At 72.0% G+C, this 115,343-nt stretch carries 88 protein-coding genes, 1 tRNA gene and 1 pseudogene (1 of these 90 cut by a window edge); 45 read left to right on the plus strand and 45 right to left on the minus strand.

The annotated features are described in order from the left end of the window. Window positions 1–142 precede the first annotated feature (142 nt). The 7 genes from DDQ41_RS06920 (at window position 143) to DDQ41_RS06955 (ending at window position 11,766) form a co-directional block, all read left to right on the plus strand. Window positions 143–1,096: a glutamate ABC transporter substrate-binding protein gene (locus DDQ41_RS06920; protein WP_109293687.1), complete on the plus strand. Its 954-nt coding sequence runs from the start codon at window positions 143–145 to the stop codon at window positions 1,094–1,096. Between the two features lie 284 nt (window positions 1,097–1,380). Next, a complete protein-coding gene (locus tag DDQ41_RS06925; RefSeq protein WP_109293688.1) occupies window positions 1,381–2,667 on the plus strand; it encodes a coiled-coil domain-containing protein in 1,287 nt (428 codons plus the stop codon). Window positions 2,668–2,746: 79 nt separating this feature from the next. Further along, on the plus strand, window positions 2,747–5,779 hold the full coding sequence (locus DDQ41_RS06930) for a serine/threonine-protein kinase (RefSeq protein ID WP_162602626.1): 3,033 nt from the start codon (window positions 2,747–2,749) through the stop codon (window positions 5,777–5,779). 768 nt (window positions 5,780–6,547) lie between these two features. Next, complete coding sequence (locus tag DDQ41_RS32990; protein ID WP_394342128.1) at window positions 6,548–7,543, plus strand: PP2C family protein-serine/threonine phosphatase; 996 nt, start codon at window positions 6,548–6,550, stop codon at window positions 7,541–7,543. 188 nt (window positions 7,544–7,731) lie between these two features. Then, a complete protein-coding gene (locus DDQ41_RS06945; RefSeq protein ID WP_109293690.1) occupies window positions 7,732–9,090 on the plus strand; it encodes a vWA domain-containing protein in 1,359 nt (452 codons plus the stop codon). Between the two features lie 104 nt (window positions 9,091–9,194). Then, window positions 9,195–10,427, plus strand: a complete 1,233-nt coding sequence (locus tag DDQ41_RS06950) for an FHA domain-containing protein (protein WP_109293691.1) — start codon at window positions 9,195–9,197, stop codon at window positions 10,425–10,427. A gap of 934 nt (window positions 10,428–11,361) precedes the next feature. Next, window positions 11,362–11,766: a globin gene (locus DDQ41_RS06955; RefSeq protein ID WP_109293692.1), complete on the plus strand. Its 405-nt coding sequence runs from the start codon at window positions 11,362–11,364 to the stop codon at window positions 11,764–11,766. Between the two features lie 369 nt (window positions 11,767–12,135). Here DDQ41_RS06955 and DDQ41_RS06960 read toward each other — a convergent pair whose 3' ends face one another. From DDQ41_RS06960 to DDQ41_RS07000, 8 genes are all read right to left on the minus strand, one after another. Further along, on the minus strand, window positions 12,136–12,804 hold the full coding sequence (locus tag DDQ41_RS06960; protein WP_109293693.1) for a hypothetical protein: 669 nt from the start codon (window positions 12,802–12,804) through the stop codon (window positions 12,136–12,138). Then, window positions 12,801–13,238, minus strand: a complete 438-nt coding sequence (locus DDQ41_RS06965) for an acyl-CoA thioesterase (RefSeq protein WP_109293694.1) — start codon at window positions 13,236–13,238, stop codon at window positions 12,801–12,803. Before DDQ41_RS06965 ends, DDQ41_RS06960 begins: the two co-directional genes overlap by 4 nt. A 12-nt stretch (window positions 13,239–13,250) precedes the next feature. Then, window positions 13,251–14,915, minus strand: coding sequence for an energy-dependent translational throttle protein EttA (ettA, locus tag DDQ41_RS06970; protein ID WP_109293695.1), 1,665 nt, complete (start codon window positions 14,913–14,915; stop codon window positions 13,251–13,253). 943 nt (window positions 14,916–15,858) lie between these two features. Further along, on the minus strand, window positions 15,859–15,981 hold the full coding sequence (locus DDQ41_RS32295; protein ID WP_262508375.1) for a hypothetical protein: 123 nt from the start codon (window positions 15,979–15,981) through the stop codon (window positions 15,859–15,861). Window positions 15,982–16,079: 98 nt separating this feature from the next. Beyond that, on the minus strand, window positions 16,080–17,477 hold the full coding sequence (locus DDQ41_RS06980; protein ID WP_162602627.1) for a Cys-Gln thioester bond-forming surface protein: 1,398 nt from the start codon (window positions 17,475–17,477) through the stop codon (window positions 16,080–16,082). Window positions 17,478–17,690: 213 nt separating this feature from the next. Continuing rightward, entirely contained in the window at window positions 17,691–18,503 is an 813-nt protein-coding gene (locus DDQ41_RS32995; RefSeq protein WP_162602628.1) for a single-stranded DNA-binding protein, read from the minus strand. A 522-nt stretch (window positions 18,504–19,025) separates the two neighbouring features. Then, window positions 19,026–21,215, minus strand: a complete 2,190-nt coding sequence (locus DDQ41_RS06995) for a YfjP family GTPase (protein WP_109293697.1) — start codon at window positions 21,213–21,215, stop codon at window positions 19,026–19,028. Continuing rightward, on the minus strand, window positions 21,212–22,837 hold the full coding sequence (locus tag DDQ41_RS07000) for a dynamin family protein (RefSeq protein ID WP_109293698.1): 1,626 nt from the start codon (window positions 22,835–22,837) through the stop codon (window positions 21,212–21,214). Before DDQ41_RS07000 ends, DDQ41_RS06995 begins: the two co-directional genes overlap by 4 nt. A gap of 310 nt (window positions 22,838–23,147) precedes the next feature. Here DDQ41_RS07000 and DDQ41_RS07005 point away from each other — a divergent pair. The 4 genes from DDQ41_RS07005 (at window position 23,148) to DDQ41_RS07020 (ending at window position 24,595) form a co-directional block, all read left to right on the plus strand. After that, window positions 23,148–23,220: transfer RNA gene (locus tag DDQ41_RS07005), tRNA-Arg, on the plus strand. A 144-nt stretch (window positions 23,221–23,364) separates the two neighbouring features. Continuing rightward, window positions 23,365–23,634, plus strand: coding sequence for a type II toxin-antitoxin system Phd/YefM family antitoxin (locus DDQ41_RS07010; RefSeq protein ID WP_172607611.1), 270 nt, complete (start codon window positions 23,365–23,367; stop codon window positions 23,632–23,634). After that, window positions 23,624–24,082, plus strand: a complete 459-nt coding sequence (locus tag DDQ41_RS07015; protein ID WP_109293700.1) for a type II toxin-antitoxin system VapC family toxin — start codon at window positions 23,624–23,626, stop codon at window positions 24,080–24,082. The genes DDQ41_RS07010 and DDQ41_RS07015 overlap by 11 nt, the downstream gene beginning before the upstream one ends. Before the next feature lie 84 nt (window positions 24,083–24,166). Continuing rightward, window positions 24,167–24,595, plus strand: coding sequence for a VOC family protein (locus DDQ41_RS07020; protein WP_109293701.1), 429 nt, complete (start codon window positions 24,167–24,169; stop codon window positions 24,593–24,595). A 290-nt stretch (window positions 24,596–24,885) separates the two neighbouring features. Here the strand turns inward: DDQ41_RS07020 and DDQ41_RS07025 are convergent, their stop codons facing one another. Beyond that, window positions 24,886–25,113, minus strand: coding sequence for a GntR family transcriptional regulator (locus DDQ41_RS07025; protein ID WP_109297585.1), 228 nt, complete (start codon window positions 25,111–25,113; stop codon window positions 24,886–24,888). A 190-nt stretch (window positions 25,114–25,303) separates the two neighbouring features. Between DDQ41_RS07025 and DDQ41_RS07030 the strand changes: the two genes are divergently transcribed. Both DDQ41_RS07030 and DDQ41_RS07035 read left to right on the plus strand, forming a co-directional pair. After that, window positions 25,304–25,669: a hypothetical protein gene (locus DDQ41_RS07030; protein WP_174720265.1), complete on the plus strand. Its 366-nt coding sequence runs from the start codon at window positions 25,304–25,306 to the stop codon at window positions 25,667–25,669. Next, a complete protein-coding gene (locus DDQ41_RS07035) occupies window positions 25,666–25,989 on the plus strand; it encodes a hypothetical protein (protein ID WP_109293702.1) in 324 nt (107 codons plus the stop codon). The genes DDQ41_RS07030 and DDQ41_RS07035 overlap by 4 nt, the downstream gene beginning before the upstream one ends. Window positions 25,990–26,348: 359 nt before the next feature. Here DDQ41_RS07035 and DDQ41_RS07040 read toward each other — a convergent pair whose 3' ends face one another. The 3 genes from DDQ41_RS07040 to DDQ41_RS07050 form a co-directional block, all read right to left on the minus strand. Next, complete coding sequence (locus tag DDQ41_RS07040) at window positions 26,349–26,999, minus strand: flavoprotein (RefSeq protein WP_109293703.1); 651 nt, start codon at window positions 26,997–26,999, stop codon at window positions 26,349–26,351. 166 nt (window positions 27,000–27,165) lie between these two features. Then, window positions 27,166–28,551: an MFS transporter gene (locus tag DDQ41_RS07045; RefSeq protein ID WP_109293704.1), complete on the minus strand. Its 1,386-nt coding sequence runs from the start codon at window positions 28,549–28,551 to the stop codon at window positions 27,166–27,168. 3 nt (window positions 28,552–28,554) lie between these two features. Beyond that, window positions 28,555–29,439, minus strand: a complete 885-nt coding sequence (locus tag DDQ41_RS07050; protein ID WP_109293705.1) for an alpha/beta hydrolase — start codon at window positions 29,437–29,439, stop codon at window positions 28,555–28,557. Window positions 29,440–30,013: 574 nt separating this feature from the next. On the opposite strand from DDQ41_RS07050, the gene DDQ41_RS07060 reads away from it, so the two are divergent. After that, window positions 30,014–30,505: a cupin domain-containing protein gene (locus DDQ41_RS07060; protein WP_109293707.1), complete on the plus strand. Its 492-nt coding sequence runs from the start codon at window positions 30,014–30,016 to the stop codon at window positions 30,503–30,505. Window positions 30,506–31,089: 584 nt separating this feature from the next. Here DDQ41_RS07060 and DDQ41_RS07065 read toward each other — a convergent pair. Together DDQ41_RS07065 and DDQ41_RS07070 are read right to left on the minus strand one after the other, a co-directional pair. Continuing rightward, complete coding sequence (locus DDQ41_RS07065) at window positions 31,090–31,983, minus strand: ABC transporter permease (protein ID WP_109293708.1); 894 nt, start codon at window positions 31,981–31,983, stop codon at window positions 31,090–31,092. Next, complete coding sequence (locus DDQ41_RS07070; protein WP_109297586.1) at window positions 31,980–34,805, minus strand: alpha/beta fold hydrolase; 2,826 nt, start codon at window positions 34,803–34,805, stop codon at window positions 31,980–31,982. The genes DDQ41_RS07065 and DDQ41_RS07070 overlap by 4 nt, the downstream gene beginning before the upstream one ends. A 459-nt stretch (window positions 34,806–35,264) precedes the next feature. Here DDQ41_RS07070 and DDQ41_RS32305 point away from each other — a divergent pair, with 459 nt between their 5' ends. Then, window positions 35,265–35,564: a tyrosine-type recombinase/integrase gene (locus DDQ41_RS32305; protein ID WP_262508649.1), complete on the plus strand. Its 300-nt coding sequence runs from the start codon at window positions 35,265–35,267 to the stop codon at window positions 35,562–35,564. A gap of 39 nt (window positions 35,565–35,603) precedes the next feature. Here the strand turns inward: DDQ41_RS32305 and DDQ41_RS07080 are convergent, their stop codons facing one another. The 5 genes and pseudogenes from DDQ41_RS07080 to iolC all read right to left on the minus strand — a co-directional run bounded on the left by DDQ41_RS07080 (window position 35,604) and on the right by iolC (window position 41,837). Next, window positions 35,604–37,106 carry a CoA-acylating methylmalonate-semialdehyde dehydrogenase gene (locus tag DDQ41_RS07080; protein WP_109293710.1) on the minus strand — a complete coding sequence of 501 codons (1,503 nt, stop codon included), beginning with the start codon at window positions 37,104–37,106 and terminating at the stop codon, window positions 35,604–35,606. 23 nt (window positions 37,107–37,129) lie between these two features. Beyond that, window positions 37,130–39,028: a 3D-(3,5/4)-trihydroxycyclohexane-1,2-dione acylhydrolase (decyclizing) gene (iolD, locus tag DDQ41_RS07085; protein ID WP_109293711.1), complete on the minus strand. Its 1,899-nt coding sequence runs from the start codon at window positions 39,026–39,028 to the stop codon at window positions 37,130–37,132. Continuing rightward, window positions 39,025–39,819, minus strand: coding sequence for a 5-deoxy-glucuronate isomerase (gene iolB, locus DDQ41_RS07090; RefSeq protein WP_109297587.1), 795 nt, complete (start codon window positions 39,817–39,819; stop codon window positions 39,025–39,027). Before iolB ends, iolD begins: the two co-directional genes overlap by 4 nt. A 408-nt stretch (window positions 39,820–40,227) precedes the next feature. Further along, window positions 40,228–40,722 (minus strand): annotated as a pseudogene (locus DDQ41_RS33000) (Cgl0159 family (beta/alpha)8-fold protein); the annotation flags it as partial. Further along, on the minus strand, window positions 40,719–41,837 hold the full coding sequence (iolC, locus tag DDQ41_RS07095) for a 5-dehydro-2-deoxygluconokinase (protein WP_109293712.1): 1,119 nt from the start codon (window positions 41,835–41,837) through the stop codon (window positions 40,719–40,721). The gene iolC and the pseudogene DDQ41_RS33000, both read right to left, overlap by 4 nt. Window positions 41,838–41,967: 130 nt before the next feature. On the opposite strand from iolC, the gene DDQ41_RS07100 reads away from it, so the two are divergent. The 4 genes from DDQ41_RS07100 (at window position 41,968) to DDQ41_RS07115 (ending at window position 44,065) form a co-directional block, all read left to right on the plus strand. After that, on the plus strand, window positions 41,968–42,879 hold the full coding sequence (locus tag DDQ41_RS07100) for a sugar phosphate isomerase/epimerase family protein (RefSeq protein WP_109293713.1): 912 nt from the start codon (window positions 41,968–41,970) through the stop codon (window positions 42,877–42,879). Between the two features lie 243 nt (window positions 42,880–43,122). Continuing rightward, window positions 43,123–43,320 (plus strand): helix-turn-helix transcriptional regulator, encoded by a 198-nt coding sequence (locus DDQ41_RS07105; RefSeq protein ID WP_109293714.1) that lies wholly within the window; start codon window positions 43,123–43,125, stop codon window positions 43,318–43,320. 86 nt (window positions 43,321–43,406) lie between these two features. Next, complete coding sequence (locus DDQ41_RS31845; RefSeq protein WP_174720266.1) at window positions 43,407–43,637, plus strand: GNAT family N-acetyltransferase; 231 nt, start codon at window positions 43,407–43,409, stop codon at window positions 43,635–43,637. A 134-nt stretch (window positions 43,638–43,771) separates the two neighbouring features. Next, on the plus strand, window positions 43,772–44,065 hold the full coding sequence (locus DDQ41_RS07115) for a heavy-metal-associated domain-containing protein (RefSeq protein ID WP_109293715.1): 294 nt from the start codon (window positions 43,772–43,774) through the stop codon (window positions 44,063–44,065). An 833-nt stretch (window positions 44,066–44,898) separates the two neighbouring features. On the opposite strand, the gene DDQ41_RS07120 is transcribed toward DDQ41_RS07115, so the two are convergent. Together DDQ41_RS07120 and recD2 are read right to left on the minus strand one after the other, a co-directional pair. Beyond that, window positions 44,899–46,245 carry a citrate synthase gene (locus tag DDQ41_RS07120; RefSeq protein WP_172607610.1) on the minus strand — a complete coding sequence of 449 codons (1,347 nt, stop codon included), beginning with the start codon at window positions 46,243–46,245 and terminating at the stop codon, window positions 44,899–44,901. Between the two features lie 135 nt (window positions 46,246–46,380). Continuing rightward, window positions 46,381–48,585: an SF1B family DNA helicase RecD2 gene (gene recD2 / locus DDQ41_RS07125; protein WP_109293717.1), complete on the minus strand. Its 2,205-nt coding sequence runs from the start codon at window positions 48,583–48,585 to the stop codon at window positions 46,381–46,383. Window positions 48,586–49,633: 1,048 nt separating this feature from the next. Here recD2 and DDQ41_RS07130 point away from each other — a divergent pair. Continuing rightward, window positions 49,634–51,478: a glycoside hydrolase family 3 protein gene (locus DDQ41_RS07130; protein WP_109293718.1), complete on the plus strand. Its 1,845-nt coding sequence runs from the start codon at window positions 49,634–49,636 to the stop codon at window positions 51,476–51,478. A 446-nt stretch (window positions 51,479–51,924) separates the two neighbouring features. Then, on the plus strand, window positions 51,925–52,575 hold the full coding sequence (locus tag DDQ41_RS07135; protein ID WP_109293719.1) for an LppU/SCO3897 family protein: 651 nt from the start codon (window positions 51,925–51,927) through the stop codon (window positions 52,573–52,575). Between the two features lie 300 nt (window positions 52,576–52,875). On the opposite strand, the gene DDQ41_RS07140 is transcribed toward DDQ41_RS07135, so the two are convergent. The 3 genes from DDQ41_RS07140 to DDQ41_RS32310 form a co-directional block, all read right to left on the minus strand. After that, window positions 52,876–54,339: a S28 family serine protease gene (locus tag DDQ41_RS07140; RefSeq protein WP_109293720.1), complete on the minus strand. Its 1,464-nt coding sequence runs from the start codon at window positions 54,337–54,339 to the stop codon at window positions 52,876–52,878. Window positions 54,340–54,439: 100 nt separating this feature from the next. Further along, window positions 54,440–54,781, minus strand: coding sequence for a hypothetical protein (locus tag DDQ41_RS07145; protein ID WP_245991011.1), 342 nt, complete (start codon window positions 54,779–54,781; stop codon window positions 54,440–54,442). Between the two features lie 489 nt (window positions 54,782–55,270). Continuing rightward, a complete protein-coding gene (locus DDQ41_RS32310) occupies window positions 55,271–55,807 on the minus strand; it encodes a recombinase family protein (RefSeq protein ID WP_262508377.1) in 537 nt (178 codons plus the stop codon). 624 nt (window positions 55,808–56,431) lie between these two features. Between DDQ41_RS32310 and DDQ41_RS07155 the strand changes: the two genes are divergently transcribed. Then, entirely contained in the window at window positions 56,432–58,522 is a 2,091-nt protein-coding gene (locus tag DDQ41_RS07155; RefSeq protein ID WP_109293722.1) for a hypothetical protein, read from the plus strand. Beyond that, window positions 58,519–59,190, plus strand: a complete 672-nt coding sequence (locus tag DDQ41_RS07160) for an ATP-binding cassette domain-containing protein (RefSeq protein ID WP_109293723.1) — start codon at window positions 58,519–58,521, stop codon at window positions 59,188–59,190. Before DDQ41_RS07155 ends, DDQ41_RS07160 begins: the two co-directional genes overlap by 4 nt. A 337-nt stretch (window positions 59,191–59,527) precedes the next feature. Here the strand turns inward: DDQ41_RS07160 and DDQ41_RS07165 are convergent, their stop codons facing one another. From DDQ41_RS07165 to DDQ41_RS07180, 4 genes are all read right to left on the minus strand, one after another. Beyond that, the gene (locus DDQ41_RS07165; protein WP_109293724.1) at window positions 59,528–63,340 is read right to left on the minus strand and encodes an ABC transporter ATP-binding protein; all 3,813 of its coding nucleotides are present in this window, start codon (window positions 63,338–63,340) and stop codon (window positions 59,528–59,530) included. A 327-nt stretch (window positions 63,341–63,667) separates the two neighbouring features. Then, window positions 63,668–65,350, minus strand: a complete 1,683-nt coding sequence (locus DDQ41_RS07170; RefSeq protein WP_109293725.1) for a thiamine pyrophosphate-binding protein — start codon at window positions 65,348–65,350, stop codon at window positions 63,668–63,670. Next, window positions 65,347–66,318 (minus strand): agmatinase, encoded by a 972-nt coding sequence (speB, locus tag DDQ41_RS07175; RefSeq protein ID WP_109297588.1) that lies wholly within the window; start codon window positions 66,316–66,318, stop codon window positions 65,347–65,349. Before speB ends, DDQ41_RS07170 begins: the two co-directional genes overlap by 4 nt. A gap of 69 nt (window positions 66,319–66,387) precedes the next feature. Continuing rightward, window positions 66,388–67,869: a sodium:solute symporter gene (locus DDQ41_RS07180; RefSeq protein WP_109293726.1), complete on the minus strand. Its 1,482-nt coding sequence runs from the start codon at window positions 67,867–67,869 to the stop codon at window positions 66,388–66,390. 187 nt (window positions 67,870–68,056) lie between these two features. Between DDQ41_RS07180 and DDQ41_RS07185 the strand changes: the two genes are divergently transcribed. After that, window positions 68,057–69,763, plus strand: coding sequence for a PucR family transcriptional regulator (locus tag DDQ41_RS07185; RefSeq protein WP_262508378.1), 1,707 nt, complete (start codon window positions 68,057–68,059; stop codon window positions 69,761–69,763). An 833-nt stretch (window positions 69,764–70,596) separates the two neighbouring features. Here the strand turns inward: DDQ41_RS07185 and DDQ41_RS31185 are convergent. From DDQ41_RS31185 to DDQ41_RS07195, 3 genes are all read right to left on the minus strand, one after another. Further along, on the minus strand, window positions 70,597–71,133 hold the full coding sequence (locus DDQ41_RS31185) for a hypothetical protein (RefSeq protein ID WP_162602630.1): 537 nt from the start codon (window positions 71,131–71,133) through the stop codon (window positions 70,597–70,599). A 257-nt stretch (window positions 71,134–71,390) separates the two neighbouring features. Continuing rightward, entirely contained in the window at window positions 71,391–72,479 is a 1,089-nt protein-coding gene (locus DDQ41_RS07190; RefSeq protein WP_109293727.1) for an RHS repeat-associated core domain-containing protein, read from the minus strand. 66 nt (window positions 72,480–72,545) lie between these two features. Next, window positions 72,546–74,243, minus strand: a complete 1,698-nt coding sequence (locus DDQ41_RS07195) for an IS1634 family transposase (RefSeq protein WP_109297466.1) — start codon at window positions 74,241–74,243, stop codon at window positions 72,546–72,548. A gap of 227 nt (window positions 74,244–74,470) precedes the next feature. Between DDQ41_RS07195 and DDQ41_RS07200 the strand changes: the two genes are divergently transcribed. After that, on the plus strand, window positions 74,471–75,133 hold the full coding sequence (locus DDQ41_RS07200) for an ISAs1 family transposase (RefSeq protein ID WP_262508379.1): 663 nt from the start codon (window positions 74,471–74,473) through the stop codon (window positions 75,131–75,133). 223 nt (window positions 75,134–75,356) lie between these two features. Here DDQ41_RS07200 and DDQ41_RS07205 read toward each other — a convergent pair whose 3' ends face one another. The 5 genes from DDQ41_RS07205 to DDQ41_RS07225 form a co-directional block, all read right to left on the minus strand. Continuing rightward, on the minus strand, window positions 75,357–76,667 hold the full coding sequence (locus DDQ41_RS07205) for an RHS repeat-associated core domain-containing protein (protein WP_109293728.1): 1,311 nt from the start codon (window positions 76,665–76,667) through the stop codon (window positions 75,357–75,359). A gap of 339 nt (window positions 76,668–77,006) precedes the next feature. Continuing rightward, window positions 77,007–77,792, minus strand: coding sequence for a M48 family metallopeptidase (locus tag DDQ41_RS07210; protein ID WP_109293729.1), 786 nt, complete (start codon window positions 77,790–77,792; stop codon window positions 77,007–77,009). 5 nt (window positions 77,793–77,797) lie between these two features. Then, window positions 77,798–81,352, minus strand: a complete 3,555-nt coding sequence (locus DDQ41_RS07215; RefSeq protein ID WP_262508380.1) for a type I restriction endonuclease subunit R — start codon at window positions 81,350–81,352, stop codon at window positions 77,798–77,800. A gap of 98 nt (window positions 81,353–81,450) precedes the next feature. Beyond that, window positions 81,451–81,762, minus strand: a complete 312-nt coding sequence (locus DDQ41_RS07220; RefSeq protein ID WP_109293730.1) for a hypothetical protein — start codon at window positions 81,760–81,762, stop codon at window positions 81,451–81,453. Next, on the minus strand, window positions 81,759–82,052 hold the full coding sequence (locus DDQ41_RS07225; RefSeq protein WP_109293731.1) for a hypothetical protein: 294 nt from the start codon (window positions 82,050–82,052) through the stop codon (window positions 81,759–81,761). The genes DDQ41_RS07220 and DDQ41_RS07225 overlap by 4 nt, the downstream gene beginning before the upstream one ends. A gap of 198 nt (window positions 82,053–82,250) precedes the next feature. Here DDQ41_RS07225 and DDQ41_RS07230 point away from each other — a divergent pair, with 198 nt between their 5' ends. Beyond that, window positions 82,251–83,039 (plus strand): helix-turn-helix domain-containing protein, encoded by a 789-nt coding sequence (locus DDQ41_RS07230; RefSeq protein WP_109293732.1) that lies wholly within the window; start codon window positions 82,251–82,253, stop codon window positions 83,037–83,039. Then, complete coding sequence (locus DDQ41_RS07235; RefSeq protein ID WP_109293733.1) at window positions 83,036–83,257, plus strand: DUF397 domain-containing protein; 222 nt, start codon at window positions 83,036–83,038, stop codon at window positions 83,255–83,257. The genes DDQ41_RS07230 and DDQ41_RS07235 overlap by 4 nt, the downstream gene beginning before the upstream one ends. Window positions 83,258–83,282: 25 nt before the next feature. On the opposite strand, the gene DDQ41_RS07240 is transcribed toward DDQ41_RS07235, so the two are convergent. From DDQ41_RS07240 to DDQ41_RS07255, 4 genes are all read right to left on the minus strand, one after another. After that, window positions 83,283–84,473, minus strand: a complete 1,191-nt coding sequence (locus DDQ41_RS07240) for a restriction endonuclease subunit S (RefSeq protein ID WP_109293734.1) — start codon at window positions 84,471–84,473, stop codon at window positions 83,283–83,285. After that, complete coding sequence (locus DDQ41_RS07245; RefSeq protein ID WP_109293735.1) at window positions 84,463–87,066, minus strand: type I restriction-modification system subunit M; 2,604 nt, start codon at window positions 87,064–87,066, stop codon at window positions 84,463–84,465. The genes DDQ41_RS07240 and DDQ41_RS07245 overlap by 11 nt, the downstream gene beginning before the upstream one ends. Window positions 87,067–87,160: 94 nt before the next feature. Continuing rightward, window positions 87,161–87,820 (minus strand): RloB family protein, encoded by a 660-nt coding sequence (locus tag DDQ41_RS07250; RefSeq protein WP_109293736.1) that lies wholly within the window; start codon window positions 87,818–87,820, stop codon window positions 87,161–87,163. Then, entirely contained in the window at window positions 87,820–89,085 is a 1,266-nt protein-coding gene (locus tag DDQ41_RS07255) for an AAA family ATPase (protein ID WP_109293737.1), read from the minus strand. The genes DDQ41_RS07250 and DDQ41_RS07255 overlap by 1 nt, the downstream gene beginning before the upstream one ends. 488 nt (window positions 89,086–89,573) lie before the next feature. Here DDQ41_RS07255 and DDQ41_RS07260 point away from each other — a divergent pair, with 488 nt between their 5' ends. The 4 genes from DDQ41_RS07260 to DDQ41_RS07275 all read left to right on the plus strand — a co-directional run bounded on the left by DDQ41_RS07260 (window position 89,574) and on the right by DDQ41_RS07275 (window position 94,982). Beyond that, window positions 89,574–90,731 carry an acyl-CoA dehydrogenase family protein gene (locus DDQ41_RS07260; RefSeq protein WP_109293738.1) on the plus strand — a complete coding sequence of 386 codons (1,158 nt, stop codon included), beginning with the start codon at window positions 89,574–89,576 and terminating at the stop codon, window positions 90,729–90,731. A gap of 4 nt (window positions 90,732–90,735) precedes the next feature. Continuing rightward, complete coding sequence (locus DDQ41_RS07265) at window positions 90,736–91,611, plus strand: acyl-CoA thioesterase (RefSeq protein ID WP_109293739.1); 876 nt, start codon at window positions 90,736–90,738, stop codon at window positions 91,609–91,611. Window positions 91,612–91,802: 191 nt separating this feature from the next. Beyond that, entirely contained in the window at window positions 91,803–93,125 is a 1,323-nt protein-coding gene (locus DDQ41_RS07270; RefSeq protein WP_217364422.1) for an NAD(P)/FAD-dependent oxidoreductase, read from the plus strand. Between the two features lie 33 nt (window positions 93,126–93,158). After that, on the plus strand, window positions 93,159–94,982 hold the full coding sequence (locus DDQ41_RS07275; protein WP_217364423.1) for an aminotransferase class I/II-fold pyridoxal phosphate-dependent enzyme: 1,824 nt from the start codon (window positions 93,159–93,161) through the stop codon (window positions 94,980–94,982). A gap of 302 nt (window positions 94,983–95,284) precedes the next feature. Here DDQ41_RS07275 and DDQ41_RS07280 read toward each other — a convergent pair whose 3' ends face one another. After that, on the minus strand, window positions 95,285–96,064 hold the full coding sequence (locus tag DDQ41_RS07280; protein ID WP_109293741.1) for a phosphatase: 780 nt from the start codon (window positions 96,062–96,064) through the stop codon (window positions 95,285–95,287). Between the two features lie 755 nt (window positions 96,065–96,819). Continuing rightward, a complete protein-coding gene (locus DDQ41_RS07285; RefSeq protein WP_109293742.1) occupies window positions 96,820–97,410 on the minus strand; it encodes an SACE_7040 family transcriptional regulator in 591 nt (196 codons plus the stop codon). Window positions 97,411–97,509: 99 nt separating this feature from the next. On the opposite strand from DDQ41_RS07285, the gene DDQ41_RS07290 reads away from it, so the two are divergent. From DDQ41_RS07290 to DDQ41_RS07305, 4 genes are read left to right on the plus strand one after another with little or no spacing between them, the layout of a single operon-like run. Further along, on the plus strand, window positions 97,510–99,141 hold the full coding sequence (locus tag DDQ41_RS07290; RefSeq protein ID WP_109293743.1) for a carboxyl transferase domain-containing protein: 1,632 nt from the start codon (window positions 97,510–97,512) through the stop codon (window positions 99,139–99,141). 29 nt (window positions 99,142–99,170) lie between these two features. Continuing rightward, window positions 99,171–101,312, plus strand: coding sequence for an acetyl/propionyl/methylcrotonyl-CoA carboxylase subunit alpha (locus DDQ41_RS07295; protein ID WP_109293744.1), 2,142 nt, complete (start codon window positions 99,171–99,173; stop codon window positions 101,310–101,312). A 14-nt stretch (window positions 101,313–101,326) separates the two neighbouring features. Next, window positions 101,327–102,262: a hydroxymethylglutaryl-CoA lyase gene (locus tag DDQ41_RS07300; protein ID WP_174720353.1), complete on the plus strand. Its 936-nt coding sequence runs from the start codon at window positions 101,327–101,329 to the stop codon at window positions 102,260–102,262. A gap of 2 nt (window positions 102,263–102,264) precedes the next feature. Further along, window positions 102,265–103,431: an acyl-CoA dehydrogenase family protein gene (locus tag DDQ41_RS07305; RefSeq protein WP_109293746.1), complete on the plus strand. Its 1,167-nt coding sequence runs from the start codon at window positions 102,265–102,267 to the stop codon at window positions 103,429–103,431. Window positions 103,432–103,649: 218 nt separating this feature from the next. Here the strand turns inward: DDQ41_RS07305 and DDQ41_RS07310 are convergent, their stop codons facing one another. Together DDQ41_RS07310 and DDQ41_RS07315 are read right to left on the minus strand one after the other, a co-directional pair. Further along, entirely contained in the window at window positions 103,650–103,871 is a 222-nt protein-coding gene (locus tag DDQ41_RS07310) for an acyl-CoA carboxylase epsilon subunit (RefSeq protein WP_109293747.1), read from the minus strand. Next, window positions 103,868–104,182, minus strand: coding sequence for a carboxyl transferase domain-containing protein (locus DDQ41_RS07315; RefSeq protein WP_109297592.1), 315 nt, complete (start codon window positions 104,180–104,182; stop codon window positions 103,868–103,870). Before DDQ41_RS07315 ends, DDQ41_RS07310 begins: the two co-directional genes overlap by 4 nt. A gap of 96 nt (window positions 104,183–104,278) precedes the next feature. Between DDQ41_RS07315 and DDQ41_RS07320 the strand changes: the two genes are divergently transcribed. Further along, the gene (locus DDQ41_RS07320; protein WP_167450241.1) at window positions 104,279–105,319 is read left to right on the plus strand and encodes an acyltransferase domain-containing protein; all 1,041 of its coding nucleotides are present in this window, start codon (window positions 104,279–104,281) and stop codon (window positions 105,317–105,319) included. Here the strand turns inward: DDQ41_RS07320 and DDQ41_RS07325 are convergent. Then, window positions 105,280–108,042 (minus strand): multicopper oxidase domain-containing protein, encoded by a 2,763-nt coding sequence (locus DDQ41_RS07325; protein ID WP_109293748.1) that lies wholly within the window; start codon window positions 108,040–108,042, stop codon window positions 105,280–105,282. The genes DDQ41_RS07320 and DDQ41_RS07325 overlap by 40 nt on opposite strands. A gap of 107 nt (window positions 108,043–108,149) precedes the next feature. Between DDQ41_RS07325 and DDQ41_RS07330 the strand changes: the two genes are divergently transcribed. The 9 genes from DDQ41_RS07330 to DDQ41_RS07370 form a co-directional block, all read left to right on the plus strand. Then, window positions 108,150–108,890 (plus strand): SDR family oxidoreductase, encoded by a 741-nt coding sequence (locus DDQ41_RS07330; protein WP_109293749.1) that lies wholly within the window; start codon window positions 108,150–108,152, stop codon window positions 108,888–108,890. A gap of 10 nt (window positions 108,891–108,900) precedes the next feature. After that, a complete protein-coding gene (locus DDQ41_RS07335; protein WP_262508381.1) occupies window positions 108,901–110,592 on the plus strand; it encodes a peptide MFS transporter in 1,692 nt (563 codons plus the stop codon). A 121-nt stretch (window positions 110,593–110,713) separates the two neighbouring features. Next, entirely contained in the window at window positions 110,714–111,034 is a 321-nt protein-coding gene (locus DDQ41_RS07340) for a TcmI family type II polyketide cyclase (protein WP_109293750.1), read from the plus strand. A 69-nt stretch (window positions 111,035–111,103) separates the two neighbouring features. Continuing rightward, window positions 111,104–111,544, plus strand: a complete 441-nt coding sequence (locus DDQ41_RS07345) for a cupin domain-containing protein (protein ID WP_109293751.1) — start codon at window positions 111,104–111,106, stop codon at window positions 111,542–111,544. Beyond that, window positions 111,526–112,791, plus strand: a complete 1,266-nt coding sequence (locus tag DDQ41_RS07350; protein WP_109293752.1) for a beta-ketoacyl-[acyl-carrier-protein] synthase family protein — start codon at window positions 111,526–111,528, stop codon at window positions 112,789–112,791. The genes DDQ41_RS07345 and DDQ41_RS07350 overlap by 19 nt, the downstream gene beginning before the upstream one ends. Further along, window positions 112,788–113,999, plus strand: coding sequence for a ketosynthase chain-length factor (locus DDQ41_RS07355; protein ID WP_109293753.1), 1,212 nt, complete (start codon window positions 112,788–112,790; stop codon window positions 113,997–113,999). Before DDQ41_RS07350 ends, DDQ41_RS07355 begins: the two co-directional genes overlap by 4 nt. Window positions 114,000–114,362: 363 nt before the next feature. Next, window positions 114,363–114,614, plus strand: a complete 252-nt coding sequence (locus DDQ41_RS07360) for an acyl carrier protein (RefSeq protein WP_109293754.1) — start codon at window positions 114,363–114,365, stop codon at window positions 114,612–114,614. 1 nt (window position 114,615) lies between these two features. Next, window positions 114,616–115,086 (plus strand): SRPBCC family protein, encoded by a 471-nt coding sequence (locus DDQ41_RS07365; RefSeq protein WP_109293755.1) that lies wholly within the window; start codon window positions 114,616–114,618, stop codon window positions 115,084–115,086. Next, a protein-coding gene (locus DDQ41_RS07370; RefSeq protein ID WP_109293756.1) for an antibiotic biosynthesis monooxygenase family protein crosses the window boundary here: on the plus strand, window positions 115,083–115,343 show its 5' portion. The gene runs 114 nt beyond the window's last position; 261 of the gene's 375 nt are visible here — the first part of the coding sequence; the start codon lies at window positions 115,083–115,085; the stop codon falls past the right edge of the window. The genes DDQ41_RS07365 and DDQ41_RS07370 overlap by 4 nt, the downstream gene beginning before the upstream one ends.

A 115,343-nucleotide genomic window follows, 5' to 3' on the forward strand; every position in this document is an offset into this window, starting at 1 on the left:
CGGCGGGACACCGGGCGGAACACCCGACGGGACACCGGGCGGGACACCGGGGGCCGAAGCCGTGAGGGCGGCCCGGCCGCGACCTGCGCGCCAGAGGGGGCTTGTCCCGCTGCGGCTGCGCGGCTGGGGCGGTGTCGCCTGGATGGCGGCTGCCTGCGCGCTCACCGCCTCCCTCACCCTGCTCCCGCTCTCGCGGGGAGGGCCGTCGGCCGGCGCGCTCCGGAGCGCCGAGCAGACGGCCGCACCACCCGCGAAGGCCGACGACTGCACCAGCCCCGAGGCGTCGCTGCGGCCCTCGTCGGCGGACGGCCCGGCGATCGAGGAGATCAAGCAGCGCGGCCGCCTCATCGTCGGCATCGACCAGAACAGCTACCGCTGGGGATACCGCCGGGCGGACGGCGGGCTGGAGGGCTTCGACATCGATCTGTCCCGGGCGATCGCCCGGGACATCCTGGGAGACCCCGAGAAGATCGTCTTCCGGGCGGTGCCGACCAACCAGCGAATCGCCGCGCTCGACAACGGCACCGTGGACCTCGTCGTAAGGACGATGACCATCAACTGCGCCCGGATCAGACAGGTCGCCTTCTCCACGGCGTACTTCCGCACCGGCCAGCAGGTGCTGGCGCCCCGGCAGTCCACGATCACCGGCTTCGACGAATCCCTCAGGGGCCGGCGGGTCTGCTCCGCCGAGGGCTCGACGGCCTACGACGCGCTGGCGAAGGACTCGCACGGGGCGCTGTTCAAGGACGAGGACGACGACGGTCCCGGCGACCGGAACCGGTTGACGGTCCCCAACCAGCTGGACTGCCTGGTCCGGCTGCAACTCGGCGAGGTGGACGCGGTCGTGACGGACGCGGCCCTCGCAGCGGGCCAGGCCGCGCAGGACCCGTCCGTCGAACTCAAGGGCGACGGGCCGTTCACCACCGAGTACTACGGCGTGGCCGCCAGACTTGGCAGGGACGACCTCGTCCGCAGGGTCAACCAGGTGCTTGAGCGGTACCGGGCGGGCCCCTGGACGCGGGCGTACGTCAAGTGGCTGAAGGAGGACCTGCCCGGCATACCCGGCCCCCCGGCGCCGAAGTACCGGGAGGAATGACGGCGCCCGGCGGGCGGCCGGAGGCGGTTGGCGGACACGGACGGTCGACGGCGGTCGACGGAAACCGACAGTCGACGGAAGCAGACGGACGACGGCGGATCCACGGCGCTCCACGGAAGCAGACGGACGACGGCGGATCCACGGCGCTCCACGGAAGCAGACGGACGACGGCGGATCCACGGCGGTCGACGGGAAGGCCGCACCGGCGGTGACGCCGGGCGGCGGTGGCGAGTACACGAGCGGAGAGGTGATCGATGAGCGTCGCGGGACTCCCCGGGCCGGTAATGGACCGGGACGAGGTGGACCGTGCGCTGGCGCGGCTCGGCGAGGAGCACGAGGCGATCGAGACCTCGCTCCTCGCCCTCCAGGACCATGCGGGCCGCAGGCTCCTGGAGGGGGCGGAGCTGACGGGCGTCACCAGGGACCGCTGGGCCTCGACGGAACAGGCGATCGCGCTGCTGTGGGGCTACTTCGACGCCTACGCGGGGGCGCTGCGCTCGGCGCGTGAACTGCGGGCCCGGCGCCGCTGGCCGAGCCGGGACGACCTGGTGGCGCTGACGGACCGGCTGCGCGGGCCGAGCGTCGCCGTGGCGAGTGCCGCCGCCCGGCCCGCGCCCTCCTCGGACGGGCCCGCAAAGCTCTCGGAGCGTTTCACCCTGGAGGCCCTGGTCGGCCGGATGAACACGCTGTACGCCCGCTCGCTGGACGTGGTGGTGGCCGCCGACGCGGTGTGGTCGGCGCTCCCCGCGCGTATCGATCTGCTGGCGGCGGAGTTGCAGCGGACCCGTTCCCTGGCCCACTCGGTGGGCGTGCGGCCGGGCGAGCACCCGGCAGGCGACGAGCTGGACTCGATCACCCGGGAACTGTCCGAGCTGAGGGTGCAGGCCGTATCGGACCCGCTGGCGTTCTGGTCGCCGGCGACGGCGAGTTCGGCACCCGGCGGCGGCCGTCCCGACACGGGGCGCTACGACCGGGCGGCTCGTTCGCTGGAGGACGTCCGCCGGGAGATCGAGGCGGTCCTCGCGGTGCGGCAGGACTCGGAGACGAGGCTCCTGCGGTTGCGGGACGTGCTTTCCCGGGCGGACCGCACACTGACCGAGGCGCGCGCCGCGCGGGGCGAGGTACTGGCGAGGATCGCCGCGTCCGAGGTCCCCGCGGTCAGCGGTCCGCCGACCGTGTTGCAGGAGCGGCTGGCCACCGCGGCCGAGTACCGCAGGCACGCCCAGTGGCACCGGCTGTCTCCGCTGCTGGAGTCACTGGAGCGGGAGGCCGAGGACGAGTTGCTCCGTGCGCGCGAGTCGTTGACGGCCGTGACGGCGCCGCTGGCGGTCCGCGCCGAGCTGCGCGGCCGGCTCGACGCCTACAAGGCGAAGGTCGCCCGGCACGGCATGGCCGAGGACCCGCTGCTGATCGAGCGGTACGACGTGGCCCGCCGGATGCTGTGGAGCGCACCGTGCGATCTGCGCGCCGCGGAGCAGGCGGTGCTGCGCTACCAGCGTGCCGCCGCGGAGGTGCTGGTACCGCGGCAGCCGGGATCCGCGGACGGCGGCGGCCACCGGGGGGAGCCGTGATCCGCGCCCGGGCCGGCGCCGCCACCCGGCTCCCGTCCGCGGCATCGGCGACCGGGCCGGCTGACGGGCAGGGGGAACCGTGAGTGACCTGACGACGTGCGGCCGTCCGGGCTGCGACGGAGCGTACGAGGACGTCGGCGGCGGCGAACTCTACTGCGGCACCTGCGGACTCGCCCCCGAGAGCGGGCGGGGCGCCGGCCCCGCGACGGCGAACGCCACGGCGGCCCCCTACTCCCCCTCGCCCTCCCCCTCGCCCGCACCCGCACCCGCACCCGCACCCGCAGGTGCCTGCCAGCGCCCCGGCTGCGATGGAGCGTACGAGGACGTCGGCGGCGGCGAACTCTACTGCGGCACCTGCGGACTCGCCCCGGTGGTCGCGAGGAGCGGAGCGCGGCGGTCGCACCCCACCGGTGCCACGGGAGACGGCCGGAGCGTGATCAGCGGCCCGGCACGAGACAGCTCATCGTCGGGCTCCCGCTCGTCCGGCTCACCCGGCTCACCCCGCTCATCCGACTCACCAGGCTCAGCCCGTTCAGCCCGTTCAGCCCGGGCGTCAGGTTCGTCGGCGTCACGGCGGTCGGTCTCGGGCCGGCTGTCCCGTTCGCTGTCCGAACGCGGCTCGGGCCGCTCGGTGTCGGTCCGCAGCTCCGGCTCCTCGACGTCCTCGTCGGGCCGGCACCGTCTGGGAGCCGGGCTGGTCTCGGTCCCGGACGTGCCGCGCCCCGAACCGCGTTCAGCGGTGATGGCGGAGCCGGAAGTCCCGGAGCGGAAGCGATTCTGCAGCCGCGGCGACTGCGGAGCGCCGGTGGGACGTGCGCGCGGCGACCGCCCGGGGCGCACGGAGGGCTTCTGCACCAAGTGCGGACACCCGTACTCCTTCGTCCCCAAACTGCGTGAGGGGGACATCGTCCACGGGCAGTACGAGGTGACGGGCTGTCTGGCCCATGGCGGCCTCGGCTGGATCTACCTCGCCGTGGACCGGGCGGTGTCCGACCGCTGGGTCGTCCTCAAGGGACTGCTGGACACCGGCGACCAGGACGCGATGGCGGCGGCCATCTCCGAGCGCCGGTTCCTCGCGGAGATCGAGCACCCGAACATCGTCCGCATCTACAACTTCGTCGAGCACCTGGACCAGCGGACCGGCTCCCTGGACGGCTACATCGTCATGGAGTACGTGGGGGGCAAGTCCCTCAAGGAACTCGCCAACGAGCGGCGCGCGCCCGACGGCAGACGCGCCCCGCTGCCGGTCGAGCAGGCGTGCGCGTACGGCATCGAGGCGCTGGAGGCGCTCGGGCATCTGCACAGCCGGAACCTCCTGTACTGCGACTTCAAGGTCGACAACGCCATCCAGACCGAGGACCGGCTCAAGCTCATAGACATGGGCGCCGTACGGCGGATGGACGACGAGGAGTCGGCGATCTACGGCACCGTCGGCTACCAGGCACCGGAGGTGGCCGAGGTCGGCCCGTCGGTCGGGTCGGACCTCTACACGGTGGCCCGCACCCTGGCGGTGCTGACGTTCGACTTCCAGGGCTTCACCAACGTGTTCGCGGACTCCCTCCCGGACCCGGCCAACATCGAGGTGTTCCGGACGTACGAGTCGTTCTACCGGCTCCTCGTCCGCGCGACCGACCCCGACCCGGCGCGCCGGTTCGCCTCCGCTCAGGAGATGGCGGACCAGCTGACGGGAGTGCTCAGGGAGGTCGTCGCGGTGCAGACGGGCCGGCCGCGCCCTTCGCTGTCGACCCTGTTCGGCCCGGAGCTGCGCGTCACGGACACGGAGCTGTTCGCCGAACTCCACGGCGAGGTCTCGACGCTGGGGACCGGGCGGCCCCCGCGACGGAGCCGCGGAGTGCCCGCGGTGACCCGCACCCGGCAGATGCCGGGAAGCTCCGGTGGACAGGCGGCCGCACGGCCGTCGGCACCCGCCCGGCAGGTGCCGGCGCAGGGGACCGGGAGCCGACCGGACGCGGCCGGACCTGGTGCCGCCGGGACGGGTGCCGCCGGACCTGGTGCCACCAGGACGGGTGCCGCCGGACCTGGTGCCGCCGGGACGGTGGCGGCAGGCACCCCCGGTCCCGGTGCCCCCGGCGACCCGCATCCGTACGCCTCCGGCCCGGCCGGCGTCCCGCCGCAGGCAGCCCCTCCGGCACAGCTCGGGGGCCGGTCGGCGGCCGGGCGGCCGCACCTCGCGGACCTGGACGTCCGCGCGACCGCACTGGCACTGCCGGTCCCCCTCGTCGACCCGAGCGACCCCAACGCGGGCTTTCTCGCGGGTCTCCTGGCCTCCGCGCCCGCCGAACTGATCGCCGCGCTGGGAGGCGCACCCGCGGACTCCCCGGAACTGCGGCTGCGCGAGCTGCGGGCACGGCTGGAGACGGGCGAACTCACCGCCGCGGCCGACCTCCTGGCCGATCTCGAGGCCGGGCAGCCCGACGACTGGCGGGTCGTCTGGTACCGCGGCGTCGCCTCACTCGCCACCGGCGACGACGAGACGGCCGCGCTCTCCTTCGACGCGGTCTATGACGCGTTCCCGGGCGAAGCCGCGCCCAAGCTGGCGCTCGCCCTCTGCGCCGAGGTGCTCGGCCAGCCGGACAACGCGGCGGAGTACTACCGCCTGGTGTGGACCACGGATCCGGGCTATGTGAGCGCCGGGTTCGGACTGGCCCGGGTGCAACTCGCGGCCGGCGACCGGACCGCGGCCGTCCGCACGCTCGACTCCGTCCCCGAGTCGTCGATCCACTACACGGCCGCCCGGGTCGCGGCGGTGCGGGCACGGCTGCGCCGGCGCGCCGCGGAGGATGCGCTCATCGACGACCTCTCGGCCGCCGCCGACCAGGTCACGGCGCTGGAGGGGCTCGGACTGGACGCGGTGCGGCGTGAGCGGCTGTCCGCGGAGGTGCTGGGCGCGGCGCTGGACTGGGTACTCTCCGGCAGTACCGGCGCCCGGTCGGCGAGAACGGTTCTGCTCGGCAGCGAACTCGACGAACGGGGACTGCGCTTCGGCCTCGAACGCTCGTTCAGGATGCTTGCCAGGCTCGCGCCGGACGGCGGGGAGCGCATCGAACTGGTGGAGCGGGCCAACCGCTACCGCCCACGGACGTGGGTGTGATGCCGCCCCGTCGGGGGACACGACCCCTCACGTCCGGTGGAAGGACCCGGGCGTGACCGGCACATCAAGGCGAGGTGGAAGCGAATGACGCCGCAGATGCCCCAGCAGGCGGCCTGGTCGACGTGCCCCGGCTGCGGGGAACCGCTCGAATCCGGCGATCTGTTCTGCGGAGCGTGCGGGTACGACCTCTCCGTGGTGCCCCGGCCGCCCCGGGAGCGCCCCGCCGCCGCCTCGGGCACCCGGGTGGACTGGCCCGAGGCACCCCAGGCCCCCGAACCCGGCGGACCCGGACTGCCGGGGACGCTGCAACGGCCCGGAGAGCTTCCGGGTACCGACTCGGGGGGCCGTGAACTGGCGGCGGCCCCCGTCCACTTCGAGCACCCGGACACGGTGCCGGCCTCCGCCACGGCGCCTCCGGCGGTCCGGCAGACCGGCGCTGAAGCGCGGTTCGGGCCGACCGCGGCGGGCGGACCCACGCCCGGAACACCCGGTCCGTCCCCGGTCTCCGGACTGGGACCGGGAATGGGACCGGGAACAGGACCGGGAACAGGAACAGGACCGGGAACAGGAACGGGACCGGGAACAGGAACGGGAGCAAGAGCGGGAACAGGACCAGGATGGGGCCCAGGAGCGGGAACAGGACCAAGAGCGGGAACAGGACCAGGACCAGGACCGGGGGCACACCCGGGCCCGGAGCCAGGGGCAGGCGGCTGCCAGCCGACCCCGCCCGGCCCCCTCGCCGCCGTGCACCACGGTGAGCACCCCGGCGTGCACCACGGTGGGATCCCCGGCGGGGGCTCCGACGATGGCTCCGGCGGGGGCTGGGGCGCGCCCCCGCCCGCCGCGATGCTCTGCGTCGCGTGCCGCGCCGGTCAGGTGGATCCCGACGGCTACTGCGAGCGCTGCGGGCACGCCCAGCCGCGCGAGCGCGATCACATGGAGCAGGAGTTGTCCGGCGTGGCCGCGGTCAGCGACCGGGGGCTGCGGCACCACCGCAACGAGGACTCCTTCGCGGTGTCGTCCACGGCCCTGCCCGACGGCTCACCGGCCGTGATCGCGATCGTCTGCGACGGTGTGTCCTCGGCCACCCGGCCCGACGAGGCGTCCTCGGCCGCGGCGGGCTGCGCCAGCGAGCACCTGCTCGAGTCGCTGCCCCGGGGCACGCATCCGCAACAGGCGATGCACGAGGCGATCCTCGCCGCCGCCGCCGCGGTCAACTCCCTGGCGGCGGAGCCCGGCACGGCCTTGCAGCACGACCCGCACCGCCACCGCAACGCTCCCGCGTGCACGCTGGTGGGCGCCGTCACCGCCGGTGAGCTGCTGGTGGTGGGCTGGGTGGGCGACAGCCGGGCGTACTGGATCCCGGACGACCGCGGCGGCCCACCCGCCCGGCTCACCGAGGACGACTCCTGGGCGGCCCAGATGGTCTCCGCCGGCCTGATGAGCGAGGCCGAGGCGTACGCGGACGAGCGCGCGCACGCGATCACCGGCTGGCTCGGCGCGGACGCATGGGAGCTGGAACCCCACACGGCCGCGTTCAAGCCGGACCGCCCCGGTGTGGTGGTGGTGTGCACGGACGGCCTGTGGAACTACGCGGAGGCGCCGGAGGAGATGGCGCAGGTCCTGCCGCCCGACGCGGCGGGCCGGCCACTGCACGGGGCGCGGGTCCTGGTCGGCCATGCGCTCGACGGCGGGGGCCACGACAACGTAACAGTGGCCGTGCTCCCGTTCGCGATGCGCCGGCAGGGGGCAGGATCGGCCTGACCCTGCTCCTGCCCCTGCCCCTGCTCCTGCTCCTGCTCCTGCTCCTGCTCCACTCTGCCCCCGCCCCTGCCCCTGCCCCTGCCCCTGCCCCTGAGCACGGTCACGCATCCGCGCCCCCGCGTCCGCTTTCGTCCGGCACCCCCACGCCACGTCTGTCTGCCCAGCTGAGCATCGAGGAGCCAGTTCGGATGGCCGATAACTCCGAGACGAACGCGCCGCGGTTCTCCGTCGAGGTGTACCAGAACGAGTACCTGCCCGAGGGCGGGCGCGAGGTGAACGCGATCGTGACGGTCACCTCCGCCGGCGGCGGCACGAGCGGCGGTGCTCACCTCGTCGGGACTTCCGCTTCGGCCGCCTCCCCGCCGGGACGGCGGACGGACGCCGCCGTGGTCGTGATGGTCGACTGCTCGGGCTCCATGGACTATCCGCCGACGAAGATGCGCAACGCGCGCGACGCCACGGCCGCGGCCGTCGACACCCTGCGCGACGGCACCGCGTTCGCCGTGGTCTCGGGAACGCACATGGCCGCGGAGGTGTATCCGGGCGGCGGCCGGCTGGCGGCGGCCGACGCGACGACCCGGGCCCGGGCCAAGGAGGCGCTGCGCGGGCTGAGCGCCGGCGGCGGCACCGCGATCGGCACCTGGCTGCGGCTGGCGGACCGGTTGCTGGGCGGCGCCGACGTGCCGATCCGGCACGGCATCCTGCTCACCGACGGCCGCAACGAGCACGAGAGGCCTGAGGACCTGCGTGCCGTCCTGGACGCCTGCGCCGGGCGCTTCACCTGCGACGCGCGCGGCGTGGGCACCGACTGGGAGGTCGGGGAAGTCACCGGCATCGCCTCCGCGCTGCTCGGCACGGCCGACATCGTCGCTGATCCGTCCGGGCTCGCCGCCGACTTCACAAGGATGATGGAGAACGCGATGGGCAAGGAGGTCGCGGCCGTGGCCCTGCGGCTCTGGACCCCGGTCGGCGCGGAGGTCGTGTTCGTGAAGCAGGTGGCGCCCGCGGTGGAGGATCTGACCGGCAGGCGCCGGGAGGCGGGGGTCCGCTTCGGCGACTATCCGACCGGCTCCTGGGGCGACGAGTCCCGCGACTACCACGTGCGCGTGCGCGTGCCGGAGGCCGGCGTCGGCAGGGAGATGCTGGCGGCCCGGGCCTCGCTGATCATCCCGGATCCGGCCGGCGGCGCCCCGCGCCCGCTCGCGCAGGGGCTCGTGCGGGCGGTGTGGACCGACGACCTGGCGGCTTCGACCGCCATCAGCCCCCAGGTCGCCCACTACACGGGTCAGGCCGAACTGGCACAGGTCATCCGGCAGGGCCTGGACGCCCGCAAGTTCGGTGATCTCGACAACGCCACCGCGAAACTGGGCCGCGCCGTGCAACTGGCGGCGGCCTCCGGCAACGAGGACACCGCGAAGCTGCTGGCGAAGGTGGTGGACGTCGTCGACGCGGCGACGGGTACTGTGCGGCTGAAGGCAAGGGTCGCGGAAGCGGACGAGATGACACTCGAAACGCGCTCCACGAGGACAGTTCGCGTAAAGAAGTAGATCACGCCGCGATCAGGGACCGCCGGCAGCGGTCACCGAACGAAAGAGCGCACCAAGGAGAGTCCGGCTCGCCCGCCGGACGGAGGAGAGGGGGAAGCGCCGACATGCCGACCTGCCCGAACGGACACCGGTCGGGTTCCGACGACTGGTGCGAGGTCTGCGGCCATCGGATGGCCGGGGCGGGGGCTCCGGCGGGCGCGGTTCCGCCGCCGGCCCCTGCGCCGCCGCCCGCACCGGGCTACGGATACCCGGGGCCCGGAGACCCGAACGCCACCGCCCAGGCCGAGCTGTGCCCGCAGTGCCGTACGCCCCGCGAGCCCATGGCCCCGTTCTGCGAGGAGTGCCGCTGGAACTTCCTCACGAACACGGCGACGTCGTACACCCCCGTGGCCCCGCCCCACCGGCCGGGCCCCGGCGATCCGCCGTCCGGGCTGGACCTGCCGCCCGGCTTCCAGGCGCAGCAGCCGCGCCCGCAGGACCCGTTCGAGTACCAGGGCTCGCGGCCCTCGCAGATGAACCGGCCCGCCGAGCCGCTCGGCGGCGAACCGCCGGCGCCCCGGCCGCCGCACGGAGGGCCCCCTCCCCCTCCCGCTCCCCCGCCGCCGTTCCCGGGGCCGTACCCGGGGCCGGGGACGTCCGGTTCCGAGGACGTCTCCGAGTCGCCCGGGCAGCAGCGCCCCGCCGGCCCGCCCGAGTTCAGCCGGCCGGCGGCCCAGCCGCAGTACGGGTACCCGTCCGGCCCGCCGGCGCCTCCCGGCTTCCCGCAGGCCGTCCCGGCTCCTCCGCAGCAGCCGCTGAGCGCCGGTGACGACGACTGGATGCTCTCCCCGCCCCCGCCCCCGCAGCCGCACGCCCAGCAGCCGCATGCCCAGCAGCGGCCCGGGGGGCAGCAGCACCCGGCGCCCCCGCCGCAGCAGAGTCCCTACGAGCCCGCCGGCTGGACGGTGGCCATCGCCCCCGATCGCGAGTACTTCATGGCGATGATGCAGCGCAGCGGCCCCGAGGCGGCCGGACTGAACCTGCCCGCGTACTCGCCGGAGCAGCAGCTCGCGCTCTCCGGGGACCAGATCACCATCGGCCGCCGCCGGCACTCGACCGGCGAGTCGCCCGACATAGACCTGTCGGTGCCGCCGGAGGACCCGGGCGTCTCGCACAAGCACGCGCTCCTGATCCAGCAGCCGGACGGGTCGTGGGCCGTCGTCGACCAGAACTCCACCAACGGCACCACGGTGAACGGCGCGGAGGACCCCATCCAGCCGTACGTCCCCGTGCCGCTGCGGGACGGCGACCGGGTGCATGTGGGCGCCTGGACGACGATCACCATCCGCCGGGGCTGAGCCCCGGTCGCCAGGCGGCCCCGGGCGCTTCGGGGGGCCAGGACATACGGCCCCTCGGAGTCGTCCAGCCGCGGCCGGCGGCGACCCCGCTCACGGTCGCCCGAAGCGCTCCCGCTCCGGCCGCCCTCCGCGCTGCCGGAGCGCGAGCGCTTCGCCCGGGTCGAGAACGCCCGCGGTCAGGGTGGGCGGCAAGCGGAACTGCCCGCTCTGCGCCACCCGCCGCGGCAGGCCGTCGGCGTGCCGGTCTTCCGGTCGTCGGGAGCAGGCACCGACCGGCCCGGCTCCGCGCAGCGGGACGAAGTACGCGGGCGTGTGCGGGGAACACCCCTCGACGTGATCTTCCTCACGCGTCCGCAGCACCGCCGGCCCGCTGGCCGGTCGGCCCGCTGACCCGTTGACCCGTTGACCCGTTGGCGGACGAGCGGGCGGGCGGGGATGAGCCCGCCCGGCACGCACTGCGGGAGCCGGGCGCACGGCACCCGAGGCAGGGTGCGGGTGGCAACGGCGCGGTGGAACGGGGCGCCCCCGGACAGCCGACCGCAGCGTCACCGGTGATCACATCTCACGCCGTCGCCGCGCGCGCCCGGCGACGGGACCGGCCCAGGGGTCCCGTAACGGGCGCGCCTGCCGGTGCGCGCCCATGCGCCTCCACCGTGCTGCGGGCCGGCCCGGAGGCGAGCACCCGCACCGCGCTCCGGGCCGGGCGCGCCTCCTCCCCGCCGGGGGCGCCGCCATCCGCCCGGGGACCGCCTTCCGCCCGGGGGCAGCCATCCGCCGGGGACCGCCTTCCGCCCGGGGGCAGCCATCCGCCGGGGACCGCCTTCCGCCCGGGGGCAGCCATCCGCCGGGGGCCGCTTTACGCCCCGGGTGCCGCATTCCGGCCGGAGGTCCTGGGGCCCGGGTCCTCCTCCGGTCCGTCTGAGAGCATGGAGCGGTGAACGAGATTCCGCGGGGCACACTTCAGGAGCAGACCTTCTACGAGCAGGTCGGCGGCGAGGAGACCTTCCGCCGCCTGGTGCGGCGCTTCTACGAGGGCGTCGCCGAGGACCCCCTGCTGCGGCCGATGTACCCGGAGGAGGACCTCGGCCCGGCCGAGGAGCGCCTCGTTCTGTTCCTGATGCAGTACTGGGGTGGGCCGCGCACCTACAGCGACAAGCGCGGCCACCCGCGCCTCCGTATGCGCCACGCCCCGTTCACCGTCGACAGGGCCGCGCACGACGCCTGGCTCCGGCACATGCGGGCCGCCGTCGACGAACTCGGCCTCTCCGAGGAGCACGAGCGGCAGCTCTGGGACTACCTCACCTACGCCGCCGCGTCGATGGTGAACACGGCAGGCTGACCCCTGAGGTTCTGGTGGTGGTCGCAACACCCCAGCTCAAGGGGTGCGATGGACTTCGAGATCCGCAAGGTGCGGACCGCCCAGGACCCTTCGCCCGGCGCGTCCCGCCGAGGCCCCTCACAGCCCGCCACAGCCCCTCACAGCCCCTCACAGTCCGTCGCGGCCCGATCACCGGAGTGCAGCGTGCGGCGTGCCGGGGGGTGCCCCTATCTGTTTCGTCAACCTCGGTGGGGTCGACTTGTATGGGTCGGTGCTGGTTCTCGGGAACGTTTCGCGAAGCGGGATGTTCCCGGCGGATCGGGTGGCAGACAGCCATACCGGGCCCGGAGGCCAGGCGCCCCGTTTCGGGGCCACGAGAAAGGTAACGGGTCAGACCGGGGTGACGTTCAGTGTGCCGAGCCCCGCCCTGCGCACCGCGACCGAGCCGAACGGCGTGCGCAGCCGGAGCCAGCCGCCCGCGGCCAGGAGCGCCGGGCGGGGGGCGTCGTCCGGGGTGGGGCGAAGGAAGCCCAGCGACCAGGCGGCGTGAACGGCCCTGAGCGGCAGCCCCGTGTCGCCGAGGGGCCTGGACCAGATCTCGCGGCCGATCCGGTCGCGTTCGGCACTGCTGCGGTGCGCGGCGGGCAGCGCCGCGTCCCGTGCGCGGAACTCCGCGACCGCAGCCGCCACCGCTCCCCGCAGCCGGTCGGGGGCGGGCAGCCCCGGAACCTCCCGCCAGCCTCCCCGAGGAGGCAGCACACCGGTCCACGGAGGGCCGGTGACCGCGGTCGGCACGGCGAGCCGGGAGCCCTCGACGGACTCCAGTAGTTCACCCGCGGACACCGTGACGTCCAGCTCGACCGGTTCCGCCAGCCGCGCCGTCCGGATCGCGAGGACCTCGAACGACGGCGGCCGGCCGAACACGGCGAGCGCGCCCCCGCCGGCCTGCATCCGCACCGCGGCCGCCCGGTCGTAGTGGATCAGCCGGCCGAGGAAGGCGGTGAGGTCCGCCGCCTCCCGGGCGCCGGCCAGCCGAAGGGTCTGCACCGGCGCGGTCATGCCGCGAGCGCGTCCTTCACGTCCTGCTCCTCGTCCAGGTACTCCCGGAGGAAGGACTTCTCCTCGGCGGTGATGCGGCGCGGGCGCCCGGCCGACAGGTCGTAGGGGACGACGACGGTCGAGGCCCGTACGTACACCTGGCCGGGGTCCTTGATCTCGTAGGCGATGGTGAGCGACGCCGCGCCGATCTTCGTCACCCAGGACTCGACGGTGACCGGATGGTGACGGTGCACGAGCGGGCGTACGTAGTCGATCTCATGACGGGCCACGACGGACCCGCCGGAGAACGACGGGGAGCCGTTCCCCGGCGCCAGCCGGAACATGAAGTCGATGCGGGCCTCCTCCAGATAGCGGAGGAAGACCACGTTGTTGACATGCCCGAAGGCGTCCATGTCCGACCAGCGCAGGGGACAGCTGTAGATATGGCGAGCCACTTGCTGCCTGCCTCAGCCCCGGGTGAGCTTCTTGTAGGTGGCACGGTGCGGACGGGCCGCGTCCGGACCGAGCCGCTCGATCTTGTTCTTCTCGTACGACTCGAAGTTGCCCTCGAACCAGAACCACTTCGAGTCGCCCTCGTAGGCCAGGATGTGCGTGGCGACCCGGTCGAGGAACCAGCGGTCGTGCGAGACGACCACGGCGCAGCCCGGGAAGTCCAGCAGTGCGTTCTCCAGCGAGGAGAGCGTCTCCACGTCCAGGTCGTTGGTCGGCTCGTCGAGGAGCAGCAGGTTGCCGCCCTGCTTCAGGGTGAGCGCGAGGTTGAGGCGGTTGCGCTCACCGCCGGAGAGCACACCGGCGGGCTTCTGCTGGTCCGGCCCCTTGAAACCGAACGCCGACACATACGCCCGGGAGGGCATCTCGACCTGGCCGACGTTGATGTAGTCCAGCTCGTCCGAGACGACGGCCCACAGCGTCTTCTTGGGGTCGATGTTCTCGCGGCTCTGGTCGACGTAGCTGATCTTGACGGTGTCGCCGACCTTGATCTGTCCCGCGTCGGGCTTCTCCAGGCCCTGGAGCATCTTGAACAGCGTGGTCTTGCCGGCGCCGTTCGGGCCGATGACGCCGACGATGCCGTTGCGCGGCAGGGTGAAGCTCAGGTCGTCGATGAGGACCTTCTCGCCGAAGGCCTTGCTGAGGTTCTCGACCTCGACGACCACGCTGCCCAGGCGCGGGCCCGGCGGGATCTGGATCTCCTCGAAGTCGAGCTTCCGGGTCTTCTCCGCCTCGGCGGCCATCTCCTCGTAACGGGCGAGCCGCGCCTTGGACTTGGCCTGGCGGCCCTTGGCGTTGGAGCGGACCCACTCCAGCTCTTCCTTGAGGCGCTTCTGGCGCTTGGCGTCCTTCTGGCCCTCGACCTTCAGACGCGCGGCCTTGTTCTCCAGGTACGTGGAGTAGTTGCCCTCGTAGGGGTGGGCCCGGCCGCGGTCCAGCTCGAGGATCCACTGGGCGACGTTGTCCAGGAAGTACCGGTCGTGGGTGATGGCGACGACGGTGCCGGCGTACTTCGCGAGGTGCTGCTCCAGCCACTGGACGGACTCGGCGTCCAGGTGGTTGGTGGGCTCGTCGAGCAGCAGCAGGTCGGGGGCCTCCAGCAGCAGCTTGCAGAGCGCGACGCGGCGCTTCTCACCACCGGAGAGGTTGTTGACCGGCCAGTCGCCGGGCGGGCAGCCCAGCGCGTCCATGGCCTGCTCCAGCTGCGCGTCGAGGTCCCAGGCGCCTGCGTGGTCCAGGTCCTCCTGGAGCTTGCCCATCTCCTCCATCAGCGCGTCGGAGTAGTCGGTGGCCATCAGCTCGGCGATCTCGTTGAACCGGTCGAGCTTGCCCTTGACCTCGGCGACGCCGTCCTGGACGTTCTCCAGAACCGTCTTGCTCTCGTCGAGCGGGGGCTCCTGGAGCAGGATGCCGACGCTGTAACCGGGCGAGAGGAAGGCGTCACCGTTGGAGGGCTGCTCAAGACCGGCCATGATCTTCAGCACGGTCGACTTGCCGGCGCCGTTCGGGCCTACCACACCGATCTTCGCACCGGGCAGGAAGCTCAGCGTGACGTCGTCAAGGATCACCTTGTCGCCGTGCGCCTTGCGCGTCTTGCGCATGGTGTAGATGTACTCAGCCAAGAGAAACCGTCCGGCAATCAGTGAGTGGGCAGATACAGCCCATCTTGCCGGACGGCTACCCCTCGGGGGAAACCCGTTCGGTTGGGTGCCTGTGACCTGGGGATTTGCGGGTGCCAGCCGAGGGCCGAACGTCACTGCCGGTCATGCCGGCCATGCCTGTAGGCATCGGTAGGCCCGCCTGAATCCTCGGCCGAGCCGACGGAGGTCAGCCACGACGGCGGGCGCCGACCGGCCACGCACGCGTATGCCTCGCCACACCCCCACCGGCCCCAGCCTCGCCGCCATGCCGTCGACCAGAGCAGGCCGCGCCGGCGTAACCGCGACCGGCGCCCTCAGCCTGGGCAGCCGCGAGCACCCGTGGCCGGCTCGGCCGCTGACGTGGGCGAACGGTCGTGTTGCGGCCCCGTTTCACTCCAACAGGACGCTACTGGCCGATCAGGTCTTTCGCTGGGTGGCGGGAGTGTCTCGAGGCTTCGATCGTCCGGGGGCGGTCTCATGGAGACCGCCGCTCGTTCCTGCGGCAACGCCCAGGTAATGACAGCGGCGGGGCAGCCCAGGATCGCCTGCCTGACATCAGCCCGGCCAACCGTCCTATAGGTCGTGAAGTACGCACGGCCTGCGTACTCGGCCCCCGAACCCGTCATGCTGATCATCCTGCCCTCCCGCCCCCGCGGCTGTCTCGCCTTCCATGGAAGGGCCCACCGAAGCCCCATGAGCATGGATGCGAGCGCCGTGGGCGCCGCGGATTCGGCGTGCAACACCCGGATGCACGACACGGGTTCGGCCTCCGCGCGCTGCCGCAGCCGCCGGGCCGGTCGAGAGGCCGTCCAGGCGTCGTTTGCCGAACGGGACACCTTCGACATCCGGCACGGGAAGGCCATCGGACGGCCGTCCGGGTTGGTCTCGGATACCTGCTCCGCCTCGATGAACCGGTAGCGCGCGGCTACTTCGTCTTCTGCCGAGCGAAGAAGGCTGTCGCCTTCCCCGGGACCCCGAGCGTCGCCTCCTGCTCACGGACCTTCCGGCGCAGCCGTACCAGTTCCTCGCGCTCGGCCGTGGTCAGCACTCCGACGGGCCCCTCACCCCGGCGCCTCTCCGCCCGTCTCGACCGATCCGGCACGAACGGCGCAGGGGCCGCGCCGGGGCGCGCCCCGGCGGGCGCGTTCAGTCCTCCTCCGAGGGTGCCTTCCTCCGGTGCACGAACAGCACCACGGCGCCGCCGACGACCACGAGTGCGATGGCCGTGCCCACGATGACGGGGGTGGCACCGGAGGCGCCGGTCGCGGCGAGGTTGTCGTCGATGCCCGTGCCGCCGGCCGAGAAGGCGCTGGGCTGGGGCGCCGGCTGGTCCGGGAGCGGACCGGCGCTGCCGGTGGTCTTGCAGTCCAGCACGCCCTTGAAGCTCTTCGAGAAACCACCCGGCCCGGTGATCGCGAAGTCGTAGGCCTGGTCCTCGGGGACGGGGACGGTCACGGTGCGGGACTCACCGGGGGCTATCGCGTGCTTGAGCCCCTGCAGTCTGAAGGTGAACTGCTCGTCGCCCCTGTTGGTGGCGGTGATGTCGATGCCGCCGGCCGCGCAGTTCTTCTTCGCTGTGATAGCGGGTATGGGGCCCCTGTCGGCCCAGGTGGCGGTGGCCGTCGCGGAGACGGTGGAACGGCTGGAGCCTGCCAGGATCTGCGTCTGGCTCTTGGTCACCCCGGAGAACGCCCGTCCCACCGGCACATTGGTGGTGGCCTGCAGGCTCAGGGCGGCGCTGCCGCCGGTGGCCCCGTCCGGCACGTCGAAGTACAGCATGCTGCCGTCGACCGCGGTGGTGAGGGGACTTCCCGCCTGGTCGGTCACGATGACCCCGCTGGCCGCGGAGTCCGCGGGCGGTGCCACGGTCACGCGGTCCGCGTCGGTACGGACCGTGATCGGCCCGAGCCGCCCGCCGGCCTTCCCCGAGACCGCGTTCGGTTCGAGGCTCAGCGAGGCGCGGGGCTCCTCGACGTGCTCGGCGTTCTCCTCAAGCCAGTCGGCCAGTTGCTCTGCCGCCGGGTCGAGCGCCTCGACCTCGGCCTCGTCCGAGTACCGCCAGATCGCGACCTGGGTGCCGGCCGCCGCGGTCCGCTCGCTCAGCAGCCCGGTACCGGCCCGCTCGGCCAACGCCACCAGGTCGTCGACCTGTGGATACGAATGCTCCAGGATCCACCGGATCTTCCCGGCATCGCCGTTGTGGCCGAGCGAGGTCTGCTCCCAGGGTGTCTCCAGGTATCTGGCCTGCGCCTGAGTTGGGTTGTGTATGTCGACGCAGTAGGTCTTGAGTCTGCCTCCGCCGTCGACGGTCATCTCGAACAGACCGGCGGGCAGTTCGTGCCGCCGTCCGCCGTCGTGCAGGACGGCCCGGTCGAAGGTGGTCAGGCCGTCCAGTGTCGCGGTCGCACCGCCCTGGTGCTGGGGGATGTCCTCGGCGGCCACCGGACCCGCGGAGGCTATGGCACCCGCCGCGAGCAGACCGGACACCAGGGCCGTCACGGCGAGCCGGGCGACGCCCCGCCCACGTACAGAGAGCGCAGTCAACACAGAATTCCCCTTCGGGCGAGGCCCTTTGGCGTGGGGTGCGTGGGGGAAGTGCCTCGCCGGCAGACTCAAGTGCCCCGTGAGTATTGAGGAATCCTAAGGACCTGGTGTGAGCCGATCCCCCGTCATACCGTCAGACAACCATTCCGAATCGGAATCGTTATCACCGACGGCACATCCCTCCGGCTGTCGACAAATCTCCATCATCGCCGTTCAGGGCGGACGGGGAGCGCCGGCAGGCTCCGCGGTACGGGCGCCGGACCCGGCGCCGGAAGTATCCGCCCGCCCGGCGGGAACGGACTCCCGACGGGCGGTACCGGTACTCCGCGCGCGCCCACGCGCCCGTCCGGAAGCGGCATGCAATCGCTCCGGTCGCCCGGCCGAGCCCGGCCGATCAGACCCGGACGGACCCGCTTCGGCGGTTTCGACGAAGGCCGCGGAAGACACAGGGATCGGCGGGGCTGAGAAACCCCCGACACCGGCGGGAAGCGTCAACGGCCCGGGTCCGGCCGGAGACGCGGGGGACGCCGGGGACGCCGGGGACGCCGGGGACGCCGGGGACATCGGAGACGCCGGAACCGCTGCGTGCGGGGACTCCGCGGCAGGGGCAGGCGGCGGGGGCGCCGGGGCCGTGGCGACGGCCTGCCGCGACGCCAACCGTGCCTCCGACCTCGTGACCCGGCGGAATGCCGACGTCCCGCGCGCCAGGTCGTGCCCGGCCGCCACCGCATCGATGTCGACCGACGTCCTGAGCTTGCCCTCCCATTCCTCCTCGCGCACCCTCAGACGGCCGTGCACGACGAGGGGTTCACCCACCGAGACCGATGCCGCGAGGTTCGCGCCAAGCGCCCGCCAGGCCCATACCGTGTAGAAGCTCGTGGGCCCGTCGGTCCAGCCGTCCCGCTGCCGGTCCCACCTCCGCGAGGGGACGGCGAACCGGAAGCGCGCCCTGCCCCCGGTCGCCGAATCCCGGTATTCCACCGCCGTCGCGACATTCCCCGTCAGCGTCACCATCACGTCGGTCATGACGTTCCCCCTGTCTCATCGCCCGTACCCCGGTGTGTCCGCGCGCCGTCGCGCCGACGCATCCCATACTGGGCCGCCGCGGGAATTCCGGCTCCCGCCTGTGGACGAGGGCAGGTCTGTGGAAAACCCCGTCGCTCTCCCGGGTGACGGGTGCGCTCGACAGGTCCCGGACCGCCCCTCCACGCCGCCCCCCACGCCGCCCTTCCCCGCATATTCTCTCCGCCGCCCCTCCCAGCCGGTCCTTCCGTGGGACTCCCCCGCGGTTCCCCGCGGTTGCCCGCGGTTGCCCGGAGCCGTCCGCAAGGACCTCCACCGGCTCCTCCGCCGGCTCCTCCGCCGACCATGGCGCAAGCCCCTGGGCTGCCCCGCCCGGCCTCCGGCCTCCGGCCCTCCGATACGCCGCCGGCCGTGCATCCAGCCCGCACCGGTCCGCGGAACCGGCACGCACCGCGCACCGCGCACCGGTTCCGCGCTTCCGCGGCCCAACGGCCCAGCGGCCCAGCGGCCCAGCGGCCCAGCGGCTCAGCGGCTGAAGGACACCGCCCCGAACTGCTCCCGCACCTCCCGGTAGCGCAGCAACTCCGCCGCGATCGGGTCCAGTACCTTCGCCCGCCCGCACGCCGCAGCGGCCTCCCGCAGGCACCGCTCCGCGTCCTGTCCGTAGCGTCGCGCCGGCCCCCTGGCGGCGGCCGCACACGCCCACTCCACCAGCGGCCCGCCGATGATCCCGGCGAGCATCACCAGCACCGGCGGGAGGAGCCCGGGTTCGAGGACCCCGATGATCTGGCCCACCAGCCACAGCCCGCCGAAGATCTGGAGCAGGGTCATGCACGCCTGCACCAGCACCGCCGCCGGCCACCACGCCGGGCGGGGCAGACGGCCGCTGGGTGTGCCCAGCTCGGCGGCCAGGTCGTCGAGTTCCTCGGGAAGCCCCTCCGCGCCGCGCACCGCCGCCTCGCGCACGGCCTGCGCCCAGGGAGCGGGCAGGCCGTGCGCCGCGTCGTCGGCCACCGTCCGTACCGCCTGTTCGACCCGCTGACGGGCCGTGAGCTCCTCCTCCGCAGGCTGCTCGGGCTGCGGCAGACTCCCACCGGGGGTGCGCACGCGTCCGTACCAGCGCCACAGCCGCAGCCAGGGCGTCCCGCAGGCCCGCCCGGCGTTCCTGCGCCACCGTCGTTCGGCCTCCTCGCCGACGGCGGTGGCGCCGACGGCGTTCGCCAGCCGGGCCGTGAAGTCGTCCCGGGCGCGCTCGCTGAGCCCGGGACGCCCGTCGGCGACGTACATCGGCTTCAGCCGGTCCGCTGCCGCGTCGATGTCGGCGGAGACCCGGCGGGCGGCGGCGGTCTTCTCCTGGACGAGCCGTCCGAGCAGTTCGCGCAGTTCGCCGACGCCCTCCCCGGTGAGGGCCGACAGCGCGAGGACGGTGGCGCCGGGATCGCCGTGCTCGCCGACCGCCATCCCGTCCTCGTCGAGCAGCCTGCGCAGATCGTCGAGAACCTGGTCGGCGGCGTCGCCCGGCAGCCGGTCGATCTGGTTGAGGACGACGAAGGTGACCTCGGCATGCCCCGCGAGGGGCCGCAGATAGCGTTCGTGCAGCGCCGCGTCCGCGTACTTCTCGGGATCGACGACCCAGATCACCGCGTCGACGAGCTTCAGGACCCGGTCCACCTGTTCGCGGTGCACGGTCATCGCCGAGTCGTGGTCGGGCAGATCGACCAGGACGAGGCCCTGCAGCGCCTCGTCGCCGCTCCCGCCGGCGAGGGGCCTGCGGCGCAGCCGTGGCGGAATGGCCAGCCGGTCGAGCAGCCCGGCGGCCCCTTCGGACCAGCTGAGGGAGATCGGGGCCGAAGTGGTCGGACGGCGCAGCCCGGTCTCCGAGATGGGCACCCCGGCCAGGGCGTTGAAGAGCGTCGACTTGCCGCTTCCGGTGGCACCCGCGATGGCGACGACGGTGTGCCGCGCCGACAGTTGCTGCCGCGCCGCCGCCTCGTCGAGCACCCGGCCCGCCTCGGCCAGGGCTTGTTCGTCGAGTCGGGTGCGGGAGAGCCCGACGAGTTCGCGGAGCGCGTCCAGCCTGCCGCGCAGCGGCGCGGCGTACGGGCCGCCGATGGGCACGTGCCGTTCGTCCCCGGCCGGCGAGCCGTCGTCCCCGGCGAGTTCCGACGGTCCGAGGGCGCGGCGCGCGATGAGTCCGTCGTCCCAACGGCCCTCGCCGCCCTCCCCGGGGTGGCCGCCCTCCGCGCCGGCGTCCTTCCCCGCGGTGGCGTCCTTCCCCGCGCTCCGCGGCTCGGAATCCGCCGCGCAGCCCTTCCCGCTCTCCCCTTCCGCTCCTTCCGCTCCTTCCGCTCCTTCCGGTCCTTCCGCTCCTTCCGCTCCTTCCGGTCCTTCCCGCCGCTCCCGCCGCTCCTGCTCTTCCCGCCGCTCCCGCCGTTCCTGCTCTTCCCGCCGCTCCCGCTCCGCGGCCCGCGCCCGCCCACCACCTCCGGAGTCGACGTGCCCGCCCTCGGGACCGCCCTCCTTCTCGAGGCGGCTGCCCGCGGCCGGGACTTCGGCTGCGGAGTCGCCTCCGGAGTCGGTCGCGGCACCGGTCGCCCCGTCGTCCCGGGCGCCCTTCCCGCTCTCCGCCCCGGGCGCGTCCCCGGCCACCTGCCCGGCTCCGGACCCCGGACCGCGGCCCTCGGTCTCACCAGTGACTGCCGTCACCGCGGTCACCTCTCCTTCTGCAGTACGGACAGCGCGGCGATCAGCTCGGCCTGCGGCTCCGGGGACAGTTCGAGGGAGTCGAGCGGCGCGAGGCGCCGGTCACGCTCCTCGTTCACCACACGTTCGATATACGTGGTCACCAGTTCCCCGCCCTTGTCGCGCAGCCTGAGGGCGCCCTGGGCGCCCATCCGCTCCGCCAGCAGCTCCCCGGCGGCCCTGGCCCGCCGACCGCCGAGCAGCGCGGTGGCGAGCAGCGCGGCGACCGCCTCCGGATCGGGCGCCGAGGAGCCTTCCATGCCGCGGACCTCCTCCTCGGCGAGTTCCTCGACGACACGCCGCCAGCGCCGGACGGCCATGCCGACGCGCTCCGGCGTCTCCCGGTCGGCGCGCGAGTGCCGGGCGAGGGCGGGTCCTGCCGGTTCGCGTCGCCACGCCTCGCGGAGCCGCTCGTCCGCGGCGGCGACCGCGCACTGCAGCAGGGCGGTCAATCCCTCCGCGAGCGCGTCGAGGAGTTCGCCCGCGGAGCTGTCGCGCGGGTAGCCCCGCCACCGGGTACGTGCGTCGCCCGTGAGGACGGCGCCGCGCTGCACCTGCTTGCGCACCCGCTCGGTCTCCGCCCCGTAGGCATCCTCGACCGCGGCGGAGAGGCGCACGGCTGCGGCGTACTGTGCGGCCACGGCGCCCGCGAGTTCCGGCATCCGGGCGTTCAGCGAGTCGATGACCCCGGCGGCGGTGCGGACGACCGTCTGCTGGCGCGCGGCGGGGTCAAGGGCACGGTGTGCCAGCCAGCCGCGGAGCGCGGCGACGGCGGTGTCCGGGAGCAGGCCCCGGCCGCCGCCCGCGGACTCGGGCAGCTCGGGGATCGTGAAGCGGGGTACGTGTCCCAGCCCGGCCTTGGTCAGCAGGGCCGCGTACTGCCGGGACACCTCGTTGATCACCTGGTGCGGCACCCGGTCGAGCACCGTGACCAGCATGGCGTCGTACTCCTTCGCCGTACGGAGGAGATGCCAGGGGACCGCGTCGGCGTAGCGGGAGGCCGTGGTGACCATGATCCATACGTCCGCGGCGCAGATCAGCTCGGCCGCCATGATCCGGTTCTCGACGACGAGGGAATCGATGTCGGGCGCGTCGAGCAGGGCCAGCCCGGGCGGCAGAGCCACCGCGGTCTCGATCCGCAGCGCCCGTTCCTCGGGCCTGGTCTTGGTCTTCGTCATCGTCCGGTCGCGAGCGGCTCCGGGCGACTGCTCCGTCTCGTCCTGCTGGGGCAGCCACACGCGGGTGAAGTTCGGCAGTACGCGCATGTCGGCGAACCAGTGGCGATCCTCGGGGTGACAGACGAGCACGGGAGTGCGCGTGGTCGGCCGCAGCACCCCCGCCTCGGTCACCCGCCGGCCGACGAGCGAGTTGACCAGAGTGGACTTGCCGGCTCCGGTCGATCCGCCGACGACCGCGAGCAGCGGCGCGTTGGGGTCCTTCAGCCGGGGCACCAGATAGTCGTCGAGTTGCGCGAGCAGCTCGGCCCTCGTCCGCCGTGCCCGCGGAGCACCGGGAATGGGGAGGGGAAGACGCACGGCTGCGACTCGGTCGCGCAGGGCGGAGAGTGCGTCGATGAGCTGAGGCCGTACTTCCATGGTCACCACATGCGAAGAATGCCCAACTTTGGAGGTTTTTTGAAGCGTATGAGCCCCCCTGCGCGCCGATCAGGACAACGGGACAGACGGGACGAGTGGGGCACAGGCATAACGAGTGCACAACACCCGAGGTGTGAGGCGAAAAAAGCGCTGCGAGAATCGCATCTGCCTGCGATTATCGGTTCGCTTCACCGAACCTCCACATGATGCCACGCAGGTGAAGCATCCGGGACAGGGCGATCGGAGCCCTATCCTTGTCCCGGCAAGGTCACGGCCGACCCGGGGCTCCAGGCCACCGAGGCCACATCGGGCCCCCGTAGCTCAGTGGATAGAGCAGGCGCCTTCTAAGCGCTTGGCCGCAGGTTCGAGTCCTGCCGGGGGCGCACACAGCCTCTCACCTGCGGAAACGCGTGAGGGGCTCTTTCATGCCCGGATGCACACCGCTCCACGAACAGGCGCCTTCGCCTGTTCACGATCGCGGGCAACGGTGTAGCACCGGGTAGCACACCATCGCTATCGTGGACAGTATGACAGCGCAGCCGGAGATCACTCAGCGCGATCTGCGCACCCGCTCCAAGGAGATCATGGACGCCGTCCAGGGAGGACAGGCGTTCACCGTCACCCGCGACGGGCACCGTGTCGGCGAGCTGATCCCGCTCCGCCGCCGTCGCCGCTTCGTCCCCCGTGCCGAGTTCGCGGCCATGTCACGCACCGCCCCCGACATCTCACCGGACGCCTTCCGCGACGACCAGGACGCCGCCGTCGAGCAGGAGTCGGACGACCCGTATGCCCGTTGAGCACCGGCAGGGATTGCTCGATACCAACATCATGATCCTGCGCAAGTGGATCGACGCCGACGAACTGCCCGCCGAGATGGCCATCAGCGCCGTCACCCTCGCGGAACTATCGGCCGGGCCCCACCAGGTGCGCGGCACCGGCGAGCAGAGCGACTACGACGAACACGCCGAGCGGGCCCGCCGTATGGACGTCCTGCAGCGCGCGGAGAACGAATTCGACCCCATCCCCTTCGACGTGGAGGCCGCCCGCCTCTACGGCAGAATCTGCGCCGCCGTTGTCTCCGCAGGACGCAAGCCCCGTCGACGCATGGCCGACCTGATGATCGCCGCCACCGCGGCCGCCGAGCAGCTTCCCCTCTTCACCACCAACCCCGAGGACTTCAGGGGCCTGGACGAAATCGTCACCGTCGTGGCCGTCACCCGACCCGAGGTCCCGCGCGACCGGTAGCGCCGCGTCCGCCCTGCCCTGCGCCGGCCCTGCCCTGCGGCGGCACCGGGGCCTCGGCGCCGACAGCGTCCGTACAGTTGTCCGATGACGCCGATCAGGAAGTTCCAAGTCACCTTCGACTGCGCCGAACCCGAGCGGCTCGCTCGCTTCTGGTGCGAGGTGCTGGGGTACGTCATACCGCCGCCACCGGCGGGGTTTGCCACCTGGGACGACTTCAAGCGCTCTCAGCCACCTGAGCAGCGGGATTCCTGGTTCGCCTGCGTCGATCCCTCAGGTGTGGGCCCGCGGCTGTACTTCCAGCGCGTCCCCGAGGGGAAGGCCGCCAAGAACCGGGTGCACCTTGATGTACGGGTCGGCACCGGCCTCGTGGGCGAGGAGCGCCTCGCCGCGCTTGAGGCGGAACGCGCACGTCTGGTCCCGCTCGGTGCGGTACACGTGCGAACGCTGTACGACGGCAACGACGCGTGCATCCCGATGCTGGACATCGAGGGCAACGAGTTCTGTGTCGACTGAGACGCCGCGAACGCCGCTTCCCCCGGTCCCCATGAGCCGGGACGAAGGCACGAGGGGCGGTAGTCAGCCAAAGGCCCCCCGGAACCGAGGCCAAGCGCTCTGACGGCATTCGTTCGCGGGTGACCAGCGAAGACACAGGTGGGCACACCGCGTTCCGCACCCGCCGCGCAGGTCGACCGGCCTTCCGGTCCGGCGCTCGTCAGAGGCACCCCGGCAGCCACCGGGGTGCCCACCCGGCGAGCCCCAGGCCGCCGAGGCCGCATCGGGCCCCGTGGAACAGGCGGTGGGGCTCAGCTCTCGCAGACGAACGAGCCCTGCCCCAGGACGGTCCTCAACCTGCCCTCGGAGCGGATGGCGGCTACCGCCTTCTGCGCAGTGGACTGGCTGACGTCGTACTGAGCGGCGATGTCCACGGTGCCGGGGAAGCGGTCGCCTGGCCTCCACTCCCCCGCGTCGAGTCGGCGGCGAAGGTCGTCCGCAACCTGCGGCCAGACCGGCACGGAGCGATCAAGGTTCATCACCCCAGACTCTGCGCTATCGCGACAATGAGCTATCGCGGTTTCGCGCTAGTGCGCTAGTGCGGTGACGCGATAACGCGTAAGCTAGGGGTGGGGCACCGCAGCACGCCCAGCACCAACGAAAGGACCCCGGCGACCGATGCAAGCGGCCCCGGGGCATGGCCCGCACAGCAACAAGGAGAGTGCAGACGTGCGAACCCTACTGGCCCTACTCCTCTCATGGCTCATGCCGTCGACCGGCAAGCGCCGGGCACAGACCGCGCCGAGGGGTTCTCACGCTCCGCCCAACCGCGGCACGGCGGACACACCGGCCCGGCGCCTGTTCGTCACTCGCCGACCGCTGGGTGTGGAACGTCCCGCTCACTGGCCTCCCCTCACCGCCCTGCGCGCACAGATCCTGCGCGGGGAAGACGGGGCGCTGGTCCGTCCGTACCTCATCGCATGGGAGCAGGAGCAGGAGCGGCGAGGGCGGAGGGACCGCCGACGTGCCACCGTGCTGGCGGCTCTCGGCCGGGAGTTCGCGGCCGGTGTCGACCTCCACGGAGCGACGGCATGAGCGGAATCCGGCGGATCCGGCTGCTTCCCTGGCCTGGCCCGGAGGGCAACCCTGCGCATCTCGTCACGGACGGAACGTCCACGATGCTCTCGCGTCTCGCCGACAGGGTGGAGGCCGAGCAGATCGAGACGGCCGCCGTCCTGCGTGACCTGGCTCTCTCGATGGTCGTGGACCATGTGGATCCCACGCCTCAAGAGCTCCTGTTCATCACCCGCCGCCTGTGCGAGGCGGTGACGGACCTGCTGAAGATCGCGGAGAGCAGGGCCGCTCGCATCCCGCCCTACGACGAGCCGGACGACCGGTCAACGGACATCGAGTAACCCCAAGAGGAGAGTCCCGGGAGGAGCCCCCAGGACAAAAGCCACGAGACCCGGACGGCTCCACGAGCTGCCGACGCCGATCCGCGGGTGGGAGGACGCCTGGCGCGCCTCTCCGGTATGTCACGCTCGGGCCGGACGCACCCGGCGTCAGGGCCGGGAAGCGAGGGGGCCCGTGTCGGCACCCGGGCTGGCGGTCGCAGACCCGGCTCGGGAGCCTGCCGGTTCAGCCCGCCCGTCCGCCCGTCCGCTCGTCCGTCCGCTCGTCCGTACGGTCGGGCTGACGGGCGGGCTGACGGGCGGGCTGACGGGCGGATGCGGGTCCGTACCGGGAGCGGTACGGCGGCCGCGCGGCCTCTGCATCAGGGAGCCCGCTCCGGCGCGAGCAGTTCGAGGGCCTCCTCCCAGCGGAACACGTCGGCTCCGCCGGTCTCCGGCTGCGCGGACGGCTCGTGGGAACCGATCAGCACGCCCATCGTCCGCAGCCGCTCCAGACTCTGCCGGTAGGCGGGGTGGGCGGCCTGCGCCGCGTTCAGGCACGGCAGCACGGCGACCGGGACACCGGAGCCGTACGCCTCGCACAGGATGCCCAGCGCCAGGGTGTCGGAGATCCCCGCCGCCCACTTGTTGACGGTGTTGAAGGTGGCGGGGGCCACCGCTATCGCATCCGGAGGAGGCAGCGGGCGGGGGTCGCCGGGCCGCCGCCAGGCCGAGCGGATCGGGTGTCCGGTCTGGGCCTCCACCGCTCGGCGGTCGATGAACCCCAGGCCCTGGGGGGTGGCGACGACCCCGACGTCCCAGTTCCGCTCCTGCGCCGCGGTGATGAGCTTGCCGACACCGCCCGCGACCCCCGCGGCGCAGACGACGACGTAGAGGAACGGCTTGCCGCCGGACGCGGGGCCCTCACCGGACGCGGAGGACCCGCGCGACGCGGACCGCCCTGCGGCGGCGGGCTTCCGCCGGGGCCGACCGGGCGGCGCCGGTGCGCCGGGCTTGGTCGGTTCGTCGCTCACATGGGTCCCCGGTCGTCGGCTGAGGTGGTGCGCCCCACGCAGCGTATGCGCACCGGCTGGGCCGTGCGGCCCCTTCCGCACGGGAGACGTACGGGAATGCGTCCGCTGAGCCCGGCGGTTCCTCGGACCGGTTCCCGCCCGCGCCCGCCCGCGCTCGGCGGAGCCGTCAGGCCGTCCGGTCCCGTTCCCTGAGATCCGGCCCGTCCGGGGGCTCGGGATGCCGCGACGGCTCCGGTGCCTCCTGCGCCGGGGGCGAGGATGCGGTATGCGCCGCTCCGCCTCCGTCCCGGTCGGCGTCCCGGTCGGTTTCCCGGTCGGTTTCCCGGTCAGGGTCCCGGTCAGCGTCCCCCGCCGTGGCCCGCGCCGTGGCCCGCTCGGCCAGCAGGGCCGCGAACGCGGCCACCAGCGACACCAGCCCGCCCACGACGAGCCCGGAGCGGGCGCCGAAGCGCCCGGCGAGCCAGCCGGTGCCCAGCGCGCCCAGTGGCGTGGACCCCTGGAGGATCAGGGCGTAGAGCGCCATGACGCGGCCGCGGTAGCGAGGGTCGCTGCCCAGCTGGATGCGGTGGTTCGCCGCCTGTACGAAGTACATCGAGGCGAACCCGGTGAGCGCGAGCAGCACCATGGCGGCCGCGAACCCGGGCGAGCACCCGGCCACCGTCTCCAGCGCCCCGAAGAGCAGCGCGGACACGGCCACCGTCCGGCCGGACGGGCGGCCGCGGCGCGCGGTGGTGACGAGAGCGGCCCCGAGTGAGCCGACGGCGAACGCCGCGGTGAGCAGCCCGAACGCGTCCGCGTCGGCACCGAAGACGGTCTTCGCCAGCAGCGGCAGGGTGAGCTGGAAGTTCAGCCCGCACAGCCCGACGACGGCGAGCAGCGCCAGCGGCAGCACCAGGTCCGACCGGGTCAGGACGTGGCGGAGCCCGTCGACGATCCGGGCCCGGCTCTCGGGGGCGCCGCGGTACAGCTCCCCCGGACGCATCATGCGAAGGGCCACCACCGTCGCCAGATAGCTCGCCGCGTTCAGCAGCATCACCCAGCCCGTCCCCACGGCGGCGATCAGCAGCCCCGCCAGGGCCGGCCCGGCGACACGGGCGGTGCTGAAGTACGCGGCGCTCAGGGCGGAGGCGTTCGGCAGCAGTTCCGCGCCGACCATCTCGCTGACGAACGAAACCCGGGCGGGCACCTCGACCGCGTTGACGACACCGAGGCCGAGCGCGAAGAGCCCGATGTGCCACAGGCGCACCGCCCCGCTCAGCACGAGGCCGGCCAGCAGCAGGGCGAGGACCGCCGAGACCGCGTTGGCCACCGTCAGCAGGAGCCGCTTGTCGTGGCGGTCCGCCAGGCGGCCGCCGAAGAGGGTGAGCAGGAGCAGCGGGGAGAACTGAAGGGCCGTCACGATCCCGAGCGCGCGGGCCGAGTCGCCGGTGAGTCCGAGCACCAGCCAGTCCTGGGCGACGATCATCATCCAGGTGCCGGCCACGGACACGACCTGGCCTGCGGCGAAGAGCCGGAAGTTGCGTACCGCCAGCGAACGGAGCGGGCCCTTCACGGATCAGACCGCCGCCGCGTGCGGCTCGGGTGGTGTGCCGGAAGCGTCCGGCACTCCACCGGCGGACTGCACGCACTCCTCCAGGAAGCCCAGGGCCCGCAGATGGTAGGCGCGCGCCGCCCACCCGAGACTGATGTTGTGGCCGGCGCCCGGCAGCCGGTCCACGACGACGCGCGGCGCGGCGAGGTGCGACGTCAGCTCGGCGACGGCCTCCTCGTCATGGCGCCACCAGGCCTCGAACTCGGCGAAGGTGAGGCGGACCGGCAGGCGGACGTCGGCGGCGACGGCGGGGAACTCCTCGGGCCAGCGGGCCGCCTCCGCCCGTTCCCGCGCGGGCATGCCGGCCACGACCGAGGCGGCGCTGGTGAAGGTCGCGGGCGGGTACAGGCCGAGCGGCCCCCAGTTCAGGCGGCGGCTTCCGTGGGCTTCCTCGCCGGGCAGTTCCTCCGGGGCGACGCCGTACCGGTGACCGCAGCCGGAGATGTCCAGCCCGAGCAGCCGGTCGTGGACGGACCGCGCGGCCGCGGTGAGCGCGAGCTTGCCGCCGTAGGAGTGGGCGAGGAGCAACAGCCCTGCTCCGTACGGGTGAACTGCGGTGAAGCCGTGCAGCGCTGCGCTCAGTGACGCGGCCTGCTCGGCGAGGGTCTGGCCCTCGGGCAGCCGTTCGGAGGAGGCGCCGTAGCCGGGTCGGTCCAGGGCGAGGACGGTGTACCCGAGGCGGGCGCCGAGGGTGAGCAGCGAGAGGCCGGGGTCCGCCTGGCCGTCGAAGTAGCCGGCGTTCATGCCGCCGCCGTGCAGGGCGACGACCGTGGCACGAGGCGTGCCCGCCGGGACGGCCAGCAGAGCGGACAGCGGCAGACCGGCGGCGTCCAGGGTGATGCGCCGCACTCCGCGGGAGTGGAGGGGACGGGACACGGGGGCTCCTCGGAAGGGTCGGCGTGCGGGACCGGAGCCGGGCTCGCCCGGGGCCTCACGGGGCCTCACCGGGCCTCACGGGGCTGCGTGCGGCGGGCGCTCCGGTCGTGGCGGGGGAGTTCCGGGGCGGGGCGCGGGCGCGGGGCCGCGGCCGGGCACGCATCGGCCGCCGCCGCGGGGCACGGGCGCGGCCCCGTGCCGGGAAGCGGAACCGTGCCGGGAAGCGGAACCGTGCCGGGAAGCGGAACCGTGCCGGGAAGCGGAACCGTGCCGGGAAGCGGGACCGCAGCGTGGGGTGCGGGCGGTAAAGAGCACGAGACGACCGTATGCGCATTCCTCCGCGCGGCGCCGTCACCACGGCAGGGCCACGGCGGGGCGGCTCACCCGCCCGGCCCAGTGCGGGCCGCGGTACGCCGCCCACAGGGACCCGCCGCGCGGGTGCCGGGCGTGGCCTGCACGTCTCGGCCGGGTGGACAACCCGGGGTACCATGCGGGCCTTTGGGGTCCGGAGGGATCCGTGGGGACACGAGCGCAGGAGGAACGACATATGGCGCCCACTCCCCGGCCGGGCGTGCTCGCACTGCTGGACGAGCTGACCGCCGATCTGCCCGCGGACCGGGCCGGCGCGCTGTGGCGACTGGCGGAGGAATCGCGCCAGCTCGACGCGAACGTGGTGCGCCTGCCCGCCCGCGGCCGGATAGCCGCACATGTGGAACCGGACCTGGATGTGCTGCTGTACGTGGCCGCGGGCGACGGGGTGCTCGAGCTGGACGACCGACCGCAGGACGTGGCCGCCGGCTCCGTGGTCTGGCTGCCGCGCGGCAGCCGGCGGGCACTGCGCGCCGGGCCCGCCGGCCTGGTGCAGCTGAGCGTCCACCGCCGCCGTCCCGGACTCGCCATCAAGTCGGCCGGAGGGGCGCCCTCGGGGGGCGAGGCCGCATGTCTGCTGGGCCGGGTCTGCGCGGAGTGCGGACGCCTGGCGGGCGAGGCCGACGCCCGGTACTGCAACCGGTGCGGGGAGGAGCTGCCCGGACGGTGACCGCCCCGGCGGTGCCCTTCGTGAGGCCGGGGGCCGGGGCCGGACGGCACCGTCCGGACGTACGGCAGGAGAGCGCGGCGGCCACGAGGAGGACTGACAGTGCACGGGGCGGCCCGGTGGGGCACGGACACCGGCACAGCGCAGGGACCGGCAGGGCACGAATACCGGCACGGCACGGACACCGGCACGGCACAGGGACCGGCACGGCACGGACACCGGCACGGCACAGGGACCGGCACAGCACGGACACCGGCAGGGCACGGACACCGGCAGGGCACGGATGCGGTGGCAGCGGTTCCGTCCGGACTCGGAGGCGGCGCGGGCCTCGGCGTCCGAAGACGAGGGCGGCGCGGGCCTCGGCGTCCGGAGACGGTTGCGACGCGACCCGCGCATTGCCCTGCGGAATGTCGCCGACGATGGTGACGAGGTGGTCCGGCCCGGCGCTGATGAGCCCCGCGACGACCAGTCACCTCCGGGTGCCGGACCGCCCCCGCCCCCGCCCGGGCACGGCAAGGCCGGAGCCGTCCGCGCCCGGGCACGGCGGGGAGGCGGCCGGCCTCGCCGCCCCGGATCGCCGCGGCCGGTCAGGACACGATGTCCTTGCGGGCGAACCCGCGGAAGGCCAGGGCGAACAGCACCAGGGCGAAGGTCACGGACACCGCCGTGCCCTTCAGCATCCCGCCCCATTCGAGCTGCGGCTGGAGGGCGTCCGCCCAGGCGAACTGCCAGTGCGCCGGCAGGAAGTCACGCCACGAGCCCAGGGCCGTCACGGCGTCCAGCACGTTGCCGACGATGGTCAGCCCGACCGCGCCGCCGACCGCTCCCAGTGGCGCGTCGGTCTTGGTCGACAGCCAGAACGCGAGCCCGGCGGTGACGAGTTGGGAGACGAAGATGTACGCGACGACCAGTGCCAGCCTGGGCAGGGTGTCGGCCGTCGCCAGCGAACCGCCGGTCGGGAGCCGCAGGGGCCCCCAGCCGTACGCCACGGTCCCCACCGCCAGTCCGACCAGCGGCAGCAGAAGCATCGCAGCCGCGCTGAAGCCGAGCGCGACCGCCAGTTTCGACCACAGCAGCCGGGACCTGGGCACCGGCGCCGCCAGCAGATAGCGCAGGGAGGACCAGCTCGCCTCGGACGCCACGGTGTCGCCGCAGAACAGTGCGACCGGTACCACCAGCAGGAACCCGGCCGACACGAACAGGCAGGTGGCCGCGAAGTTGGCGCCCGACGCGGTCGCCGTGTCCATCAGGTTGATCCGGCCGCCGGCGTCGCCGCGCTCGTCGGGTGACCCGCCGATCGCGAAGGCCGCGACCAGCACGAACGGCAGGGCCGCCAGGATGGCGCCCATCACGAGTGTCCGCCGCCGTTTCAACTGGCGCACCGTCTCGACGCGCAGCGGCAGGGTGCGCCGGGCGCGGTATCCGGGCGCGGCCGCCGCACTCGCGGCACCGGCCCCGGTGCGCGCGGTGGTGGTGTTCATGCGGATGCTCCTCCGATCAGGGTGAGGAACGCGTCCTCAAGGCGCCGGTGCGGTCCCACTCCGGTCACCGGCACGTCCAGCCTGACGAGTTCGGCGACCAGGGAACTCGCACCCGCTCCGTCGAGGCGGACCAGCACCCCGCCGTCGGTGCGGACGGCCGACCCCACCCCCGGCAGGGCCGCGATCTTCTCCACGAGCGGTGCGGACGGCTCCTCGGACGTCGTCACGAGCAGGGTGTCCCCCGCTCCGGTGATGTCGGCGACGGGTCCCGCCTGCACCAGCCGGCCGCGGTCCATCACGACGAGGTGCGTGCAGGACTGCTCCACCTCCGAGAGGAGGTGGCTGGAGACGATGACGGTCCGGCCCCCGGCCGCGTACCGGATCATCACGTCCCGCATCTCGCGGATCTGCGGCGGGTCCAGTCCGTTGGTCGGTTCGTCCAGGATGAGCAGATCCGGCAGCCCGAGCATGGCCTGGGCGATGGCGAGGCGCTGCCGCATGCCCTGTGAGTAGGTGCGGACCGCGCGGGCGAGGGCGTCGCCCAGGCCCGCGATCTCCAGAGCCTCCTCCGCCCTGGAGTCCTCGGCGGGGCGGCCGGTGGCACGCCAGTACAGCTCGAGGTTCTCCCTGCCGGACAGGTGCGGCAGGAAGCCGGCGCCCTCGACGAAGGCACCGACCCGGGAGAGGACCGGCGCTCCGGGCCTGACGGCGTGTCCGAAGACCCTGATCCCGCCGTCGTCGGGGGCGATCAGCCCCATCAGCATGCGCAGGGTGGTGGTCTTGCCGGCGCCGTTCGGGCCGAGGAGCCCCAGCACCTGCCCCTTCTCGACGCGGAAGGAGAGGTCCCGCACCGCGTACCGGTCGGCCGATCCGGCGTACCGCTTGCTGAGTCCGGTGATCTCCAGCGGTACGTCGGCGAGTGCGGGATCGGGTGCCGGCGCCGCGGTCCGGCGGCGCGCGGTCAGCAGCAGCGCCGCCGCTGCCACCGCGCCCGCGGCGGGCAGGCCCCACACCCACCAGGGCAGGCCGGCCGCCTGGGTGGTGACGCCGGGGGCGGTGGGCACGCCCAGCGGTCCGACCGGGGTGACGGAGTAGGCCGCCGGGGCCGCGGGCGAGGCATGGGCGAGGTCGGTGGCCGCGAGCACCAGCCGGAGCCGGTGGCCCGCCTCGACCTCATGGTCCACCGCGGGAAGCGTCAGCTCGACGGTCCTGCCCGCCTTGGCGTCCTCGACCCGGACGGGGGCGGCGAGCTGGGCGGGGAGCACCTGCTGCCGGCCGTCCGGGCCGACGTCGTAGACCTTGCCGAAGAGGACCGCCTCCCCGCTGTCCGAGGCGACCTTCACCCGGACGGTGGGCGAGCCGGTGATCCGGGTGCGGCGGTCGAGGGGCGCGGAGTCGAAGCGGGCGTGCTGCCCCGGGAAGTCGAGCGAGAGGCCGACGCCGAGCGAGGAGAGCCCGGAGAGCCCGCCGCCCAGTCCGGGCACGGTGGAGATCCCGGGTGGTCCGGCTCCGGCCGGGTTGCGGAAGCGCTGCGTCCCGCCGGTCAGTACGACCTCGCGGCGTCCCGCTCCAAGGCCCGGGTACGCGTCGGCCGTGGCGCCGCGCAGGGTTGCCTGCCCGTCGGTGGAGTCGACGCCTCCGGTGCGGCTGACCCGGAACGCGGGGCCGGGATCGGCCGTCTCGTCGCCGTTCAGATACCGGTCGAACCAGGCCGAGACGCGCTCCTGGACCCGTGCCGTCTCCAGATCGCCGCCGTCGTGGCCGCCGGCGATCCAGTCGACCGCGACGGGTGCGCCGTTGCCGGCGATCGCCCGGGCCATGGAGTCGGCGTGCGAGAGCGGGAAGAGCGAGTCCGACTGGCCCTGGACGATGAGCGCGGGGACCTTGATCCGGTCGGCGACGGCGGACGGACTGCGGGCTTCCAGCAGGGCCCGGGCTTCGGCGTCCGGTCTGCCACTGGTCGCGACGCGCTCGTACATGGCGCACAGGGCGGGCTCGAAGCGTCCGCAGGCCGGCGCGGGCTGCCCGGCCGCGGCGGCGCCCGCATCGCGGGTGCCGCCGGTGGCACCCGCTTGCGTGGGGGCCCCGCCGCCGGCACCGGTGCCCGCGCCCGGGTCGGCACCGGTGCCCGGGCCGTCCCCGGCGGGAGCGTCCGCCGGTGCTTCACCGGAGCCGGGGACGAGCCCGGCCCCGCCGGCCGAGCCGGCCGTGAAGAACAGCCCCGCCCAGAGCTTCTTGAAGACGCCGTCCGGGAACAGCGCGTCGGCGAGGTTCCAGTACGTGATCTGCGGAGCGATGGCGTCGACCCGGCGGTCGTGGCCCGCCGCGAGCAGGGCGACGGCGCCGCCGTAGGACGCGCCGGTGATCCCCACTCGCGGGTCGCCCTCGGCGTCCAGCTCCACCTCGGCCCGGGTGGCGAGCCAGTCGATCAGCCGCGAGACGTCCTCGACCTCGCGCCCGGGGTCGTTCAGCCCGATGGTGCCGGTGGATGCGCCGAAGCCGCGCGCCGACCAGGTCATGACGGCGTACCCGTCCCTCGCCAGCGCCTCCGCCTGCTGCCGCACGGAGTCCTTGCTGCTGCCGAAGCCGTGCCCGATGAGCACGGCGGGCCGGCGGCCGTCCCCGGAGGTGAAGTACGAGGTGTCGATTCTCGCGCCCGGCACGGCCAGCATCCGGTCCTCGCGGTGTACCCCGGGCTCTTCGTCCGAGGCGGCGGCGGTCCAGGTGCCCGCGCCCGCGAGCACGGCGAGGGCGGCGGCGGCCGCGAGCAGCCGTGTTCGGCGGCGGGGCGGCACGGCTCGGCCGGGGAGTCGGATCCTCATGCCCGAAACCATAAGCGGACCTCCGTACCGGCAGCCGCTGCCGCCGGGCTGAACTCCGTGACCTCCTCGGGTAGTACGGGAGGGCCCCGCCGTACTCCAGCCGCGGTACGCGGGGAACGGACGGGGTACGCGGGGAACGGACGGGACACGGAACGGGGACGTGGAACGGGCGCGGAAACGCGGGCGCGGGCTCCCCGAACAGGCTGCCGGCCGCGGTGCCGCGAGATGCCACCGGGCGCCCCTCGCCCCGGCGCGCACGCGGGCGTGGACGGGGACCATCCCCGCGGGTGCGGGGAGCAGCACTCGCCCCGGCGCGCACGCGGGCGTGGGACTCAGCGCGCGAGCGGGGGCGGGTCGCCTGGTGCCCCGGCCGGGCCGGACGGCTTCCTGTTCCAGGACCCCAAAGGCGGACCGGTGGTGTCCACGCGGCTCATGGACAGCGCATGGCGGCCGGCGCGCATGGCGGCCGGCGCGCATGGCGGCCGGCGCGCATGGCGGCCGGCGCGTAAGGCAGCCGGGCTGCCGAAGGTGACCATGCGCCAGTTGCGGCACACATACGCCTCACCGCTGATCGCCGCGGGCGAGTCGGTCAAGGTCGTGTCCGAGCGCCTCGGGCACACCGACGCGGCGATGACGCCGAACGTGTACAGCCACCTGTTCCCCGACTCGGAGGACAGGACGAGGCGGGCGATCGACGGGGCGTTCGCGGCCCCGGTCCGAGATCATGCGGACTCTGAGCGGACAGACGATGCCCGCTGACCAGGAAACCGCAGGCCAACGGGCATCGAGAGGGGGTGTTCAGGAGTTGCGCGGGAACCCGAGGTCGACGCCGCCGTGCGGCTCGGAGGGGTCGGGCCAGCGGGTCGTGACGACCTTGCCTCGGGTGTAGAACCGCACTCCGTCGTTGCCGTACACGTGCAGGTCGCCGAAGAGGGAGTCCTTCCAGCCGCCGAAGGAGTGGTAGCCCACCGGCACCGGGATCGGCACGTTGACGCCGACCATGCCCGCCTGGACCTCCAGTTGGAAGCGGCGGGCGGCGCCGCCGTCGCGAGTGAAGATCGCCGTACCGTTGCCGAACGGCGAGGCGTTGACGAGCGCGAGGCCCTCCTCGTAGGTGTCGGCGCGCAGCACGCACAGGACGGGGCCGAAGATCTCGTCGCGGTAGGCGTCGGAGTCGGTGGACACCCTGTCCAGGAGGGACAGGCCGATCCAGTGGCCGTCCTCGTAGCCGTCGACGGTGTAGCCCGTGCCGTCGAGGACGACGTCGGCGCCCTGGTCCGCCGCACCGTGGACATAGGAGGCGACCTTGTCGCGGTGGGCCCTGGTGATGAGCGGGCCCATCTCGGACGCCGGGTCGTCACCCGGGCCGATCTTGATCTTCTCGGCGCGCTCGCGGATCTTGTCGACGAGTTCGTCGCCGACGGCACCGACGGCCACCACCGCGGAGATCGCCATGCAGCGCTCGCCCGCGGAGCCGTAGGCGGCGGAGACGGCGGCGTCCGCGGCCGCGTCCAGGTCGGCGTCGGGCAGCACCAGCATGTGGTTCTTGGCTCCGCCGAGCGCCTGCACCCGCTTGCCGTTGGCCGAGGCGGTGGCGTGGATGTGGCGGGCGATCGGGGTCGAGCCGACGAAGGAGACGGCCGAGACGTCCGGGTGCTCCAGAAGGCGGTCGACGGCGACCCTGTCGCCCTGGAGGACGTTGAGGACACCGTCCGGCAGGCCCGCCTCGGCGAGCAGTTCCGCGAGCTTCAGCGACGCGGAGGGGTCCTTCTCACTCGGCTTGAGGACGAAGGTGTTGCCGCAGGCGATGGCGAGCGGGAACATCCACATCGGCACCATCGCCGGGAAGTTGAAGGGCGTGATGCCGGCCACGACGCCCACGGGCTGGCGGATCGCCGCCACGTCCACCCGGTTCGACACCTGGGTCGACAGCTCGCCCTTGAGCTGCGTGGTGATCCCGCAGGCCAGGTCGACGATCTCCAGACCGCGGGCCACCTCGCCGAGCGCGTCGGAGTGCACCTTGCCGTGCTCCGCGGTGATCAGTTCGGCGATCGCGTCGCGGTTGGCGTCGAGCAGCGCGCGGAAGCGGAAGAGGATCGAGGTGCGCTGGGCCAGGGAGGAGGTGCCCCAGGTCTCGAACGCGGTCCTGGCCGCGGCCACGGCACGGTCGACCTCCTCGACCGACGCGAGCGCGACCCGGGTGGTCACGGCACCGGTCGCCGGGTCGGTGACCGGTGCCCAGTCACCGGACGCGCCCTCGACGGTCTTGCCACCGATCCAGTGGTGGACGGTCTTCGTCATGACGGATAGCTCCTTCGGGTCCCTCAGAGATGGCGGCGCCGGGCTGCGGCCTGCCGGTCGTACTCCTCCCGGGCCTTGACCGCCGACGGCCGGGTCGCGGTCTCGGCCACGGGAACATCCCACCACGCCTGCGCCGGGGGCGCGCCCGACACTGTGTCTGCCGTTTCGGTCTCCGCGTAGACACATGTGGGGCGGTCGGCGGCACGCGCCTCGGCCAGGGCTTCGCGCAGGTCACGTACGGTACTTGCGCGGATCACCCGCATCCCGAGGGAGGCCGCGTTGGCGGCGAGGTCGACCGGCAGCGGCGCCCCGGTGTACGCGCCCCCCTGGGGCCGACCGGTCCGCGACGGAGCCGGTTCGCGGTGGCGGTAGGCCGTGCCGAACCGCTCCGCGCCGACCGCCTCGGAGAGACCGCCGATCGACGCGTACCCGTGGTTCTGCACGATGACCAGCCTGATCGGTACGTTCTCCTGCACCGCCGTCACGATCTCGGTGGGGTTCATCAGATACGTGCCGTCCCCGACGAGCGCCCAGACCGGCCGCCCGGGCGCGGCCATCGCGACGCCGATCGCCGCGGGGATCTCGTAGCCCATGCAGGAGTAGCCGTACTCCACGTGGTACTGGTCGGGGGAGCGCGTGCGCCACAGCTTGTGGAGGTCGCCGGGGAGCGAGCCCGCGGCGTTGACCACGATGTCGTCGCCGGTGACCAGGCGGTCGAGCGCGCCGAGCAGCTGGGGCTGGGTGGGGCGGGCGTTCTCGTCGGGCGCGTCGTAGGCGGCGTCGACCCGGTGCTCCCAGCGCTCCTTGGCATCCGCGTACCGCGACTCGTAGCCGTGCTCGACGCGGTGTCCGCGCAGGGCCCCGGTCAGTGCCTCGAGTCCGGCCCGGGCGTCCGCGACGAGCGGCAGCGCGGCGAGCTTGTGGGCGTCGAAGCCGGTGATGTTGAGGTTGAGGAACCGGACGCCGGGATGTGCGAACAGGGTCGACGAGGCGGTGGTGAAGTCGGTGTAGCGGCTGCCGACTCCGATGACCAGGTCCGCGGTCCCGGCGAGTTCGTCGGCGGTGGCGGTGCCGGTGTGGCCGATGCCGCCGACGTCCGCCGGGTGGTCGTACGGCAGGGACCCCTTGCCGGCCTGGGTCGAGGCGACGGGGATGCCGGTGGCCTCGGCGAGGGCGCGCAGCGCGCCCTCCGCCCCGCTGTGGTGCACTCCCCCGCCGGCGACGAGCAGGGGCCGCCGGGCGGACCGCACGGCGAGCACCGCCGCGGCGAGTTCCGCCGGATCCGGTCGCGGCCGGCGCACGTGCCAGACGCGCTCGGCGAAGAACTCCTCGGGCCAGTCGTACGCCTCCGCCTGCACGTCCTGCGGCAGCGCGAGCGTGACCGCTCCCGTCGCGGCCGGGTCGGCGAGGACCCGAGCGGCGGCGAGGGCGGCGGGGACCAGCGCTTCGGGCCGGGTGATCCGGTCGAAGTACGCGGAAACCGGGCGCAGGCAGTCGTTGACCGACACATCGCCCGCGTACGGAACCTCCAGCTGCTGGAGGACGGGGTCGGCGGGGCGGGTCGCGAAGACGTCACCGGGCAGAAGCAGGACCGGGAGCCGGTTGACGGTCGCGAGCGCGGCGCCGGTGACGAGGTTGGTGGCGCCCGGGCCGACGGAGGTGGTCACGGCGTGCGCGGACAGCCGGTTCGACTGGCGGGCGTAGCCGACGGCCGCGTGCACCATCGCCTGCTCGTTGCGCCCCTGGACGAAGGGCATCTCCCCCGACTCGAGGAGGGCCTGGCCGATCCCGGCCACGTTGCCGTGGCCGAAGATGCCCCACATGGCTGCGACGAGCCGCTGTCTGCGGCCGTCCCGTTCGGTGTACTGGCAGGCCAGGAACCGCACCAGTGCCTGGGCGACGGTCAGCGTCCGTCCGCTCATCGGTAGCCCTCCGTGTGGTCGGGGTGGAAGCAGATCCGCCAGGCGCGCTCCGGCCCGGGGCCGGCCATGACGTTCAGGTAGTACATGTCGTGGCCCGGGGCGGCGATGGACGGGCCGTGCCAGCCGTCCGGGACGAGGACGGCGTCACCGCTGCGGACCTCGGCGAGCAGGTCGGTGCCCCGCGGGCGGGACGGCGACACCCGCTGGTAGCCGAAGCCGTGCTCGCCCTCGATCTCGAAGTAGTAGATCTCCTCGAGTTCCGACTCCTCTCCGGGGCGGTACTCGTCGTGCTTGTGCGGCGGGTACGAGGACCAGTTGCCGCCCGGGGTCAGCACCTCGACGGCGATGAGACGGTCGCAGACGAAGGCGCCGACGGCGGCGAAGTTGTGCACCCGGCGGGCGCAGTCGGCCGAACCGCGGTCCTCGACCGGGACGTCCGGCGCGGGGCCGCGGCGCGCGGGGAGCCGCCGCTCGCACTTCGCTCCGGCCAGGGCGAAGCGGCCTCCGGCGGCGGAGGCGATCACGACCCGGGCGTCGCGCGGGACATAGGCGAAATCGGTGACTCCGGCGAACACGCTGGTCCTGCCCGCCAGTTCCATGGCCGTTTCCCCGGTACGCACCGTGCAGCCGCCCGCCAGCGGCAGCACGATCCACTCGCTGCCGCCGGTGTCCAGTTGGTGGGAGGCGCCGGGGGCCAGCTCCAGGATCCGCAGCGCGGAGTACCCCCAACCGGCCCTTGCGGGGTCGATGTCGAGCGCGTACGGACCGTCGGCGGCGGTCCCGGCCGGCAGGTGCCGGCCGTGCGCACCGCGGTTCCCGTGGGCTCTGCGCTCCCGGTGCGCGTCGTGCGTGGCGTGGGCCTCGTGCGTGGCGTGGGCTTCGTACGTGGCGTGCGTGGCGTGGGCTTCGTAGGCCTCGTGTGCTTCGTGCGCGTCGCGGGCTTCATGCGCGTCGCGGGCATCGTGCGTGGCGTGTGCTTCATGCGCGTCGCGGGCATCGTGCGCGTCGCGGGCATCGTGCGTGGCGTGTGCTTCATGCGCGTCGCGGGCGTCGTGCGTGGCGTGGTCCCTGTGCGGGTTGCGATCCCTGTTGTCCATGAGTCGTGCGTACCCCCTTGAGCAGGCCCACGGCCGTGTCGACCGTCGCGGTGATGTCGCCGTCGGCCGGATAGAGCAGTGGGCGGCCCGCACCAGGCCTTGGACCGTGGGCAGCCGCAGCGCGCCGCGCCATCTCCCGTACGCCGCCGCCTGCCCGCCCGCGGCGCCGTCCACATCGCCGCCGAGGAGCACCGCGGGAAGCGTCGAGGTCTCCGTCACCCGCGCCATGTCGTCGGGGTCCTCCGTGACGGGGATCTGCAGCCGGGTGTGGGCCGACGTGCCGGCGAGGCCGGAGGCGACGGCCGTGGAGCGGGCGACCGCCTCCGCCGTCAGGTCGTTGCGCAGCACGCCGCCGACGCGGCGGCAGATGAACGGCTCGACGAAGACCGGCAGCCGGTGGGCGGCCATCGCGTCGATGGCCCGGGCCGCGGAGTGCAGGGTGGTCAGGGAGCCGGGGTCGTCGTAGTCGATGCGCAGAAGCAGCTCGCCCGCGTCGAAGCCGAGGCGCGCGAGGTCCTGGGCGCGGTATCCGGTGAACCGGTCGTCCGGTTGGGGGAAGGCGGATCCGGCGAGTTCGGTGCGGTAGACGCGGGTCACCGCGCCGCTCCGGGCTCGGCCGCCGGCCCGGAACCGCCGTCCGGTCCGGGCCTCGGGCCGGGACGGGGCTCGGGACGCGCTTCACCGCGGGGCTCGGAACGAGCTTCGGGAGGCGCTTCACCGCGGGGCTCGGGACGAGCTTCGGCACCGGGGGCGTGGCCGTCGAGAAGGGCGTCCACCTCCGCGGGGTAGGGCATGGCGGAGGAGCACGCCAGGCGGGCGGCGACGATCGCCCCGGCGGCGTTGGCGAACCGCATCACGCGCTCCAGCTCCCATCCCGCGATGAGTCCGTGTACCATCGCCCCGCCGAACGCGTCGCCCGCGCCGAGCCCGTTGACCACGTCGACCCGCACCGGCGCCACCTCGGCGACCGTGCCGTCCCGGCGCGCCGCGAGCACACCCGCGGGCCCCTGTTTGACCACGGCCAGCTCGACGCCGCAGGCGAGCAGCGCGGCGGCCGCGGCGTGCGGTTCCCGCTCCCCGGTGGCGATCTCGCACTCCTCGAGATTGCCGACGGCGACGGTGGCGTGCGCGAGCGCCTTCGCGTAGACCGGCCGGGCCTGCTCCGCCGCCGAACCGGTCGGGCCCGCCCAGAACATGGGGCGCCAGTCCAGGTCGAGGACGGTCGTCCCGGACTTCGCCCGGTACTCCAGCGCGGCGAGCGTGGCCTCCCTGCTGGGCTCGGCGCACAGTCCGGTGCCGGTCGTCCAGAGGACACGCGCCCGGCCGATCGCGTCCATGTCCAGTTCCCCGGCGCGCAGTTCGAGATCGGGGGCCTTGGGCTGCCGGTAGAAGTACAGCGGGAAGTCGTCCGGCGGGAAGATCTCGCAGAACGTCACCGGGGTCGGCAGCCCCGGAACCGCCGTCACCCAGCGGTCGTCGACCCCGAACTCGCGGAGCGCCTGGTGGAGGTAGTCCCCGAAGGCGTCCCGGCCGGTGCGGGTGACGACCGCGGTGCGCCGGCCGAGCCGGGCCGCCGCGACCGCCACGTTCGAGGCGGACCCTCCGAGGTACTTCCCGAAGGTCTGCACCTGCGCCAGCGGCACCCCGGTCTGAAGGGGGTAGAGGTCCACCCCGATCCGGCCCATCGTGATGAGATCGTACGGCTGAGGCATACGGGTCCCTTCGGTTCCACGTCCGGCTGCCCCCTGGTCTAGCCCGACTTCCGGAACACTGTCAACATTTTGTCCTTACATTCGGACGAAAGCTTGACACCCTTCTCCGGCGGCCGGAAGGCTGGCCGCCATGACCTCCTCCGCAGCCTCGTTCAACCGCATCCGGATCGGGTCGGCCCCGGACTCCTGGGGCGTGTGGTTTCCGGACGACCCCCGGCAGGTCCCGTGGCGGCGCTTCCTCGACGAGGTGGCACGGGCCGGGTACGAGTGGATCGAACTCGGCCCGTACGGCTACCTCCCCACGGACCCCGCACGGCTGGCCGAGGAGACCTCGTCCCGGGGGTTGAGGGTGTCGGCGGGCACGGTCTTCACCGGACTTCACCACGGCCCGGCCGTGTGGGAGAGGACCTGGGCCCATGTGGCCGGTATCGCCGCCCTCACCCGCGCGATGGGTGCGGACCACCTCGTCGTCATCCCGTCCTTCTGGCGTGACGACAGGACCGGCGAGGTGCTGGAGGACCGGAACCTCACACCCGGGCAGTGGAGGCATCTCTGCCGCCTGACCGAGCGGCTGGGACGGGAGGTGGGTGACCGGTTCGGGCTGAGGATCGTGGTCCACCCCCACGCGGACACCCATATCGACAGCGAGGAGAACGTCAGCCGCTTCCTCGACGCGACCGACGCGGACCTGGTCTCGCTCTGCCTGGACACCGGTCACTACGCCTACTGCGGCGGCGACAGCGTCAAGCTCATCGAGACCTACGGCGAGCGGATCGGCTACCTCCACCTCAAGCAGGTGGACCCGGAGATCCTCGCCGACGTGGTGGCGAACGAGGTGCCGTTCGGCCCCGCGGTGGCGCGCGGGGTGATGTGCGAACCACCGGCCGGAGTACCCGCGCTGGGGCCGGTGCTGGCCGCCGCCCGGCGCCTCGACGCCGAGCTCTTCGCCATCGTCGAGCAGGACATGTACCCCTGCCCTCCGGACAGGCCCTTCCCCATCGCCGAGCGCACCCGGCGCTTCCTCCGCTCCTGCGGCGCCTGACCCCCTCGACACCGCCGCCCCTCGACCGCCGCCCCTCGACACCGCCGTGTCACGACTGCGGCCTCCGCGTCACATATGTCTCCGTTACGCGGGTCTTGCGTCACAGGACCTCGACAGCCCCTCCCCTGTCGTCACTCTGCGTCGTTCAACGGGCACAGGCCGAGTGATCACCAGCGCCCGCGCCGCAGCTCCCCCGACGGCTCCCCCGGCCGCCGCTGAGGCGCGTGCAGGGAGGTTCCACAGATGACGGACAGAAGACTCTGGTCCTACAAGGACATCGCAGCGCACATCAAGGTGCAGCCGGACACGGTCCGTTCGTACCGCAAGCACGGCCTCCTTCCGCCACCGGACCATGTGGAGGCGGGAAAGCCCTACTGGTATGCCGACACGATCCGGGCCTGGGTGGCGAAACGCCCCGGCAACAGGGGAGGCAGAAGCTGAGGCACGGACCCCGCGCCCCGGGCCGGGTGCGGGGCCCGCGGACAAACCGCTTGCCGCCCGCGCCGGGCGTCTCCGGCAGTCGCCCGGTGACCGGGCGACCAGCCGCGGACTTCCCGGCCAAGCCGACCCCGACCGGGGCGACGGTGGTCCCGCGCCCCTTCGCGGAGGAGGACGCCCCCACGATGGCCGCGATCCTGCGCGACCCGGAGGTCCTCCTCCCGACCGGTTCGGCGGGAGCGCCTCCCGTCCCGGACGAGCGGCTGCGCTCCTGGTACGCCGGCCGCCGGACGGGGCGCACTCGCCCAGATACCCCCTAGGGGTATAGAGTGATGGCCGGGGAGGCCCGGCGACGGCGCCACGGCCGGCCCGGCGCACCATGAGTTCGGCGCACGATACGACTTCGCCGCACGATACGGCCGCGAAGCGACAGACCCGCGAAGAGGAGAACGCCATGACCGCCGAGACGAACACCGGCACCATCGAGGCCACCGGTTCCCGCCACAGCGACGGCACGGCCGGCGCGGCACCGGGGGGCACCACCGCGGTCTACCTGGTGAAGGGCATGACGTGCGGTCACTGCGAGGGCGCCGTGTCCGAGGAGATCTCCGGGATCGCAGGCGTCACCTCCGTGCAGGCCCTCGCCGCCACCGGGCAGGTCACCGTGGTCTCGGCCGCACCGCTCGACGAGGCCGCCGTACGCGCGGCCGTCGACGAGGCCGGCTACGAGTTCGCCGGTCCGGCCTGACCTCCGGGCGCCGCGCTCCCTCCACACCGGGGAAGGAGTCCCGGACCGCCCCCGCGAGAACCTGAGAGCCGGTACGGCCGGAACGGCCGGTGCAGACGGAACGGCCGGAGTGGCCGGAGTGGCCGGAACGGCCGGAGGCCGCGGAACGGAGGAGGCCGGAGGCCGCCCGCCAGGCCGCCCCGGTGAAGCCGCTCCCGTCCCGGCGGGGGCGGCTTCGCCGTGCCCACCCGCCCGCAACCCCGACTTCCGGCCACCCCTCGACAGGGCCTCGCCGCCCCGCCCGTCCGCCCCCATGCCGACCGTGCCGCGCCCTGAGGCGCACGCCACGGCCCCGCGGCGACCGGCCCCGAGGAACCCGAGATCCCGCGGTCGCGGGAATTGCCGGGACCTACTCGCCCGTTTCCGTGGCCAGCGGGCGGCTGCGTCTGCGATCCTTCACGTGGTACACAGGACCTTCACAAAGAGACCCAGATCACAGATATTCATGGGTAACCATTCGGGCTCTTCGCGAGTCTAGGTGGGCGATGCCAGAGCGTCTTGGGGGACGCTCATGGGATGTCTTGGGGGACGTCCCAGGCAAGCGTTGGCCGGGGCACGTACGACCGGGAAGCTTTGAGCGGCCCTCCCGTGGATGCGTACCCCGGCAGACCGCCTGGCGAGGAGCTTCTGCTGGACACCAGCAGACGCCCGGCCGGATCCCGTGGGGGGTATCCGCACCGGGGATATGGGAAGCGCCCCGCTTGCCGACCCGTGGGGGGATCGGCAGCGGGGCGCTTCTCGCCGTAGGGGGCCCGCGACGGGCCCGCCCGCCTGGACAACCGGCCCAGGCGGCCTCAGCGGGCCTCGACGGGTACGAAGTCCCGGAGCACCTCGCCGGTGTAGATCTGGCGCGGGCGGCCGATACGGGAACCCGGCTCCTTGATCATTTCGTGCCACTGGGCGATCCAGCCGGGAAGCCGGCCGAGTGCGAAGAGAACGGTGAACATCTCGGTCGGGAAACCCATGGCCCGGTAGATCAGACCGGTGTAGAAGTCGACGTTCGGGTAGAGCTTGCGCTCCACGAAGTAGTCGTCGGACAGCGCGTGCTCCTCCAGCTTGAGGGCGATGTCCAGCAGCTCGTCGGACTTGCCCAGGGCGGAGAGCACATCGTGGGCCGCAGCCTTGATGATCTTGGCGCGGGGGTCGAAGTTCTTGTAGACCCGGTGGCCGAAGCCCATCAGGCGGACGCCGTCCTCCTTGTTCTTCACCTTGCGGATGAAGGTGTCGACGTCGCCGCCGCCGGCCGCGATGCCCTCGAGCATCTCCAGCACGGACTGGTTGGCGCCGCCGTGCAGGGGACCCCACAGGGCGGAGATGCCGGCGGAGATGGAGGCGAACATGTTCGCCTGCGAGGAGCCGACCAGGCGCACGGTGGACGTCGAGCAGTTCTGCTCGTGGTCCGCGTGCAGGATGAGCAGCTTGTCGAGCGCGGCCACGACGACCGGGTCCAACTCGTACTCCTGCGCCGGGACCGAGAAGGTCATCCGCAGGAAGTTCTCCACATAGCCGAGGTCGTTGCGGGGGTAGACGAACGGGTGGCCGATCGACTTCTTGTAGGCGTAGGCGGCGATCGTCGGCAGCTTCGCCAGCAGCCGGATGGTGGAGAGATGACGCTGCTTCTCGTCGAACGGGTTGTGGCTGTCCTGGTAGAACGTCGAGAGCGCGCTGACCACGGACGACAGCATGGCCATCGGGTGGGCGTCGCGCGGGAAGCCGTCGAAGAAGCGCTTGACGTCCTCGTGCAGCAGCGTGTGCTGGGTGATCTCGCCGCGGAACGCCGCGAGCTGGTCCACGGTGGGCAGCTCACCGTTGATCAGCAGATAGGCCACCTCAAGGAAGCTGGAGCGCTCGGCCAGCTGCTCGATCGGGTAACCGCGGTAGCGCAGGATGCCCTGCTCGCCGTCGAGGTAGGTGACCGCGGACTTGTAGGCGGCGGTGTTGCCGTAACCGCTGTCCAGGGTCACCAGACCGGTCTGCGCCCGGAGCTTCCCGATGTCGAAGCCCTGGTCGCCGACGGTGCTCTCGACCACCGGATAGGTGTACTCACCGTCCGCGAACCGCAGTACTACAGAGTTGTCGCTCACGTCATCCCTCACCGACGTAGTGCCTCTTCTTCGAGGTGCCCTGACTGTCTCTACCATCCCCCATTTGGCTGAGGAGAGTGCACTCGGGGTCGACCATTAGCCCGGCCGGCGGCACTCAGTGCCGCTTAGCTCGCCCATCCTGCCCCCTTCGCCCCGGTTCCGGAAGTGTCAGGTGATCTTTCCCACGAACCCTCAGCCTGTCAGCCTGTGATCGAGCGCGGTAAAGCGCCTGCCCGCCGAGGCGGTACGGACCGCCTGCCCTATCGCCTTGCGGGAGCCGACCAGCACGACGAGCTTCCTCGCCCGGGTGACGGCCGTGTAAAGGAGGTTCCGCTGGAGCATCATCCAGGCCCCGGTCGTGACCGGGATCACCACGGCCGGATACTCACTGCCCTGGGAGCGGTGGATCGTGACCGCGTAGGCGTGGGAGAGCTCGTCCAGCTCGTCGAAGTCGTACGGCACCTCCTCGTCCTCGTCAGTCAGCACCGTCAGCCGCTGGTCGACCGGATTGAGTGAGGTCACCACGCCGACCGTGCCGTTGAAGACTCCGTTCTTTCCCTTTTCGTAATTGTTACGAATCTGAGTGACCTTGTCGCCCACGCGGAAGACCCGGCCGCCGAGGCGCTTCTCGGGCACATCGGGGCGGGCGGGAGTGATCGCCTGTTGCAGCAGCCCGTTCAGGGTGCCCGCGCCGGCGGGCCCCCGGTGCATGGGCGCCAGGACCTGCACATCGCGCCGCGGGTCCAGGCCGAAGCGCGCCGGGACCCGTCTGGCGGCCACGTCGACGGTCAGCCGGCCCGCCTCCTCGGTGTCGTCCTCGACGAAGAGGAAGAAGTCGCTCAGCCCGTGGGTGAGAGGCTGGGATCCCGAGTTGATGCGGTGGGCGTTGGTGACCACTCCCGACTGCTGGGCCTGCCGGAAGATGCGGGTGAGCCGGACGGACGGAACCGGGCTGCCGTCGGCGAGGAGATCGCTGAGGACCTCGCCGGCGCCGACGCTCGGAAGCTGGTCCACATCGCCCACGAGCAGCAGATGAGCGCCGGGCGCCACGGCCTTCACGAGTTTGTTGGCGAGCAGCAGGTCCAGCATGGAGGCCTCGTCGACCACCACCAGGTCGGCGTCGAGCGGCCGCTCCCTGTCGTATGCCGCGTCACCGCCCGGCTTCAGCTCCAGGAGCCGATGCACCGTGGACGCCTCGGCACCGGTCAGCTCGGCGAGCCGCTTGGCCGCCCTCCCCGTGGGAGCCGCGAGGACCACCTTGGCCTTCTTGGCACGGGCGAGCTCGACGATGGAACGGACCGTGAACGACTTGCCGCAGCCGGGACCACCGGTCAGCACGGCCACCTTACGGGTGAGGGCCAGCCGGACGGCCTGCTCCTGCTCGGCCGCGAGCTCCGCACCCGTACGGTCGGCGAGCCAGGCCAGCGCCTTGTCCCAGGCCACGCCCTGGAAGGCGGGCATCCGGTCCTCGTCCGTGCGCAGCAGCCGGGTCAGCTGGGCGGCCAGGGACAGCTCGGCGCGGTGGAAGGGCACCAGGTAGACCGCGGTGACCGGGTCCCCGCCCTCCGGCGAGGGGACCTGCTCCCGGACGACCCCCTCCTCCCCGCCCGCCAACTCGGCGAGGCAGTCGATGACCAGGCCGGTGTCGACCTGGAGCAGCTTCACGGAGTCCGCGATCAGCCTCTCCTCCGGGAGGTAGCAGTGCCCCTGGTCCGTGGACTGGGACAGGGCGTACTGCAGACCGGCCTTGACCCGGTCCGGGCTGTCGTGGGGTATGCCCACGGCCTGGGCGATCCGGTCGGCGGTGAGGAACCCGATGCCCCAGACGTCCGCGGCGAGCCGGTACGGCTGGTTGCGCACGACGGAGATCGACGCGTCCCCGTACTTCTTGTAGATCCGCACGGCGATGGACGTGGAGACGCCCACGCCCTGGAGGAAGACCATGACCTCCTTGATGGCCTTCTGCTCCTCCCAGGCGGCACCGATCATCTTGGTGCGCTTGGGGCCGAGGCCGGGAACCTCGACGAGCTTGCCGGGCTCCTGCTCGATGACGTCGAGGGTGCCCGCGCCGAAGTGGTCGACGATGCGCTCGGCGATCCTGGGCCCGATGCCCTTGATGAGGCCGGAGCCGAGATAGCGCCGGATGCCCTGGACGGTGGCGGGCAGGACGGTGGTGTAGTTCTCGACGGTGAACTGCTTGCCGTACTGCGGGTGGGAGCCCCAGCGGCCCTCCATCCGCAGCGACTCACCCGGCTGCGCGCCGAGGAGCGAGCCGACCACCGTGAGGAGGTCGGAGCTGCCGCGCCCGGTGTCGACCCGGGCGACGGTGTAGCCGTTCTCCTCGTTGGCGTAGGTGATCCGCTCCAGGACCCCTTCGAGCACTGCCAGATTGGACATGCACCGACGCTACCGCCCCGCTAGGACAACGTGCCGGGCCTGTGGAGAACCTCGCGTACGGCGTCGGTGAAGCGGCCCGGGAGGGATCGCCGGACGGGCCGTCCGCAGCCGGCCGCAGTCGGCCGCAGCCGCATCGGCGGACGCGTGCAGACCGCGAAGACCCCGAAGACCGCGGAGCCCGTCAAAACGCGGCAAACACGGCGAACACCGCGAACACGGAGCCCGCGGAGTCCGCGGAGTCCGCGGAGCCCGCGGAGATCTGGTCGCCGAGGCGTCATGCGTGTTCGGGCCCTTCACGGCCCACCCGGACACCCGGGGTGCCCGGTGCTGGTGGCCGCCACACGGGTCGGCGGCTTCCGGGGCCACCCGGATCCTGAGCCGGGCACGATCGCGGAGGTGCGGGAGTGATGCTGAGCCGCCGACCGGCCGCCACCCGGGACCGGCCGCCCGGATCGGCCCGTGGGACGGACCGGCCGGTCCCACGGGCCGATCCGGGAGACTCCACCGGGACGGGAGACTCCACAGGGCGGGGAACCCGGGACGGGGGTACGGCGTCCAAGGGCCGTGCCGCGGACGAGTCACCGCAGAGCGGAGTCGTCGGCCCTCGTCGTCGCTGAGATCGCCGACTCCCTCCCTGGCCGCCTGCGGCCCGCGGCACGCCGCCGCCGGTGCGCCCCCTCCCAGCACCGGTGGCGGCCCCTCTCCGCCGGGCCCCCGGCAACCCGGCGCGACCCGAGTGACCGGGCGCGAACCGAGCGACCGGGCGCGAACCGAGTGCCGGGCGCGCCCCCGGGCGGACCCTCGCGCCCCGGGCGGCTTCTCCGGTCGCCGCACGGTCTCTGACGCCCCCTCACGGCCCACGGCCCACGGCCCCCTTACGCCCCTCACCGCCCACGGCCCCTGACGGCCGCTCGCGACCCGCGGTGCCTCGCGATCCCGCACCCGGTAGTACCGGCGGCCGGGCGCGTGTCCGCACCGGTCCCTTGACTGGCAGTTACTTTCCGGATATCCGTGACCCTTGGAAGTTTCCTTCAAGGAAGGAGCACCAGTGCCCGACCGGACCACTCCGTCCAGACGTTCCGTTCTCGCCGCCTCCGCCGCGGGTGCGGCCGTTGCGGCACTCGCCTCCGGCCCCGCGCACGCGGGCCCGGCCGACCGCGGCGCCACCCGCGCCGGGCTCAAGCGGCTCATCTCGCGGATGAGTCCGGAGGAGAAGGTCGGCCAGCTCTTCATGACGCGGGTGTACGGGCACTCCGCCACCGCACCCGACCAGGCGGACATCGACGCCAACCTCAGGGAGATCGGCGTCCGTACGGCCGCCGAGCTGATCGAGCGCTACCACGTCGGCGGCATCATCTACTTCGCCTGGGCCCACAACACCCGTGACCCGCACCAGATCGCCGAACTCTCCAACGGAATCCAACGGGCCGGCCTGGCCCAGCCCACCCCCGTCCCGCTGCTGGTCTCCACCGACCAGGAGCACGGCATCGTCGCCCGGGTCGGCAGACCGGCGACCCTGATGCCGGGCGCGATGGCACTGGGGGCGGGCGGATCCCGCTCCGGCGCCCGGGAGGCCGCCCGGATCGCGGGAACCGAGCTGGCCGCGATGGGCATCCGGCAGAACTACGCGCCGGTCGCCGACGTCAACGTCAATCCGGCCAACCCGGTCATCGGCGTACGGTCGTTCGGCTCCGACCCCCAGGCGGTGGCCGGGCTGGTCGCCTCCCAGGTGCGGGGCTACCAGCGCGCGGGCATCGCCGCGACGTCCAAGCACTTCCCGGGGCACGGCGACACCGTGTCCGACAGCCACCACGCGCTCCCGACGATCCACCACAGCCGCGAGGAGTGGGAAGCCCTGGACGCCCCGCCGTTCCGGGCCGCGATCGCCGCGGGCGTCCGCTCCGTCATGACGGCGCACATCGTCGTCCCGGCGCTCGACCCCGGCGAGGACCCGGCGACGCTCTCCCGCCCCATCCTCACGGGGATACTGCGTGAGGAACTCGGCTACGACGGGGTCGTCGTCACCGACGCCCTCGACATGGCGGGCGTGCGGCAGAAGTACGGCGACGACCGGGTTCCGGTGCTGGCGCTGAAGGCCGGCTGCGACCAGCTCCTCAACCCACCGGACCTGAACGTCGCCTGGAACGCCGTCCTGCGGGCCGTGCAGAGCGGAGAGCTGACCGAGCAGCGCATCGAGGATTCGATCCTGCGCATTCTGCTGCTCAAGTCCGAACTGGGCCTGTTCAGGGATCCGTTCGTCACCCGCGGGGGCGTGGACCGCACCGTGGGCAGGCGGTCCCATCTGGCGGCCGCCGACCGGATCGCCGAGAAGACCACGACCCTTCTCGCCGATCCGGCCGGTCTGCTGCCGCTGTCTCGCCGCGGCCGTCGCCGTGTGCTGGTGGTCGGCGCGGATCCGGCCTCCCCGTCGGGGACCACCGGCCCCCCGACCCGCACCCTCGCGCAGGCCTTCGGCGAAGCGGGCTTCACCGCCACGGCACTGTCCACCGGCATCACCCCGACGGCCGCCGGGATCGAGGAGGCGGTGGCCGCCTCGGCCGGGAAGGACGTCGTGGTCGTCGGCACGTACAACGTCTCGGCGACCAGTCCGCAGCGCACCCTGGTGTCCCGGCTGGCGGCCACCGGGGTCCCGGTGGTCACGGTCGCCATCCGGAACCCCTACGACGTCGCGCAGCTGTCCGGCGCCGGCGTCGCGGCCTCGCTCGCGACATACGGCTGGACGGATGTCGAACTGCGGGCCGCGGTACGGGTGATCACCGGCCGGGCCGAGCCCTGCGGCCGGCTTCCCGTACCGGTGCAGCGCGCCGACGACCCGGCGCAGGTGCTGTACCCGGCCGGACACGGCCTGCGTTACCGGGGCGCCCGTCGCTAGGGCCGCGTCAGGCAGGGTCCGCCCCGTCGCGACGCCCGCGCGGCGTGCGGTGCGGTGCGGTGTAGTGCGGTGTGGCGCGGTGCGGGGTGGCGCGGTGCGGGGTGGCACGGTGCGGGGTGGCACGGTGCGGGGTGGCACGGTACAGGGTGCCCGATCGGCCTCGCAGCGGGGCCGCCCGGCTGATTCGGCAACGCAGCGATCCGCCGGGCCGGCCGTGCCGGGCGCCGCGCCGGGGCGGGACGGGACGGGACGGGACGGGGCGAACGCCGCCTGACGCGGCACCAATGCCCCGCGGAGCGGCGGAGCCGCCACCGCAACACGCCCCGGCGTAGCGCGGGGTACGCCGCGCTACCAGCCCCACTCCCCCACACGGTGGAAAGCCCCCTGCTCCCCTGGCGTGCGCCCGCCATGGCGGGCCACCCTGGAGGGACCGAGCAGGGGGATCCATGCGCATACGGCGGCTTTGGTCAGGAGTGGTGTGCGCGGTGCTGGTCTCCTGCGGGCCGGTCTCGGGGGACACCGGGAGCGAGGGCCCTCCGGAGGCCGGGGAGGCCCCGGCCTCGGCACCGGCCACGGCACGGGCCGCCACGGCACCGGCACCGGCCGCGCACGGGCCGCTGTTCCTGGGCCCGGGTGACTGCAGTGGCCGGGGCCGCACCGATGTCCGCGAGGTGCCCTGCACCAGCGAGAAGGCGGCCGCACGGGTGATCGCCCGCCACGACGGACGGCGCCGGGACGGGCCCGCCTGCCCCGCGGCGACCGACTTCGTGCTGCACATCTCGGAGCACCGCCCGGAGTTCGACGAGGACGGCGACGGTTCGGTGCCGCGCGGTTACGCGTGCATGCGCAACCTGGAGCCGCCGCACCCCGGCGACCCCGGAGGCGGGGGCGGCCCGCACACGGTCGTCGGAGACTGCCTCCACGGCTCCAGCGTGGGGCAGGTGAGGGAGACCCCCTGTGACGGGTCCGGCGCGCACCGACCCGAGTTCAGGCTGGAGTCGGCCGTGGACGAGCGGTCCCGGTGCCCGGGGTCGACGGACCTGTTCGTGGAGCTGCCCGTCGGCGAGGCACCGGTGGGTTGCGCCCGCCGCCTGTGACTCGGCGCATCGCGAGTCGGCGGCGGGACGCGGCTACCGGCCGCGGGACACAGCCCCACAGCCTCCGGGCCCGGGGGCGCCGAGGTCCGGCACGGCCCCCGGGTCCGGGGCCAACCGGGTTCGGCCTGGTTCAACCGCGTTCAACGGGTTGAGCAGATACCAGCAGGCGGCAACCGTTACCACCTGTTGCCAACAGGAACGACGGTGACCGACCGGGGCCAAACGGGTGAGACCGGGTACCCCGGGTTCGGCAGTACCGCCGAGGTCCCGGGATCCAGCCGGGCCACCGGGATTCGGCGGTCACGGACGGAGCATCGGCTCCCGCTCGATGTCCTGCCTGTCGAGCCTGGTGTCGGGCTTCGTCAGCCGCTTCGCCTTGGACGGGTCCTCCTGGACCGCGGCCGGGGCGACGCCCGCCCACTGAAGGATCCGGGCGGTGGCCTTGGCCCGCTGGTCCGCCTTCAGGCCGGCGACGTTGGCACCGTGGTTGGCGCCCGGGGCGGTGAAGACGTAGCTGTCACGCGCGCCCTTGCCGAGCCGGAACGGTTCGGCACCCCAGGGGTCGTTCTCGCCGTAGACGAAGAGCATCCGCCGTGCGTGGTGGCGGACCCAGCCGTCCACGTCGTCCATCACCCGCGGCTTGAAGCGCATGGGGATGTCCCGGGGCACGAACTCGCGCGGCGCCTGGTAGCCGTAGCGGCTGAGGCCTTCGAGGTGGGGCTGCTTGATGGTCGGGGCGCCGAGTTCCGTCCCCGCCTGGTAGTAGTACGGCGTGTACGGCTCCAGGCCCTGGTCGGTGTAGAAGGAGAAGCCGGAGATCGCGTCGACGCTGTCCCAGATCTCCTGGTCGGTGGCGGTCGCCGCCGGCGGGACCGAGGCGCAGTCGGCCGCCTGGCCGTACTGCCAGAAGGCCCAGGTGTAGTCGAGGACCACGGCCTCGAAGGCCTTGTCGAGCGAGCCGACGGTGCTGAAGGTGTAGCCGTTCTCGGCCGCGTAGGCGGTGTACCGCGCCTCCAGCGAATCGCGGCGGACGAGCGCCTCGCGCTGCACCGCGTTCAGCCTGTCACGGCACTCAGGTGTCCCGACCTCCTCGAAGAACCGGTCGTACGCCGAGTCCTCCTTGTTGTCGACGTCGTTCGGCGCGACATAGGCGACGACGCCGTCCATGTCACGCGGGTAGAAGCGCTCGTAGTACGTGGCGGTCATACCGCCCTTCGAGCCGCCCGTGGCGATCCACTTCCTGCCGTAGATCTTCTTCAACGCGGTGAAGACGCGGTGCTGGTCACTGGCGGCCTGCCAGATGTCGAGCTTGGACCAGTCGGCCGGGTCGGGCCGCGAGGGGCTGAAGAACCTGTACTCCAGGTCGACCTGGTTGCCGTCGACGATCTGGGTGGGCTCGCGCCGGCGCGGGGTCGTACCGACGTGGTAGCCGCTGGTGTGGAAGACGGTCGGCCGGGTGGTGTCCTTGTGCAGCACCGTGACGCGCTGCTGGAACGTGCCCTTGGACGGGCGCCGGTGGTCAACCGGCTGGGTGTATCCGAGCACGAAGTAGCGGTAGCCGGGGTGGGGCTTCTCCTCGATGAGGCTCATCCCGGGTATCGCGAGGATCCGGTCCCTGATGTCCCGGGACGTGGCGTCCTCGGACGCCGTGGCCGAGCCGACGGCTGGCTCGGCGGCGGTGGCCGCGCTCGCCGTCGTCCCGGCGCCGCCTATGAGCACCACGAGCGACAGCAGCCATCTCAGTGTTCTCCGCGTTTTCCGCATGCAACACACTCCCCTTGGTTCACAGCGGTCGCGGTGAACCTAGCGGGGCAACGCCGCCATGGCCAGGGTGAGTTGACCCGCGGCGCGGAAACGGGCTCTCTCAGCAGAGCGTCCAGCCGGTCGAGGCGCGCTTCCCGGCGACGGCCCCCGACACCCGGACGCAGCGGTTGAGGGCGTACACGGTGACGGGGCCCGCCTGCCGGGTGAATCGTCCGCTGTCGACGGACGCGCGACCGCCGCGCGGCTGGAGGGACACCGACATCGGCCGTACGGTGCCGGGCCGCTTGGCGACGGTGAGGGCGCAGACGTACTGCCGCTTCTTGTAGACCCGCAGTTCCCCCGTGGCGAACCCGACCGTCTTCGCGGGACGGCCGAAGCAGACGGATGCGGCCTCCGCCCGCTGGCCCCCCGGTCCCGCGAGCGACATCGCGCCGACGACCATGAGCACAGCGAGCACTCGCCTCACCAGCTTCCCGAACACACCTGCCCCCTCCCGCACCGAGCCGTACTGACTGACGTACTGACTGACGTACTGACTGACGTACTGACTGACGACGCGACCGGGGCCCGGAGGGTTGCCCGCCGGGGCCCGGGAGGGCGGGATGGGCCCCAGCCAAGGTGAGCCCCAAAGCCGCAATCAGCGGATCTTGAACGGGGAACGTAGCCGATCAGGTGGGCTTTCGATATCCACCTGCTGGCGCCGGTGCGGGTCAGTAACCCCCGGCCGGGCTGCGGCTGTCTGCTCGTCGTGCTCGCGCAGCATGCGCATGATGGTTGCGGGTGAGGGGTGCTGACCCTCCTGGCGCGCCGGTGGTGATGACGAGGCGTTTGGCGATGTCGCGCAGGTGGAGGGCCATAGACAGCATGACCTCGTCGGTGACGCCTGCGCCGCCGATGGTCTTGCCGCGTTCGCGGGCGGATGCGTGGCCTTCTAGAGAAGGTCGGGGATGTAGCCGCGTTCAGTACCGGACAAGGCGGCCAGCACCGTGAACACGACACCAGAGGGGTCGTACGAGCCCTGGAGTTCGCCGGTGAGGAACTCCAGACCGACGTCGCTTGCCTTCAGCTCCTCGCCGAGCATGGCCAGTTCGATGCCGCGACCTTGACGTTTGTGTTCGTGGACGACGAGGGTGACGGCGACGCCGGAGGAGCGGAGCTCTCCGGCGAGCTTCACGGCGACCTCCGGTTCGGGCCGCTTGGTAGCACGGGTGGAGATCTTCTCCGAGAAGACCCGTGTCACCCCGGCCACGGCGAGGGAGTCCAGCTGCGCGTCCAGGGACTGCCGGGCGGTCGCGGCACGGGCGTAGCCGAGACGTACCTGCCCGACCGGCTCACCGCCGCCCCTGACGGACCGGGGCAGCTCGATCCACGCCGCCCCCGGTTTCCGTACGGGCGGGGTCGGCACGTTCAGCACCTTGGCGAGTTGGGGCACGAGCCGGAAGCGGGCGGTGCGGTAAGGGATGGCCACCTTGCCTTCGCCTGTCCGGCATGGAGTGCTGGGCGGAACCGTGGGTGCAGGTCGAGATGCTGTCGGGCACGAATGTACTTGTTCAGGTGCCGGGCGGTGACTCGCCCCAAGTCGGGCACCGCTGCCGGTCGCGTCCCGCGAGGTGGTGTAAGCGATCATGCGCCTCGTCGTCCGGCACCCAACTAGCGATGATCTCCATGCCCGGCGCGGTACGCGAAGTAGCCCGGTCAGGCGCCGGGAGTGCCCCAACCGGCCGAAGTGCTCGGCGTGATGTGCGAGTGCCGGTCCCCTCATCGGCTACACCACCCGGCGGGACGCCATCCCGCTGCCCGTCCGAGGATGACAGCGCGCCAGAGCCGAACATGGTCGTCATCGGCAGTCTGTGGTGGTAGTTGTCCAGCACGATGTCCGCCCGGGGCAGTCAGCTCGTAGAGCGCATCTGCACGACTGCGAAGGCAGCGGCGTTCTCGTTCAGCCCCACTCTGGCTCAGGTTGATCATCTGCTGACCACTCAGCAGCACGCGTAACATGCCCCCGAAGGGGCCCGCGCACCGCGGCCCTTCGGGGGCATGCGCGCTTTCCGTCATTCGGCCGGTCGATTTCCCATAGTCTCGTAGGACACGCATGCTGCATCGTGGCGTCAAGTTCGCCCACGCCGCCATCCTGGCGTTCTCCGCCCTGTTCTCCTTCCTGTTCCTCAGGAGCTTCGAAGATCAGTGGACCCTCGGCTACGACGCGGTCGTCCAGGTCACCGAGTCGCGGGACACCAGTACCGGCCGCGCCATCGAACAAGCCATCGAATCGTTCGCCCGCGACCACGGTGTCACCGTGGGCCGCCAAGAACTCGACCTGGAACACCCCGATCGCAGCCGCGACCTCTACCTGACCCCGGTCGGCCCCCGCTCCGACTGGCTCGAGGACGGCTACCCCGCGTTCAGCCCCGGCCAAGCCACCACGACCCGGCCGTTCTCCGAGGTCTCCGACCGCGACCCGCGCGGCCTGTACTACCTCTTCGGCGATCCCGACGCCGTCCGGCCCTTCCTCGAACTGCTGCAGCAGCACGGCCTCACCGCATCGCACCCCGAGCCGACCTCCCCCGACCAGCTCTCCTACACCTACAGCGGCAGCGCCCTGGCCGGCTCACTCGTCGTCGTCGCCCTCGTCTGCGTCACCATGACCGGCGCCGGCGTCCTGCTCAACGCCAAAGCCTACGGAGTGCTGCGTCTGCAGGGCATGTCCCTGCCCGCGATCCTCGCCCGCGACCTGCGCCGGCTCAGCCGCTTCTGGACTGCCGCCCTCGGGGTCGTGGCGGTCGTGGCGACCGCCCTGCTGAACTGGTACAACCACCTCGCCTGGTTCGTTCTGTTCGCCCTCGTCACGGCCGCAACGGCGTTCGCGTTCACAGCACTTGTCCTCGTCACCCATGCCGCGATGCTCACCCTGACTGCGCGCACCGGTATCCTGTCCGCCCTCAAGGGCGAGATACCCGCCCGCTCCACCGCAGCCGCCGCCTACCTCGTGCGCGTGCCCGCCCTCCTGCTCGCCCTCGGTATCGCCGCCTCGGTCCTGCAGGCCGGACAGGACCTCGCCCGGCGCGAAGACAATCTCAACGTGTACGAAAAGGCGGGCGACGCCTCCACCATCCGCCTCAACGGCTACCTCGGTGCCCCCGACTCGCTGAAGAAGCTGGAGGCGAAGGTCGGCCCCTGGCTGCGTCAGGCCGATGCCGACGGCCAGATCGTTCTCGCCGGCCACAAGGACCCCGCACGCTCCCGTGACGCCCAGGGCATCCCCGCCGACGACCTGATGGTGGCCAACGAGACGTTCCTCGAGCAGCAGAAGATCCTCGCCCCGAACGGCCGCCGCCACCCTGCCACCACCGGTGGCGACGGCCGCATCCTGCTCATGGTTCCGCAACACCTCGCCGCTCATGCCGACAAGCTGACAAACCTGGTGCCCGGCCTGGTCAGCCCCTCCAACCCGGACCAGATCTCAGCCGAGCAGATCGACGTAAAGACCACCGCAGGCAGCCAGGAGATCTTCACCTACAACGCCCGCGGTACTCGCGAGGCCGGACAGGACCAGCTCTCGGACGAGTCCTTCCTCACCGACCCGGTCATCATCGTCGTCCCCAACGGTACCGACTACATCAGCGACAAGGGCTACACCGCCTACGCCTCGCAGCGCAGCATCGTCTTCCCCGACCCGGCCGACATCACCGCCGACATCGACGCCCACCACCTGCGCAACGAGGTTGTCGGCATCAGCCCCATCGCCGCCGACGCCACCCAGGCCATCCGCGACATCACCGCGGACTTCCGGCTGCGACTGTTCAACCTGGCATTCGCCCTCATGGTCCTGCTCGTCACCGGCGTCGGCGTCGTCATCGTCCACACGCGCAGAAACGCCCAACGAATCTTCGCCTGGCACATCCACGGCTGGACCTTCGCCACCATCCACCGCACCCTACTGGCCGCCGAGGCTGCGATCGCCGCCCTGCTCGTCTCCTGGCTCCCCTACCAGGTCCACCAATGGAATCAAGGCCTCGAGCAGTACAAGACCATGGGCATCCCTGCTCCCCGCGACCCGATGACGATCACCGGCCAGGACATGACCGTCATCACCGGCCTTGTCGCTGTCGAGATCGCAACCGCCCTCGCCGTTCTGACCTTCTTCCACCGCCGCATCGTCAAGGAAGGATCGACCGAAGCGTGATCGACCTGAACGGGCTGTCCAAGTCCTTCGGCCCCCGCACTCTCTGGCAGGACCTGACCTTCACCATCGAGGCCGGCCGGATGCTCGCGCTGACGGGCCCCAGCGGATCCGGCAAATCCACCCTCCTCAACTGCCTCGGCCTCCTCGACACCCCCACCACCGGCACCATGCGCCACCAAGGTCAGGACATCACCAGACTCAGCCCACGCAAGGCCCGCTTCTATCGACGCGACACCCTCGGCTACCTCTTCCAGAACTACGCCCTGATCGACAATGCCACCATCGCCGACAACCTCAGCGTCGCCGTCAAGCCCGTCCGCACCAACCGCCGATCCCGTCCCACCCTCGCCCAGGCACTGCACCAAGTCGGACTCGCCGGTCGCGAAAACGACATCGTCCACCGCCTCTCCGGCGGCGAACAGCAACGCGTCGCCCTCGCCCGCCTCATCGTCAAACAACCCGCCCTCGTCCTGGCCGACGAGCCCACCGGCGCCCTCGACCTCGACAACACCCACATGGTCATTGCCACCCTGCGCGCCCTGGCCGACACCGGCTGCGCCGTGGTGATCGCCACCCACGACCCCACCGTCAGGGACCTGTGCGACAGCGTCCTGCAGGTGGGAACCACCACCCACCCCAACCCGGTCAAGGAGATCACCGCCGCATGAACCCCCGTCTCACCTGGTCTCTCGCAGGCATCGTCGCTGTAGCCGCCGTCGTCTTCCTCGTCTACGGCACCCACGCGCTGACGATCATCCAGCGCGTCGCCCTCCGGGTGTTCTGACCAGTCCCTGGTAGGTGGGGGGGCTGGTGCGGTGGCTAACGCTCCGTTTCCAGTCCCTGCCGCTTCAAAGTGGATGCAGCTTGCTCCAGGGGACTCGGAAGCGGGCCGCTGCGGGCTCACGTCCCGGCCGCGCGGGCTCACGTCCCGGCCGCGCGGGCTCACGTCCCGGCCGCGCGGGCTCACGTCCCGGCCGCGCGGGCTCACGTCCCGGCCGCGCGGGCTCACGTCCGGGCCGCGGCCGGCTCCTCCTCGCCGATGAAGGTCCGCCACAACTCGGCGTACCGCCCGCCCCGCCGGAGCAGTTGGTCGTGCGTGCCGTCCTCGACCACCCTGCCGTGCGCCATGACGACCACGCGGTCCGCGCGGGCCGCGGTGGTGAGGCGGTGCGCGACCACCAGGGTGGTGCGCCGCCCGGTCAGCCGGTCGGTGGCCTGGTTCACCTGCGCCTCGGTGGCCAGGTCGAGCGCGGCGGTCGCCTCGTCGAGCAGCAGCACGTCCGGATCGACCAGTTCGGCCCGGGCCAGGGCGATGAGCTGGCGCTGGCCGGCGGACAGGTTGCGGCCGCGCTCCGCGACCTCGTGGAGATAGCCGCCCTCCAGCGTGGCGATCATCTCGTGCGCGCCGACCGCACGGGCCGCGGCCTCCACCTCCGCGTCACCCGCCCCGGGCCGCCCGTACGCGATGGCGTCCCGGACCGTGCCGGGGAAGAGGTACGCCTCCTGCGGCACGACACCGAGCCGGTGCCGGTAGGAGGTGAGGTCCAGGTCGCGCAGATCGGTGCCGTCGGCGGTCACCCGTCCGCTCGTCGGGTCGTAGAACCGCGCCACCAGCTTGACCAGGGTGGACTTGCCCGCGCCCGTCTCGCCGACGAACGCGACCGTCTGCCCGGCCGGGATCCGCAGGTCGACGCCGCTGAGCGCGCTGTCCCCGCCGTCGGCCCCGCCGCCGTACGCGAACGAGACGTTCTCGAAGGCGAGGTCACCGCGCAGCGAGGAAACCTCCAGCGGCTCGGTGGACTGCTTCGTCGACGTCGGCTCCCGCAGCAGCTCCTGGATCCGGCCGAGCGACACGGTGGCCTGCTGGTATCCGTCGAAGATCTGGGACAACTGCTGCACCGGGGCGAAGAACAGGTCGATGTAGAGCAGGTAGGCGACGAGCGCACCCACGGTGAGGGTGCCCGCCTCGATCCGGCCCGCGCCCACGATCAGGACGGCCGCCACAGCCACGGAGGACAGCAGCTGCACGAAGGGGAAGTACACGGAGATCAGCCACTGACCACGCACCCGCGCAGCACGGTAGCTCGCGCTGCGCTCGGCGAACCGCCGGCGGCCGGACCGCTCGCGCCCGAAGACCTGAAGGATGCGCAGCCCGCTCACCGACTCCTGCAGGTCGGCGTTGACGACACTGATCCGCTCCCGAGCCAGCTCGTACGCCTTCACCGACTGACGGCGGAAGAAGTACGTGCCGACGATCAGGACGGGCAGCGTCGCGAAGACCACGAGGGCCAGCTGGAGGTCGAGCACGACCAGGGCGACCATGATGCCGAAGAAGGTGACGACGGAGACGAAGGCGGTGACCAGCCCCGTCTGCAGGAAGGTCGACAGCGCGTCCACGTCCGTGGTCATGCGCGTCATGATCCGGCCGGTGAGTTCGCGCTCGTAGTAGTCCAGACCCAGGCGCTGGAGCTGGGCGAAGATCTTGAGGCGCAGGGCGTAGAGGATCCGCTCACCCGTGCGTCCCGTCATCCGGGTGGCCCCGATCTGGCCGACCCACTGGACGAGGACGGTCAGCAGCGCCAGGGCGGAGGCGACCCAGACCGCGGACATCGCGGCCTGCTCGACACCGTCGTCGATGCCGTGCCGGATCAGCACCGGCAGCAGCAGGCCCATACCCGCGTCGACGGCCACCAGCAGCAGGCTGAGGAGCAGCGGCAGCCCGAAGCCGCGCAGCAGTCTGCGCAGGCCGTACCCGTCGTCCTCCGGGGTCACCGCCCGGACTTCGTCCACCTGCGGGGTGCCGTCCGCCGGAGGGAGCGCCGCGACCTGGGCGAGGAGTTCCGGCGTCGCACCGACCGCCTCGTCCTCTTCCTCCTCTTCCTTGCGGACCCACAGCGGGGGCGTGATGCCGCGCTCGGCGTCGAACTCGGCGTCCATCTCGGCCCGCAGGGTGCGGTCCTCCGGGATCTCGACCGGGAGGGTGTGGCCCGGGGAGACCCCGCCCATCTCGTCGGGGTCGGTGAGCAGCCGCCGGTACAGCGCGGATCGTGCCTGCAGTTCCTCATGGGTACCGATGTCGGCGAGCCGGCCGCCGTCGAGGACCGCGATGCGGTCGGCGAGGCCGAGGGTGGACCGCCGGTGGGCGATCAGCAGGGTCGTACGCCCGGCCATCACTCCGCGCAGCGCCTCGTGGATCTCGTGCTCGACCCGGGCGTCGACGGCGGAGGTGGCGTCGTCGAGCAGCAGCAGCCGGGGGTCGGCGAGGATGGCGCGGGCGAGGGCGATCCGCTGCCGCTGGCCGCCTGAGAGGGTGAGGCCGTGTTCGCCGACCTTGGTGTCGTAACCGTCGGGCAGCTCGCTGATGAAACGGTCCGCCTGTGCCGTACGCGCGGCCTCGGCGATCTCCTCGTCCGTCGCGTCCGGTTTCCCGAAGGCGATGTTGGAGCGGACGGTGTCGGAGAACAGGAAGCTGTCCTCCGGTACCAGCCCGACGGCGGCCCGCAGTGACTCCAGGGTGAGTTCGCGTACGTCGTGACCGCCGACGAGGACCGCGCCGTGCGACACGTCGTAGAAGCGCGACAGCAGCAGCGAAACGGTCGACTTGCCGCTGCCCGAGGAGCCGACGACGGCGACGGTTTCGCCGGACCGGATCTCCAGCGAGAAGCCGTCGAGGACGGGCCGGGTACCCTTCCCGCTCCCGTCTCCCTCTCCGTCTCCGTCTCCGTCTCCGTCTCCGCTCCCGTTTCTGCTTCCGCTCCCGTTTCCGTTTCCGTTTCCGTAGGAGAAACCGACATCGTCGAACTCGACGGTCGCCGGGGCGTCGGCCGGCAGCACCTTGGTGCCGTCCTTGATCGCCGGTTCGGTGTCGATCAGTTCCAGGACCCGCTCGACACCGGCCCGCGCCTGCTGGGCAACGGTCAGGACCATGGCCAGCATCCGCACGGGCCCCACGAGCTGGGCGAGGTAGGTGGAGAAGGCGACGAAGGTCCCGAGCGTGATCTGCCCGCGGGTGGCCAGCCAGCCGCCGGCCGCCAGCATCGCCACCTGGCCGAGCGCGGGCACGGCCTGCAGCGCGGGGGTGTAGGCCGCGTTCAGCCGGACCGTGCGCAGCCGGCCGGCGAAGAGCCTGCGGCTGACGTCCCGCAGCTTGCCGGTCTCCTGGTCCTCCTGGCCGAAACCCTTGACGACACGCACCCCGGACACGGCTCCGTCGACGACTCCGGCGACGGCGGCGGCCTGCTGCTGCGCGTACCAGGTGGCCGGATGGAGCCTGACCCGGCTGCGTCGGGCGATGAACCACAGAGCGGGGGCGACGGCCAGCGCGACGAGGGTGAGCAGCGGCGACAGCCAGGCCATGACGCCGAGGGAGACGAAGAAGAGCACGAAGTTCCCGATGGTCATCGGGAGCATGAAGAGCAGGCCCTGGATGAGCTGGAGGTCGCTGGTGGCGCGCCCGACGACCTGGCCGGTGGACAGCTCGTCCTGACGGCGCCCGTCGAGCCGGCTGATCGTCCGGAACATGTCGGTGCGGAGGTCGTGCTGAACGTCGAGGGCGAGCCGTCCGCCGTAGTAGCGGCGTACGTAGGTGAGCGCGTAGATGACGAGCGCAGCACCGATCAGCAGCCCGGTCCACACGGACAGTGACCGTGAGTCACCGCCTATGACATCGTCGATCACGACCTTGATGATCAACGGCACGATGGCCATGACCGCCATGCCGGCGAGTGACGAGCCGAGTGCGAGCACGACGTTCCGCCGGTACCGCCAGGCGTAACCGGCCAGTCTCCGCGCCCACGATCGCTCTGCCGCCGCCGTCACCGGATACCTCCCCGTCGTCCTGACCTGCCGGAAGGCACCAACGCGGACCGGGCCCGATTTCATCCCGGTGGGGCACGGTGGGATGAAAGTACGGTCGCTGGACCTAGGACCGGCGGCCGTGGTCACGGGCACGCGACTCGCGGGTTTGAGGCCGGGGCGTTCGCCGAGGGCGAGCGGTGCATCCGCGCCCCGGAGCCAACGCAGCCCCGCCGTCACCGCGCCCCGCAGCCAACGCAGCCCCGCCGTCACCGCGCCCCGGAGGCAACGCAGCCCCGCAGGTGCACCCGCGCCCCGTAGCCCGCACGAGTGCACCCGCGCCCCTTCGCCCTACAGGTGTGTCGGCGCGAACATCCGGAGCACCGCGGGCAGCACCACGACCGAGGGGCCGGGCTGTGCGAGGGCCTTGGCGAGGTCCTCGCGGAGCGATTCCGCGGTGGTGCGCACGGCCGGGACGCCGAAGGACTCGGCGAGCGCGACGAAGTCCGGGCGGGACAGCTCGGTCGCGGTGGCCTCGCCGAAGGTGTCCGTCATGTACTCGCGCAGGATGCCGTAGCCGCCGTCGTCGACGATCAGCCAGGTCACCGGCAGCTCGTACTGCTTCGCGGAGGCCAGCTCCGCGATCGAGTACATCGCGCCGCCGTCGCCGGAGACCGCGAGCACCGGCCTGGTGCGGTCCGCGGCGGCCGCGCCGAGGGCGGCGGGGAAGCCGTAGCCGAGGCCGCCCGCGCCCTGTGCCGAGTGCATGGTGTTCGGCCGGCGGGCGTCGAAGGCGGACCAGGCCCAGTAGGCGAGGATGGTCATGTCCCAGAAGCTCGGGGAGTCGTCCGGCAGGGCCTCGCGGACGGCGGCGAGTACCTCCTGCTCCAGGGTCAGCTCCTGGCCGGCGATCCGCTCCCGGACCTTCGACAGCAGTGCGGAGACCCGCCCGGCGGCCGACGGGTCGCGGCGTTCCCCCACCGTCTCCAGCAGCGCGGTGAGCGCGGTCCGGGCGTCGGCGTGGATGCCCAGCCCGGGATGGTTGGACTCGAGCTTGCCGAGGTCCGCCTCGATCTGGACGACCCTGCCGCGCGGGGCGAAGGTGTGGTAGTTCGAGGAGAGTTCGCCCAGACCGGAGCCGACGACGAGCAGCACGTCGGCGTCCTCGAGGAAGTCGGTGGTGTGCCGGTCCTCGAGCCAGGACTGCATCGACAGCGGGTGCTCCCAGGGGAAGGCCCCCTTGCCGCCGAAGGTGGTCACGACGGGCGCGTCCAGTTTCTCGGCGAGTGCCAGCAGCTTGCCGGAGGCGTCCGAGCGCACGACGCCGCCGCCCGCGATGATCGCGGGGCGCTCGGCGTGCTGGAGGAGATGCGCGGCGGCGGCGGTGAGTTCCGGGCGGGGCACGAGGTCGCGCGGGGTGGCGTCCAGGGCCGTCACGACCGGCAGGGCCGTCTCGGCGAGCAGCACGTCCTGGGGGATCTCCACCCAGACGGGTCCGTGCGGGGCGGTCAGCGCGGACTCCCAGGCGGCGGCGACGGCGGAGGGGATCTGGGAGGCGGTGCGGACGGTGTGCACGGACTTCACGACGTCCCGGAACGACGCCTTCTGGTCGCGCAGTTCGTGCAGATAGCCGTGGCGTCCGCCGCCGATGCCCTCGCTCGGGACCTGGCTGGAGATCGCCAGGACGGGGGCGCTGGCCGCGGCGGCCTCCTGGAGCGCGGCGAGCGCGGTGAGCGCGCCGGGGCCGGTGGAGAGCAGCAGCGGGGTGGCCTGTCCGGTGATCCGGCCGTGGGCGTCGGCGGCGAAGCCGGCGTTGTTCTCCACCCGCAGCCCGACGTAGCCGAGGTCGGAGCGGCGCAGCGCGTCGAACATGCCGAGGGCGTGCTGGCCGGGCAGGCCGAAGACGGTGGTGGCTCCGAGCCCGGCGAGGGTCTCGACGACGAGGTCGCCGCCGTTGCGGCCGGGGGGCGGGTTGAGCGCGGCGTCGGCCTGCCGCGCCGTGGGGCGCAGCACGAGGTCGTGGTCGTGGGTCACTTGTCGTTCCTGGACGCGGCGATCTGGCGGGCCATGATCGTGGTGAGTTCGTACGCGGTGTGGGAGGCCGCGACCGAGGTGATCTCGGCGTGGTCGTAGGCCGGGGCGACCTCGACGACGTCGGCGGAGACCAGGTTGCAGGAGGCGAGCCCGCGGAGGATCTCCAGCAGTTCGCGGGAGGTCATGCCGCCGGCCTCGGGGGTGCCGGTGCCGGGGGCGTGCGCCGGGTCGAGGCAGTCGATGTCGATGGAGATGTAGAGGGGGCGGTCGCCGATGCGCCGGCGGAGCTGGTCGGCGACCTCGTCGGCGCCGCGGCGGTAGACGTCGGAGGAGGTGACGATGCCGAAGCCCATCTTCTCGTCGTCGGTGAGGTCCTGCTTGCCGTAGAGCGGGCCGCGGATGCCGACGTGGGACAGGGCCTCGGTGTCGAGGATGCCCTCCTCGACGGCGCGGCGGAACGGGGTGCCGTGGGTGTACTCGGCGCCGAAGTAGGTGTCCCAGGTGTCCAGGTGGGCGTCGAAGTGCAGCAGCGCGACGGGGCCGTGCTTCCTGGCGACCGAGCGGAGCAGGGGCAGCGCGATGGTGTGGTCGCCGCCGAGGGTCATCATGCGGGCGCCGGTGCCGAGGATGTCGTCGGCGGCGGCCTCGATGGTCTCGACGGCCTCGTTGATGTTGAACGGGTTGGCGGCGATGTCGCCCGCGTCCGCGACCTGGGCGAGCGCGAAGGGCGAGGCGTCCTGGGCCGGGTTGTACGGCCGCAGGAGCCTCGACGCCTCGCGGATGGCGTTGCCGCCGAAGCGCGCGCCGGGGCGGTAGGAGACCCCGGCGTCGAAGGGCACGCCGACGACGGCGACGTCGGTGCTGCCGACCTCGTCGAGCCGGGGCAGCCGGGCGAACGTCGCGGGTCCGGCGTACCGCGGGATGCGGGACGAGTCGATGGGGCCGCGCGGCGTCTCGTTGCTGCTCATGACCATGCCTCTGCTTCCTGCGCTTTTCTGCTTATCCGTTGGTTTGCAGTCGTTTGACTGTAACGGGGTTCACGGGGTGGCCCGGACCGCCTCCGGTTCGGGCCGCTGCTCGTCGGCCTCGGCGCCGCGGCCCGCCAGGCGCTCGCGCCAGTTGGCCAGGACCGCCTCGTCGGTGGGCTTGGTGGCGAGGGAGACGGCGACGTACGTCACCAGGGATGCGAGCAGGCCGTAGTAGATGGGCTCGTTGGCGAGGATGCCGAAGTTCGCCATCAGGGTGATGACGGCCAGTCCGCCGACGACGACGGAGGAGAGGGCGCCGTGCACCGTGCCGCGCTTCCACAGCAGTCCGCCGAGGATCGGCACGAGCAGTCCGCCGACGAGCAGGTTGTAGGCGACCGTCAGGGCCTCGACGACGTTGTTGAGGGCGATGGCGATGCCGATCACGGCGACTCCCATCGCCAGGATGAACAGGCGGTTTCCCTTGACCTCGTCGTGCTGTCCGCCGTCCGGCCGCCGCGTCACGGCGCCGCGCAGCCGCTGCCAGATGTCGTTGTTGGCGACGGTGGCGCAGGCGATCAGGGCGCCGGAGGAGGTGGACATCACGGCGGCGAGGGCGGCGGCGAGGACCAGTCCGCGCACGCCCAGCGGCAGGGCGTCCTTGACGATGGTGGCGAAGGCGTCGTCGGCGTTGGCGAGGTCGGGGTACAGGACCTTGGCCGCGGTGCCCACGACGGCGCCGGCGAGGGCGTAGGCGAGGCAGTAGGTGCCTGCGACGGTGCCGCCCCAGCGGGCCACCTTGTCGTCGCGGGCGGTGAAGACGCGCTGCCAGATGTCCTGGCCGATGAGCATGCCGAAGGTGTAGATCAGCACATAGGTGAAGATCGTCTCGCCGCCGATGCCGAACGGGGCGAAGTACTCGGTGGGCAGCTGGGCCTTCATCTCCGCGAAGCCGCCGGCCTTGACGACGGCGATGGGCAGCAGCAGGAGCAGCACGCCGATCGTCTTGACGACGAACTGCACCATGTCGGTGAGGGTGATCGACCACATCCCGCCGAGCGTGGAGTAGGCGACGACGATCGAGCCGCCGAGGATGATCGCGACGGTCCGGTTCATGTCGAAGAGGACGTCGAAGATCGTGGCGTAGGCGATGGTCGAGGTGACCGCGAGCATCAGGGTGTACGCCCACATCACCACGCCGGTGATGAGTCCGGCCCGGCCGCCGTAGCGCAGGTCGAGCATCTCGGAGACGGTGTAGACCTTCAGCCGGGCGATACGGGCCGAGAAGAAGACCGACAGGGCGAGCAGGCCGAGGCCGATGGTGAAGACCATCCAGGCGCCGGAGAGCCCGTACTTGTATCCGAGTCCCACGCCGCCGATGGTGGAGGCGCCGCCGAGGACGATCGCGGCCATGGTGCCGGAGTACATCGAGGGTCCGAGCCGGCGGCCGGCGACCAGGAACTCGCTCTTGGACTTCGCGCGGCGCATGCCCCACCAGCCCACGGCCAGCATGCCTGCCAGATAGACGACGATCACTGCGTAGTCGACGGCCATGGGGCCTCCTTCGCTCTCATCTCGGTGGCGTGTCGTGCAGAAGTTCACGGGGACGCAGCGGCTGCTCCGCGGGGACATCCGCCCGTACCCGCGTCCGCTGGACGACTAGACGATAGGTGGCCGAAAAGCGACGATGAAGTGTACGTTTCCTCCATTCTCGAAGACGATCAGGGATGGAACGTCCACCATGCAGGACTCCGCCGCTCTCCAGGGTGCCGCTTCAGCTCCCTCAGCCCCATCGACCCCATCGGCCCCCTTGAGCCCGTCAGCCTCCTCAGCCCCCTTGAGCCCGTCAGCCCCCTCGACCCCCTTGAGCCTCTTGAGCCCATCAGCCCCCTCGCCCCCTTCAGTCCCGCCAGCCTCTTCGGCGCCGCCCACCCCGCCCGTACCACTGGCCGCGCTGCTGGCGCGGGAGGAACTCGGGCTGCGGCTGGTGGCGGGCGTCCCGCAGTCCACCGGCCCGGAGGGCGTCCGCATCCAGTGGGTGCACACCTCGGAGATGGCCGACCCGTACCCGTACCTCCTGGGCGGTGAGCTGCTGCTGACGGCGGGCGTCCTGCTGAAGGACCCCGAGCGGTACGCGGCACGGGTCGCCGAGGCCGGTGGCGCGGCGATCGGCTTCGGGCTGGCCCCGGTGTACGACACCGTCCCGGACGCGCTGGTCGCGGCCTGCGAACGCCGCAGACTGCCACTGCTGGAGGTGCCGCCGAAGACCCCGTTCACCGCGGTCGCGCGAGCCGTCTGGGGGCTGATGGCACAGGCCCGGCTCCGGGAGGTGCGCCGGGTGAGCGAAGCCCAGCAGGGACTCGCCGGCGCCGCGGCCCGCCCCGACCCGGTGCCCGCGGTGCTCCAGCAGCTGGCCTCCCGCCTCGGCGGCTGGGCGGTGCTGCTGGCACCGGACGGCTCGGCCCTGCACGTCTCGGGCCGGGCGCCGTCCAGGGAGGCCCGCGAGGCCCTGGGACGGCTGGCGCGGGTGGTGAGCCCGGAGCCCGCCGAAGAGGAGCCCGCCGGGGACACGACCGCCACCCCCTCCCGGGGAACCGCCGGCGGCCGGACGGCACAGAGCGCGGCGGCGGGCACCGCGCGCCGGGCACCCTCCTCGGCGGCCGACACCGCCGGGGACGCACACCTCGCGGCCTACGCGCTCGGCGGCGGCGAGGGCCTGGTCCTCGGGATCGCCGCCGAGGGGCGCGAACCGGGCGGGCACACGGTCGCCGGGCTCGCCGTCGTGCTGCTGTCGCTGCTCACGGCGCCGCACCGGGGAGCGGACGCGAGCGGGCGGACCGCCGCGCTGGTACGGCTGCTGCTGGGCGGCACCCCCGCCCAGGTCGTCCGCGACCTGGGCCAGGGCCCCTGGACGGTGGTGCACGGGACACGGCCGGGGCAGTCCGACCGGATCGCGGCCTCGGCGCTCGGCGCGGCCCTGGGCAGCACGCTGGTGGACACCGACGGGGAGCGGGTGCGGGTCCTGCTCTCCGGCGACCGGCGCGTGGAACCGCAGTCCGGCTGGACCCTCGGGGTGAGCGCCCCGGCCGCGGCGGAGGAACTGGGCACCGCCGACACCGCCGCCGCCCGGGCGCTGCGCCGCGCGGAGGCCACCCGCGTCCCGCTCGCCCGCCAGCGGTACACCGGCCTCGGCGAGCTGGTCGCGCCCGACGAGGCGGCCGTCCATGCGCGCACCCTGCTGGCACCGGTCGCGGACTCGCCCGCGCTCACCGAGACCCTGCGCGTCTGGCTCTCGCTGCACGGCAGTTGGGACCGTACGGCGGTGGCCCTGGGCGTCCACCGGAACACCGTCCGTCAGCGGATCGCCCGATGCGGCTCACTGCTGGGCGTCGACCTGGACGACGCGGACGCACGGATGGAGCTGTGGTTCGCGCTGCGCTACAGCTGACGTGGCACGGCCGGGGGGAAACCCGGGAACGCCACGGGAAAGCCGGGAAACCCGGAGGAAGGCCCACGGAAAGCCGGGGGAAGGCCGACAGTGAGCCACGAGGAGCGGCAGAGGACGGCCGGAGCACCGGGAGAAAGCTGACGGAAGCCCGGTGGAAAGCAGACGGAAATCAGATGGAGAGCAGAGGGAAAGCAGACGGGGAGCCGACAGGGGACGCGGCAGGGAGTCGGCGGAGGGTCGGCGACCGGCCGGGGGGAAGCCCTCGGGAAGGCCCTGGTGGCCCGCCGGGGTGGGGTGTCCGTCGGACGTACTCGTAATGCTGAGCGAGGCCCAGAGTGAGGGTGGAAAAGGCTCCGTCGCGGTCTTCGTTACTAACGGAAGATCCCCATCACGTAGGCTGCAAATTCCACAAGCACAGCAACTCCCAGAACTCCTCCCAAAATCCTCAGGAGTGTCGGACTGACACCGGGTCCGGGACCGAAGGGGCCATGATCCATGGCAAATTGATGGATACGAAACGCCACATCACGTACATTGAAAGCAATCCCGAGGCAGATCAATGAGAAGACCCCCGACCATGCCGCACCCAGATAATCTCCGACACCACCGGAATCGGTAACGAATTCACTAGTCGGCAACATTCATATTTCCAATCGGCGACAGAACGGGAATCTTGAACCCACCACGCCCCCACATGAATACGGCATCAGAGTGGATATGGCACCGCCGCTCCCAGGCGGACGAGTAAAGGTCGTTCGAAATTACTGATCGAGATGAGAATTATTTCGACCCACCATGAAACCCCCATCACCCGCTTGAGAGGGCAGGTGGCTTCACATTCCAACTATAACGTCTGAAGCTGCACAGAAGAGGGCTCCGACGCCGCAGGTGTCTGCAAACCAAGCGACGGTGAACCGCCTTTGCATGTCATCTTTACCGGAATGTTTTGGCCGGTGTTTAAGGCGACACTTGATCTGCTCTACAGCGCGGTCCGTAGAGCCGACAAAGTGATCGATGAGCGACCCGCCGAAACCAGTGGAGTGGATCTCATCCGCCTGACGCGTGAGGATCGTCAGCGTACCCCCCGTGCCCCCCGATACGGCAGCAATCATCCCATATGGCACAGTGTAGGTGACCACCGGATTAACGATCGCCAACTCGGATTCACCGAGAGTAATCCGCGAACCAAGAATTCGACGGGCCACTGCAATGACTCCGAGGCATGCCGCCATGACGGCAAAGGCGTCCACATCAACGCCATCGGACATGCTCACGGCAGCGCCGAATGACACCATTCCGAAAGGAATAGTCATAATCCACGATAGCGCAACGAAGGAACGCCGACGCAGAGTCTTCTTACCAAGATCCATTGATTTCCCCTTCCTCAGGACCGACCCGCAGCACAGGTGCTCCGACGAGCAGCGGGGTTCTGACAGTACACTCCTTCACCAGGTTCGTCCGTATTGCTCTAAGGGCTGTCCCGTAGTCCCCAGCGGGCGCGCGCGGTCAGCCACGGCACCTCGCCGCGTTATCGGATCGCCCGAATGCGCCCAATATGAGGGCGACCTTCCACCTTACGATGCACCGCATCTGACGCCGCGCGCCAATCCGGGTCTTCGAATTTTAGTTAGCAGCCTCCTACATACGATCCGAGGCTCGAGTTTCCGGCACCACAGAATGCTGTGTTGAATCCAGCATTCACGCTCATGTTTCCGTAAGTCGCTCCCATGTCAATGCGGATCGCCTGATGAACGGTGGCGTGCCTCATGGAATTTGCGGGGGTGACGACTCTAACGGATTCTCTTCTCACAATGGGGCTGGCTCGGTACGCCTGGGACCAACTGGCGGCGCCGCCAAATGCTCTACCAAACGCTGCGGCGCTACCACCGCCGACAGCTGTCCACGCGAGGTCCTTTCCAAGCGCCCTGTAATTGGCGTTTCCTGTGATCAGCCAGTCGCCAGAAAACTTTGCCGCCGCGATTCCAGCACTTACGACGATACAGGCTCCAGCAGAGGCAACAATGCACACACCGAATCCGACGATGGTGGCGCCATCCTTGATGTCGTCCCAGTGATCGCCAACCCACTCCCCCACTGCCGAGTCCTTGGTATTTTTCCAAGCGGCACCAAATTCTCCCTTCATGATATTTCCCCAAATGCCGTCCTTCTTCCTTCGTTCGGCATCTGCTTTGGCCTTGGCTGCTTTGGCGCGGGCGATGGCTTGTGCCTTGGCGCGGGCTGCTGCGGCTCGGCTGGCTTTTGCGGCTTCGTATGCCTTGACGTTGGCTTGGTAGGCGCGGTAACGGTGCTGGGATGCCGTGTCCTTCATGGGGTGGTAGCCCCAGACGTAGCGGCCGTTCCTCTGGGTGTAGCCGACGCGCATGCCGCGGTCGCGAGCCCAGTTGAATTCCTCTACGTCGCTGGTGCCGGCTACCGGAGCGGGGCGCAGGCCGTCGGGGTCGGATTTGGTGAGCGGGGTGTTGTGGGCATAGCTGTAGGCGTGCATCTGCGCCGGGTCGGCGAAGTCGATGATCGGGTCGACGGAGATGAAGGCGCCAAGGGCAGGGTCGTATTCGCGGGCGCCGAGGTGGGTGAGGCCGGAGGGGTCGCTGGTGCCTCCGACGAAGCCTCGGGTGCCGAAGGCGGTGGATTGTTCGGAACGGAGCTGCCTGAGTTCCGCAGTTGGTAGGCATGCGGATGAGTCGAAAACAGGGATTGAGCTGCGGAAACGTCGGGATGGCGCCCGTGCGGGCGTGTGCCCACGTGGGCACGTTGTGGCTGGTCAGGCCGGGTCTGCGGCGGTGATCCGTGGCGGCGGTTTGATGCCGCAGGCGCGGTAGAGGGCGGCCTGCTGGCTGGTGAGCGGGGTGGTCTGGGTGATCTGTCCGGCGTCGCCGGTGAGGGTGACCTCGTGCACGCGGCCGAGTTCGGTGCTGATCCGGTTCCAGGTCTGTCCGGTGCGGCGTTCGGCGACGCGGATCAGCAGCAGTGCGAGCCAGCACAGCAGCACGTGGGCGCGGATGCGGTGTTCGAGACGGTGAAAGACCGGTCGTAGTTCCAGCACCGTTTTCAGATCACGAAATCCGCGCTCGGCTTCCAGGAGAGCCTTGTAGCCGACCGCGATCTCCTCGGCACTCAGGTGCGGATCGGAGCTGGTCAGCAGGTACTTGCCGTCGAGACGCTCCTCGGCCTTGACCTTGGCGCGGTCGATGGCCAGCCGTCCGTTCTTCGACGTTCTCAACCACCGCTTCAGGGTGGGGTGTTCGATCAGCGCGCACTCGGCGCGCACGTGGGCGGCCTCCGCCCGCTCCCGCGCCTTGGCTGTGGTCGCGCGCTTGGCGTCACGTTCACGCTGGGACCGGATCCGCTCCAGTTCGGCCTCGATCCGCTTGATGGCCTCCTCGCGATGGCGACGGTCGCGTTCCTCCTGGGCAGGGTTGTGGCAGATGACGAAGCGCCGGCCCGGGGCCTGGTCGAGCTTGACTTCCTTGACGCGCAGGTTGTCGCGGACGCTCTGGTAGCGGCCCTGCCGGGCGAGCGCGGCCTCGGCCAGGTCGCCTCCGTCACGCATGCGCATCCCGGCGATGTAGTGGCCGCCGGCGCGGGTGAGGTAGGCGAGATTGTCCGCGGAGGAGAAGCCGCGGTCGACCACGGTGATCACGCGGCCCAGCTTCCAGTCGCGCATGTCGTCCTTGACCTGCGGCAGGATCGCCTGGTCGCTGGTGCCGCCGGGCCAGCACCAACACCGGACCGGGACGCCCTCTTTGGTGACAGCCAGTCCGATGGTGATCTGCGGCAGGTCGTCGCGGTGGTCCTTGCTCTTGCCGTAGGCGCGGAACGGGGTCTCGCCCTCGTCGGGTTCGTCGCGTTCGAAGTAGGTATTGGTGGTGTCGAAGAACAGCAGGTCGACTTCGAGGTTGAGGAGGTTGGCGACCGCGAAGAACACCGCTTCCTGCACTTCAGCCTGGGCGTCGGCCTCCACCAGCAGGTCCATGGCCCGGTATGCCTGGTTCTCGTCCATGGCCTCCAGGCCGGGTATCACCGCGTCGCGGCCGGCCCACTCGGCCGCCGACAGCTTGGAGGCCGGGGCGATGGCACGGTTGGCGGCCAGTGCGAACAGCACGCGCTCGACGTCGGTGCGGAACCGGCGCGCGCCGAGGATCTTCTTCAGGGCGGCGTCGATCTCCAACTGCCGCCACAGGCCCTGCAGAAGCCAGACCGCCCCGAGCGGGCGCGAGCCGGTCACCTGCAGGCCGCCGCCGGCCGCCGGAGCGGCCGCGTCAGCGCCGTCCTCGCCCAGGTAGCGGTTGATCGAGGCGACCAGACGGCGCAGGCCGTCGGTGTCGAGCTGGTCCTCGCGGCCGAAATTGTGCACCACCTCGGCCTGCGTAGTGCCGCCCACCCGCCGGTTGTGCGCGAGCTGAACATAGCGAACCGTCGTGCCGTTCTTGTTCTTCCGCTGGGTGGTCCGCAAGTACATGCCCACAGCATCAACGATCACAGCAAGAAGATCAATACCTCATGGACTAGGCGTGTGCCCACGCGATTCACGCGACGCGCATGCACCGAAACACCGTGACCTGCGCAGACACTGATCGACAGACCCGTATGTGCCTACGAACTGCGGAACTCAGGAGCTGGCCGAAGGGGAGCTGTTTGCGGCGGGTGATGGCCTGGCCGGTTACTGCCGCCACGGCGATGAGGGAGGTGCCCTGGTGGTCTCCGAAGAGGAAGGCCCTGCTGGCGCCCTACGACCTGACCGGCCTCACCGTCACGGCCGACGCCCTGCACACCCAGCGCGACCACGCACGGTTCCTGATGGAAGAGAAGAGGGCCCACTACCTGCTCGTGGTCAAGGCCAACCAGCCCGAACTACACCGCCGGCTGCGGTCACTGCCGTGGAAGGACTGCACAGCGCGCAGATACGACCGCGAGAGGGGCCACGGCCGCAAGGAGACCCGCGCCACCAGGGCCCTCACCGTCACCGGCCTCGGTCTGCACTTCCCTCACGCCGCCCAGGCCGCGCGCATCCTGCGTCACCGCACCGACCTCGCCACCGGCAGATGCAGCCGCCAGACCGTCTACGTGATCACGGACCTGACCTCGCAGGAAGCCTCGCCCGAGCGGCTCGGCCGCCTCGCCAGGCCGCAGTGGACCATCGAGAACCGGCTCCACTTCGTCCGTGACACCGCCTTCGGCGAGGACGCCTCGAAGATCCGCACCGGCTACGGCCCCGAGAACATGGCAACCCTGCGCAACCTGGCGATCAACACGCTCCGCGCTGCCGGACACCACAACATCGCCGCCGGCCTCCGGCATGCCTCCTACGAGCCCTTCACACGCCCGCTCGACCTCCTGGGCATCGCCTGACCAGCGGACTCACAAGATCAAGAGACTTTGCAACACCCCTGGCGGGTTGGGTGGTTAGCGCCTGCCGCGCACCCCGCCAATCGAGCTACCCAAAGCCACGGCACAGAAGACGGGAACCACGATGTTGAGCGGCGCCGGAAGGCCTCGACAAGCGAGAAACACCGTAACCACAATCACAACTCCGATCGGAATTTTCCACCGCAACCCCGAAACTCCCACCTTGTCACCCATTAACATCCTTCCTCATTCTGTCAAGGGTCCGCTCGAGCCTCCAAAGAGAAACTCGAGTACGCACAGCACTTGCCATCTGCGCCATTTTCGGACCGGCATACCTAGCCGCCGCCCCGCCGCCAATCCCGGAAGCGGCTGTCTGAATTCCAAAGCTTGACCAGTTCCAGTTTTTGGTTCCGGCGTTAGAAACCGTATACGTGGCTGCACCAACGGCCAACCCGACGCCGACTCCGCAGACGATCGTGGCACCACATGCCGCCCCCGCCAAGAAGCCGCCCACCACGAGCCCCGCGTTCACGTAATCGCGCCAGTGTCGGGAGAAATGGTCACCCACAGCCCCCGCTGCATCAGCTACGCCGGAAACCACCTTTCCGCCGGTATTATCCCAAACTTTGTTGAGTCCTCCGGTGATGCTGCCCCAAATGCCGTCCTTCTTCCTTCGTTCGGCATCTGCTTTGGCCTTGGCTGCTTTCGCACGGGCGATGGCTTGTGCCTTGGCACGGGCTGCTGCGGCTCGGCTGGCTTTTGCGGCTTCGTATGCCTTGACGTTGGCTTGGTAGGCGCGGTAACGGTGCTGGGATGCCGTGTCCTTCATGGGGTGGTAGCCCCAGACGTAGCGGCCGTTCCTCTGGGTGTAGCCGACGCGCATGCCGCGGTCGCGAGCCCAGTTGAATTCCTCTACGTCGCTGGTGCCGGCTACCGGAGCGGGGCGCAGGCCGTCGGGGTCGGATTTGGTGAGCGGGGTGTTGTGGGCGTAGCTGTAGGCGTGCATCTGGGCGGGGTCGGCGAAGTCGATGATGGGGTCGACGGAGATGAAGGCGCCGAGGGCAGGGTCGTATTCGCGGGCGCCGAGGTGGGTGAGGCCGGAGGGGTCGTTGGTGCCTCCGACGAAGCCTCGGGTGCCGAAGGCGGTGGATTGTTCGGAACGGAGCTGGCCGAAGGGGAGCTGTTTGCGGCGGGTGATGGCCTGGCCGGTTACTGCCGCCACGGCGATGAGGGAGGTGCCCTGGTGGTCTCCGAAGAGGAAGGTGAAGCCGCCGGTGGGGGTGCGCATGGCGATGGTTTGGCCGCCGTGGCTGTAGTACCGGGTGGCCGTGGTGGTGCCGTCGGCGTTCAGGGCGAGCTCGTTGCCTTCGGGCAGGTAGAGGGTGGCGGTGTTGTCGGAGTTTCGGCTGAGGAGGCGGTTGCCTTCTGTGTCGTAGACGTAGTCGGTGGACTTGCCCGTCTCGGCGATGGTCTGGAGGTGTCCTTCGGGGTCCCAGGTGAGGGTCTGGTCCTTGCCACCTGACGTGCGGGTCTTCATGTTGCCCGCTTGGTCGTAGATGAAGGTGTCGGTGCCGCCGCCGGTGGTGGCTACGGAGGTGGTGGCGTGTGGCCGGTCGGTGCCGGGGGCGGGCTGGGGGGGGCGGGCAGGATGTTCCCGTCCGCCCCTGCTGCTATGTGGTCAGCCCAAGTCGAGGTTCTCCCGTGCCCCGTGTGCCCCGGGCCGGTCGGGACGGCGCGCCTGCGTCCTGGAGCACAGCCTCACAGCCATTCGGCGAGCTGGTCACGCTGTCGGCCGGCGGCGGACCCGGCCGACGGGGCACGCCGCGTACAGCCCCCGGTTCTTCCCAGGCTGGTTGATCACGACAGCACACACGTGCTAGACGAGGTCCCCCATCCACATGCGCCGGCCCAGCTCGTCCAGCTCGGTCCGCCGCTCCTCGTACTCCGGCAGAGCGCGGCCGAGCAGCCGCCAGAAGTCCGCGCCGTGCCCGGACACGCGTACATGCGCGAGTTCGTGCGCGACGACATAGTCCACGAGATGCATGGGCAGTTGGAACAGGGGCCAGCCCAGACTCATCCGCCCGGCTCCGGCTCCGCCGCCGGGCGGACGGTAGCTGCCCCAGCGGCCGCCCAGATCCGACACGTCCAGCGCCGGCTCTGCGACTCCCATCCGCGCCGCCCACGGCTGGAGCCTGCCCGCGGCCCACTCACGGCCCGCCCGGCAGTACCAGGCGACGAGCGCGGACCGGCCCAGGGCCGGGTTCTCCGACTGTTCCCGACTGAGGAGAAGGCACCCGGCGACGAGCCGGACTGCGGCGTCCTCCGGGCGCTCGGCGTCGACGGCCAGCCGATACGTCCTCCCCAGATACCGGAACACCTCACCCTCGACGAGACGCTTGGGCGGGTTGAGCGGTCGGGTTCGCTCTCTCTGCGCCGTCTTGGCCACCACCCATGCCCGGTGAGCCCGGACGAACGCGAGGGCGTCAGCCGCCGGGCGTCCCTGGGGCGCGTGCAGGGTGACCGCGGCGTCGCTCTCCACCGTGAGCGCGAACCTCTTGCGCCGGGCGCTGACTCGCACGTCGAGTTCCAATCCGTCGACAGCGAGCCGATCCCCCTCGGCAAGGGCGATCGGCTCGGCCGGACCGGCGATGGCGGCAGTCACGCCGCCTATTCTCCCCTCAGCCTGGCCAGGAACGACGCCCGGTTCTGCGCGGCGTAGTCGGCGAGCCGTTCGGCGAGATCGCGAAGCGCCGTCCACTCCGTGCTCACCGGACGCAGCCGGCCCTTGACCAGGTCCATCCTGATCCTTTCGGCGAGGAGGGACAGGTCCTGGTGCTGGCCCTGGTAGGCGGCCTTGGCCATGGTGCGGGCCGCCGTGTCGCACACCGCCCCGACGACCGACCGCAGGTCCGCCGCGCTCGTGTCGATATCCGGGTTGTCTCCCGCCTCCCTGCCCAGCAGCCGGTACAGCCGCTGCTCCAGCGGGGTGAGCCCCGCAAGCCCCGGATCCTCCTCTTCCTCCCGCCGGGCCTGCTCGAAGAGCGGCCCGAATGCCTCGATCTGCTCCTCGAAGCGCCCCGGCATCTCCCGCAGGATCTCCGCCAGCCTCTCCGAGAGCCTGGCGTACTTCTCCGGGTCCTCCCTCTTGACCCGCTCCTCCAGATGGAAGCGGAGGGCGTGCCCCATCTCGGCCGCCGCCTCGCGCGGGGGCATGGCGCGTACCTTCTCGTCGAACCGCGGCGACGTCAGGGACACCGGCGCGATCACCTGGTCGATCTCAGGGCCCTCCAGATGGTCGGCGATCAGCGCGCGCACCTTGCGCCCGTACGCACGCATCGTGAAGGAACCGCCTGAGGCGTCACGGTGGAGGGTGCGGATGCGCTTCTGCAGCAGGCCCCAGCGGCGTGCGTCGCCCACGTGGTTCAGGCCGTCCTCGTGCGGCAGTACTCGCTCCAGGACGGTGAGGAAGTGGTGCAGCACCTCGTCGAAGCCCCGGCGGGTCGCTTCGTCGTCGAAGGCGAGGGCGGCGGAGCGCACGGCGGCGAAGTCGACGAGATCGGCGTCGGTGACGCCGGCCCGAGCGCTGAGGTAGCGGCGCACCTCCTCGGCCGCCGGCCCCAGATCGTCGACCTCCTCGGCCATACTGCGCATCGTGTCGTCGACGTCGTCCTTCCGGTAGTCGGCGAGTGCGCTGCTCAGGTGCTCGAAGACGCCGTAGTAGTCGACGACGTACCCGACCTTCTTGTCGGGCATCGGCCGGTTCACCCGGGCCACTGCCTGGAGCAGTTCGGCATCCCGGATCGGGCGGTCCAGGTAGAGCGCCTGTTCACGCGGCGCGTCGAACCCCGTGAGCAGCATGGACTTGACGATCAGGAAGGCCACGGGGCTCTCCGGGTGCACCGGGTCGGGGCCGGCGGCCGATGCCCCGGGCTGCTCCGCTCCTTCCTGTGACCACGGGTTGTCCCCCGTGCCGCCCGGGTCCCGCGACTCCTGCACCGGGGAGTGGAACGGGGTGGTGGAGACCCACTCGGGTTCCGGCGGCGGTGTGGGGAACGCCTCGTGGAAGCGCTCGATGTACGCCGCCTGCCGCACCGGGTCCGTCCAGTACAGCCACCGGCGCCGTTTGCGCTCCTTGCCGGGCGAGATGACGGGCACGAAGTCGATCCTGCGCAGCAGCGAACGGAACTGGTACGCCTGGAACAGATAGCGGGTGCGCGAGGGCAGCTCGTCGAGCGGGATTCCGGCGACCGACTCCGGCCGGAACGCGGCGAGCTCCACCATCAGCGCGTCCCGCGCGGCACGCAGCGCATGGTGGTACTCGACGGCGGCCTTGCGACTCACCGCGGCGACCTGCGCCTTGAAGCCCCCTCCGGGCAGCACCGTCGTGACCCAGTGCTGCAGCATGTCCTCGGCCTTGGCCCGGATCATCGGCCTCGACTCGGCGACGTCCCGCTCGGTGGGCCAGCGATTCAGCAGCTCGCGGCGCTGCTCGTCGGTGCGGTCGCGGACGAGGTCCGCGAAGTTCCGGTCCAGGCCGTCCTCGTCTAATACCTTCCCCTCCCCGGTACGGCCCTCGTAGCGGATGCGGACGACGACGCCGTCGTGTTCGGCGTCCGCCATCCGGTACATGTCCAGGAACTCCCGGTCCGGGCCGCCGCCGAAGATCCGGCGGGTGTCCCCGGCCCTGCCCGTCATGATCGGGGTGCCGGTGAAGCCGATCTTCGCCGCGTTGGGGATCGCCCTGCGCAGGGCGGCGTGCAGCAGACTCGTGTGCGACCGGTGCGCCTCGTCGACGAGGACGAGGATGTCCGGTGAGGTGTTGCACTCGGGGAAGTTCGGCGCCGGCGGCGGCTTCGCAGCTCCGAGCCCCCGCCGGGCCTTCTCGGCGTCGTCGTACTCGGCAGCCAGATCCCGCTCGTCGCCGTCCCCGTCCGCCTCCGCCGCGAAGGCGAATCCTCCGGCACCGTACTTCTGGATCATCGCGAACACGACCCGCCGGCCGCCGTCCCGCAGCAGCCCCTGCATCTGGGTCGCGGTCCTGGCGGTCTCCACCTCGGACTCGCTCAGCCTGAGCGTCCGGGCGAGCTGCTCCTGCAACTGGGTGCGGTCCGTGACCACGACCACCGTGAACTCGCCGAGCCGGTGGTGCAGATGCATGCGGCGGACGAGGAACGTCATGGTGAGGCTCTTGCCGGACCCCTGGGTGTGCCAGATGAGGCCGCCGCGCTCGTCTTCCAGGATCGGCCCGCCGCGCGTCCTGCCCGTGAGCAGCCTGCGGACCGCCTTCTCGGCGGCCCGGTACTGCTGGTGCCGGGCGACAGCCTTGACGGTACGGCTGCCGCCCGACTCGGTCTGGACGGGGAGGGGGATGACGTAGTGGCGTACGACCCTCAGCAGCGCGGCCGGACGCAGGACGACGCCCACCAGCTTGTGCCGCTCGTTGAGTCCGCCGGTGCCGTCGGGCAGTTCGGCGGTGAGAGTCGCCTTGCTCTCCGGCTCGATGCTCCGCCAGGGGTGGAAGTGTTCCGGCGTGCACGTGACCGTGCCGAGGTACGCGGTCTCGGCCGTGGCCGCGACGAGCAGCTGGACCGTGCGGAAGAGCTCCGGAACCCCGGCGGGCAGCGCCGGGGCAGTCGCATCCCGTTCGTCGTCGGACAGCGGGTCTCCCGCGTAGTGCCGCAGGTCGAGGACGGCATCACGGATCGGGTCGGCGAGGTCGGGGCTCTTGCACTCGACTGCGACGAGCGGAATCCCGTTCACGAAGAGGACGATGTCGAGGATCGACACCTCGCCGGAGCGATTCCGCATGTGGAGCTGGTCGACGACGGTGAACTCGTTGCGCCCGGTGCGGCCCTCGTGCCACTCGATGTACTGGACGGTGGCGGAGGGGCCGCCGTGCCCGGCGGAGGGACCGGCGAGGAGCAGACCACTGAGCAGCAGGTCGGTGGCGGCGAAGTTGGCCTTGTCGATGCCGGCGCCGAGGGAGACGGAGGCGAGCTCGGCGATGGAGCGCCTGACGTCCGTCTCGTCCATCCACGGCTTGCCGTCGGCGGCACGGAGGTTGATGCGGCGCAGCGCCTCGCCGAGGGTGTCGACGAGGAACGGGGTATCGGCTTCGAGGGTGCCGACGTCCCTGCCCGGGACGTGCGTCCAGCCCATCGCCCGGAGCTGCGCGACGGTCGGCCGCTCCACCTCGTCCCGCTCGACCTGCATCGCCGCCATACCCCACGCCCCTCGCCCGCCGCCGCGCCCCTTCAGCTGATCCATTCTGCCGTGACGGGCGGACGGCGGTCGAGAGTTTCAGCCGCCTGGGACCCCTGCTATTCGGGGTGGTCGACGCGGCCCGGAGCGGTGTGCCGGGCACCCCGGCTCCGTGCGATGCGGTGCACGTCGCGCAGGGACTCCGCGAGGCGGGCGATGACATAGCGGAGCTGTTCGGGGGTGGCGGAACGGTCGCTCAGCAGGTCGTCGGTGTGATCGAGGAGTGCGGCGGCCATGCCGAGCTGCACGCTCTCGACGTTGTCGGCGAGTCGTGAGACATAGCCGAGGCCGTCGCCGACGAGGTAGCAGGGCTTGCCCTCGGCCCCGGTCCAGGGGAGCAGGCGAGGTGCCTCCGCGGTGTGACGGATCACGCCGCCACCTCCCGTCCACCGATGGCGAACGGGTCGGCGTCGACGCCTTGGGCGGTGATCCAGAGAGCCCGGCGACGGAGGTGCCGACGACGGGCCTCGGCCTGGCGGCGCTCGTGGGCGAGGAGGTAGGGACGGACGAGAGGGCTGTCCTCGCCTCGGTAGTACGGGGCGGGGGCGCGGGTGGGTGGGGGCGGACACGGCGGCCGGGGCGGGGGGCGGTGGTCCACGGGCGGCGGAGGCCACAGGAGCCTCCGGAGCGGGTCGATCAGGCGGACGATACAGTGCAACACGTCGTCAACTCCTGGCTAGTTGAGGGCCACGCCCCCGGACCGTTCGCCCCGGTCGCGGGGGTCTGTGACTGCGGCTCTCCCGGGCGGCCCCGCCCGGTGAACTCGCTCTGTAGCGATTCACTCACAGCCTGGGACCGATCGGGCTACCCTGACCAGGGGGTTCGATGTGACAGAGCTTTTGTCGCGAGGGAGTTGACGATGAGCAACACCTACGGGGAATGGCTGAAGGCCCAACGCGAAGCCGCCGGCCTCACCCAACAGGAACTGGCCGATGCCTCGATCATGACCCGCTCGCACATCGCCCATATCGAGGCGGGCCGCCGCATCCCGTCGAAGGAGGACGCGCGGAGGCTGGACAGGGCGTTGGGCACGGGGGACGTGCTGAGCAGCTTCCTGCCACGGGAGAACGTGGCGGTGGCGGACTACTTCGAGTCGGCACGGCAGCTGGAACAGCAGGCAACGGTGATCCAGGAGTTCGCACTCTCACTCGTGCCGGGCATCCTCCAGACGGAGGGGTACGCGCGTGCGGTTCTACGGCCAGGTGCCACTCCTCGGGGTGAAGAGGAATGTGACAGGCTCCTTGTCACGCGACTGGAGCGAGGAAAGGTCCTCTCCGACCCGGTTACGCCGCTAGTCTGCGCCCTTCTCGACGAGGCGGTACTGCGCCGCCACGTCGGAAGTCCCAAGGTCATGACGGAGCAACTGACCCACATCGTCCGCTTGGCGGAGAGCGAGCGCATCCGCGTCCACATCCTTCCCTTCGGAGTGGGCTACCACCAACTGCTCCAGGGGATGTTGTCACTGATGATGTTCGACGATCAGCCCCCAGTCGCCTACGGCGAAGGAGTCCTCATGGGCAGGTTGCACGACTCCCCCGCCCTGGTTGAGACGTTGCAGCGCACCTACACTCTCGCCTTGGGCGACGCGCTCCCCCGCAAGGAATCGGTCGCCCTACTGAGAGCGACGGCAAAGGAATACGGGCAATGACTGACCGCATCATCCCGAACGCGGCCGCGTTGAGCGGTTGGCGCAAGTCGTCCTACAGCAGCGGCGACGGGGGCAGCTGCGTCGAGGTCCTGGACGGTTACCCGTCGGGCGTCCCGATCCGCGACTCCAAGAACCCTCACGGGCCCGCGCTGGTCTTCGCGACGACTGGCTGGTCTACGTTCGTCACCGCCCTCAAGAGCAACGCCTTCCCCGCCTGACCGCGCCGCGCCACATCGGGACGCGTCAAGCCGCTGCATTCAGCAGGTCATCGATGAGTCCCGACTTCAAGGCGCGCAATTTGGCCAGCTCTTCGCACTCGGCCGAGATCTGGGCATCACACGCATACAACGAGTCGACAATACGTCGCTGCTCGGCCGGCTCCTTCGGCATGTCGATTTCCAGCTCACGAAGCCGTGTGGGATTCACGTTTACCTGCTGAACCGCGACGGTCGAGATCGACCTCACCCGCTGGCGAATTGTCGGATGCATCAGCCACTCGACCAGGTACTCAGGAGTCAGTCGGGACGCATCCGGGTTGATCCGCACCAGATAGGAAGCGAACGAAGCCTTCGACAATTCCCCTCGCCACATCCCTGACTTCCCGATATGGTCAATACTGTTGGTTCGGTTGAACAATACATCACCGTACTTGAGTTCAAGCTTGGCGGATACGGCCACAGGGCTGTACCTCAGGTCCGACAACTCGGGTCGTCCACCTGCGAGGTTGTTCATCCGGAGAACGGGAACTCCTCGCGAATCGCGGTCCAGAGCCTCAGAAACACCGTACTCCGCCACTGGCACTACGTCCTTGAGCTGCACCCGGACCCAGCCCCTCGGAGGCTCGCCTCCCCGTAGTGGGAGCATGGCTGACAGTAGCGTGCCCTGACGGACGCTCCGAAGCTTCGTAATCGAACCTTGGATGGCGCGCTCCTGCGCCGACACCGCGTCGGCCACCTCGACGAGTCTCCGCTGCTCGTCCAAGGGCGGAAGCGGAAAGCAGTAGCCCGCCAAATCCTCTCTATTGACCTTCGGGATTCCGGTACGAGCTGAAAGGGACTCAACATACCGAGAGAAGTTTTCGCTCAAGAGAACCGCGACGAGGAAACCAGCGACGATCTCCCTCCCGGGTTTCAACGGATACATGTCGGCTGAACACGTACCGGAAAAGTCCGCCAACGCGACCTTTCTGAGAGCCGGCCGAATTTTGCAAAAGATGACGTCCCCTGGCTGCACCACGTACTTGCCACTCGATGCACTTTGATCCGCTGCCGTAACGTGCTTAGCGATCTTTCCAGTGCGTGATTCCACATGATCTGGCGCCAGGAGGACGCGGCTGCGGTACGGCTCCTCTCTAGGGTCAACCTGCCCCGTGGGGAGACTGACAACGTCGGTCAGGCGCCGAACCGGCCATGCAGCCTTTTCCTCACTCTGCATAACCCAGCTCCTTCAGGAACTCATCCAGCGTCGCCGCCGCCCGCTCCCGCTCCGCGCGAATCTCCCCCAGCGACACCACGTACTTGTCCGCCCACACCCCATAGACATCAACCAACTGCCGCCGAAGCCGCACCACATGCCCCTCCAGCTTCCCCGCCAGGTCGTCCCGCAGCAGCTCCAGCACCACCCGGCGCTCCCCCTCCGGGTCCTCCGCGAACCGCTTCCGGGCGGCGACCAGCCTCGGCGGGTCCTCGGTCAGCTTGGTCGGGTCCGGCCACGGCGTGAACCAGAACTCCGCCTCAAGCTTCCTGACGCGCGCCGCGGCCTTCGTGCGTTCCTTCTTCACATACGCCAGCTCCGCCAGCTGCTCCGCGCTCAGCTCGACCTGCTCCCGTGTGACGGCGTCCTCGTCACCCTCGGTCTCACCGTCCTCCGACGGCTCCGGCTCCGCGTTGAGCTCCTTCCAGCGCGCGTCCAGCTCGGCCTTACGGGCATCGGCCTCCGCCAGCTCCGTCAGAAACTCCGGAGCGATCGCCGCGACCACCTTGTGGTCGTACGCCTGGCGCCGCTCCGCAGCCGTGCGCTTGCGCAGCTTCCTCGTCTTCGGGTCCTGCTCCGGCGCGAGCAACGTCTCGACGTTCTCGACCCAGCCGTCCAGCACCCCCGCGAAGCCGTTCTCCGACAACGCCAGCAGGTCGTACTTGGCCTCGTACCACCAGCCGGCCACCGCGCCCGCCAGCGCGTACCGGTCGAGCAGACCGATGCCGCCCAGCCGCTCCACGAACGACCCGATCAGCGACCCGCGTACGGCCATCAGCGCCGCCTTGCGCTCCGGCGCCGTCAGCTCCGCCAGGCGCTCGGGCGTGGCGGCCACCGCCTCCAGGTGACGGGCCTCCTCCTCCCACCACTTGGCGAACGCCGCCCGCAGCGCGTCCTCGCGGGGGCGCGCCAGCTCCGCGAGCCGGGCCGCGTCCGGGCGCTCGCCCTCGGGGAGGAAGTCCACATACGCCGGGTCCACCGGCTCGCGCTCGGCGAAGAGGTCCTCCAGCCCGATCTCGTACGCGTCGAGCAGTTGCTTCTTCGCCTCGACCTCCGCCCGCGGCATCCCGCCCACCAGGTGCGCCCGCACGTCCTGCGGCTCCGGCGGGGGCGTGTTGTCCACGTAGCGGCGGATGTTGAGGTTGCAGTCGTTCTCCCGCAGTTCCTCGCGCTCGACCACGCGCGCGAAGCCGGGCACGTCCTCGTACTCCCGGAACGTGGTGACGATCTTCTCCGCGTGCTCGGGGAGCAGCACGTTCTGCGCCCGCTCCGCGTGGAACTCGCGGTCCGCGTTGATGAAGAGGACCCGGCCCTCCCGCTTCGGGTCCTTTCTGCCCGGCGGGCGGAGGACCAGGATGCAGGCGGGGATGCCGGTGCCGTAGAAGAGGTTCGGGGCGAGGCCGATGACCGCCTCGATCGCGTCCCGCTCGATCAGCTCGGACCGGATGTCCCGCTCACCGCCGCCCCGGAACAGCACGCCGTGCGGCATGACCGTGATGACCATGCCGCCTCGGCCCTCCCGCTTGGTCATCCAGAGCATGTGCTGGAGGAACATCAGGTCGGCCTTGCCGCGTTCGCTCGTCTCGCCGTACTTCGCCCGCTCCGCCCTGTGCGGGAAGTCGGTGAGCGAGTAGTCCATCGAGAACGGCGGATTGCTCAGCACCCCGTCGAACCGGTCGGCATCGGACCTCGGTGTGTGCGCCGGCTCGGACAGCGTGTCGCCGGTCCGCAGGTCGAAGCGGGTGCTGACGCCGTGGAGCACCATGTTCATCGTGGACATGATCCAGGAACCGCTGTTGGCGTCCTGGCCGGCGAAGTACATGTTCTCGGCGTCCCCGCCGTGCTCTTCCACGTATTCCTTGGCGTGGATGAGCATGCCGCCCGAGCCGACGCACGGGTCGTAGATGCGCGTGCCGTCCCGGGGGTCCAGCAGTTCGACCATCATGCGGACCACGGCACGCGGGGTGTAGAACTCGCCGCCCTTGCGGCCGGCCGAGTCCGCGAACTCCTTGATCAGGTACTCGTAGGCGGCACCGATCAGGTCGGGGAACTCGAAGTCCTCCGTCCTGAGCCGGACCCGCCCGAAGTGCGCGATCAGCAGCTTCAGTCTCTGGTCGGCGAGCTTCGCCGCACCCGCGGCGGCACCCGAGCCGCCGATGCGGTTGAAGTCGAGCTGGTCGAACAGGCCCTTGAGTTTGGCGTTCTGACCCTCAAGGGCCTGGAGCGCGGGCCGCAGCAGCTCCTCGTTGACGTTGTGGGTGCCGGAGGAGATCCGCTGCCAGCGGGCCCCCCCGGGGACGAAGAGGACCCCGCGGTCGCTGTACGGCGCCGGGTCCTCCAGGAAGCTGTCCAGCAGCTCCCCGGCCAGGCCGTGCTCGTTCTCCGCCTGCTCCCTGATCCGCTCGCGTGCCGCCTCGAACTCGTCGTTGGCCCGCTTCAGGAACAGCAGCCCGAAGATGTAGTCCTTGTACTCGGAGGCGTCCATCGTGCCGCGGAGGATGTCCGCGGCGGCGAAGAGATGGCGCTCCAGCTGCGCGAGCGTGAGCTTGGCCACGTACCCGTCTTCCCTACGACCCGATATGACGTAGGAACCCTACGGCGATCCCCGGCCGGGATGAAAACGATCGCCCGAATTCGGTCTGCTTCCGTCAGTACGCGGTGATCCCGAGTCCCTTCTCGACGAACTCGAACACATCCGTGTACGGATCGCGCAGGCTCTTCGGCACATGCTCCGCATGCGCCTCGTTCATCTTCCGCGCCCGCTTCTTCGCCTCGGCGAAGCTGCCCGGCGGGATCTGCTCCGGCAGCACCGTCTTGATGTTCGCCGCGCCGCCCCCGAACGGGAGCCGGGCCACCGCCATGTCGCAGACGCCGCCGAAGGTGCCGGTCACCGACTTGTGGTGGAGCAGCCGCCACACCTCGAAGCACGGATGCGAGAAGGCGACCTCGACGCCGGCCTCACGGGCCTCCTTCAGCGCCGCGTCGATGTGATCGTGCTGATCGCGGTCGAACAGGCACCAGACCGCAGGCCAGTACTTCTTCTCCAGGCCGCTGCGTCTGGCCACGCGCATCTCCTCGCGCATCAGCCTCACCGCCGCCTCCACGAGATTGATCGGCTTGCGCTGCGAACCGGGAGCCGACTGGTTGGCGATGCGGACCTCGATGCCGTTCGTACCCGCCCGCTCCCGGACGATCTTGATGTACTCGGGTTCGGTCACCCTGCCCTCGGTGAAGACGTGCACGACCTTCCGACGCCGCCCGCCCTTCTTCGCAGGGCCCAGCGAGTCCTTCCCCCTCGTGCGCGCCATCAGCTACCGCTCCGCTCCGCCTCGTACTCGCGTTCCCGTTCGTTCGCCGCCAGCAGCCGCCGCGCGATCTGGCCCTCCAGAAGAGACGGCACCGCGCCGAAGGCACCCGCCAGGTAGGACTTCATCAGGTCCTCGTCCTCCCCCGGGGACGCCGCCGTCAGCGGGTACAGGTCCGTCGCGCCTTCCTCGTCCTTCTCGGTCAGCCACACCTGCCCGGGCTCCAGCAGCCGACCGCCGCTCGGGGTGCTGAGCACGGAGGGGTCGTGCGAGGTGAAGACGAGCTGCGCCCCCCGCGGATTCGCCTGCGGGTCGTGGAACAGGCGAACGACCTCCGCGGCGAAGCGCGGGTGCAGGCTGGCATCCAGTTCGTCGACGAGCAGCACGGCGCCTTCGTCGAGGGCGAGGAGCAGGGGACCGAGCAGAGCGAACCAGGATCGGGTACCGAAGGACTCCCGAGTCCAGTCGAAGGCCACGTCTCCCGCGGCGGAGCGGTGGGTGAGCTTGACCGTCGCGGGTCCCGTGCCCTCCTGGACGACCTCCGCACCGGTGATTCCGAGGTCCGCGACCCGCAGCAACTCGTTGATGCGGCGCGCGCGGCTGCCGGTCAGCTCCCGCGTCGTGAAAGCCTCGCGCTGCTCGCGCTCGTCCTCCGGGTTGATCAGCCAGAGGTTGCGGCGGAACCAGTGGAAGAGCGGGGTCAGCTGCGGATGGTTGTCCGTGCCGGCCGTGGACAGCAGCAGGGCGTTGGGCCGGGTGCGCCGCTCGAGTCCGGCCCGGTCCTTCACGCGGTTTCCCGGCCAGTCGTAGACCTCGGCGCGGGACGCGTCGCGGTCCAGCCACACCTGCCGACGGCCTCGGGGATAGCTGTGCAGCCACTCGGCCTCGACCCGGTCCGCACCGAGTTCGAAGCCGTACGTCCAGCGCACGCCGTCAAGGACGAGGTCCACCTCGAAGAAGCTGGCCGACTGCTGCCCGTCCTTGTCGTTCAGGGCGAAGGGAACGCGCGCGGTCCCTTCGAAGGCCGCCCAGCGTGCGTACGAATTGATGACGGCGGCACGCATGTCCGTCATGGCGGCCAGCACGTTCGACTTGCCCGAGGCATTGGCTCCGAAGACGCCGATCAGTGGAAGTACGGCGAGTGACCGGTCACCCGCGAGCCCCACCGGGCGTGCGGACGTGCCCGGGTCGTCCTCGGGCACGACGAACGTCAGCTCCTGCTCGTCGCGCAGTGACCGCACGTTCGCCGTGCGGAATCTCAGCAGCATGCCGGCCCCTCTCCGCGGCCAGAGTAGTGGGCGCGAAGGACAGCGGCTCGATCCGGACGCCGCGTCCGCCCTCTCCCGTCACCGGGGCAGCCCATGAGCACCGGCACCGGCACCGGCACCGGCACTGGCACCGGCACCGCCGTGTGACAGGGCCGACGTCACGTCCGGTCATCACTTCTGGTCGTCACTTCCGGCCGTCACGTCCGGCCGTCACGTCCGGCCGCCGGTGCGGATCGTCACGTGCGGGCCCATGTCCGGGGGTGACACCCGGCCGCCACGCCCAGCCGCCTCCCCCGGCCGCCACCCCCGGCCGCCACGCCCAGCCGCCTCCCGCCTCCCGCCTCCCGCCTCCCGCACGCGCACGTGCCCCGCATCACTCTGGACAGTTTCAACAACCGCCGGGTAACTTATTCTGAGCAAGCGCTTAGACAGCTCTGTGTGCTCGTCTGTGCCCAGTCAGTGACCGACACCGTGCCGAGGAGGCGTCCGTGCGCCGGACCGTATTCAACGAGGACCACGAAGCGTTCCGGGAGACCGTCCGCGCCTTCATCGAGGCCGAGGTCGTCCCCGTCTACGACGAGTGGTTCGCCGCCGGCCAGGCGCCGCGCGAGTTCTACGACAAGCTCGGCGAGCTCGGCATATTCGGCATCAACGTGCCCGAGGAGTTCGGCGGCGCGGGCCTGGACACCCACAAGTTCGAGGCCGTCCTCTACGAGGAGACCGCGCGTGCGGGCGTCCACTTCGGCGGCTCCGGCGTGCATGTGCTGCTGGCCCTGCCGTACATCAAGATGCTCGCCACCGACGAGCAGAAGAAGCGCTACCTGACGAAGTTCGTCACCGGCGAGGAGATGTGGGCGCTGGCGATGACCGAGCCGGGCACCGGCTCCGACGTCGCGGGCATGAAGACCACGGCCAGGCTGTCGGAGGACGGCACGCACTACGTCCTCAACGGCGCCAAGACGTTCATCACCGGCGGCGTCCACGCCGACCGCGTGATCGTGTGCGCCCGCACCTCCGCCCCGCGCGAGGACGACCGCCGTTTCGGCATCTCCCTCTTCGCGGTGGACAGCAAGTCCGAGGGCTACTCCATCGGCCGCAAGCTGGACAAGCTCGGCCTGCGCACCTCCGACACCGCCGAGCTGGCGTTCGTCGACGTCAGGGTCCCGGTCGAGGACCTGCTGGGCGAGGAGAACAAGGGCTTCCACTACCTCGGCCAGAACCTGCCGTCGGAGCGCTGGGGCATCGCCTTCGGCGCGTACGCGCAGGCCAAGGCCGCGATCCGGTTCGCCAAGGAGTACACCCAGGAGCGCACGGTCTTCGGCAAGACGGTCGCGTCCTTCCAGAACACCAAGTTCGAACTGGCCGCCTGCCAGGCCGAGGTGGACGCCGCCGAGGCCGTCGCCGACCGCGCCCTGGAGGCGCTGGACGCGGGCGAGCTGACCCCGGCCGAGGCCGCCTCCGCCAAGCTGTTCTGCACCGAGGTCGCCCACCGCGTCATCGACCGGTGCCTCCAGCTGCACGGCGGCTACGGCTACATGAACGAGTACCCGATCGCCCGCCTCTACGCCGACAACCGCGTCAACCGCATCTACGGCGGCACCAGCGAGGTCATGAAGTCGATCATCGCCAAGTCGATGGGCCTCTGACCCTGTGAGCGAGGCTCTCGACGACCTGCTCGACCTGCTCGACCTGGAGCGGATCGAGCAGGACATCTTCCGCGGCCACTCGCGCCCCACGATCGTGCCCCGCGTCTTCGGCGGGCAGGTCGCGGCCCAGGCGCTGGTGGCCGCGGGCCGTACCGCCCCCGAGGACCGCACGGCGCACTCCCTGCACGCGTACTTCCTGCGCATGGGCGACCCGGGCGCGCCGATCGTCTACACGGTCGACCGCATCCGCGACGGCCGGTCCTTCACCACCCGGCGGGTCGTCGCCGTCCAGCACGGCCAGCCGATCTTCCACCTCTCGGCCTCCTTCCAGATCCACGAGGAGGGGCTGGACCACCAGGCGGCGATGCCCGAAGCGCCGGACCCGGAGACCCTGCCGACCGCGGCGGAGCGGCTGCCCCACTACGCGGGCGACCCCATCCACCCGGAGATCGTGCGGCGCATGCTCGAGGCCCGCGCCGCGGTCGACATCCGGTACGTGGGCAAGCCGCCGTACGCCAGCATCGGCGAGCGCCGGGAGCCGCACTCGCAGGTGTGGTTCCGTACCAACGGCAAGCTCGCCGACGACCCGCTGCTGCACGTCTGCCTCGCCACCTACGTCTCCGACATGACGCTGCTCGACTCGGTGCTGCTGGCCCACGGGCGCGGCGGCTGGGCGGTCGGCGACGTCGTCGGGGCCTCGCTGGACCACGCGATGTGGTTCCACCGCCCCTTCCGCGCCGACGAATGGCTGCTGTACGACCAGGAGTCGCCGAGCGCGCACGGCGGCCGCGGCCTCGGCCAGGCACGCATCTACACCCAGGACGGGCGGCTGGCGATCTCGGTGATCCAGGAGGGCCTGGTCCGCGTCCCGCACGGCTGACCGCGGCGAGGGCGGCAGACGACCGCCCCGTCAACCAGGCCTGGACGGAGTGCGGCTGACACCCGGTCGATCACACGCTAGATTTCGGGTGAGCCCAAGTCCGTCTGATATCAGCGGCGTTCGCCGGCATCCGGCCCAGGACGGTCGTTCCACGGCCCGGCGGAGACCACGGGCGAATGCGAGGAGGACCGGTGTTCGACGCCATCGTTGTCGGTGCCCGCTGCGCGGGCTCGCCGACGGCCATGCTGCTGGCCCGCGGGGGTCACCGCGTGCTGCTGCTCGAACGGGCCCAGCTGCCCAGCGACGTGCTGTCGACGCACTTCCTCTGGCCCCACGGCCTGTCCTACCTCAACCGCTGGGGCCTGCTGGAGAGCGTGCTCCGGACCACTCCGTCGCACACCGCCGTGCACCTCGTCAACGAGGGCATCCAGCTGACCGGGGAAGTGCCCGAGAAGCTCCTGCGTACGCACTTCGAGGAACTGCACGGTGACGGGGACGGCGTCGTCACCGCCCACGCCTCGGTACGCAGGCGGGTGCTGGACGAGATCCTGATGGACGCCGCGGCGTCGGCGGGGGCGGACGTACGCCAGGGCTGCACCGTCGACGAACTGATCGTCGAGGAGGGCCGGGTGGTCGGTGTCCGGGGCCGCACCCGGGCGGGCACCCGGTTCGAGGAGCGCGCCCGGATCGTCGTCGGTGCCGACGGGCGGAACTCCTTCGTGGCCCGGGCCCTCGGGCTCGCCAAGTACGACGAGCGGCCCCGGTGCACGTTCGCCTACTGGACGTACTACTCGGGGTTCGCGCCGGGGGGCCTGCAACTGCACCGCCGCGGCCGACTCGCCGCCGCCGTGGTCCCCACCAACTTCGACCAGAACATGACGCTGGTGTGGGGCCCCAGCGAGTGGGCGTCCGCCTTCCGCAGCGACGTCGAGGGCCACTTCCTCCAGGCGCTGTCCTTCGTCAGCCCCGACCTGGCCGAGCAGGTGCGCTCCGAGGGACAGCAGGAGGAACGTTTCTACGGAACCCTGGACCAGGCCGCCTATCTGCGTCCGCTACACGGACCCGGCTGGGTGCTGGTGGGCGACGCGGAGAGCTTCAAGGACCAGTGCACCGCCACCGGCATGACCCACGCCTTCCGCGACGCCGAACTCGCCGCGACCGCGATCGGCTCCTGGCTCGGCGGCCACGAACCCCTCGACAGCGCGCTCCGGTCGTACGAGGAACGCCGCCGCAGCCAGAACGCCGCCGCCTACTACGACTACGCCTGCACACTGGCCGAGATGCGCCCGCTGCGCCACGACGAACTCCAGCTCCTCGCCGCACTGCGCGGAAACCAGGAGGAGACCGACCGCTACATCGCCACCCACGCGGACATCGCCCCCGTCTCCGAGTTCTTCCAGGCGTCCAACCTCTTCCTGATCAACGACGCCGCCCGCGAGACGTCCGACCGGCACGCGATCTTCGACGGCTTCGCCGAGAAGTCCCGGAGCTACCTACGCAACCCGTTCTCCTGAGGCCCCGCTCCCCGACTCCGAAGGTGTTCCGCCATGCCCAGCGCTCCGGTCCCCCGCCCCGACGAGGAACTCGTCCGCATCATCCTGGAAGCCACCGACAGCGCCCTCAAGGAACTCGGCGGCCGGCCGGCCGCCGAACCTCCGGCGGATCCCCGGACACGCCGGAAGCTGGCCGGGTTCGCCCGGGAGACGGGCCGGGCGGCGCGGGAGGTCTCGGAGATGATGAAGAACTGGGCCACCCACGTCCCCTGGGACGAGATGGCGGCGTTCGGCCCCGGCGACCCGGCCGGGCCGGACTCCTCTGATTCGTTCGGCTTCTCTGATTCGTTCGGCTCCTCGGACGCGTTGGACGCCTCAGACTCCCCGGACTCCCCGGACGCGTTGGACTCCCCGGGCTCCCCGGACGCGTTGGGCTCCCCGGACGCGTTGGACTCCCCGGACTCCTCGGACGCGTTGGACTCCTTCGCCCGGTTCCTGACCGACCGCTACCCCGAGGTGCGCACCGCTCTCGGGGACCTGGTGGAGCCGGCCTCCCTGCGGATCACCGCGGATCCCGACGAGGAGTACGCCCTCGACAAGCAGGCGTACGACTTCTACCGCCCGGCCGGCCGCGACCTGCTCCGGCGCACCGAGGAGTTCCACGACTGGGTCGAAGCCCGCCGGCGCACCGAGACCTGGCAGTACTCCAGGCTCCTGGAAGCCGCGCCCGGCAGCGTCGCGGAGATCAGCAACGACCTCGGTCGCCGAGCCCGCGGCATCAACTTCAACTCCCAGGACTACCTCTCCCTCAACGCGCATCCCGCCGTCCGGGAGGCCGCCGCGCGCGCCCTCGGCGACTTCGGGCCGCACAGCGCGGGATCCCCCATGGTCCTGGGGAACACCCGGCTGTCGAACGAACTAGAGGAGGCCCTCGGCCGGCTGGTCGGCCTGGAGCACGTCACGCTCTTCCCCACCGGCTGGTCCGCCGGCTTCGGAACGGTCACGGCGCTCGTCCGCCCGGAGGACTGGGTGGTCATCGACCGCCTGGCACACTCGTGCCTCCAGCAGGGCGCGCGGGCCGCCAGCAAGAACGTCGTCCGCTACGAACACCTGAACGTCGAGGAGGTGCGCCGCCACCTCGGTGAGATCCGGCGCCGCGACACCCGCAACGGCATCCTGGTCGTGACCGACGGCCTGTTCTCCGTCGACGCCGACTGGCCCGACCTCCTCGCCCTCCAGGAGGTCTGCCACGCCCACGACGCGACGCTGCTCGTCGACGTCGCCCACGACCTCGGTTCCATGGGGCCCGGCGGATCAGGGGTCCTCGGCATGCAGCGGATGACCGGGAAGATCGACCTCGTGATGGGGGCGTTCTCCAAGACCTTCGCCTCCAACGGGGGCTTCCTGGCCTCACGGACACCCGCGGTCAAGCAGTACGCCAAGATGTTCGGCGGCCCGCACTTCTTCTCCAACGCCCTCTCGCCCGTGCAGACGGCCGTCGTGCTGGAGGCGGCGAGGATCGTGGGCAGCGCCGAGGGCGATCGGCTCAGGGCACGCCTGTTCGAGGCCATCGACGCGCTCCGCGGCGCCCTGGGCGGCCACGGGCTGGAGTGCCTGGGCGCTCCCTCGCCGATCGTCCCGCTGCTGATCGGCAACGAGAAACTGGCCCGTACCGCCAACCGGTTCCTGTTCGACCGCGGGGTGCTCGCCTTCATGGTGGAGTTCCCGGTCACCCCGTCCGGCTCCGCCCGCTTCCGACTGCAGGTGCAGGCGGCGCACGAGCCCGACGAGGCACGCGAGGCGGCAGAGATCATCGCCGCCTCGGTGGAGGACGCCCGGCAGTACCTGTCGAGCGCCTTCGGTATGGGTACCCGCTGACCCCGTCTTCCCAGTTCCCGGTCTTCCCGGTCTTCTCGGTTCCCGGTCTTCTCGGTCCTCCCCGTCTCCCCCGTCTCCCCGTCCTCCCGTCTCCCTCGCCCGGGCGGGGGCGGGGGCGGGGGCGGGGGCGGGGGCGGGGGCGGGACGAGCCGACCGCCGGGCCTCCGCGCGGCGCGCCGAAACCTCCACGCGGCGCGCCGCCGCACGGGCCGGGCCGGGCCGCTCCTGCTGCCGGGCCCGGCAGTGGGACCGCGCGAGCGCGCGACCGGACGAGCGCGCGGACCACCGGGACCCGCCGGAAGTCAGAGGAGCCCGGCCGCGTCCAGCAGATACGCGGTCATCGGGTCGTAGAAACGCGGGTCCGTGACATGGTCGTCCAGCGGGACCGTCACCCGGACCGTGCCCTCCGCCTCGCCGATGAACAGGGCCGGGTCGTTGCTGTCGGCGAAGCCGACGGCGTCGACGCCCCGCTGTCCCGCGCAGCCCGCCCAGCCGTGGTCGGCGACGACCAGGTCCGGCCGGGTACGGCCGTCCCGCTCCAGCCCGTCCAGGATCGCGGCCATCGGCTCGGGGGAATGGGTGTGCCACAGCGTCGCGCCGCGCTCCAGCACGGCCACCCCGGCGAACTGGAAGACCATGCCCTCGTCCGCGGTGAGCCCGGAGGGGATCGTGACGATCTCGCAGCCCGTCGATCGGAGCGCGTCCGCGATCTGCCGGTGGACGTCGAGCAGCCCGCCGGGGTGGCCGGTGGCGAAGAGGACGGACTCCCGCCCGGCGGCGGCCTGCTTCAGCCGGGCCGCCATCCGGTCGAGGGCGTCCACGGTCAGCTCCGGGTCGATGGTGTCCTGACCGTGCCGGTACCGCGGGTCGTCGTTGACCCCGCAGCGCTCGGCCATGACCGCCAGGACGTCCTGCTCGTCGCTCCAGCGGTCGCCGAGTTCCAGGCCCAGCCAGTAGTGACGGTCCCCGTTGGCGAGCCTGCGGTAGTGGGAGAGGTTGTTGTCGCGCGGGGTGGCGACGTCTCCGGCGATCCGGGTGCGGACGAGATGGTCGACAAGGGCGGAGCGGTTCGGTATCGGCATGCGCCCATTGTGCCGCCAGGTGTGCGGAGGGTGCCCGGCGTCCCGGGGGCCGGACGCCCGGGGCGCCGGAGGTCGGGTCCGGGGTGCGCGGGAGTCCGGGGCGGTGCCCGGGGAGCCGCCGCGCAGGGGGCTCACGGCCGGTCGCGCGCAGGGACCGCGCCGCGCGACGGCACGGCCGGGCGGCCGGACGCCCTGGCCGCCTCGACGGCCGCTTGCTGCTCCTCGGTGAAGGTGAAGTCCACAGCCCAGTCCCTCCCGTGCACCGGATCGGCCGACGGCCTCGTCGTCCGTCGTCCGGAGTTCCCCACCGGTTATCTGACGGATCGTCAAGATAGGGCAGGATCCCGGGGAAGGGAATGGCGCGTCAGCGGTCGAAGTCCAGCTCGACTTCCGAGGTGACCGGATGGGACTGGCAGGCCAGCACATAGCCGGCCTCCGTCTCCTCCTGCTCCAGTGCGAAGTTCCGACGCCCCGGGGCCGCCGGACGCCCCGGGGCCGCCGGAGGCCCGGTCCGCTCGGGCAGGGGGCCGGGCCCTTCGGGCGGGAGCCGGGGCGGGCCGGCGGAGAGACGCGGTGTGCAGGGGAAGGCCCGGCCCGTCCGGGCGGGAGGCCTGCGCGGGCCGGCGGAGAGAGAGGGGTGTGGAGGGGTGTGGAGGGGTGCGGGGCGGGCCGGCGGGGTGACGGCGTACGGCGCCGGTGGCCGACCGCCGGCCGGTGACGCGGGCCGCGCACCGCCGCCCGCGGGGCCCGCGGCCCTACGACAGCGAGGCGAACGCCCCGTGGGCGAGCCTGCGCAGCAGGTCCTCCATGGCGGTGCGGCCCGGCAGCCCGTTGCCGTAAGAGCCGAGGTGCGGGGTGGAGTTGAGCAGGCCGAAGACGGCGTGGACGGCCGCCCGGACGTGGCCCTCGACCGTCTCCGGGTGCAGCTTGCGGACGACGTCCACCCACAGTTCGACGTACTGGCGCTGGAGCTGGCGCACCAGCTTGCGGTCGCTGTCGCGCAGCCGGTCCAGCTCCCGGTCGTGGAGGGTGATCAGCGGGCGGTCGTCGAGGGCGAAGTCGATGTGGCCGTCGATGAGCGAGGCGAGCACCTGCTCGGGGACGCCGTCCGCCTCGGCGACCCGCCGCCTGCCGCCGTCCAGCAGCCGGCCGGAGATGCCGACCAGCAGCTCGGCGAGCATCGCGTCCTTGCCGGGGAAGTGGCGGTACAGCCCGGGGCCGCTGATACCGACGGCGGCGCCTATCTCGTCGACGCCGACGCCGTGGAAGCCGCGCTCGGCGAAGAGGCGCGCGGCCTCCCTGAGGATCTGCTCGCGACGGGTCGGAGCGTCGGTCCTGGTGCTCATGGCGCCAATTCTAGACAACGCGGTTAGCGCTCGTTAACCTGATGGGAACGGGTTAACGCTCATTAACACGGACGATGCTCTGACAGGGGGCACCACACCATGCGGCAAGCACCTGTGCTGACGAGTGCGGCGGACCCCGCCTCGGACGCCTGGCAGGCCAACGAGGCGGCCCACCACGCCCTCGCCGACACCCTGCGCGCCAAGCTGGCCGCGGCCCGGCTCGGCGGCGGGGAGAAGGCCCGGGCGCGCCACACCGCACGCGGGAAGCTGCTGCCGCGCGACCGGGTCGACACTCTCCTGGACCCGGGCTCGCCCTTCCTGGAGCTGGCCCCCCTCGCGGCCGACGGGTTGTACGACGGGCAGGCCCCGGCGGCCGGGGTGATCGCCGGTATCGGCCGGGTCAGCGGCCGCGAGGCGGTGGTCGTCGCCAACGACGCCACGGTCAAGGGCGGCACGTACTACCCGATGACGGTGAAGAAGCATCTGCGGGCCCAGGAGGTGGCCCTGGAGAACCGGCTGCCGTGCGTCTACCTCGTCGACTCGGGCGGCGCCTTCCTGCCGATGCAGGACGAGGTCTTCCCCGACCGCGAGCACTTCGGCCGGATCTTCTACAACCAGGCGCGGCTCTCCGCCGCCCGCGTCCCGCAGATCGCCGCTGTGCTGGGCTCCTGCACGGCCGGCGGCGCCTACGTGCCGGCGATGAGCGACGAGGCCGTGATCGTGCGGAACCAGGGCACGATCTTCCTCGGCGGCCCGCCGCTGGTGAAGGCCGCGACCGGCGAGGTCGTCACGGCCGAGGAGCTGGGCGGCGGCGAGGTGCACTCCCGGGTCTCCGGCGTCACGGACCACCTCGCGGAGAACGACGCCCACGCGCTGAGGATCGTGCGGACCATCATGTCCACCCTCCCCGGGCGGGGCCCGCTCCCCTGGCCGGTGGAGCCCGTCGAGGAGCCCAAGGCGGACCCGTTCGGGCTGTACGGTGCGGTGCCGGTGGACTCCCGCACGCCCTACGACGTCCGGGAGATCATCGCCCGGGTCACGGACGGCTCCCGGTTCGCCGAGTTCAAGGCCGAGTTCGGCACCACGCTGGTCACCGGCTTCGCGCGGATCCACGGCCACCCGGTCGGGATCGTCGCCAACAACGGCATCCTGTTCGCCGAATCGGCCCAGAAGGGCGCCCACTTCATCGAGCTGTGCGACCAGCGCGGCATTCCGCTGCTGTTCCTGCAGAACATCTCCGGGTTCATGGTCGGCAGGGACTACGAGGCGGGCGGCATCGCCAAGCACGGCGCCAAGATGGTCACGGCCGTGGCCTGCACCCGGGTGCCGAAGCTGACGGTCGTCGTCGGCGGCTCGTACGGGGCGGGCAACTACTCGATGTGCGGCCGCGCCTACTCGCCCCGGTTCCTGTGGATGTGGCCCAACGCCAGGATCTCGGTGATGGGCGGCGAGCAGGCCGCGTCCGTGCTGGCCACCGTCAAGCGGGACCAGTTGGAGGCGCGCGGCGAGGAGTGGCCCGCGGAGGCGGAGGAGGCGTTCAAGGACCCCGTCCGCGCCCGGTACGAGCAGCAGGGCAACGCGTACTACGCCACGGCCCGGCTGTGGGACGACGGGGTGATCGACCCGCTGGAGACCCGGCAGGTGCTGGGGCTCGCCCTGACCGCATGTGCCAACGCCCCGCTGCCCGAGAGGGACGCGTCGGCGCCCGGCTTCGGCGTATTCCGGATGTGAGGACCACTGTGACGTTCGAAGGACAGCGGATGTTCGACACCGTTCTGGTCGCCAACCGCGGCGAGATCGCGGTACGCGTCATCCGTACGCTGCGGGCCCTCGGGGTCCGCTCGGTCGCCGTGTTCAGCGACGCGGACGCCGACGCCCGGCACGTGCGGGAGGCGGACACCGCCGTCCGGCTGGGCCCGGCGCCCGCCGCCCTGAGCTATCTCTCCGCCGAGCGCCTGCTGGAGGCGGCCCGCCGCACCGGCGCCCGGGCCGTCCACCCCGGATACGGCTTCCTCGCGGAGAACGCCGGCTTCGCCCGCGCCTGCGAGGAGGCGGGTCTGGTCTTCATCGGGCCGCCCGCCGAGGCGATCGCCCTCATGGGCGACAAGATCCGGGCCAAGGAGACCGTGCGGGCGGCCGGGGTTCCGGTCGTACCGGGCTCCTCCGGCTCGGGGCTCACCGACGACCAGCTGGCCGAGGCGGCACGGGAGATCGGCATGCCGGTCCTGCTGAAGCCCTCGGCGGGCGGTGGCGGCAAGGGCATGCGGCTGACCAGGGCGGAGTCGGCCCTGCTGGAGGAGATCGCGGCCGCCCGCCGGGAGGCGCGCGCGTCGTTCGGCGACGACACCCTGCTGGTGGAGCGCTGGATCGACCGCCCGCGGCACATCGAGATCCAGGTCCTCGCGGACGGTCACGGCAACGTGGTGCACCTCGGCGAGCGCGAGTGCTCGCTCCAGCGCCGCCACCAGAAGATCATCGAGGAGGCGCCGTCCGTCCTGCTGGACGAGGGGGTCCGCGCGGCGATGGGCGAGGCCGCGGTGCAGGCGGCCCGGTCCTGCGGCTACCGGGGAGCGGGCACGGTCGAGTTCATCGTCCCCGGCGGCGACCCGTCCTCGTACTACTTCATGGAGATGAACACCCGCCTCCAGGTCGAGCACCCGGTGACCGAACTCGTCACCGGCCTGGACCTGGTGGAGTGGCAGCTGAGGGTGGCCGCGGGCGAGGAACTGCCCTTCGGCCAGGAGGACATCGCGCTCACCGGTCACGCCGTCGAGGCCCGCGTCTGCGCTGAGGACCCGGCCCGCGGCTTCCTGCCCTCGGGCGGCACGGTGATCTCCCTGAGCGAGCCGGCCGGCGACGGGGTGCGCACCGACTCCGGCCTCAGCGAGGGCACGGAGGTCTCCAGCCTCTACGACCCGATGCTGTCGAAGGTCATCGCCTACGGCCCCGACCGGGCGACCGCCCTGCGCAGACTGCGCGCGGCGCTCGCGGACAACGTCACCCTGGGCGTGCCGACGAACGCGGGCTTCCTGCGCCGGCTGCTCGACCACCCCGAGGTGGTCGCGGGCGAACTGGACACGGGACTCGTCGAGCGGGAGGCGGGCTCCCTCGTCGACGGCACGGTCCCGGCGGAGGTGTACGCGGCCGCCGCGCTGCTGCGCGAGGCGCCCGCGCAGGTGGACGCCTCCGGCTGGACGGACCCGTTCTCCGTCCCCGGCGGCTGGCGGCTCGGTGGCGAACCCGCCTGGACCGTCCACCACTTCCGCGTCCCCGGCCGCGACCCGGTGGAGGTCCGGATGCGCGGCTCCGAGGCGGTCCTGGACGGCGGCCCGGTCCGGCATGTCCGGCGCATCGGGCGCGCCGACAGCACCGCGCCGGGCGCGGGCGCGGGGATGGGCACGGGCACGGGGATGGGCGCGGGCGCGGGCGCGGGCACAGGCACGGGCGCGGGCACAAGCGCGGGGACGAGGATGGCCGGGGTCGGGGGAACGGTCAGGGGCGGGGGAACGGTCGGCGTCGAGATCGACGGCGTCACCCACACCTTCCACCACGCCGCCGCCCCCGCCGGGATCTGGCTGGGCCGGGACGGCGACTCCTGGCACGTGCAGGACCACGACCCGGTCGCCGCGGGTCTGAGCGGGGCGGCCCGGCAGGGCGCCGACACGCTCGCCGCGCCGATGCCCGGCACCGTCACGGTCGTCAAGGTGGCGGTCGGGGACGAGGTCGGCGCGGGCCAGAGCCTGCTCGTCGTCGAGGCGATGAAGATGGAGCACGTGATCTCCGCCCCGCACGCCGGGACCGTCACCGAACTGGACGTCGCCCCGGGGGCGACCGTCGTCATGGACCAGGTCCTGGCGGTCGTCGCCCCGCACGGCGGCGAGGGGAAGGAGGGCACACCGTGACCGCGGGACTGCCGATGGAGGTGCCCGCCACCGGGCTGCCGCCCCGCGTGCGGATCCACGAGGTCGGGCCGCGCGACGGGCTGCAGAACGAGCGGCAGGTCGTCCCGACCGGGGTGAAGGCGGAGTTCGTCCACCGTCTCGCCGGGTCCGGGCTGACGACGGTGGAGGCGACCAGCTTCGTCCACCCGAAGTGGGTGCCCCAACTCGCCGACGCCGAGGATCTGTTCCCCCGCCTCGCCGACATCGAGGGGGTGGCCCTGCCGGTCCTCGTGCCCAACGAGCGCGGACTCGACCGCGCCCTCGCCCTCGGGGTCCGGCGGATCGCCGTCTTCGCGTCGGCGACGGAGACCTTCGCCGCCCGCAACCTCAACCGCACGGTCGAGGAGTCGCTGGCCATGTTCGAGCCCGTGGTGGCCCGTGCGAAGGACGACGAGGTCCATGTCCGCGGCTATCTCTCGATGTGCTTCGGCGACCCGTGGGAGGGCCCGGTGCCGGTCCGCCAGGTCGTCCGCGTCGCCCGGCGGCTGATGGACCTGGGCTGCGACGAGCTGAGCCTCGGCGACACCATCGGCGTCGCCACCCCGGGCCATGTGCGGGCCCTGCTCGCCGGGCTCGACGAGGAGGGTGTGCCCACCGGCGCCGTCGGGGTCCACTTCCACGACACCTACGGCCAGGCACTGGCCAACACCCTCGCGGCGCTCCAGCACGGAGTCACCACCGTCGACGCCTCGGCGGGCGGCCTCGGCGGCTGCCCGTACGCGAGGAGCGCGACCGGGAACCTCGCCACCGAAGACCTCGTGTGGATGCTCCACGGCCTCGGCATCGAGACCGGGGTCGACCTCGGCCGGCTCACCGCCACCAGCGTGTGGATGGCCGAACGGCTGGGCCGCCCCAGCCCTTCACGCACCGTTCGCGCCCTCGCGGGCACGGCGTCCCACAAGGAGTCCTAGCCATGCCGCTCGACCACCGCCTCACCCCCGAGCACGAGCAACTGCGCCGCACCGTCGAGGAGTTCGCCCACGACGTGGTCGCCCCCAAGATCGGCGACCTCTACGAGCGGCACGAGTTCCCGTACGAGATCGTCCGCGAGATGGGCCGGATGGGCCTGTTCGGTCTGCCCTTCCCCGAGGAGTACGGCGGGATGGGCGGGGACTACCTCGCTCTCGGCATCGCCCTGGAGGAGCTGGCGCGCGTCGACTCCTCCGTCGCCATCACCCTGGAGGCCGGGGTGTCGCTCGGCGCGATGCCCGTCTTCCGGTTCGGCACCGAGGAGCAGAAGCGCGAGTGGCTGCCCCGGCTCTGCTCCGGTGAGGTCCTCGGCGCCTTCGGGCTGACCGAGCCGGACGCCGGTTCCGACGCGGGCGGCACGAAGACCACGGCCGTACGCGACGAGTCGACCGGCGAGTGGGTGATCAACGGCTCCAAGTGCTTCATCACCAACTCCGGCACCGACATCACGGGCCTGGTCACGGTCACCGCCGTCACCGGCCGCACGGAGGCGGGCAAGCCGCTGATCTCCTCCATCATCGTCCCGTCGGGCACGGCCGGCTTCACCGTCGCCGCCCCGTACTCCAAGGTCGGGTGGAACGCCTCGGACACCCGGGAGCTGTCGTTCTCCGACGTCCGCGTGCCGTTCGCGAACCTGCTGGGCGAGGAAGGCCGGGGCTACGCCCAGTTCCTGCGCATCCTCGACGAGGGCCGGATCGCCATCGCCGCGCTGGCCACGGGGCTGGCGCAGGGCTGTGTGGACGAGTCGGTGAAGTACGCCAAGGAGCGCCACGCCTTCGGCCGCCCGATCGGCGACAACCAGGCCGTCCAGTTCAAGGTCGCCGACATGGAGATGCGGGCGCACATGGCCCGGATCGGCTGGCGCGACGCGGCGTCGCGGCTCGTACTCGGCGAACCGTTCAAGAAGGAGGCGGCACTCGCCAAGCTGTACTCCTCGACGGTCGCCGTCGACAACGCCCGGGACGCCACGCAGATCCACGGGGGCTACGGCTTCATGAACGAGTACCCCGTGGCCCGGATGTGGCGCGACTCCAAGATCCTGGAGATCGGCGAGGGCACCAGCGAGGTCCAGCGGATGCTGGTCGCACGCGAGCTGGGGCTGTCCGGGTAGCCCGGGGCGCCGGGTCCGCGCGGTGGCCGGGATCCCCGCGGTAACCGGGTAGCCGGGTAGCCGGGCCACGCCTTGCGGCCTCGTCCCCGCGGTAGCCGGGATCCCCGCGGTAACCGGGTGGCCGGGTAGCCGGGCCCACGCCTTGCGGCCTCGTCCCCGCGGTGGCCGGCCGCCCGCGCCCGGTGCGGCTCAGCCGCCGCGCCAGACCGGGGCGTGCCTCACCCGCCGCGCCAGGCCGGCGGGCGGCGGACCGACCAGGCGGTGGCGGGGGCGTCCAGGGCCGGACGGGCCCAGGCCGCCGCGGAGGGCGCCCCCGAGGCGGAGGGCGCGGCGGTCCGCTCGGCCCGGCCCGCGGCCAGCACGCGGAGGACCAGTACCAGGGCGGCGAGTTCCTCCGCCGCCGGGGCGCCCCGGACGACCCGGAGGGCGTGGCCGGTCACTGCGGCTGGTTCCCGTGCTTGCGGCTCGGCAGCGGCACGTGCTCGGCACTGAGCATCTCCAGCACCCCGATGAGGCGGACCCGTGTCTCCGCAGGGTCGATCACGCTGTCGACGAGGCCGCGCTCGGCCGCGTAGTACGGGTGCATCAGCTCCGCGCGGTACTCCTCGACGAGCCGGGCACGGATCGCGTCCGGGTCGGCCGCGGCCGCGATCTCGCACCGGACCGGCGTGGGCGCGGGCGCCGTCTTCGCCCCGTCCGCGGGGACCGGCGTGTTCCGGAACTCCAGAGGCGTTTCCTCGGCGACGCTCATACCGGCCACCCTGCCCCCGGGTGCTCAAGGCGGGCTCGACGGCTTCTGTACGCGCGGGTGGAGGACGGCTCGATCCCGCCGGTCCAGCCTGCTGCCATGACACTTCCTCACCGCCGCTCCGTCGTCCTGATGTTCCCGGGGACGGGGGCGCAGCATCCGCAGATGGCGGCCGGGCTCTACGGGCACGAGCCGGTCTTCACCGAAGCCGTTGACGCGGTACTCGGGCTGCTCGGCCCGGACGGCGAGGCCGCCCGGGCGGACTGGCTGGCGCCGGACCCGGTGGAGCCGATGGACTCCGACACCCGGTCCGCGCCCCTGCTGTTCGCCGTCAACTACGCCATGGGGCGCCTGGTCGAGAGCTGGGGGGTGCGCCCCGACGCGTATCTCGGGCACAGCATGGGCGAGTTCACCGCGGCGGTCCTCGCCGGGGTGTTCACCCTGGAGGACGCGGTACGGCTGCTGTGGGAGCGCGTCCGGTTGCAGCGCGCGACCCCGCCGGGAGGGATGCTCGCGGTCGCCGCCGCACCCCGGGAGCTGGCCGGATACCTGGGCGGCGGGGTGGTGGTCGGCGCGGTGAACGGGCCCCGGCACACGGTGCTTTCGGGCCCGGAGGCACCGCTGCGGGCGGTGGCGCGCAGGCTGGCGGCGGACGGCCGGACCTGCCGGCGGCTCGCCGCCCGCAGCCCCTACCACAGCCCGGCGCTGGCGCCGCTCGTCGCCCCGGCCGAGGCCCTGATCCGCCGGCTTCGGCCCGCGCCGCCCCGTACACCGCTGTACTCCGCCTACACCACACGGCTCCTCGGCCGGGAGGACGCGGTGCGCCCGGCGTTCTGGGCGGGCCAGCCGACCGCTCCCGTCCTCTTCTGGCCGACGCTTGAGCGGGTACTGGCGGCGGGCGGCCGGCTCCTCGTCGAGGCCGGGCCGTCGCAGAGCCTCGCCGTGATCGCCCGGGGGCACGGGGCGGTGCGCACCGGCCGCAGCGAGGTGGTCGCCACGCTGCCGCCCCGGGCGATGGGCCCCGAGGCGGACCGGCGGAGCGTCCGCGAGGCGCGCGCACGCCTGCCGGCCGGGGCGGGCCCGGCCGGGGGCGCCGCAGGTCACTCGGGCAGGTTGCCGGTCGACCTGCCCGCCTCGTAGGGGCTGCTCACCCCGTCGTAGGCCAGGTGCAGCACCATGCCGTCCCGGGCGTGGTCCAGGTTGTGGCAGTGGTCCATCCACAGGCCGGGGTTGTCGGCGCGGAAGGCGACCTCGTACCGCTCACCTGGTGCGACGTTCAGGGTGTCGGTCCACCAGGGGCTGCCGGTCGCCCGCTCGCCGTCCCGGGACAGCACGAGCATGCGGTGGCCGTGCAGGTGCATGGGGTGGTCGTCGAGGCTCCGGTTGACGAACGCGGTGCGCACCCGGTCCCCCTCGCGCACGAGCAGCGCGGGGACGTCCGGGTAGACGGCGTTGTTGACGGTCCACATCAGCATGGGGCGGCCGTCGAAGAACCCGAGGCTGTTGCCGAGGACCAGATGGAAGTCGCGGTCGTAGGCGGTGCCGGGGCCGAAGGGGGCGGACGCGGGCGAACCGTAGCGCAGGGGGTCGAAGAGCGGGCCGTCGGCGGGCGGCGGCGGGGCGGCGGTGCCGCTCGGGTCCATCAGGAGCGACGCCGTCTGCACCCGGCCCGTGCCGTACGCGCCGTCCTCGCCGCAGCCCTCGAAGCCGCCACCGGCACCGGAGGCGTTGGCGTCACCCGACACGGTCAGGTGCACCGGCCCGGCGGGCTGGCGGAAGACCACGTCGAACCGGCCGCCACCCGCGATCAGCAGCCGCTCGCCTTCGAGTGCGGTGGGGCCCGACACGTCGTTGCCGTCGATCGCGGCGACCCGGAAGGGGGCCCCGGCGAGCGAGTAGGTACGGGGGCAGTTGTCGGCGTTGACCAGGCGCAGCCGGACCGGGGTGCCCTCGGGCACCTTCTCGCGACGCAGGCGGGTGTCGTCTCCCAGCGCGGTGCGCATCACCCCTCCGGGTCCGTGGGGCCCGGCGGGGGCGCCCCCGCCACCGGCCGCGCCCTCGACGGGCCATGCGTGGGCGACGACGGTACGGTCGACGCCCACCGGGCGCTCCGCCGGCTCCTCCACGATCAGCGCACCGAACAGGCCCCGCCGCACCGCGGTGCCGGACTGCTGGTGCGAGTGGTACCAGAAGGTGCCCGCGCGGGGCGGGCGGAAGCGGTACACATGGCGCCCTCCGGGCCGTACCGCGTCCTGGGTGACACCGGCCACGCCGTCCTCGGCGACCGGGACGTCGACACCGTGCCAGTGCACGGTGACTCCTTCCTCGACGTCCTGGTTGACCAGGACCACCTCCACCAGCTCGCCCCTGCGCACACGGAGTTCGGGGCCGGGGAGCCGCCCGTTGAAGGCGAGCGCGGCCACCCTCTCCCCCGATGCCAGGCGCAGGGAGCGCTCCGTCGCGGTCAGTGTGAAGCGCCGGTCGGGTGTGCCGGTCCGGGGACCGGTGAGTGCGGCGAGGTCGCGGGCCGGGGCCCGCCCAGCCGCCGGGCCTCCGCCGGTGTCGTAGGCGTGCCGGTGGTGGGAGTCGCCCATCCGGCCCGGCAGCCGGCTCTGCTGCGCGGCGAGGGTGCAGCCGCCCGCGGCGAGCACCGCGACCGCCGTCGCGACCGCGGTCGAGCGCAGCAGTCTCCCGGCCGTGGACGGCGCCCGCAGGCCGGGTGCCTCCAGGGCGGCCAGGCGCCGCTGCTGGAGCAGCAGCAGTGCGCCGGCGGCCACGGCCAGCACGGCCAGTTCGAGTACGAGCAGGCCGGCGTAGGGCGGGGCGGGCGGATGCAGGGTGAGGGCCGCGGCGGCGAGGGACGCGGCGAAGCAGGACCGGACGGGCACCACGAGCCGGGGGTCGGCGGCGGCGCGGCGCAGCTCGTCCAGGCCGGCCCCGGACCGGTCCCGCACGGGCGTCCGGTCCCGGGCGGACCCCCGGTCCTGCACGGACGCGCTTTCCCCGGCGGAGTTCCGGTCCCGCACGGAAGCCCGGTCCGGTACGGAAGCCCGGCCCTGCGCGGGCGTCCCGTCACACCCGGACCGGCATTCCCTCGTGGACCCGCCGTCCCGTCCGGACGCGCCGCCCCGCGCGGTCCCCCGGTCCCGCACCGAAGCCCGGTCCCGCACGGACGCGCTTTCCCCGGCGGAGTTCCGGTCCCGCACGGAAGCCCGGCCCTGCGCGGGCGTCCCGTCACACCCGGACCGGCTTTCCCTCGTGGACCCGCCGTCCCGTCCGGACGCGCCGCCCCGCGCGGTCCCCCGGTCCCGCACGGGGGCCCGGTCACCCCCGGACGCGTGGTCGTCCGATGCGCCCGGGTCTCCGGGCGTGGAGCCGGCTGAGCGCGCGGGGGGCGCCGGCACCCGCCCCTCCGCCCGCGCGGCCTCCCGCTGTGCCGGTGCGGGGCCCCGCGGCGGGCCGGACGCGGCCGTGGGCACCGCCGCGGGCGCCCCGTCCGCGATCTCCGGTGCCGCGGGGGCTTCCGCAGCCGGTGCCGTGCGTGCCGCGAGCCGCCGGTACGCCGGCAGGGCGAGCGTTCCCGCGGCCACACCCGCCAGGACCAGGGGCACGGCCGCGAACAGCACGAAGTCGGCGGCGGCCGTCCACCCCGCGGCCAGGGCGAGGGCGGCGGCGAGGGCGACCCGCAGCGTGAGCACCAGCAGGGAGACGGACAGCAGGACGAGGCCCAGCCGGGCCCTGCGCCGGATCGACCGCGCCGTGCCGCGGGTCGCCAGGCTCCGGGCGCCGCGCGCGGCGAATCCCCAGAAGACCGCGGCCAGGACCGCCCACAGCAGGTTCTGCTCGAAGAGGTTCTCCACCATGTGTGCAGCGTGACGTGCGCCCTTCGAGCCTGCCTCGAGGCCGCTGGACGATGCTCGCCGCGGCCGCGGCAGTCGCCCCGGCCGGGGCGCGTCGAAGGGGAGACGGGATGCGGGAGAGACGATGTGCGCTGGTGACCGGCGGGTCGAGGGGGATCGGCCGCGCGGTCGCGGTCCGGCTCGCGCGGGCGGGATACGACATCGGTTTCTGCTCCCGCTCCGCGGACGGGGAGGCCCTGGAGACGGCCCGTCTCGTCGCCGGAGCCGGGGCGGCCGTCCACCACGCCGTCTGCGACGTCACCGACGCGGAGGCGGTCCGCGCTTTCACCGGTGAGGTCGAGGAGAAGCTGGGAGCGCCGCACGCGGTGGTCAACTCCGCGGGTGTGCTGCGGGACCGCCCGATGGCGCTGATGTCGCCGCACGACTGGCACTCCGTGGTCGGCACCAGCCTGGACGGGACGTTCAACGTCTGCCGTGCGGTGGTACGGGGCCTGATCACCCGCCGGGCCGGCGCCGTGGTGAACGTCTCGTCCGTCATCGGGGTGTACGGGAACCCGGGGCAGACGAACTACGCCACGGCCAAGGCGGGGCTGAACGGCCTCACCCGGGCGCTCGCCAAGGAGGTCGCCCCCTACGGCGTGCGGGTCAACGCGGTGGCACCCGGCTTCATCGACACCGACATGCTCGACGGCATGCCGGACAGGGCCCGTGCGGCGGCTGTGGGAAAGGTCGCCATGGGCCGCTTCGGCACCGCCGCGTCGGTCGCCGAACTGGTCGCGTTCCTGCTGTCGGACGCCGCCGACTACATCACCGGCCAGGTGGTGCAGATCGACGGCGGGATATCCCTGTGAGGGGGCGGACGTGGACGTGACCTCGCACGGTGTGCCGTCCGGCGCGGCGGCCCGGCCGCCGGGCGGCCGCGCCCCGGTGCGTGCGCTGTTCCGGGAGCGCTGGTTCAGCACCCTCTTCATGACCGACATGTGGGAGCGGTTCAGCTTCTACGGGATGCAGGCGCTGCTCTTCCTCTACGCGACCGCTCCGCGGGCGGAGGGCGGTCTCGGCTTGTCCGCCGGCACGGCCGGCGCACTCTTCGGGCTCTACGTCTCCGCCTCGTTCCTGGCCGCCATGCCCGGAGGCTGGCTCGGTGACCGGGTGCTCGGCACGCACCGGGCGATGCTGGGCGGGGCCCTGGTGATCGCGGCCGGCCATGCCTGCATGGCCGTCCCGGCGCGCTCCACCTTCTATCTCGGCCTGCTGCTGGTGGCGTGCGGGACGGGGCTGCTCAAGCCCAACCTGCCGGTCATGTTCGACCAGATGAACCCCGGGGCCGGCAGCGCGCAGCGCCAGGCCGCGTTCTCCCTCTTCTATATGAGCATCCAGGTCAGTGCCCTGATCGGCCCGCTGGTCACCGGCGCCCTGGGCGAACGCGTCGACTGGCACCTGGGTTTCGGCGCCGCCGCGGTCGGGATGGTCTTCGGCGTAATCCAGTACCTGCATGGTGCACCGACCCTGCGCGGGGCGCGGACCGGGCCCAGCCGGCCGCTCCCGCCCGCGGAGCTGCGCCGGCTGGTGCGGGGCGCCTGGGCGGCACTGGCGGGTGCGGTGCTGCTCGCCGCGGGGGTCTGGTCGGTGGGCGGGCTGCCGCTGCACCCTGTGCTCGCGCTGTGCGGGCTGGCGTCGCTCGCGGCCCCCGTCTGGTACTTCCGGCGCCTGCTGCGCGGGGCGGACCTCGGGGAGGCGGAGCGTGCGCGCGTTCGCGGGTACCGGCGGATCTTCGTGCCGTCGGTGCTGTTCTGGGCGATGTACGGCCAGCTCGGCTCGGTCTTCAGTCTGTTCGCGCGGGAGCACACCGATCGCGGGATCGCCGGATTCACCGTTCCCGCGAGCTGGTTCCAGTCCGCGCACCCGCTCTTCCTGCTGATACTGGCCCCGCTCTTCGCCTGGCTGTGGCTGCGGATCGGGGGCGGGGCGGGAGTGCTGCGGAAGTTCTCCGCCGGACTGCTGTGCGCGGCGGCCGGGTTCGCCGTCCTCGCGACCGGGGCGTGGTTCGCGGAGGGCGGCGAGATGAAGGTGTCCGCCGTCTGGCTGCTGGGCGCGTTCCTCTGGATGTCCTGCGGCGAGCTGGTGTTCGGACCGGTCGGGCTGAGCGCCACGGCGGAGACGGCACCCGAGGGGCACCGCAGCCGCATGATGGGCCTCTTCTATCTGGGTGCCGCGCTGGGGGCCGGCCTCGGCGGTCAGCTCTCCCATCTGGTGGGCGTTCTGCCGCTGTGGGTCTATCTGGCGGGATTCGCCGCCGCTGCCGTCGTCACGGCGTCGCTGCTGTCCCGCGCGGCCGCCGGCGGGGCGACCCGGACGGCCGGCCGGGACACCGCCGGGGAAGCGGACCGGGACACCCCCGGGGAAGCGGGCCGGGAGGGCGGCGGGGAGAGCGCGGGGGCGACCGGCCCGGGAACCGGTCAGGGGACCGACCCTGGAGCCGGCCCAGGAGCCGGCCAGGGAGCCGGCCAGGGAACCAGCCAGGGAACCAGCCAGGGGACGGCTCAAATCTGACGTCGAGTTGGTCTGGACTCGCTCTCAAGCCGTCATGTCCAGCATCGGAAACCGGCAGGCCCGACCGCTCACGGACCCGCCGCAAGCCCGACCGCTCCGGGCGCCATCCGAAGGAGTACCCATGGCTCATCGCACACTCATCGTCGCGCGGATGGACCACGACGACGCGGAGAAGGTGGCCGCGCTCTTCGCCGAGTCCGACGCGACCGGTCTGCCGCACATGATCGGGGTCCAGCGGCGCACCCTCTTCCGCTTCCACGGCCTGTACTTCCACCTGGTGGAAGCGGAGGAGCCGATCGGCGGCCGTCTCTACCAGGCCCGCAGCCACCCGCTCTACCAGGACGTCAACACCCGGCTCCAGGAGTTCATGACGCCGTACGACCCCTCCTGGCGGGAGCCGAAGGACTCCATGGCCGAGCCCTTCTACACCTGGACCCCCTGAGACGTCCGCCGCACCGTCCCGCGTCCCGCGATCCGGTCCGGGAATTCCGTCCCCACCTGTGGAGCACCTATGCAGACCACCGACCTGACCAAGGTCGCCATCGACGACGTGCCGCCGAACCGCAAGCGCGGAGGCGATCTGCGCGTCCTGCTCAGCCCCAAGACCTGCGGAGCGACCTCGGGGTTCATGGGCGTGGGCACCCTGGAGCCCGGCGAGTTCGTCTCCGAGCACTACCACCCGCACTCCGAGGAGTTCTTCCACGCCGTCCGCGGGACGGTCCTGATCCGGGTGGAGGGCCGCGAGCTCCTGCTGGAGCCCGGCGAGTCCTTCATGGTCCCGATCGGCGTGCGGCACCGCATCGAGAACCCGGGCGGCGAGCAGGCGTTCGTGGCCTTCTTCCTCAGCCCCCTCGCCCCGAGGCCCGAACTCGGCCACGTCGACTGCGAGCCCCTGCCCGGCGAGGGCACCCTGCCCGAGGTGGGGGAGGTGACATGGCCCCGCGCGCAGTGATCACCGGCATCGGGGTCGTCGCCCCGGGGCAGCCCGGCCGGGAGGCGTTCTGGGAGATGATCGTCAAGGGCCGGACGGCGACCCGGCGCATCACCCTGTTCGACCCGGCGCCGTTCCGCAGCCGCATCGGGGCGGAGTGCGACTTCGATCCCGAGCGGGCCGGGCTGTCCTACCAGGAGATCCGGCGCACGGACCGGGCCGGCCGGTTCGCCCTGGTCGCGACACGGGAGGCGCTGGCCGACAGCGGGCTCGACCCGGACGGGCAGGACCCGCACCGGGTCGGCGTGAGCGTCGGCAACGGCGTCGGCAACGCCATCTCCATGGAGCAGGAGTACCGCACGGTCAGCGACAACGGCCGCGAATGGCTGGTCGACCAGGGCTATATGAAGCCGCATCTCTACTCGTATGTGATGTCCAGTTCGCTGGCGACCGAGGTGGCGTGGGCCGCCGGGGCCGAGGGACCGGCGACCGTGGTGAGTTCGGGCTGCTGCGCGGGCATCGACGCCGTCGGCTACGCGGTCGACCTCATCCGCGAGGGTTCGGCCGACGTGATGGTCGCCGGTGCGACCGACGCCCCGATCTACCCGATCACCGTGTCCTGCTTCGACACCCTGAGGGCCTCCTCCACCAGCAACGACGACCCGGAGCACGCCTGCCGCCCGTTCGACCGGCGGCGCAACGGGCTGGTACTGGGCGAGGGCTCGGCGGTCTTCGTGATCGAGGAGCTGGAGCACGCCCGCCGCCGGGGCGCCCGGGTCTACTGCGAGGTCGCCGGCTACTCGGCCCGCGCCAACGGCTACCACATGACGGGGCTGCGCCCCGACGGGCGGGAGATGGGCGAGGCGATCACCGCCGCGCTCGACGAGGCCCGGATCAATCCGGACGAGGTCGACTACGCCAACGCCCACGGCAGCGGCACCAGGCAGAACGACCGCCACGAGACCGCCGCCTACAAGCGGAGCCTCGGCGAGCACGCCTACCGCGTCCCGATCAGCTCCATCAAGTCCATGGTCGGCCACTCGCTGGGCTCGATCGGCTCGATCGAGATCGCCGCCAGCGCGCTGGCGATCGACCGCGGCGCCATCCCGCCCACGGCCAACTACGAGGAGCCGGACCCGGAATGCGACCTTGACTATGTGCCGGGCACCGCCCGCGAGGCGGAACTCGACGTCGTGCTCAGCGTCGGCAGCGGTTTCGGCGGGTTCCAGAGCGCCATGGTGCTCACCTCACCGAGGAGGATCCCGTGAGCGCCCCCGTCATCACCGGGCTGGGCGTCGTCGCGCCCAACGGGCTGGACCGCGAGGCGTGGTGGCAGGCGACCCTGGACGGGAAGTCCGGCCTCGGCCGGATCAGCCGGTTCGACCCCGGCCGCTACCCGGTGCGGGTCGCGGGCGAGGCCACCGGCTTCGACCCGGCCGACCACGCGCCGCAGCGCCTCGTCAGCGAGACCGACGCCATGACCCAGTACGCCTTCGCCGCCACCAACGAGGCGCTGGCCGACGCGGCCGTGGCCCCGGACGCGCTCACCGACCTGGAGATGGCCGTCATCACCGCCAACTCCTCGGGCGGGGTCGAGTTCGGCCAGCGGGAGCTGCAGAAGCTGTACGCCGAGGGGCCGCAGGCGGTGGGCGCGTACATGGCCATCGCCTGGTTCTACGCCGCGACCACCGGTCAGTTGTCCATCCGGCACGGCATGCGCGGGCCGTGCGGCGTGCTGTGCTCGGAGCAGGCCGGCGGACTGGACGTGCTGGCGCAGGCCCGTCGGGTCCTCGCCAAGGGCACCCGGCTGGTGGTCTCCGGGGGCACCGACGCCTCGCTGTCCCCTTACGGGCTGGTCTGCCAGCTCTCCAACGGCAGGCTGAGCGAGGAGCCGCGCCCGGACCGCGCGTACACGCCGTTCGACCGCACCGCGAGCGGCTACGTGCCGGGGGAGGGCGGTGCGATCCTCGTCGTGGAGGGCCGTGACGACGCCCGTGCCCGGGACGCGGCGCGGATCTACGCCGAGATCGCCGGCTACGCGGCCACCTTCGATCCCCGTCCCGGCTCGGGCCGCCCGCCCGGGCTCCGGCGGGCCGCCGAACGCGCCCTGGCCGACGCCGGAGCGGCGCCGTCGGACATCGACGTGGTCTTCGCCGACGGCTACGGCGTGCCGGAACTGGACCGTCAGGAGTCCGAGGCGATCACCGCGGTCTTCGGTCCGCGTGCGGTGCCGGTGACGGTACCCAAGACGATGACCGGCCGACTCTACGCGGGTGGCGCGGCACTCGACACGGCGGCCGCGGTCCTCGCGCTGCGCGACCAGGTGATCCCGCCGTCGGTCAACGTCCGCCCGGACCCGGAGCATCGGCTCGACATGGTGACGGACCGGCCGCGCGAGGCGCGCCTGCGAAGCGCGCTCGTCCTGTCCCGTGGCTACGGGGGTTTCAACGCCGCCGTCGTCCTGCGGACCGTGTGACGGCCCGGTCCGCGACCACCGCGGCATCCACCGGCCCCCGGCCCCGGTCCCGGCCCCCGGCCACCGGCGGCACCGCGTCCAGGGCGCTTCCCCGCCACGACCCGTCCCCCAGTCCCCCAAGTCCGCCCGTCCCCAAGTCCCCCAGTCCCCCAGTCCGACCGTCGGTCCGCCGGTCACCGGTTCCCAGTCCCCGAGTCCCCAGTCCCCCAGTCCGTGCCCTCGCCCACGACCCGCGCACGACTCGCCCCGAACCCGCGCACCCGCGCGCCCTCGCATGCACCCGTACCCCTTCACCCGTTCACCCGTTCACCCGTTCACCCGTGCACGCGCGCACCCTCGCAGGCACATCCCAAGGAGGAAGAGATGAGCAGCAGCATGACCTTCGGCGACCTCAAGGCGATCATGGGCAGGTGCACCGGTGACATCGAGGAGCTCACCGAGGACCACCTCGGCACCGCCTTCACCGACCTCGGCTACGACTCGCTCGCCGTGCTGGAGATCGCCAGCCAGATCCAGCGGGAGTACGGCCTGCAGATACCGGACGAGGCCATCGAGGACATGACCTCGCCCCAGAGCGTGATCGACTACGTCAACACCGGCCTCGCGGCGGTCTGACATGGCCCTCACCGACAACACCGTCGTCATCGACGCGCCCATGGAACTGGTCTGGGAGATGACCAACGACGTCGGGTCCTGGCCGCAGCTGTTCTCGGAGTACGCCGGGGCCGAGATCCTCGGCCGCGACGGGAGCACCGTCCGGTTCCGGCTCACGCTCCACCCCGACGAGGACGGCAGGGTGTGGAGCTGGGTCTCCGAGCGCACGCCCGACCCGGACACCCGGACCGTGCGGGCGCGGCGGATCGAGACCGGGCCCTTCGAGCACATGGACATCTTCTGGACGTACACCGCGACCGACGGAGGTGTCGAGATGCGCTGGCGGCAGGAGTTCACCGTCCGGTCCGGACTGCCCTTCGGCGAGGAGGAGATGACCGACCGGCTGAACACCAACACCCGGCGGGAGATGCGGCGGATCAAGGCGCTGGTGGAGAAGGCCGCCGCGGAACGGGCCGCGGCGGTGCGGCCGTGACGCCCTCGGTACCCGGGCTGCGCGTTCTGCTCCGTATCCGCATCGCGCCGGGGCGGGAGGCGGAGTTCGAGCAGCTGTGGCGGGATCACGCCGAGACCGTCCGCGGCTTCCCCGCCAACCACGGTCAGCAGCTGCTGAGGCTGAGCGGGGAGGAGGGCACGTACACCGTACTCACGGACTGGACGGACGAGCCGTCCTTCCGGGCCTTCGAGCGCAGTGCCGAGCAGCAGGCCTACCTCCGCCGGCTCTGGCCGATG

It is taken from the genome of Streptomyces spongiicola (assembly GCF_003122365.1).
GTDB lineage: Bacteria > Actinomycetota > Actinomycetes > Streptomycetales > Streptomycetaceae > Streptomyces > Streptomyces spongiicola.

Bases quoted from the DNA above. Each gene is read 5' to 3' on its own strand.
- DDQ41_RS06920 (WP_109293687.1), top strand. From the start codon at position 143: ATGGCGGCTGCCTGCGCGCTCACCGCCTCCCTCACCCTGCTCCCGCTC.
- DDQ41_RS06925 (WP_109293688.1), top strand. From the start codon at position 1,381: ATGGACCGGGACGAGGTGGACCGTGCGCTGGCGCGGCTCGGCGAGGAG.
- DDQ41_RS06945 (WP_109293690.1), top strand. From the start codon at position 7,732: ATGGCCGATAACTCCGAGACGAACGCGCCGCGGTTCTCCGTCGAGGTG.
- DDQ41_RS06950 (WP_109293691.1), top strand. From the start codon at position 9,195: ATGCCGACCTGCCCGAACGGACACCGGTCGGGTTCCGACGACTGGTGC.
- DDQ41_RS06960 (WP_109293693.1), bottom strand. From the start codon at position 12,804: ATGACCGCGCCGGTGCAGACCCTTCGGCTGGCCGGCGCCCGGGAGGCG.
- DDQ41_RS32995 (WP_162602628.1), bottom strand. From the start codon at position 18,503: ATGACCGACGTGATGGTGACGCTGACGGGGAATGTCGCGACGGCGGTG.
- DDQ41_RS07000 (WP_109293698.1), bottom strand. From the start codon at position 22,837: ATGGAAGTACGGCCTCAGCTCATCGACGCACTCTCCGCCCTGCGCGAC.
- DDQ41_RS07010 (WP_172607611.1), top strand. From the start codon at position 23,365: ATGACAGCGCAGCCGGAGATCACTCAGCGCGATCTGCGCACCCGCTCC.
- DDQ41_RS07015 (WP_109293700.1), top strand. From the start codon at position 23,624: ATGCCCGTTGAGCACCGGCAGGGATTGCTCGATACCAACATCATGATC.
- DDQ41_RS07020 (WP_109293701.1), top strand. From the start codon at position 24,167: ATGACGCCGATCAGGAAGTTCCAAGTCACCTTCGACTGCGCCGAACCC.
- DDQ41_RS07025 (WP_109297585.1), bottom strand. From the start codon at position 25,113: ATGAACCTTGATCGCTCCGTGCCGGTCTGGCCGCAGGTTGCGGACGAC.
- DDQ41_RS07035 (WP_109293702.1), top strand. From the start codon at position 25,666: ATGAGCGGAATCCGGCGGATCCGGCTGCTTCCCTGGCCTGGCCCGGAG.
- DDQ41_RS07060 (WP_109293707.1), top strand. From the start codon at position 30,014: ATGGCGCCCACTCCCCGGCCGGGCGTGCTCGCACTGCTGGACGAGCTG.
- DDQ41_RS07065 (WP_109293708.1), bottom strand. From the start codon at position 31,983: ATGAACACCACCACCGCGCGCACCGGGGCCGGTGCCGCGAGTGCGGCG.
- DDQ41_RS07070 (WP_109297586.1), bottom strand. From the start codon at position 34,805: ATGAGGATCCGACTCCCCGGCCGAGCCGTGCCGCCCCGCCGCCGAACA.
- DDQ41_RS32305 (WP_262508649.1), top strand. From the start codon at position 35,265: ATGGCGGCCGGCGCGCATGGCGGCCGGCGCGCATGGCGGCCGGCGCGT.
- DDQ41_RS07080 (WP_109293710.1), bottom strand. From the start codon at position 37,106: ATGACGAAGACCGTCCACCACTGGATCGGTGGCAAGACCGTCGAGGGC.
- iolD (WP_109293711.1), bottom strand. From the start codon at position 39,028: ATGAGCGGACGGACGCTGACCGTCGCCCAGGCACTGGTGCGGTTCCTG.
- iolC (WP_109293712.1), bottom strand. From the start codon at position 41,837: ATGCCTCAGCCGTACGATCTCATCACGATGGGCCGGATCGGGGTGGAC.
- DDQ41_RS07100 (WP_109293713.1), top strand. From the start codon at position 41,968: ATGACCTCCTCCGCAGCCTCGTTCAACCGCATCCGGATCGGGTCGGCC.
- DDQ41_RS07105 (WP_109293714.1), top strand. From the start codon at position 43,123: ATGACGGACAGAAGACTCTGGTCCTACAAGGACATCGCAGCGCACATC.
- DDQ41_RS07115 (WP_109293715.1), top strand. From the start codon at position 43,772: ATGACCGCCGAGACGAACACCGGCACCATCGAGGCCACCGGTTCCCGC.
- DDQ41_RS07120 (WP_172607610.1), bottom strand. From the start codon at position 46,245: ATGGTAGAGACAGTCAGGGCACCTCGAAGAAGAGGCACTACGTCGGTG.
- recD2 (WP_109293717.1), bottom strand. From the start codon at position 48,585: ATGTCCAATCTGGCAGTGCTCGAAGGGGTCCTGGAGCGGATCACCTAC.
- DDQ41_RS07135 (WP_109293719.1), top strand. From the start codon at position 51,925: ATGCGCATACGGCGGCTTTGGTCAGGAGTGGTGTGCGCGGTGCTGGTC.
- DDQ41_RS07140 (WP_109293720.1), bottom strand. From the start codon at position 54,339: ATGCGGAAAACGCGGAGAACACTGAGATGGCTGCTGTCGCTCGTGGTG.
- DDQ41_RS07145 (WP_245991011.1), bottom strand. From the start codon at position 54,781: ATGGTCGTCGGCGCGATGTCGCTCGCGGGACCGGGGGGCCAGCGGGCG.
- DDQ41_RS07155 (WP_109293722.1), top strand. From the start codon at position 56,432: ATGCTGCATCGTGGCGTCAAGTTCGCCCACGCCGCCATCCTGGCGTTC.
- speB (WP_109297588.1), bottom strand. From the start codon at position 66,318: ATGAGCAGCAACGAGACGCCGCGCGGCCCCATCGACTCGTCCCGCATC.
- DDQ41_RS07180 (WP_109293726.1), bottom strand. From the start codon at position 67,869: ATGGCCGTCGACTACGCAGTGATCGTCGTCTATCTGGCAGGCATGCTG.
- DDQ41_RS07185 (WP_262508378.1), top strand. From the start codon at position 68,057: ATGCAGGACTCCGCCGCTCTCCAGGGTGCCGCTTCAGCTCCCTCAGCC.
- DDQ41_RS31185 (WP_162602630.1), bottom strand. From the start codon at position 71,133: ATGGATCTTGGTAAGAAGACTCTGCGTCGGCGTTCCTTCGTTGCGCTA.
- DDQ41_RS07195 (WP_109297466.1), bottom strand. From the start codon at position 74,243: ATGTACTTGCGGACCACCCAGCGGAAGAACAAGAACGGCACGACGGTT.
- DDQ41_RS07205 (WP_109293728.1), bottom strand. From the start codon at position 76,667: ATGAAGACCCGCACGTCAGGTGGCAAGGACCAGACCCTCACCTGGGAC.
- DDQ41_RS07215 (WP_262508380.1), bottom strand. From the start codon at position 81,352: ATGGCGGCGATGCAGGTCGAGCGGGACGAGGTGGAGCGGCCGACCGTC.
- DDQ41_RS07230 (WP_109293732.1), top strand. From the start codon at position 82,251: ATGAGCAACACCTACGGGGAATGGCTGAAGGCCCAACGCGAAGCCGCC.
- DDQ41_RS07235 (WP_109293733.1), top strand. From the start codon at position 83,036: ATGACTGACCGCATCATCCCGAACGCGGCCGCGTTGAGCGGTTGGCGC.
- DDQ41_RS07240 (WP_109293734.1), bottom strand. From the start codon at position 84,473: ATGCAGAGTGAGGAAAAGGCTGCATGGCCGGTTCGGCGCCTGACCGAC.
- DDQ41_RS07250 (WP_109293736.1), bottom strand. From the start codon at position 87,820: ATGGCGCGCACGAGGGGGAAGGACTCGCTGGGCCCTGCGAAGAAGGGC.
- DDQ41_RS07255 (WP_109293737.1), bottom strand. From the start codon at position 89,085: ATGCTGCTGAGATTCCGCACGGCGAACGTGCGGTCACTGCGCGACGAG.
- DDQ41_RS07275 (WP_217364423.1), top strand. From the start codon at position 93,159: ATGCCCAGCGCTCCGGTCCCCCGCCCCGACGAGGAACTCGTCCGCATC.
- DDQ41_RS07280 (WP_109293741.1), bottom strand. From the start codon at position 96,064: ATGCCGATACCGAACCGCTCCGCCCTTGTCGACCATCTCGTCCGCACC.
- DDQ41_RS07285 (WP_109293742.1), bottom strand. From the start codon at position 97,410: ATGAGCACCAGGACCGACGCTCCGACCCGTCGCGAGCAGATCCTCAGG.
- DDQ41_RS07290 (WP_109293743.1), top strand. From the start codon at position 97,510: ATGCGGCAAGCACCTGTGCTGACGAGTGCGGCGGACCCCGCCTCGGAC.
- DDQ41_RS07295 (WP_109293744.1), top strand. From the start codon at position 99,171: ATGTTCGACACCGTTCTGGTCGCCAACCGCGGCGAGATCGCGGTACGC.
- DDQ41_RS07300 (WP_174720353.1), top strand. From the start codon at position 101,327: ATGGAGGTGCCCGCCACCGGGCTGCCGCCCCGCGTGCGGATCCACGAG.
- DDQ41_RS07305 (WP_109293746.1), top strand. From the start codon at position 102,265: ATGCCGCTCGACCACCGCCTCACCCCCGAGCACGAGCAACTGCGCCGC.
- DDQ41_RS07315 (WP_109297592.1), bottom strand. From the start codon at position 104,182: ATGAGCGTCGCCGAGGAAACGCCTCTGGAGTTCCGGAACACGCCGGTC.
- DDQ41_RS07320 (WP_167450241.1), top strand. From the start codon at position 104,279: ATGACACTTCCTCACCGCCGCTCCGTCGTCCTGATGTTCCCGGGGACG.
- DDQ41_RS07325 (WP_109293748.1), bottom strand. From the start codon at position 108,042: ATGGTGGAGAACCTCTTCGAGCAGAACCTGCTGTGGGCGGTCCTGGCC.
- DDQ41_RS07330 (WP_109293749.1), top strand. From the start codon at position 108,150: ATGCGGGAGAGACGATGTGCGCTGGTGACCGGCGGGTCGAGGGGGATC.
- DDQ41_RS07340 (WP_109293750.1), top strand. From the start codon at position 110,714: ATGGCTCATCGCACACTCATCGTCGCGCGGATGGACCACGACGACGCG.
- DDQ41_RS07345 (WP_109293751.1), top strand. From the start codon at position 111,104: ATGCAGACCACCGACCTGACCAAGGTCGCCATCGACGACGTGCCGCCG.
- DDQ41_RS07350 (WP_109293752.1), top strand. From the start codon at position 111,526: ATGGCCCCGCGCGCAGTGATCACCGGCATCGGGGTCGTCGCCCCGGGG.
- DDQ41_RS07360 (WP_109293754.1), top strand. From the start codon at position 114,363: ATGAGCAGCAGCATGACCTTCGGCGACCTCAAGGCGATCATGGGCAGG.
- DDQ41_RS07365 (WP_109293755.1), top strand. From the start codon at position 114,616: ATGGCCCTCACCGACAACACCGTCGTCATCGACGCGCCCATGGAACTG.